Annotated in this window: 89 protein-coding genes (2 of these 89 only partly in view); 57 read left to right on the top strand and 32 right to left on the bottom strand. The window is 62.5% G+C overall.

Annotated elements, in window-relative coordinates:
- Positions 1–195: the 5' portion of a hypothetical protein gene (locus AC6H1L_RS03205; RefSeq protein WP_497600111.1), read on the bottom strand. 2,547 nt of this gene lie to the left of the window's left edge; the window shows 195 of its 2,742 coding nt (coding positions 1–195); its start codon is at positions 193–195; the stop codon falls past the left edge of the window.
- 755 nt (positions 196–950) lie between these two features.
- Here AC6H1L_RS03205 and AC6H1L_RS03200 point away from each other — a divergent pair.
- Entirely contained in the window at positions 951–1,421 is a 471-nt protein-coding gene (locus AC6H1L_RS03200; RefSeq protein ID WP_497600110.1) for a hypothetical protein, read from the top strand.
- 453 nt (positions 1,422–1,874) lie between these two features.
- Here the strand turns inward: AC6H1L_RS03200 and AC6H1L_RS03195 are convergent, their stop codons facing one another.
- The 3 genes from AC6H1L_RS03195 to AC6H1L_RS03185 form a co-directional block, all read right to left on the bottom strand.
- Positions 1,875–2,882: a carbohydrate kinase family protein gene (locus AC6H1L_RS03195; protein ID WP_497600109.1), complete on the bottom strand. Its 1,008-nt coding sequence runs from the start codon at positions 2,880–2,882 to the stop codon at positions 1,875–1,877.
- Positions 2,883–3,312: 430 nt separating this feature from the next.
- A complete protein-coding gene (locus AC6H1L_RS03190; RefSeq protein WP_497600108.1) occupies positions 3,313–3,597 on the bottom strand; it encodes a hypothetical protein in 285 nt (94 codons plus the stop codon).
- 156 nt (positions 3,598–3,753) lie between these two features.
- Positions 3,754–4,704, bottom strand: coding sequence for a DUF1464 family protein (locus AC6H1L_RS03185; protein ID WP_497600107.1), 951 nt, complete (start codon positions 4,702–4,704; stop codon positions 3,754–3,756).
- 656 nt (positions 4,705–5,360) lie between these two features.
- Between AC6H1L_RS03185 and AC6H1L_RS03180 the strand changes: the two genes are divergently transcribed.
- Positions 5,361–8,486, top strand: a complete 3,126-nt coding sequence (locus AC6H1L_RS03180; RefSeq protein WP_497600106.1) for a sensor histidine kinase — start codon at positions 5,361–5,363, stop codon at positions 8,484–8,486.
- Between the two features lie 27 nt (positions 8,487–8,513).
- Positions 8,514–9,215: an HD domain-containing protein gene (locus AC6H1L_RS03175; protein ID WP_497600105.1), complete on the top strand. Its 702-nt coding sequence runs from the start codon at positions 8,514–8,516 to the stop codon at positions 9,213–9,215.
- Positions 9,216–9,330: 115 nt separating this feature from the next.
- Here the strand turns inward: AC6H1L_RS03175 and AC6H1L_RS03170 are convergent, their stop codons facing one another.
- A complete protein-coding gene (locus AC6H1L_RS03170; protein WP_497600104.1) occupies positions 9,331–10,665 on the bottom strand; it encodes a hypothetical protein in 1,335 nt (444 codons plus the stop codon).
- 337 nt (positions 10,666–11,002) lie between these two features.
- On the opposite strand from AC6H1L_RS03170, the gene AC6H1L_RS03165 reads away from it, so the two are divergent.
- The 12 genes from AC6H1L_RS03165 (at position 11,003) to AC6H1L_RS03110 (ending at position 27,214) form a co-directional block, all read left to right on the top strand.
- Positions 11,003–11,440: an SRPBCC family protein gene (locus AC6H1L_RS03165; protein WP_297164281.1), complete on the top strand. Its 438-nt coding sequence runs from the start codon at positions 11,003–11,005 to the stop codon at positions 11,438–11,440.
- Between the two features lie 622 nt (positions 11,441–12,062).
- Positions 12,063–13,448 (top strand): glutamyl-tRNA reductase, encoded by a 1,386-nt coding sequence (hemA, locus tag AC6H1L_RS03160; protein ID WP_497600103.1) that lies wholly within the window; start codon positions 12,063–12,065, stop codon positions 13,446–13,448.
- Positions 13,339–14,295: a hydroxymethylbilane synthase gene (gene hemC, locus AC6H1L_RS03155; RefSeq protein ID WP_497600102.1), complete on the top strand. Its 957-nt coding sequence runs from the start codon at positions 13,339–13,341 to the stop codon at positions 14,293–14,295. Before hemA ends, hemC begins: the two co-directional genes overlap by 110 nt.
- Before the next feature lie 49 nt (positions 14,296–14,344).
- Positions 14,345–15,253, top strand: a complete 909-nt coding sequence (locus AC6H1L_RS03150; protein WP_497600101.1) for a uroporphyrinogen-III synthase — start codon at positions 14,345–14,347, stop codon at positions 15,251–15,253.
- 145 nt (positions 15,254–15,398) lie between these two features.
- Positions 15,399–16,163 carry a chlorite dismutase family protein gene (locus AC6H1L_RS03145; protein WP_497600100.1) on the top strand — a complete coding sequence of 255 codons (765 nt, stop codon included), beginning with the start codon at positions 15,399–15,401 and terminating at the stop codon, positions 16,161–16,163.
- 137 nt (positions 16,164–16,300) lie between these two features.
- Positions 16,301–17,641 carry a glutamate-1-semialdehyde 2,1-aminomutase gene (gene hemL, locus AC6H1L_RS03140; protein ID WP_497600099.1) on the top strand — a complete coding sequence of 447 codons (1,341 nt, stop codon included), beginning with the start codon at positions 16,301–16,303 and terminating at the stop codon, positions 17,639–17,641.
- Positions 17,642–17,761: 120 nt separating this feature from the next.
- Positions 17,762–18,742, top strand: coding sequence for a porphobilinogen synthase (gene hemB, locus AC6H1L_RS03135; protein ID WP_497600098.1), 981 nt, complete (start codon positions 17,762–17,764; stop codon positions 18,740–18,742).
- A gap of 1,136 nt (positions 18,743–19,878) precedes the next feature.
- Positions 19,879–21,891 carry a glycoside hydrolase family 15 protein gene (locus AC6H1L_RS03130; protein WP_497600097.1) on the top strand — a complete coding sequence of 671 codons (2,013 nt, stop codon included), beginning with the start codon at positions 19,879–19,881 and terminating at the stop codon, positions 21,889–21,891.
- 506 nt (positions 21,892–22,397) lie between these two features.
- Positions 22,398–24,179, top strand: a complete 1,782-nt coding sequence (locus AC6H1L_RS03125) for an NADPH-dependent assimilatory sulfite reductase hemoprotein subunit (protein ID WP_497600096.1) — start codon at positions 22,398–22,400, stop codon at positions 24,177–24,179.
- 177 nt (positions 24,180–24,356) lie between these two features.
- A complete protein-coding gene (locus AC6H1L_RS03120) occupies positions 24,357–25,067 on the top strand; it encodes a precorrin-2 dehydrogenase/sirohydrochlorin ferrochelatase family protein (protein WP_497600095.1) in 711 nt (236 codons plus the stop codon).
- An 18-nt stretch (positions 25,068–25,085) separates the two neighbouring features.
- The gene (cobA, locus tag AC6H1L_RS03115; protein WP_497600094.1) at positions 25,086–25,922 is read left to right on the top strand and encodes a uroporphyrinogen-III C-methyltransferase; all 837 of its coding nucleotides are present in this window, start codon (positions 25,086–25,088) and stop codon (positions 25,920–25,922) included.
- 65 nt (positions 25,923–25,987) lie between these two features.
- A complete protein-coding gene (locus AC6H1L_RS03110; RefSeq protein WP_497600093.1) occupies positions 25,988–27,214 on the top strand; it encodes a class I SAM-dependent rRNA methyltransferase in 1,227 nt (408 codons plus the stop codon).
- A 523-nt stretch (positions 27,215–27,737) separates the two neighbouring features.
- Here the strand turns inward: AC6H1L_RS03110 and AC6H1L_RS03105 are convergent.
- Complete coding sequence (locus AC6H1L_RS03105) at positions 27,738–29,120, bottom strand: hypothetical protein (protein WP_497600092.1); 1,383 nt, start codon at positions 29,118–29,120, stop codon at positions 27,738–27,740.
- A 368-nt stretch (positions 29,121–29,488) separates the two neighbouring features.
- On the opposite strand from AC6H1L_RS03105, the gene AC6H1L_RS03100 reads away from it, so the two are divergent.
- From AC6H1L_RS03100 to AC6H1L_RS03055, 10 genes are all read left to right on the top strand, one after another.
- On the top strand, positions 29,489–30,874 hold the full coding sequence (locus AC6H1L_RS03100; protein WP_497600091.1) for a GAF domain-containing sensor histidine kinase: 1,386 nt from the start codon (positions 29,489–29,491) through the stop codon (positions 30,872–30,874).
- Positions 30,849–31,484: a response regulator gene (locus AC6H1L_RS03095; RefSeq protein WP_497600090.1), complete on the top strand. Its 636-nt coding sequence runs from the start codon at positions 30,849–30,851 to the stop codon at positions 31,482–31,484. Before AC6H1L_RS03100 ends, AC6H1L_RS03095 begins: the two co-directional genes overlap by 26 nt.
- 387 nt (positions 31,485–31,871) lie before the next feature.
- The gene (locus AC6H1L_RS03090; RefSeq protein WP_497600089.1) at positions 31,872–32,756 is read left to right on the top strand and encodes an FAD binding domain-containing protein; all 885 of its coding nucleotides are present in this window, start codon (positions 31,872–31,874) and stop codon (positions 32,754–32,756) included.
- Entirely contained in the window at positions 32,753–33,271 is a 519-nt protein-coding gene (locus AC6H1L_RS03085; RefSeq protein WP_497600088.1) for a (2Fe-2S)-binding protein, read from the top strand. Before AC6H1L_RS03090 ends, AC6H1L_RS03085 begins: the two co-directional genes overlap by 4 nt.
- Before the next feature lie 2 nt (positions 33,272–33,273).
- Positions 33,274–35,649 carry an aerobic carbon-monoxide dehydrogenase large subunit gene (locus AC6H1L_RS03080; RefSeq protein ID WP_497600087.1) on the top strand — a complete coding sequence of 792 codons (2,376 nt, stop codon included), beginning with the start codon at positions 33,274–33,276 and terminating at the stop codon, positions 35,647–35,649.
- A gap of 97 nt (positions 35,650–35,746) precedes the next feature.
- Complete coding sequence (locus tag AC6H1L_RS03075; protein WP_497600086.1) at positions 35,747–36,709, top strand: XdhC family protein; 963 nt, start codon at positions 35,747–35,749, stop codon at positions 36,707–36,709.
- Between the two features lie 9 nt (positions 36,710–36,718).
- Entirely contained in the window at positions 36,719–37,177 is a 459-nt protein-coding gene (locus tag AC6H1L_RS03070) for an SRPBCC family protein (protein ID WP_497600085.1), read from the top strand.
- 63 nt (positions 37,178–37,240) lie between these two features.
- A complete protein-coding gene (locus AC6H1L_RS03065) occupies positions 37,241–38,086 on the top strand; it encodes a class I SAM-dependent methyltransferase (protein ID WP_497600084.1) in 846 nt (281 codons plus the stop codon).
- Between the two features lie 232 nt (positions 38,087–38,318).
- Positions 38,319–39,875, top strand: a complete 1,557-nt coding sequence (locus AC6H1L_RS03060; protein ID WP_497600083.1) for a hypothetical protein — start codon at positions 38,319–38,321, stop codon at positions 39,873–39,875.
- Positions 39,876–39,968: 93 nt separating this feature from the next.
- Complete coding sequence (locus AC6H1L_RS03055) at positions 39,969–40,454, top strand: hypothetical protein (protein ID WP_497600082.1); 486 nt, start codon at positions 39,969–39,971, stop codon at positions 40,452–40,454.
- A 272-nt stretch (positions 40,455–40,726) separates the two neighbouring features.
- Here the strand turns inward: AC6H1L_RS03055 and AC6H1L_RS03050 are convergent, their stop codons facing one another.
- Positions 40,727–41,395, bottom strand: a complete 669-nt coding sequence (locus tag AC6H1L_RS03050; protein WP_497600081.1) for a type 1 glutamine amidotransferase domain-containing protein — start codon at positions 41,393–41,395, stop codon at positions 40,727–40,729.
- Between the two features lie 243 nt (positions 41,396–41,638).
- Here AC6H1L_RS03050 and AC6H1L_RS03045 point away from each other — a divergent pair, with 243 nt between their 5' ends.
- The gene (locus AC6H1L_RS03045) at positions 41,639–42,526 is read left to right on the top strand and encodes a LysR family transcriptional regulator (RefSeq protein ID WP_497600080.1); all 888 of its coding nucleotides are present in this window, start codon (positions 41,639–41,641) and stop codon (positions 42,524–42,526) included.
- 28 nt (positions 42,527–42,554) lie between these two features.
- Here the strand turns inward: AC6H1L_RS03045 and AC6H1L_RS03040 are convergent, their stop codons facing one another.
- Positions 42,555–44,615, bottom strand: coding sequence for a hypothetical protein (locus tag AC6H1L_RS03040; RefSeq protein ID WP_497600079.1), 2,061 nt, complete (start codon positions 44,613–44,615; stop codon positions 42,555–42,557).
- Between the two features lie 547 nt (positions 44,616–45,162).
- A complete protein-coding gene (locus AC6H1L_RS03035) occupies positions 45,163–45,360 on the bottom strand; it encodes a hypothetical protein (protein WP_497600078.1) in 198 nt (65 codons plus the stop codon).
- 109 nt (positions 45,361–45,469) lie between these two features.
- Between AC6H1L_RS03035 and AC6H1L_RS03030 the strand changes: the two genes are divergently transcribed.
- Positions 45,470–45,871, top strand: a complete 402-nt coding sequence (locus AC6H1L_RS03030) for a globin family protein (RefSeq protein ID WP_497600077.1) — start codon at positions 45,470–45,472, stop codon at positions 45,869–45,871.
- Positions 45,872–46,077: 206 nt separating this feature from the next.
- On the opposite strand, the gene AC6H1L_RS03025 is transcribed toward AC6H1L_RS03030, so the two are convergent.
- Together AC6H1L_RS03025 and AC6H1L_RS03020 are read right to left on the bottom strand one after the other, a co-directional pair.
- Positions 46,078–46,971, bottom strand: coding sequence for a bifunctional 5,10-methylenetetrahydrofolate dehydrogenase/5,10-methenyltetrahydrofolate cyclohydrolase (locus AC6H1L_RS03025; protein WP_497600076.1), 894 nt, complete (start codon positions 46,969–46,971; stop codon positions 46,078–46,080).
- A complete protein-coding gene (locus tag AC6H1L_RS03020) occupies positions 46,968–47,597 on the bottom strand; it encodes a cyclodeaminase/cyclohydrolase family protein (protein ID WP_497600075.1) in 630 nt (209 codons plus the stop codon). Before AC6H1L_RS03020 ends, AC6H1L_RS03025 begins: the two co-directional genes overlap by 4 nt.
- A gap of 315 nt (positions 47,598–47,912) precedes the next feature.
- Between AC6H1L_RS03020 and AC6H1L_RS03015 the strand changes: the two genes are divergently transcribed.
- The gene (locus AC6H1L_RS03015) at positions 47,913–49,106 is read left to right on the top strand and encodes a WD40 repeat domain-containing protein (protein ID WP_497600074.1); all 1,194 of its coding nucleotides are present in this window, start codon (positions 47,913–47,915) and stop codon (positions 49,104–49,106) included.
- Positions 49,107–49,206: 100 nt separating this feature from the next.
- The gene (locus AC6H1L_RS03010) at positions 49,207–50,385 is read left to right on the top strand and encodes a WD40 repeat domain-containing protein (protein WP_497600073.1); all 1,179 of its coding nucleotides are present in this window, start codon (positions 49,207–49,209) and stop codon (positions 50,383–50,385) included.
- 307 nt (positions 50,386–50,692) lie between these two features.
- Here AC6H1L_RS03010 and AC6H1L_RS03005 read toward each other — a convergent pair whose 3' ends face one another.
- The 3 genes from AC6H1L_RS03005 to AC6H1L_RS02995 all read right to left on the bottom strand — a co-directional run bounded on the left by AC6H1L_RS03005 (position 50,693) and on the right by AC6H1L_RS02995 (position 53,799).
- Positions 50,693–51,535 (bottom strand): hypothetical protein, encoded by an 843-nt coding sequence (locus AC6H1L_RS03005; RefSeq protein ID WP_497600072.1) that lies wholly within the window; start codon positions 51,533–51,535, stop codon positions 50,693–50,695.
- Between the two features lie 704 nt (positions 51,536–52,239).
- Positions 52,240–52,578: an SHOCT domain-containing protein gene (locus AC6H1L_RS03000; protein ID WP_497600071.1), complete on the bottom strand. Its 339-nt coding sequence runs from the start codon at positions 52,576–52,578 to the stop codon at positions 52,240–52,242.
- Between the two features lie 756 nt (positions 52,579–53,334).
- Positions 53,335–53,799 (bottom strand): winged helix-turn-helix transcriptional regulator, encoded by a 465-nt coding sequence (locus AC6H1L_RS02995; protein ID WP_497600070.1) that lies wholly within the window; start codon positions 53,797–53,799, stop codon positions 53,335–53,337.
- Positions 53,800–53,996: 197 nt separating this feature from the next.
- On the opposite strand from AC6H1L_RS02995, the gene AC6H1L_RS02990 reads away from it, so the two are divergent.
- A complete protein-coding gene (locus AC6H1L_RS02990; protein WP_497600069.1) occupies positions 53,997–54,509 on the top strand; it encodes a DoxX family protein in 513 nt (170 codons plus the stop codon).
- A gap of 116 nt (positions 54,510–54,625) precedes the next feature.
- Positions 54,626–55,372, top strand: a complete 747-nt coding sequence (locus tag AC6H1L_RS02985) for a DsbA family oxidoreductase (protein WP_497600068.1) — start codon at positions 54,626–54,628, stop codon at positions 55,370–55,372.
- Between the two features lie 38 nt (positions 55,373–55,410).
- On the opposite strand, the gene AC6H1L_RS02980 is transcribed toward AC6H1L_RS02985, so the two are convergent.
- Together AC6H1L_RS02980 and AC6H1L_RS02975 are read right to left on the bottom strand one after the other, a co-directional pair.
- Positions 55,411–55,533: a hypothetical protein gene (locus AC6H1L_RS02980; protein WP_497600067.1), complete on the bottom strand. Its 123-nt coding sequence runs from the start codon at positions 55,531–55,533 to the stop codon at positions 55,411–55,413.
- Between the two features lie 46 nt (positions 55,534–55,579).
- A complete protein-coding gene (locus AC6H1L_RS02975; RefSeq protein ID WP_497600066.1) occupies positions 55,580–56,218 on the bottom strand; it encodes a hypothetical protein in 639 nt (212 codons plus the stop codon).
- A gap of 424 nt (positions 56,219–56,642) precedes the next feature.
- On the opposite strand from AC6H1L_RS02975, the gene AC6H1L_RS02970 reads away from it, so the two are divergent.
- Positions 56,643–57,167, top strand: coding sequence for a molybdopterin-dependent oxidoreductase (locus AC6H1L_RS02970; RefSeq protein WP_497600065.1), 525 nt, complete (start codon positions 56,643–56,645; stop codon positions 57,165–57,167).
- A gap of 206 nt (positions 57,168–57,373) precedes the next feature.
- Positions 57,374–58,855, top strand: a complete 1,482-nt coding sequence (locus AC6H1L_RS02965) for a ribonuclease H-like domain-containing protein (RefSeq protein ID WP_497600064.1) — start codon at positions 57,374–57,376, stop codon at positions 58,853–58,855.
- A gap of 12 nt (positions 58,856–58,867) precedes the next feature.
- Here the strand turns inward: AC6H1L_RS02965 and AC6H1L_RS02960 are convergent, their stop codons facing one another.
- A complete protein-coding gene (locus AC6H1L_RS02960) occupies positions 58,868–60,169 on the bottom strand; it encodes a cation:proton antiporter domain-containing protein (RefSeq protein ID WP_497600063.1) in 1,302 nt (433 codons plus the stop codon).
- A 235-nt stretch (positions 60,170–60,404) separates the two neighbouring features.
- The gene (locus AC6H1L_RS02955; RefSeq protein WP_497600062.1) at positions 60,405–61,376 is read right to left on the bottom strand and encodes an NAD(P)-dependent oxidoreductase; all 972 of its coding nucleotides are present in this window, start codon (positions 61,374–61,376) and stop codon (positions 60,405–60,407) included.
- 319 nt (positions 61,377–61,695) lie between these two features.
- Here AC6H1L_RS02955 and AC6H1L_RS02950 point away from each other — a divergent pair, with 319 nt between their 5' ends.
- From AC6H1L_RS02950 to AC6H1L_RS02900, 11 genes are all read left to right on the top strand, one after another.
- Positions 61,696–62,394, top strand: coding sequence for a FadR/GntR family transcriptional regulator (locus AC6H1L_RS02950; protein ID WP_497600061.1), 699 nt, complete (start codon positions 61,696–61,698; stop codon positions 62,392–62,394).
- A 257-nt stretch (positions 62,395–62,651) separates the two neighbouring features.
- Complete coding sequence (locus tag AC6H1L_RS02945; protein ID WP_497600060.1) at positions 62,652–63,662, top strand: thiamine pyrophosphate-dependent dehydrogenase E1 component subunit alpha; 1,011 nt, start codon at positions 62,652–62,654, stop codon at positions 63,660–63,662.
- Between the two features lie 40 nt (positions 63,663–63,702).
- Positions 63,703–64,683, top strand: a complete 981-nt coding sequence (locus AC6H1L_RS02940; RefSeq protein ID WP_497601495.1) for an alpha-ketoacid dehydrogenase subunit beta — start codon at positions 63,703–63,705, stop codon at positions 64,681–64,683.
- A gap of 262 nt (positions 64,684–64,945) precedes the next feature.
- Complete coding sequence (locus AC6H1L_RS02935) at positions 64,946–66,298, top strand: M24 family metallopeptidase (protein WP_497600059.1); 1,353 nt, start codon at positions 64,946–64,948, stop codon at positions 66,296–66,298.
- A gap of 173 nt (positions 66,299–66,471) precedes the next feature.
- On the top strand, positions 66,472–67,989 hold the full coding sequence (locus tag AC6H1L_RS02930) for a dihydrolipoamide acetyltransferase family protein (RefSeq protein ID WP_497600058.1): 1,518 nt from the start codon (positions 66,472–66,474) through the stop codon (positions 67,987–67,989).
- Between the two features lie 439 nt (positions 67,990–68,428).
- Positions 68,429–69,667 (top strand): amino acid ABC transporter substrate-binding protein, encoded by a 1,239-nt coding sequence (locus AC6H1L_RS02925; protein ID WP_497600057.1) that lies wholly within the window; start codon positions 68,429–68,431, stop codon positions 69,665–69,667.
- A gap of 117 nt (positions 69,668–69,784) precedes the next feature.
- Positions 69,785–70,561 carry an ABC transporter ATP-binding protein gene (locus AC6H1L_RS02920; RefSeq protein WP_497600056.1) on the top strand — a complete coding sequence of 259 codons (777 nt, stop codon included), beginning with the start codon at positions 69,785–69,787 and terminating at the stop codon, positions 70,559–70,561.
- Positions 70,558–71,343 carry an ABC transporter ATP-binding protein gene (locus tag AC6H1L_RS02915; protein ID WP_497600055.1) on the top strand — a complete coding sequence of 262 codons (786 nt, stop codon included), beginning with the start codon at positions 70,558–70,560 and terminating at the stop codon, positions 71,341–71,343. Before AC6H1L_RS02920 ends, AC6H1L_RS02915 begins: the two co-directional genes overlap by 4 nt.
- A 24-nt stretch (positions 71,344–71,367) precedes the next feature.
- Positions 71,368–72,258 carry a branched-chain amino acid ABC transporter permease gene (locus AC6H1L_RS02910; protein ID WP_497600054.1) on the top strand — a complete coding sequence of 297 codons (891 nt, stop codon included), beginning with the start codon at positions 71,368–71,370 and terminating at the stop codon, positions 72,256–72,258.
- 95 nt (positions 72,259–72,353) lie between these two features.
- Positions 72,354–73,367, top strand: a complete 1,014-nt coding sequence (locus AC6H1L_RS02905; protein WP_497600053.1) for a branched-chain amino acid ABC transporter permease — start codon at positions 72,354–72,356, stop codon at positions 73,365–73,367.
- 77 nt (positions 73,368–73,444) lie between these two features.
- Complete coding sequence (locus tag AC6H1L_RS02900; RefSeq protein ID WP_497600052.1) at positions 73,445–74,512, top strand: zinc-dependent alcohol dehydrogenase; 1,068 nt, start codon at positions 73,445–73,447, stop codon at positions 74,510–74,512.
- A 419-nt stretch (positions 74,513–74,931) separates the two neighbouring features.
- Here AC6H1L_RS02900 and AC6H1L_RS02895 read toward each other — a convergent pair whose 3' ends face one another.
- On the bottom strand, positions 74,932–76,422 hold the full coding sequence (locus AC6H1L_RS02895; protein ID WP_497600051.1) for a xylulokinase: 1,491 nt from the start codon (positions 76,420–76,422) through the stop codon (positions 74,932–74,934).
- A gap of 95 nt (positions 76,423–76,517) precedes the next feature.
- Entirely contained in the window at positions 76,518–77,387 is an 870-nt protein-coding gene (iolB, locus tag AC6H1L_RS02890; protein WP_497600050.1) for a 5-deoxy-glucuronate isomerase, read from the bottom strand.
- 803 nt (positions 77,388–78,190) lie between these two features.
- Between iolB and AC6H1L_RS02885 the strand changes: the two genes are divergently transcribed.
- The 8 genes from AC6H1L_RS02885 to AC6H1L_RS02850 all read left to right on the top strand — a co-directional run bounded on the left by AC6H1L_RS02885 (position 78,191) and on the right by AC6H1L_RS02850 (position 91,744).
- A complete protein-coding gene (locus AC6H1L_RS02885) occupies positions 78,191–81,535 on the top strand; it encodes a GH92 family glycosyl hydrolase (RefSeq protein WP_497600049.1) in 3,345 nt (1,114 codons plus the stop codon).
- 293 nt (positions 81,536–81,828) lie between these two features.
- On the top strand, positions 81,829–83,286 hold the full coding sequence (locus AC6H1L_RS02880; protein WP_497600048.1) for an ROK family transcriptional regulator: 1,458 nt from the start codon (positions 81,829–81,831) through the stop codon (positions 83,284–83,286).
- A 226-nt stretch (positions 83,287–83,512) separates the two neighbouring features.
- Positions 83,513–84,544 carry an ABC transporter substrate-binding protein gene (locus AC6H1L_RS02875; protein ID WP_497600047.1) on the top strand — a complete coding sequence of 344 codons (1,032 nt, stop codon included), beginning with the start codon at positions 83,513–83,515 and terminating at the stop codon, positions 84,542–84,544.
- A gap of 267 nt (positions 84,545–84,811) precedes the next feature.
- Complete coding sequence (locus AC6H1L_RS02870; protein WP_497600046.1) at positions 84,812–85,909, top strand: ABC transporter permease; 1,098 nt, start codon at positions 84,812–84,814, stop codon at positions 85,907–85,909.
- A gap of 162 nt (positions 85,910–86,071) precedes the next feature.
- Complete coding sequence (locus tag AC6H1L_RS02865; RefSeq protein WP_497600045.1) at positions 86,072–86,884, top strand: ATP-binding cassette domain-containing protein; 813 nt, start codon at positions 86,072–86,074, stop codon at positions 86,882–86,884.
- A 1,025-nt stretch (positions 86,885–87,909) separates the two neighbouring features.
- Positions 87,910–89,316, top strand: a complete 1,407-nt coding sequence (locus AC6H1L_RS02860) for an ABC transporter substrate-binding protein (protein WP_497600044.1) — start codon at positions 87,910–87,912, stop codon at positions 89,314–89,316.
- Between the two features lie 581 nt (positions 89,317–89,897).
- Positions 89,898–90,821 carry a carbohydrate ABC transporter permease gene (locus AC6H1L_RS02855; protein WP_497600043.1) on the top strand — a complete coding sequence of 308 codons (924 nt, stop codon included), beginning with the start codon at positions 89,898–89,900 and terminating at the stop codon, positions 90,819–90,821.
- On the top strand, positions 90,818–91,744 hold the full coding sequence (locus tag AC6H1L_RS02850) for a carbohydrate ABC transporter permease (RefSeq protein ID WP_497600042.1): 927 nt from the start codon (positions 90,818–90,820) through the stop codon (positions 91,742–91,744). Before AC6H1L_RS02855 ends, AC6H1L_RS02850 begins: the two co-directional genes overlap by 4 nt.
- Positions 91,745–92,024: 280 nt before the next feature.
- Here the strand turns inward: AC6H1L_RS02850 and AC6H1L_RS02845 are convergent, their stop codons facing one another.
- The 10 genes from AC6H1L_RS02845 to AC6H1L_RS02800 all read right to left on the bottom strand — a co-directional run bounded on the left by AC6H1L_RS02845 (position 92,025) and on the right by AC6H1L_RS02800 (position 106,736).
- The gene (locus tag AC6H1L_RS02845) at positions 92,025–92,909 is read right to left on the bottom strand and encodes a class I SAM-dependent methyltransferase (protein ID WP_497600041.1); all 885 of its coding nucleotides are present in this window, start codon (positions 92,907–92,909) and stop codon (positions 92,025–92,027) included.
- Between the two features lie 147 nt (positions 92,910–93,056).
- The gene (locus AC6H1L_RS02840) at positions 93,057–93,941 is read right to left on the bottom strand and encodes a class I SAM-dependent methyltransferase (protein WP_497600040.1); all 885 of its coding nucleotides are present in this window, start codon (positions 93,939–93,941) and stop codon (positions 93,057–93,059) included.
- Between the two features lie 110 nt (positions 93,942–94,051).
- Complete coding sequence (locus AC6H1L_RS02835; RefSeq protein ID WP_497600039.1) at positions 94,052–94,936, bottom strand: class I SAM-dependent methyltransferase; 885 nt, start codon at positions 94,934–94,936, stop codon at positions 94,052–94,054.
- A 146-nt stretch (positions 94,937–95,082) separates the two neighbouring features.
- Positions 95,083–95,967 (bottom strand): class I SAM-dependent methyltransferase, encoded by an 885-nt coding sequence (locus AC6H1L_RS02830; protein WP_497600038.1) that lies wholly within the window; start codon positions 95,965–95,967, stop codon positions 95,083–95,085.
- A gap of 144 nt (positions 95,968–96,111) precedes the next feature.
- Positions 96,112–97,008, bottom strand: coding sequence for a class I SAM-dependent methyltransferase (locus AC6H1L_RS02825; RefSeq protein WP_497600037.1), 897 nt, complete (start codon positions 97,006–97,008; stop codon positions 96,112–96,114).
- 91 nt (positions 97,009–97,099) lie between these two features.
- The gene (locus tag AC6H1L_RS02820; protein ID WP_497600036.1) at positions 97,100–97,990 is read right to left on the bottom strand and encodes a class I SAM-dependent methyltransferase; all 891 of its coding nucleotides are present in this window, start codon (positions 97,988–97,990) and stop codon (positions 97,100–97,102) included.
- Between the two features lie 195 nt (positions 97,991–98,185).
- Positions 98,186–102,016, bottom strand: a complete 3,831-nt coding sequence (locus AC6H1L_RS02815; RefSeq protein WP_497600035.1) for a helicase — start codon at positions 102,014–102,016, stop codon at positions 98,186–98,188.
- A gap of 74 nt (positions 102,017–102,090) precedes the next feature.
- Positions 102,091–105,411 (bottom strand): hypothetical protein, encoded by a 3,321-nt coding sequence (locus AC6H1L_RS02810; RefSeq protein WP_497600034.1) that lies wholly within the window; start codon positions 105,409–105,411, stop codon positions 102,091–102,093.
- 416 nt (positions 105,412–105,827) lie between these two features.
- Positions 105,828–106,130, bottom strand: a complete 303-nt coding sequence (locus AC6H1L_RS02805; protein WP_497600033.1) for a response regulator transcription factor — start codon at positions 106,128–106,130, stop codon at positions 105,828–105,830.
- Positions 106,131–106,169: 39 nt separating this feature from the next.
- Positions 106,170–106,736, bottom strand: coding sequence for a response regulator (locus AC6H1L_RS02800; protein WP_497600032.1), 567 nt, complete (start codon positions 106,734–106,736; stop codon positions 106,170–106,172).
- Positions 106,737–107,830: 1,094 nt separating this feature from the next.
- Between AC6H1L_RS02800 and AC6H1L_RS02795 the strand changes: the two genes are divergently transcribed.
- From AC6H1L_RS02795 to AC6H1L_RS02785, 3 genes are read left to right on the top strand one after another with little or no spacing between them, the layout of a single operon-like run.
- The gene (locus AC6H1L_RS02795) at positions 107,831–109,537 is read left to right on the top strand and encodes a hypothetical protein (protein ID WP_497600031.1); all 1,707 of its coding nucleotides are present in this window, start codon (positions 107,831–107,833) and stop codon (positions 109,535–109,537) included.
- A 48-nt stretch (positions 109,538–109,585) separates the two neighbouring features.
- Positions 109,586–110,665, top strand: a complete 1,080-nt coding sequence (locus AC6H1L_RS02790) for a hypothetical protein (protein WP_497600030.1) — start codon at positions 109,586–109,588, stop codon at positions 110,663–110,665.
- Positions 110,666–110,713: 48 nt separating this feature from the next.
- Positions 110,714–111,778 carry a hypothetical protein gene (locus tag AC6H1L_RS02785; protein ID WP_497600029.1) on the top strand — a complete coding sequence of 355 codons (1,065 nt, stop codon included), beginning with the start codon at positions 110,714–110,716 and terminating at the stop codon, positions 111,776–111,778.
- 65 nt (positions 111,779–111,843) lie between these two features.
- Here AC6H1L_RS02785 and AC6H1L_RS02780 read toward each other — a convergent pair whose 3' ends face one another.
- A complete protein-coding gene (locus tag AC6H1L_RS02780) occupies positions 111,844–112,044 on the bottom strand; it encodes a tautomerase family protein (protein WP_497600028.1) in 201 nt (66 codons plus the stop codon).
- Positions 112,045–112,369: 325 nt separating this feature from the next.
- Here AC6H1L_RS02780 and AC6H1L_RS02775 point away from each other — a divergent pair, with 325 nt between their 5' ends.
- Positions 112,370–112,600, top strand: coding sequence for a tautomerase family protein (locus AC6H1L_RS02775; RefSeq protein ID WP_497600027.1), 231 nt, complete (start codon positions 112,370–112,372; stop codon positions 112,598–112,600).
- An 83-nt stretch (positions 112,601–112,683) separates the two neighbouring features.
- Here the strand turns inward: AC6H1L_RS02775 and AC6H1L_RS02770 are convergent, their stop codons facing one another.
- Positions 112,684–113,403 carry an HD domain-containing protein gene (locus AC6H1L_RS02770; RefSeq protein ID WP_497600026.1) on the bottom strand — a complete coding sequence of 240 codons (720 nt, stop codon included), beginning with the start codon at positions 113,401–113,403 and terminating at the stop codon, positions 112,684–112,686.
- Between the two features lie 812 nt (positions 113,404–114,215).
- On the opposite strand from AC6H1L_RS02770, the gene AC6H1L_RS02765 reads away from it, so the two are divergent.
- A protein-coding gene (locus tag AC6H1L_RS02765) for a glycoside hydrolase family 6 protein (RefSeq protein ID WP_497601494.1) crosses the window boundary here: on the top strand, positions 114,216–115,343 show its 5' portion. It continues 771 nt past the right edge of the window; only the first 1,128 of its 1,899 coding nucleotides appear in the window; its start codon is at positions 114,216–114,218; its stop codon lies off the right edge, out of view.

Here is a 115,343-nt window from a genome sequence, read left to right as displayed (position 1 = left end):
GCGCAGGACATCGCCGCGCAGCACCGGGCGCGTGGCCATCAGACTAAGCGGCCTCGACACCGTGGTGACCAGCTCACGGCTCTCCTGGCTCAGCGAGAGCGGACGACTCCCTCTGTCTGGCAGGCGACCATAACCACAGCGCGGACACCCCCCGTTCAGTGGCTCTCCTTCAAAGTGGCATTGAGGACAGCGCATAGATCTTCCTTCCAGCTAATGTCTGTTGACAGGCGCACTGCTCTTCTTTCTCGTCTTGTGCGCACGGGAAAGTATCTGCGTTACATAAGACAGACAGGCTGAGCTGGCACCCTTCCTTTCGCTCGCTGATCGTGCTCTGGCTGGCATGTGTGTGAGTAGAAAGCCCCTTTCCTCATGCCGGAAGGCAGCGCCTCAGGCGGAAGCGAGGCCCGTCCGTCAGCCGAACGGACGCGCTCGCTGCCCGCTGCCTCAGTCGAAGGCCAGCAGGCAGAACAAGGCTGGAAACCGCCATGATTCTACCTGCCATTCGAGCGGAATTGGCCGGTTGTCTTATGTACGCCTCGCCTGGACTGGCTACTTTGCTACTCTTGTCTGACTCTGTCTCCAGAGCATATCGTGATCGCGGTACTCTGTCAAAATGGTAACCATAAGGCGCTACCTTCTTCATGGGATAGGAGAAAATGGCCATCAGATTGCTGGTTGAAACAAGGGAGCGGTTTATGGTACCATTCTCTGTGGCAGAGAAAGGACTCTCCTCTTATTGTGCCTGACCGGGAATTTCCTCAAGAGAGCGTTCCCGGCGGGGCCACGTCAGAGCAAGCGTGGAAGGATGCCGCCAGGCATACCGCTCGCTCGGCTCAGGCCATGATCGAGCACGACACGCGAGAGGACGAAGGGTGCCATTTCTGGCGTGGTTATAGTGGATATAGAGGTTGTTCCTCCAGGGGTTGTTGAGTTTAGTCTAAGGAGCTGTCATGAGTGAGTTGATTCTCTCTGCTATGCTCCCCCGGCGGCAGGGACCCGTCGTAGAGCTAAGCGCCGAAGAGCGCGCCACCCTAACCACCATTCTTGATCTCCTCATCCCAGCAGATGGCGACTTTCCCCCACCCTCCAGTCTCCATCTGGTTGACGAGTTCCTCCGCTACCTCCGAAGTGAAGCCTTCCGCTTTCCATCGCTCTCCCTGAGTTTACCCCGTTTACGCGCTGTGCTGCGCGACTTCAATCTCGCCGCCGACGGCAACTTCTGCAAAGCCAGCCCCGAGCTTCAGCAAACGATTCTCTGGCAGCTGGAGCAACGTGATCCGGCCTTCTTCCAGGCCCTGTGGACCCTGGCCAATCACAGCTACTATGCGCGTCTGGCCATGCGAGGCCGTATGAAGGCCTCTCCTCTGGCGGCCTCCTCTTCAGCCTCGGCTTCGGCTGCGGCGCCAGCGCCAGAGTACTGAAGACTGCCGGGGTCAGGTGGCTGCCTCTCCTTTGTGAGCGTAAGGGTCCTATCCTGCTCTTCACTCGCACCTCACCCACACGCTCAGGAGCCGCCGGCGGGGTGCCCGTAAGAGAACGAGCGTGGAGGGACAGAACCTTTGACCGCAGGAGAACGACCGTTAGACACGTCGGTGGCGGGCCCGGCAGAGGGCTTGTCTTAGTAGAGCCTGGTTCCCTTAGCACTGGCGCAGGAACCAGCAAGACGGCTTCGGCACGGGCCGCGCCGCGCGATCCGGTCCCAGGGCCTGACCCTTCTCCTCTCCATAGAGGCAAGCCAGGGCTATCGCTTGCGCAGCCCCTGCTGAGCGCTTCCCCGTATTGCCCCCTTCCCTGGGCGTTACCTCCCTGCCACCCTCTCTCCCTCCGCCCGAGCCGAGCGTGAAGGGAGCAAGATCCGCCCCGTCCAGGCAACTTCACCGCCTCAAGTGTCCTTCAGGAGAGCTAAGGCGCAAGCGCTCCAGCTCGCTGGCATCAGGGACGGCAGCGCTCCCCGTCAAAGCGGTTGTTGCCAGGCTACCGCAGATGGTGCCACAGCGCAGCGCCTCGGGCAACGAATAGCCGTGGAGCAGAGCATACATAAAACCAGCATCAAAGGCATCGCCGGCGCCGGTCGGATCAACTACCTCGCTCACTGGCCAGGCCGGGCAATGCCACAACTGCTCTCCTTGACAGGCAAGGGCGCCCTCAGCCCCCAATTTAACCACCACCAGAGGCACGCAGCGCGCCAACTGCCGGGCGGCCGTCACGGGATCGGAGGCTCCTGTCGCGGCCTCCGCCTCCAGACGATTAGGCAGGAAGACCGAGCAGCGGCGAAGCACCTCCGGCACCCGCGGATCAGAGAGTAGCCTTGGATGCCAGCCAGTATCGAGAAAGACCATGATCCCCTGCGAGGCCAGCAGCTCCAGCACTGGCCCCAGGGCTGGATGCAAATGCAGAAAAGCGGCGCGCCAGCGGTAGCGCTCAAGCAGAGCCTGCAGCTCGGCCAGCGATAATGGAGGCAGCAGCTCTGTGGCGAGCGTGCTCGCGTCCTCCACCTCTGGGCCGGCGGACCCAGCCGCGACCGGAGCGGGAGGTCTCTCGACATAAGAAACAAAGCCGCGCTCCCCATCGTGAACCAGGGCTACGCTCACGGCGGCCAGGCGCTGATCACGCTGGCGCACCAGATCGCAGCAAATGCCAGCCCGCCTCATCTCTTCAAGCAAATAGCGGCTCAAACAATCGTTCCCCAGCTCGCCGAGCAGAGCAACCCGCAGACCAAGGCGGCTCAGAGCTGCCGCCGTATTAAAGACCGCACCGGCGCCGATTGCAAAACGGGTCGCGTAGACCTCCTTACCAGGTGCCGGCCAGTGTGGAAGGCCGCTGAAGACGAGGTCGACGCAGGGGTTGCCGATGATCAGAACGTCAAATTCCTTGTGTTCCACAGAGATTCACCAGTCGCTGGCTCTCGCGATCAGATCAGACCAGGTCGACCCGGGAAACAGCCTGTGGGCGCCAGGCAGGCCACCGGGCCGAAGGTATGAGACGAGAGATCGAAGGCAGACAGACAAGGAGAAATTGCTCAGTCTTCTGAACTTATGCTAGGTCAGATGCCGAGCGCTGTCAAGAGGAGGGAGCAGCGGCAGCCTTGCCCTGAGCGGGCAGGCAAACCAAGACAGGAGAGCACACAGGAGCCTGTAAACGCAGGAGCCAGCCCTCTGAGCCTCCCCTCTCTCGGTGACAGAACAGACTTGGTAGACCAGGCAGGCGCATCAGGGGGAGGAGCAGCCGCGTAGCGTAGATCGTCGGGAGATCGTGAGCGCACCTGGTTCGCGCCAGAAAGCTGGCAGATTCCTCACCCCCAGAGCCAGCCCATCAGGGGGGAAGAGGAGGCGGCTCCTCCTCCGCCTGCTCTGCTTTCTCCTGACCAGAGGCGAGATTGCCGGGCATTCGCCCATGCTTGACCACGAAGCCATGAGGATAGGGACGGAGTTCGATCAGATTCGCCTTTTGTCCGTGGCGCGCCAGCAGATGGCGGCACTGCTCTTCAGCCTCAGCGCGCGAAGAGGCGTAAATGGGTTCCAGGTGATGATACTGGCTGTCACCAAGCGTGTATTCCACCATCCAGAGGATCTTTTGCGGCGTTGACCGATTAGTCATAGCAGCATGCCACCCTTTCGGCAGAAGTTGTGCAGGTTCGCCACCCCAAGGCCCCACACCTGGGCGGACAGCTGGTCTTGTTCTTCCAGGCTGCCTCTAATATGACGAATGCCGTTGAGAACTATCAAACGATAGCGTAGATTTTTTACTAAACTACTAAAAAACGGGGACGGATCTCCAAAGTTGCAGATGCTGCACAACTTCTGCGGCCAGGCTGCGAGGATGCTGGAGGCCGGCGGCGATCAAAGCCGCGCCGAAGGCGGCCTCAAAGCCGCGGGGTTCCTGGGGAGCGTAGGGGAAATAGTAGAGCTGATAGAAATCGCCGAGGCGGGTGGCCAAACTCTCACTGCGCCGGCCACTGATCACCACCTCATCCAGATGGTGAACGGCCAATAGACCAGCCAAATCGCGGAGCAGCCCCTCCCAATACGCTTGCTCAAAGGGGATCTCGCTCGGAGCCGGCGCGGCGGAAGGCAAAGGCAGCGCCGGCTCGCGCGGTGTCCCATGAACACCATCGGTGAGATATCCATCCTCAACCACCAGCACCTGCCAGTAAGCGCTACGCGCCTCTACGACAAAGAAATGCATCTCGGGCCAGCTCGTCTCACGCTGACGGAGGCGATAAAGAAGCGTGACTACGCGACAGACCGCCGCGGGGCTGGCGGGCAGGCGCTCCAACAGCAACCGATAAGCGGGCACCGTTGGCAGATGCAACAGACTGGGCAACACATAGCTATGGAGGTTGAGGCGCTGCAGCGTCTCCAGGAAGGTCGTCAAGGCCAGAGGGGAAGTGGCCGGAGCCTGCACAAGGCTGCTTGCCGGCTTTTCCGCCGGAATAGAGGAAGGCAGGGCAGGCGCCGGCTCATCGTAGCCCGCCGTTAAAGCGGCCACCTGCTCGGCGGCCAGGCGATCGAGCCGTTCAAGGGGCAGGCCATTGCCAGCGGCCAGGGTAATCACAGGCTCGGGAAAGAGAGCACAGAGGCGAGCCAGACTAGCCAGCAGCTCGGCGGGCGATGTGAAACAGTGGTATTCCGGCGGCTGGGCCTCATCCAATAAACAGAGCTTCCAGCTTCTGCGACCATAGTCAATACCAATACTCAGGCTCATCGTCACTGCTCCCACGCCCCTACTCCGCCGGGGAGCGGCACACAGGCGGGCATCCCGTAGGCGACCTCGCTCACTGCCTTGCTCCGCTACCCACAGCTCAGGTTTGGTCTTTGCCTGAAATTATAGCATGCCGTTACACCCTCGTGCATCCTTTTCACAGGGCCACGCGCTCGCCAGTGCAGCCGGCGGCATCCTACGTAAGCAGGGCTTTCCTGTTGCAGCATAGTTTTTTCTCTCGCGCTGCTGCCCCTTGACAGATATTCCTGGTGATGGGACAATAAGAGCATAAGATACCAGCAGACGAGCACCATGAACGTGAAGCCGGCAGGCTGCCGGCGCCAGGGGTCCTGTTGCAGCGACCCCAGAGTGGCCTTAGTCGCCTTGCCTCCGCGCTCCTGCTCACCAGCACAGGCAAGCGGGCAAAGTGCTAAGTGGGCCAGCGCTGCCGGATGGCTGGGCCGGGCCTCCTGGGTAGTCCAGGGAGGCTGGCGCTCGTGCTACCGGGACAGGACGATGAGGCTGCTCTCCCTCCTCTGCTCGCTTGCCTTCCCTACCTGCAACCCCTGTCTTGTCTATGAGTGAGGAAGAAGTAGAGCGGTCGCTCTCAGCATGACAACAGACGACAGGTTCAGTCAGTCTGGAAAGAGTACGAGGTCATGTGCATGCCGTCGCAGGAACAGCCTGCCTCTAGCCCGAACAGTGAACATCAGCGCTTGCTGGGCGCCTTACGCGAGAGCGAGATTCTCCGCGAGCTGGCTGGTCTGCTGGCCTCCTCTTTGGATCTGGACCGGGTGCTACAAGTCCTGGTGCAGCGCACGACCGAGGTCTGTCAGGTTGGGCGCTGCGCTGTCTGGCTGCATGACGAGGAGCGCCAGCTCCTGCGCCCCGTTGTCTACCATCTGGCGCGTGAGCTGGTTGATGCCAAGCGCCAGCGCATCGCTGATCAGCTCTGGTATCGAAGCACTATTCCCACAGCCAATCCTCTCATGAGTCGCCTGCTTGGCGGGCGCGAGATGCTGTACATATACGATTTGCGGGATGAGCGCTCGCTGCGGGCCTTAGCTGAGCTGTTCCTTGTACGTTCAATTCTGCTTGTTGCCCTCGTGCGTGAAGATCGTCCCGTCGGCGTGATGTCACTGGATAACCCTGGCGAGCATAGTCACTTCTCGGCGGAGCAGCAACAACTGGCGCGCGCCATTGGCCAACAAGCGGCGGTAGCCATCGATAACGCGCGCCTATACCAACGCGCTGAGAGCGAGCGCCAACGGGCCGAGCAACTGATTGAGCAATCTCAGGCTATCTATCAGGTTGCAATGGCCGTCAACTCGGACGAAGACCTGCCGACCATCCTGGAGATCGCTACCCAGCAACTGCGGCAGGTCCTGAAGGCCGAGAGTGGTAAGATTCTCCTCCTGGAGGAAGGGCGACTCTATCTCCCCTGCTCTGATGAGGAGGCCGCTCAGGCTGCGACCAATGTGCCAGAGCGTCAAGAGCGGCCAGGTCCGTCTTCTGGAAGGCAGCCAGCAGAAGGGCGAACGGAGAGCGCGGTAGCAGAGATGGGTGGGGGAGCCACTCAGGGGCTCCTACCGCAGCGACGGGGGCGCGTAGCCGCTTCTCTGGATGAGTTGCCTTTCTGCCGGCAGGTGGCCACGAGCGGCGTACCGCTCTTTGTCTCGCTTGATCGCCTGGGCATCAGTGAGCTACACTGGTTTCAGACGCAGAATTTCGAACATACCCTGATTGTCCCCTTGATGGTTGGCGTGCGTTCGCCCCTGCCCACGGACGAGCCAGGCCAGCCTGGTCAGCGCTGTGTTGGTCTGGCCTTCGTGAGCTTTAGCGATCCCCACTTTCGACCCTCGAAGGGCCATTATACCTTTGCCCAGGACATTGCCGCTCAGTGTGCTCTCGCGATCCAAAAGACCCAACTGCTCGAGCAAGCGCGTCGAGCTGCTCTACTGGCAACCGAGCGAGCCAATACGCTCAATGCGGTCTTCCATGCCATGACCGAGGGCATCTCGGTGCTTGACATGCAGGGGCGCTTACTGATGGCCAACGCCACCGCGCGTGAGTTTGTCGGGGAGCGCCTGGAGGGCACAGTCACCCTGGAGGAGCTGCTGCGCCGCCATCCGGTCTACACACTGCAGGGGCAGCCGCTGCGCAGCGAAGATTTTCCCCTGGCCCGTGCCTTGCGGGGCGAGCAAGTTCGGGGAGAGCGCTTCATCACGCGCCGCGCTGATGGGCGCGAGCGCATCCTTGAAATCAATGTGGCGCCGCTTCTGGCACCCACGGGCCAACAACTCGGGGTTGTCAGTGCCTTCCGGGACATCACGTCCCAGATGCGTATCGAGCAGCATATTCATCAGGCCCTGGAAACCATGCTACGCATGGCCGAAGCCCTCTCTGGCCTTACCGAGGTCACCGCCATTCTGCGCAGCGTGCTCAGTCTGGCTCTGCAAGCCCTGGATTGTCAGCGCGGACTGGTCGCGCTCTATGATCCCGAACAGGGTCAGCCTGGCGAGCGCCTCCATCTGGAGCGGGAGCAAGGAGATAGGGAGACAGAGACGCTGCTCAGCCTCTCTGAGAGTGAGGAAGGCGCGACCTCCCATCAGGCCGAGCGGCGGGCCGAGGTCCAGCTACTTGACTGGTTGCTCACAGCCCTGTTGAGCTATGAGGATTATGCCCTCCAATTACGAGCGGGCCACGCCTTCATTCTCACGCCCAGTCAGTTTCTGCATTTACGTCGCCTCAGTCGCGGTCAAGGCCAGGAAAGTCAGATGCCAGCTCTGCCCGCGGGCGCCAACCGCTGGCTGACCTTAGTGGCCCCGATCACGCATGGCGGGCGCCTGCTTGGTGTGATGCTGCTCGTTCGCCCTGCGGCCCTTGCCCTGGAGGAAAGCGAGAGTGGCGACGAAGGAAGTGAGCTGCAGTATGAGTTTACCATCTGGGAGATGGCGGTCATTGAAGGGGTGGCGCAACTGGCTGGCCTGGCGATCGAGCAGGCGCGCTGGCAGCGAGAAGCCATTGCGGCTCGGGCCAGCGAAGCGGCCATGCGCGAGGCGAATGCCCTCAAAGATGAATTCCTGGCCATTACTGCCCATGAGTTCCGCTCGCCCCTGACCATCATCCTCACCAATGCCCAATATGCCCGGCGCACCCTCAACCGTGGCAGTGGTCCACGCCAGCGCGAGCGCTTGCTTGAGCAACTGGGGATGATCGAGGAACAGACGCGCCTGCTGACCAACATCGTCAATACTTTCCTGGAGGCCACCCAGATCAATCGCGGGCAGCTTGTCATTGCGCGCGAACGGGTCGACCTGGAGGAGCTAGCGCAGCAGGTAGTGGCCCAGCATCGAACAGCGACGGCTCTTCATGAACTGGCCTGCCGGGTTGACGAAGGGGGACGCCCCTATCTGGTCAGCGGCGATCGTGAGCGCCTGCTCCAGGTCCTTGTCAACCTCATTCAGAATGCGATAAAATACAGCCCGCAGGGCGGGCCGGTCTTCCTCTCGCTTTGCCGCTGCCCGCAGGAGGGAGGTAATCTCATCCAGGTGGAAGTAGAGGATCGCGGCATCGGCATCCCGCCAGAGGCAAAGGAGCATCTCTTTGAACGCTTCTATCGTGCCCCCAACACCGGCGCCAGTCAGACCCGCGGTCTGGGCCTGGGTCTCTACTTTGTCGCTGAGATCCTACGCATGCACGGCGGTTCCATCCGCGTTGAGAGCAGTGGCATACCTGGCGAGGGGAGTCGTTTTATCCTGACACTGCCAGCCCTGGAAAACTAAGCGCAGCGGTGGAGCAGGAGCGAGCAGGTGCCAGAAGCGAAAGAGCTGCCGAGTCGATCTCTTGATCTGCGAAGCTGGTTGCTGGAGCTAGCGCGGGCGACAATGGCGCGCGAGGGTACCAGCGATGTGGCTCACGATATGGATCATATTGTGCGGGTGATGGCCCTGGCCGAGATCATTCAACGGCGCGAAGGCGGCGATCTGACGGTTATTTGGGCAGCGGCGGCCTTACACGATATCGGCCAGGAACGCGAGCGCCGGCAGGGAGGTGATCATGCGCTCATTGGGGCGCAGATGGCGGCCGAGCTGCTGAGCGGCACGCCTTTCCCTCAAGAAGCCATCCCAGCAGTCCAAGAGGCCATTGCGGATCATCGCCTGACCGCGGGACAGCGACCGCGCTCCCTGGAGGGCCAGGTACTCTACGATGCCGATAAGCTGGATGCGCTGGGCGCCATTGGCATTGGACGCCTGTATATGATCACCGGCAGACGCGGACAGCGCGTCTACGCTCCCCTGCCGGACGATCTGGTCCTGCCAGTTCCTCCACAGCAGGTACGCGAGCTGCGGAATCGCCCGGATTATTCTCCCTCAATCGAATTTCGTCTGCTCTTTACAGATTTGCCCGAGCAGCTCTGCACAGCCACAGGACGCGAATTAGCGCGCCAGCGCTACGCCTTCATGTGCGAATTCTTCCAACGTCTGGAGGCCGAGGCGCGCGGCGACGGCTAACGAACCCCAGGCCCAGGCCAGGCCCGAGCGAGCGGATGCGGTCAGGTGCGGCCTGGCCCGTCTCGATAAGCTGGCCCTCTGCGCTCAGGCCATGAACCACCTGCCGGTACCAGGACTAGCTGTAGCCAGCCGTTGGGCGTCCGGCGCCGCTGCCAAGCGGGGCATGTTCCAGCACGGCATAGTGAAACGGAGTCTCGCGCTGCGTCGGGGCGCTCAGATGAACCGTGAAGCCCCGTCCTGGCTGGAGCGACACATACTGCACGACGACAGGCCCCGGGTCGCCGGTCAGGGTCACCAGCACCACGCTGGCCTCGCTGATCGTCGGGCAGCTCACCGCGACCTCCCCTTGCCCTCGCGCGAAGCAGCCTTTACCGGTTTGCCAGCGGACCGGTAGCGCTGCCACCGGCCAGCCAGGAGCGGCCTGCTCCTGTGGCTGACGGCCCTGGGAAGCCAGAGGGCCTGAAGAGCTTGACGCAGACATTGAGCGCTCAAGCGGTAGGGCGGGAGCAGAGGCGCCTGCCTCAAGTTTCGGCGGGACACCAGCGGAGGAAGAGCCACTAGCAAGCGCCGGTAGCGGACGAGTAGTCTGGGGGGGCGTTGCCGGCCCCGAACTGCCCGGCGTGGAGGACGGGCCGCTCAACTTAGGAGCGGCTTCCAGGCGCACGCGGGTTGTCCGACCAGCCAGACGCTGGGAAGAGGGACGTGCCGATGTCTCGCGCGGCTGAGGCAAAGCCGCTGTTGATCTGACGACACTCATCGCTGGGCCGGCCTCGCTCCGCATCTCGCGACCTCCGGTGTTAACCAACGGGGCAGGTGTCTGGTTCTGAGAAGATGCTGTAAGCGGTCGCTCCTCTCGCGGCCTCGAGGCAGGTCCGGGGGGCGATGAAGGGCTGGCGCTCTCAGCGGTCCCCGCGGAAGGAGAAGATCCCATCTCGGGGTCTGACGACAAAGCGGGCAACACTGTCGTGATCGGGGCGGGCAGGCGTTGATGCGGCTGCCGCACCTTCCCTAAAGCAGCCAGAGAAGCCGTAACCCGCCGTGCAAAAGCTGCCAGGACATGATTCGCCGCGCGTTTCTCGTCGTCCCCTTGCTCATGGCTGTCGCTCGCAGCCTCTCCAGTGGCGGCCAGCGCCGCGGCGCCTGGACCTGATCCGGGCTGCTCTTGCTCTCTCAACTCGCCTTCTGGAGCAGGCGAGGCCGCCAGTTCGCGCGACTGCAGACTCAACCGCGGCGGAATAAGCCCGCTTAGCGGCGTGTCAGCCGGCTGAGCGCTGACCGGCTCTTCCGCCGACTCGTCTTCCTCCAGCGGCTCCGCACCCGCCCGCTCGGCAAGCACATCCTCAACCGAGGCGGACAGGCGCTTGCGACCTCGCTCGGCTCGCCGACGCCAATGAAGGTATGCTCTCTGCTGTTCTTGCTCGAAATTAATATCTTCTTCTCTCCGAACCATAATACTCCCCTTCCAGACGAACACGTAGACCATGCGGCGCTGGAGAGATCTGGCTCTCTACATACGCTGGAACTCGATGGCATGTTTTCACGCAGTATAACACAGAGCGAGACAGAGCGATGGGAATGATAGCACATTTGGGCCAGAGCATTGGGAGCGCTTGCATGCATAGGAATATACGGTACCCTCAATTTTCTGGGCTTGAAAGTGCTGCAGCGACTGGCTAGAATAAAGCCCGACGTTGCCCAGTAGTCAGGAGCTGCTTCTCAAGCAGCCTGGCTGACTGAGGAACGCGGCACACGCCAGTTATTTTGCTGATGTAAAAGGATGGATCTGGATGAAGTTCAACGGAACGTATAAGTTTCACGCACCGAGCCAGCGCGTCTTTGAAGCTATTTTGAACCCGGATGTACTGAAACAGTGTATTCCTGGTTGCGAGGCGGTCGAGTATGCCGATGCCAACCATTTGAAGGTTACCCTCTCGGTTCCCCTGCCGGGGTTGAAGGGTCCCTATACGGCCCTACTCAACATCGTTCAGCGTCAGGCGCCTAACCTGCTTGTGCTGCAGCTACAGCGTCAGGGGCGTGGCGGCTCCATTGACGCCACAGCGCAGATCACCCTGAACGATGAGCCGGATGGGGCCTTACTCTCCTACGAGGCCAATGCCGAGATGAGCGGGCCGATCGCGGTGGTAAACAATCCGGTGGGGCAGGGTGTGGCTAAGAATTCTCTCAGCACATTCTTCAAGAACCTGGAAAAGGTGCTGGCTGCCTAGGAGGCTGGCACCCCTTCGCGTCCATCCTGGGCGCCTTCTGCCCAGAGAGCGCCGACTGTCTCTCTCTTGATCCTCTACTCTTTGCCAGGCGGGCAAGCAAGCGCAGGAACCCTGAGATTTTTTGGTGCCGCTGCCAGCGCGCTGCTGATTTCTTGTGCCTGCCTGGCTTCCTTTTTGGGCAGGCGTGGCGGATCAAGGCGCACTGATTGTGATGAACCTGTGAGAAAGCACAAGATTGGCCTCCTGCGCTGCGTAAGCGCCTGCCTGTGCGCTGGGGCTGAGAATATGGCGCAGCCTCGCCTCCTGGATCGACTGGCAGATCGCCCCTTCCAGTGGTACTCTATATGACAGCAGCATGCAGTTGCCCGGTCTGGCAAGTGCAGCATAGCGGCTGGCGGGTCGATGCTCTCGATGGTGTGCAAAGCGGCCCACAACAGTCGCCGTCTTTTTTTAGCAGGTTCCACTCCACTCCACTCTACTCACCTGAGACAAAATACGGTGATTACCTGATGAGATATCCGGGGTTTCAGCCTTGACTCTCCCAAGAGAATCGCTAAAATCTCCATAGGCCGCCAGTGATTTGAGATTTTAGAGATTTCTTCTACACGCTGTTGAGGGGAGCATGCAGATTGTCCTGGTAGGCGTTGATCACACTTCGGCGCCGATTCAGTTGCGTGAGCAGCTTGCCTGTGTTCCGCGTCAAGTAGCGGGGCTGTTACGGGCCGTGCGCCAGGTCGCCCAAGAGGCGGTCTTATTGTCGACCTGCAACCGGTTTGAACTCTATGCGGTTTGCGCGGAAGAGGCCCGAGAGGGACGTGAGGCGCTGTTGCAGGTTGTTTGCGAGCAGCGCGGCGTGGAGCGGGCGCTGCTAGAGCAGCACAGCTACAGCTATAGCGATCTGGAGGCGGCGCGGCATCTCTTTGGCGTGGCCTGTGGACTCTATTCGCTGATCCCAGGGGAGCCCCAGATTCAGGGGCAGGTAGCCGATGCCCTGGAGTTAGCCCAGGGGGGAGGCTTTGCCGGACCGGTGCTCTCGGCCCTCTTTCGGGCGGCGCTGGTCGCGGGCAAACGTGCCCGGCGCGAAACTGGCATCAGCCGGCGGGCGGTCTCGATTAGCCATGCGGCGGTCCAGTTGGCGCGCCAGCTCTTCCCGCGTCTCAATGAGGCCTCAGTCCTGCTGGTTGGCTCGGGGCAGATGAGCGAGCTGGCGGCACGTAATCTATGCGATAACGGGGCGCGCCGCCTGATCATTGTCAACCGCACCGCTGAGCATGCGCAGCAGCTTGTCCAGCAGCTTGGGGAACGGGCCTGCTTCCGTCCCTTTAGCGAGCTGGCGGCGGCGCTGGTTGAGGCGGATGTGGTGATTACTTCCACAACAGCCCCCCATACGGTGATCACTGAAGAGATGATGCGGACGGTGCTGCCGCAGCGGCAGGGGCGTCCGTTACTCATGATTGATATTGCTTTGCCGCGCGATGTTGATCCGGTCGTGGGTGGGCTACCCGGGGTTCACCTCTATAACATTGATGATCTGCGCCTGGTGGTCGATGAGGGCATTCGCCTGCGTTTGCAAGAGGTGGCCCAAGTCGAACGCATTATCGCTGAGGAGGTTGAGGCCTTCGCGCGCTGGCTCAGCTCGCTGAGCGTAACCGATACGATCGTCGAGCTGCGCGAGCACGTGGAGGCGCTTCGTCAGCAGGAGCTGGCGCGCACCTTGCGTCAGCTCTCGTCCTCGCTCTCCGAGCGTGAGGTTGCGGCCATCCAGGAGCTGACCACGCGCCTGATGAATAAGGTGCTTCATAAACCGGTGACGCGCCTCAAGGAGGCTGCCGCTGCCGGACGGGGGCATGTCTACGCCGAGGCGCTGCGCTATCTCTTTGATCTGGAAGTGGCGACGGATGAACAAACTAGTGATCGGGACCCGCGCCAGCAAGCTGGCCCTGGCTCAGACCCAGACGGTGATCGCCAGGCTGCGGCAGCTGTATCGCGAGCTGGAGATCGTCATTGAGCCGATTCATACGCAGGGGGACCGTGTGACAGAAGCGCCGCTGGCGCGCATCGGCGGCGAAGGGGTCTTTGTGACCGAGATCGAACGCGCACTACGCGCGGGCGCGGTTGATCTGGCCGTCCATAGTCTAAAGGATCTACCGACGGCGCCGCCGGCTGATCTGCTGGTTGTGGTCCCAGGGCCGCGCGAAGACGTCCGAGATGTATTGGTGCGCCGCCGCGACTTTCTCGGCTCGCCTGCCGAGCCGGGAGTACGCATCGGAACCTGCAGCTTGCGGCGTGCGGCTCAGTTGCGCGCTCTCTATCCGCGGGCGCAGATTCTACCGCTGCGCGGCAACGTAGATACGCGCCTGCGCAAGCTGGAGGCGGGGGACTACGATTTGATTGTGCTGGCAGCGGCAGGTCTGCGCCGCCTGGGCCTCGCTGAGAGCCTGGCCGATCGTCTGGAGCTACTGCCGGTCGAGACCCTGCTACCGGCTCCAGGTCAGGGAGCTTTGGCCGTGGAGCTGCGAGCAGACTCGGATCTCGTACCTTTGCTCACGGCTTTGAACGATGTGGAGGTCCAGGCTGCCACAAGCGCTGAGCGTGCCTTTATGCGCCATCTGGGAGCCGGGTGCTATCTGCCCGTGGCGGCCTATGCCCACTGTGCTAACCAGCGCCTGCATCTGCAGGCCCTGGTGATCAGTCTCGATGGTCGCCGGGCGGTGCGGGTCCAGGGTAGCGTTGCCTGGCGGGCCGATCAGGCTCCAGGCCTGGCGGCTCAGCTCGGCGTCATGCTGGCCGAACAGGCACTGGCGCAGGGCGCGGAGGAGATCATTGCAGAGATCCGCGCCACCAGCAACGTCTGAGTGGTGTATGGGAAGGAGTTAAGCGCCACTCTTAGGAGGATAGGCGATCATGGTTGTTGCTGAGCAGCGGGAGCTACCGCTCCGTGGCCGGACGATTCTGGTGACGCGGGCCCAGGAGCAAGCGGAAGCCCTGAGCAGCCGCCTGCAAGCCCTCGGGGCTGAGACGGTGAACTTTCCGGTAATCCGTCTGGCTCCCCCAGAAGATTGGGCGCCGCTTGATCGGGCCTTGCTCCGCCTGGCGGCTGCCCGCGAAGATGGACGCGCTCCCTACGACTGGCTGGTCTTTACCAGTGTCAACGGAGTGCGTTTCTGCGTCGATCGCTTGCGAAGTCTAGGCCTGGAGACGGCGCTGCTGAGGGGGGCTCGCGTGGCGGCTATCGGGCCAGCGACCGCGGCAGCGCTGGCCGAGCATGGTGTGAGCGGGGTCCTGGTGCCGGAGGAGTACGTGGCCGAGCAGGTGGCCTCGGCCTTGCTGACCGAGTGCCAGCGGCAGGGTAGGGAGCCTGCGGGCCTGCGTGTGCTGCTGGCGCGCGCCGCGGAGGCTCGGCCAGTACTGGCCGAGACCCTGCGGCAGGCAGGCATGTTGGTCGAAGAGGTAGCGGCCTATCGCACCCTGCCAGCGACGGGCGATGATCCCCGCGGACAGCAGGTGCTGGCTCTGCTTGAAGAGGGACGCTTTGCGCTGATCACCTTTACCAGCTCATCGACAGTACGCTATTTTGTGCGCTGGCTAGAGCAGGCATACAGCAAGCAGACTGCTGAGACTACGCCTGCGGCCCTCCTGGCCCGTCAGGGAGTAGCCATCGCCTGTATCGGCCCGATTACTGCCGCCACAGCTCGCTCTCTCGGCCTGCAGGTTGCCATCGAGGCCCGGCCCTTTACCATCGATGGGCTGGTCACGGCCATTGTGGCCTACTATCGTCGCCTGGTTCAGCCCTCCCATGAGCAGACCAATTAGTGCTGAGCCTGGCGCACTGCGACCAGGCCGCCTCTCTCTCCTGTTTCTGGAGTCAGAGCGGAGAGCGTGCCAACAAGAAGCAGATAGCAACACCAGACAAGGTGTGTTAGAGTAGATAGAGAGAAGTCGAGAAGAGAGAAAAGCCATGTCAGGTCAGACGGAAACGGTTGAGCAGACGGTCACAACGCAGCCTGAGCAGGAACCGGCTCGGGCTAAACCGAAGCAGCCTCGTCAGCTAGTACGCTTCGTCTTCTACAAGCTTGATCCCCAGTGGCTACGCTTGCCCGCCGAGCAGCGGCGGACAGGCCGCGAAGAGCTGCTCGCTATCTACAATGAATATGCGCAGTGCTCGCTGCTGCGCAGCTATGCCCTCTACGGCTTGCGGGCCGACTGCGACTTTATGCTCTGGCAGGCAACCTACGATATTGGGCATCTCCAGGGGTTGAGCAGCAAGATTCGCCGCAGCACGATAGGCCCCTATTTGCCTGAAGTGCGCTCATTCCTCTCCATGACCAAGCGCTCCGTCTATGTGGGCAAAGGTCCGCGGGGAGCGACTCATGATCCGCGGCTGGTGATTACGCTCGAAGACAAGCCCTATCTCTTTGTCTATCCTTTTGTCAAAACTCGTCCCTGGTATGCCCTGCCGCTGCAGGAGCGCAAGCGCATGATGGACGAACATATCCGCATGGGGGTGGCCTATCCCAATATCAAGATCCACACCACCTACTCGTTTGGATTAGACGATCAGGAATTTGTTGTCGCCTTCGAATCTGACAACGTGGCTGACTTCCTCGACCTTGTGCAAGAGATGCGCGAGAGCGAGGCCAGTCAGTACACCTTGCGCGACACACCCATGTTTACCTGCGTCGCGCGTTCCCTGCCAGAGATTCTAGACGACATTGGGGTCTAGGCGCAGGGCCTCGCTGGCCACGGGCCGGGCGCGGCGCGCGCAGGGAACGAAGGCGGTGGCGGGGGCTGGCAGATGACCTCAGCAGAGCGATAGATGGGCGAGCATGGGTGACTATGGAGCTATAAAAGGAGCTGGCGATGCAAACGGAGCGGCAACAGTCAGGCAAAAAGACGGGGCGAGAGTGGTCGCGGGCCCTTTACCGGGAGGCCCAAAGCCTCATGCCCGGAGGAGTCAACAGTCCAGTACGCGCCTTTCGCGCCGTAGGGGGAGAACCGATCTTTATCGAGCGGGGCGAAGGGGCGCATCTCTATGATGTAGATGGCAATCACTATCTGGATTACGTTGGCTCCTGGGGGCCGCTGATTCTGGGTCATGCCCATCCGGCGGTCGTAGAAGCCGTGACCCGTGCGGCGCGGCGCGGCTTCAGCTTTGGGGCTCCGACCGAGGCTGAGAATGAGCTTGCCCGCCTGGTGGTAGACAGCGTACCGTCAGTTGAGCTGGTGCGCTTCGTCAACTCGGGCACGGAAGCCACCATGAGCGCGCTGCGCCTTGCCCGCGCCTATACGGGGCGCTCCAAGATCATCAAATTTGACGGCTGCTATCATGGTCATGCCGACCTGCTGCTTGTGCAGGCCGGCTCGGGCGTGGCCACGCTGGGCCTGCCTGGCAGTGCTGGCGTGCCAGCGGAGGCGACGGCTCACACCCTCAGTCTCCCCTACAACGACATTGCCGCAGTTGAAGAAGCCTTCCAGCGCTATCCCGAGGAGATCGCTGCGGTGATCGTGGAGCCGGTAGCGGCCAATATGGGACTGGTGCTGCCGCAGCCTGGTTTTCTAGAGGCCTTGCGGCGCCTGACCACGCAGTACGGAGCCTTGCTGATCTTTGACGAAGTCATTACGGGGTTCCGGGTAGCTTTAGGAGGCATGCAAGAGCGTACGGGAGTGCTGCCCGACCTGACCTGCTTTGGTAAGGTCATCGGGGGCGGGCTGCCGGTAGGAGCCTATGGCGGCAAACGCGCCATCATGGAGCTGGTCGCGCCGCTGGGGCCAGTCTACCAGGCGGGCACCCTCTCCGGCAACCCTCTGGCGATGGCCGCCGGTATTGCCACCCTCAAAGAGCTGCAAAAGCCTGGCTGCTACGAAGAGCTAGAGCGCAAAGGAGCGCTTCTTGAAGAAGGCTTGCGCGCAGTAGTGGCGGCCTCCGGTCTACCGGTGCAGGTAGTACGTTTTGCCTCGCTCTTCTGCCTCTTCTTCAGTGCGGAGCCGGTGCTTAACTACGCGACCGCCAGGCAAGCTGATACCGAACGCTATGCGCGCTTCTTCTGGGCCCTCTTAGAGCGTGGCATCTACTTCCCGCCCTCGCAGTTTGAGACTTGTTTCCTCTCGCTGGCCCATAGCGATGCCATGCTGGAAGAGACCGTGAACGCCATTGAGCAAGCGCTGCGCGTCGCGGCAGGCAGCGGTTCCAGTCCGGCCTGACTTGACTTCTGTGCCGTGCCGGCTGAGCGCCATCTGCGGCCTCTCCCTCTCAATGCTGGCGGGCGAGCGGGTGAGGCCGCAGAATCAAGGGTGAGAAGCTAAGGAAAGGAGCGCAAAGGCATGAGTCAGTTTCCTGTCACACGCCTGCGGCGCACGCGCCGGACGGAGCGCTTACGCGGGCTGGTGCGCGAGACTCATCTTGCGGTTGAGCAATTGATTTATCCGCTCTTTATCGCCGAAGGTATCAGTGAGCCGCGCCCGGTTGCGTCGATGCCGGGTGTAGTACAGTGGCCGCTAGAGCAGGTAGCGGGCGAGGCGGAGCGCGTAGCGGCTCTGGGCATTCCGGCTGTTTTACTCTTCGGCATTCCGGCCAGCAAGGATGAGCAAGGCTCGCAGGCCTATCATCCCGAGGGCATTATTCAGCGGGCTATTCGGCGTATCAAAGCCGCCGTACCCGACCTGCTGGTCGTGACCGACGTCTGTCTTTGCGAGTACACCAGCCACGGCCACTGCGGGGTCATCGCTGGCGGCGAGGTGCAAAACGATCCCTCGCTGGAGCTGCTGGCGCGAATGGCTCTCTCGCATGTCGAGGCCGGGGCCGATATCGTGGCTCCTTCGGACATGATGGATGGGCGCGTGGGGGCCATTCGGCGCTTGCTCGACGAGCGAGGCTTTGCCCAGACACCGATCATGGCCTACTCAGCAAAATATGCCTCTGGCTTCTATGGCCCTTTCCGGGAAGCGGCAGAGTCGGCCCCTCAGTTTGGCGACCGGCGTTCCTACCAAATGGACCCGGCCAATGCGCGTGAGGCCCTGCGTGAAGTTGACCTGGATATCGCTGAGGGCGCTGACATCGTGATGGTCAAGCCGGCTCTGGCCTATCTCGACGTCATCCGGCGCGTGCGCGAGCATTGCGATCTGCCCGTAGCGGCCTACAATGTCAGCGGCGAATATGCCATGATCAAGGCAGCGGCTCAACAGGGATGGCTCGAAGAGCGGCGCATCGTCATGGAGGTGCTGACAGGGATTCGCCGCGCCGGCGCCGATATCATCATTACTTACTTCGCACCTGAGGTAGCGCGCTGGCTGCGCGAGGGCTAGCCGCGCTTCGTCCGCAGCGCAGCCAGCTCTCCCAAAGCTGGCCACAGGGCCACTGACAGGCAGGCAGACCGGCGAAATGTAAAGCCAGCGCCCGGCGCCGCGGCGCCGGGCACTGGGGCGCTGAACTGCTCTCCCCCAGATGTCCCATCCCCATTGGGGGATACAATCGATGCGGTGCACCGACGGCGGCCTGCCTGACAAGGCCAGGACCAGGGAAGGTGAGCTAGACGCAGGCAGAAGTGCTGCCAGGCGGGAGCGGAGAGGGAGAGAAAAGCGGCCTAGGCAATTTGACAGTCAGCCTCAATGTGATTAGAATGAAGGCTGTACCGGTCAGCGATGGCGGGATGGATGAACCCATCCATCCCTCCTTTCTTTATTTTGGCCCAGTGGCGAGGCAAGGAGGTGGAAGGGAGGAGGTGATTCCATTGGTGGCGCCAAGTGCAAACGCGTGCATAGTGAAGAAATAAAATGGCCGGTTTTTTCTTTCTAAACAGTAGGTGGTCTGGGGGGAGAGGGAGAAAAGGGGGGAGCGGCGCAGAGGAGTCGACGCGGTCGTTACCTCAGCGCTCTTCTTCCGTTCTCAGCACATGTAGGGCTGGTCGCGGTGCCGCTCATGAGACTGTTGTAGCGCTGTACGGGGTCGGGGGTAAGGAAGGAACAAGAAGGAGAAACAGGATGGGCTGGACAGCATGCTTGCTGGTGAAGGGCCGCCGTGGGTGGATGGGCGAAGGAGCGGTAGGGGCCTACAGGCCTGCAGAGAGGCGCAGGGATTCAGATAGTGAGGGAGAGAGGGGATCGTCACCGAGAGGCAATGCTGTCAGGAATGGGCGGGGCCAGCGGTCTCTAGGAGTGGAGGGAAAAGGAATCTTTTTTTCTGCAGGCGACCTCCCCGCCTCCGGGGCAGGGGAGGGGAAACCGGCTCTTCCCCCATTTTTATGGTTATTCTGATATCTTGTTACCAGAGAGGGTTCTGCTCCGTCCTCTTCACAAAAGGGGCCGGAGGAGGAGCCGGCTTCAGTGGGGAAGATGCCCACGAGGAAGGAACCTGGCAGCCCCGCAAGAGGCTCGGCAAGCCCGGTTCTTTCGGAAGGAGCTGTTAAGCAAGAGTTTAGCTCACTAAAGGGAAGATTCGTGCTATGGTTGGGTTGAACACGAAGAATCGCTCTTATCAGCCCATCGGATCGTATGGAGTCATCGGAGACTGTCATTCAGCTGTGCTGATAGCGCCGGATGGTTCGGTAGACTGGGCCTGCCTGCCCGATTTTGACAGCCCGGCTATTTTCTGTCGGCTGCTGGATGCGAGGCGTGGCGGCTTTTTCCAGATTGCCCCGACCGATAACACGATTCCTGGAGTTCAGCGCTATCTGCGCGATAGCAATGTGCTGCAGACGCGCTTTACGAGCATCAGCGGCGAGATCGTGCTCACCGACTTTATGCCGGTAGAGTCGCTGGAGGCCTGGCCCTACCGCGGCTTGAACAACAATACGTGGTCGTATGAGGACGGCTCGTGTCATAGCCTGGTGCGCATTGTGGAATGCACGCATGGAGAGCTGCCGATTACGGTGACCCTGAAGGCGACGCCCAACTATGCGGCGACGGCGAGCCAGATTGAGCTGCTGCCCAATGCCACAGGGGCGGTGATCTCGGATGGCCAGCAGCATATTGGGCTGGCGATCATCGGGGCCTATCGGCTGCCGGGCCTCTCCCTGGAGATTGTGCCGGACGAGGGGGAGGAGCCGGAGCTGCTCCATCCCGCCCTGGTGGTGCAGGTCACGCTGCGTGAGGGCGAGCGGCTGATCTTCGCCATTGGCATGGGGCGGAGCCTGCGCGCAGCACGGAAGCTGGTGGAGCAGGAGCTGCTCCAGCGCGATTTCACGGCAGAGCTGGCTCATACGCTGCATTGCTGGCGGCGCTGGATCTCAGGAATCAACTACGATGGCCCATATGCGGAATGGGTTCGACGCAGCGCCCTGGTGCTGAAGATGATGACCTATGCGCCCACTGGCGCCCTGGTGGCTGCGCCCACCACGTCGCTGCCAGAGGAGATCGGGGGCGTGCGCAACTGGGATTATCGCTTTACCTGGCTGCGCGATGCGTCCTTTACGCTCTATGCCCTGCTGGTTCTCGGCTTTACCGATGAGGCCCGCGCCTTTACCTACTGGTTGCGCCGCCTGTCGTATTCGAACGGCGAGGATCTGCAGGTGATGTACGGTATCCGCGGCGAACGCGAGCTGCCAGAGCGGGAGCTGACCCACCTGGAGGGCTACTGCGGCTCACGCCCGGTGCGCATCGGCAACGCCGCCGCTGAGCAAAAGCAGATGGATGTCTTCGGCGAGATCCTGGATTGTATCCATCTCTACCGGCGCCGCGGGGGCTTCGAACGCTACGGCGAGAAGCTGGAAGGCCCTCTGTGGGAAATGTTGCGCTCGCTGGTCGACTATGTCTGCGCCCATTGGCATGAGCCGGATCGCGGCATCTGGGAAATGCGCGGCGAGCCTCGCCACTATGTCTATTCAAAGGTGATGTGTTGGGTGGCGCTGGATCGCGGCATTCGCGCCGCCGAACAGCTCCATCTGGAGGCCGATCTGCTGCGCTGGTACCGCGTGCGCGATCAGATTCGGGCGGATGTGCTGGCCCACGGCTATAATACCGAGATCGGTGCGTTCACCCAATCATATGAGAGCACGGCCCTCGATGCCTCCAATCTGCTCCTGCCGCTGATCGGCTTTATTCCTCCCGATGATCCACGCATGCGCTCAACGGTCGATCGCATCATGGAGCAGCTCACGGATGAGCATGGCTTCGTCTATCGCTACCTGGCGGAGGATGGCCTGCCCGGCCATGAGGGCACCTTTACGATCTGTACGTGCTGGCTGATCGATAATCTGGCCATGCAGGGCCGCCTCGATGAGGCTCGCTCGCTCTTCGAGCGCTTGCTGACCTACGGCGGGAATCTCGGTCTCTTCTCTGAGGAAATCGATTCGCGCAATCGAATGGCTCTGGGCAATTATCCCCAGGCTTTTACTCATATCGCTCTTATCAATAGTGCTTATAATCTTTATAAGGCAGAACTGCGCCTGGCCGAGCGCGATCGCTGCACGCAACCGGTGATCGCCGCTATCCAGTTGCAGAAGAAGTCCGATGAGTGAGGCGCGGGCGGCGGCGGGGACAGCGGGGAGACAACGGCAAGGCCAGAGAGAGGCGTAAGCCGAACGGGCCAGGGGCCAGGCTAAAGGCAGGTGAACATCCACAGCGATGGCCTCCTGCCTCCTCCCTGATCTCTCGCTTGTCGCCAGAACGCCGCTCGCCTGCTCTGCAATGGTCAGTCTCTAACCAGCCAGCCGGCAGGAGGAACAGCGTCGCCTCCCTGCCGCGGCGGCAGGACGCCGACCCTGCCAGTGATGGGCTGCAGAATGTGCGTGCTCTGCGGGTCGCTGAGGACCTCCCTCGGTGACCCGCTTTGCGTTGGGCCGCGTCAGCCCGTTCCTCCGCGCCGCTCCTCGCTGCCATTGGCGCCAGCTCTCCCCGGGCCACGCTCCCTGATGGCCTCCTGCGCTGCTGCTCTGATGCTCCTATTGACAAACAGTGCTCTGTATCGTATGTTAATTAATAGTTACTATAGTTGATCCATTATGTCAACTTTGAGGACTGAGGTATGGCGACCGAGCAAGAGCATCAGACCTCTGCTTCCGCAGGCAACAACCTTCTGAGTTTGGGCGTCGGCGGCGGTAGTAAAGTAGAGCGCATCAAGGCTGAGAGCCGCTATTTGCGTGGGGAGATCGCCGAGGAGCTGGCTCAGGAGACCACGCACTTCAGTGAGGCGCAGGTCCAGCTCATCAAATTCCACGGAATTTATCAGCAGGAGAACCGTGACCTGCGCCAGGCGCGTAAGGCCGCGGGAGAAGAAAAGGCTTATCAATTCATGGTCCGCTCGCGTATTCCGGGGGGCGCATTGACCGCCGAGCAATATCTGGTCGAAGATGATCTAGCGGGCCGCTATGCCAATGGGACCTTACGTTTCACGACGCGCCAGGGCATTCAGCTTCATGGCGTCTTGAAGCACAATCTACGCGCGACGATTCGCGCCATCAATGAGGCGCTGCTCTCGACGCTGGCAGCCTGCGGCGATGTGAACCGCAACGTGATGGCCTGTCCAGCGCCGGCGCGTAACCGGGCCCAGGCCCAGGTCCAGGAAGTTGCGCGGCAGATTGCGCGTCACCTGGCGCCGCGCAGTCGGGCTTATCACGAAATCTGGATCGATGGGCAGCATGTGCATACGGTGGGGGAGCCGGAGGGAGAGGAGGTAGAACCGATCTATGGGCCTACCTATTTGCCGCGCAAATTCAAGATCGGCGTGGCCTTCCCCGGCGATAACTGTATTGACGTCTATACCCAGGATATCGGGCTAGTGGCGGAGTTGGACGATGGCGGCGAGCTGGCGGGCTTTACCGTGCTGGTCGGCGGTGGTATGGGCATGACCCACGGCAAGGCCGACACCTATCCACGCCTGGGAACGCCGCTCTGCTTTGTGCCGGCGGCTGAGGCCCTGCCCGTCGTGGAGACGATCGTGACGATTCAGCGCGACTATGGCGATCGTCAGAACCGCAAGCATGCGCGCATGAAGTATGTGGTTGAGGAGCGCGGCATCGACTGGTTCCGCGCCGAATTGGAGCGTCGCCTGGGCCATGCCGTCGCTGATCCCCATCCCCTGCACTGGGAGGGAGTCGATGATCACTTGGGCTGGCACGAGCAGGGAGATGGGCGCTGGTTCCTGGGGGTTTATGTGGAGAATGGGCGGGTGCGCGATACTGAGTCCTGCCAGTTGCGCACGGGCCTGCGGCGGGCAATTGAGACCTTCCGCCCCGGTATCCGTTTAACCGGACAGCAGAATATCCTGCTGACCGATCTAACGGCGGAGCAGCGCGAGCCGCTGGAGGCCTTGCTGCGCGAGCACGGCATCGAGACAGACCCCACCAAGCTGGGCGTGAAGCGCTATGCTATTGCCTGTCCGGCTCTGCCGACCTGTGGGCTGGCGGTGGCCGAGGCGGAGCGGGCTTTGCCTGGCGTGGTACGTGAGATTGGGCGCCAGATGGAGGAACTGGGCCTGGCTGGGGAACGTCTCAGTCTGCGTATGAGCGGCTGCCCGAATGGCTGCGCCCGTCCGTACATGGGCGACATCGGCTTTGTGGGCCGCTCAAAGGATCTCTACAATATCTATGTCGGTGGCGATTGGGAAAACACGCGCCTGACGACGCTCTACGCCGCCTCGGTGCCTTTGCGAGAGATCCCGGCCACGATTCGCCCGTTGTTGCTGCTCTGGCGCGATGAGCGCGCTCCCGGCGAGACCTTTGGTGACTACTGCCATCGCGTCGGGGTGGAGTATCTGCGTCAGCGGGCTCAGGCCCTCAGTGAACGCGAGCTGAGTGGCTTGCATTGAGGAGTTAACGAGTGCTGCGCGCCTGCTGCTCTCCCACGGGAAGCAGGCGCGCTGTTTATAGAGGCCAGGCGGGACAAGGCTGAGGAGCGCGAGAGAGCCAGGGCCTGGCACGGTGACTGACTGAGCAGTTTTGCGTGAGCGAGAGAGCTGAGAGAGCAGAGAGGAACGGCGACCGAGATGCCGAACTATTATCCGATTATGCTCGATGTACGCGGGCGGCGTGTGGTCGTGATCGGGGGGGATCGCGTTGCGGCGGAGAGAGTTCAGGCCTTCGCCGCCTGTGGTGCACAGGTATGTGTGATTGCTCCTGAGTGGTGCGCCGAGCTAGAACAGGTAGTGCAAGAGTTAGGGCCACAGGTAGAGCTGCGGCGACGCTCCTATCAGCCGGGCGACCTGGAAGGTGCGTTTGTGGTCATTGCGACGACGCGCGCGCCGGATCTGGTAGAAGCTGTCTGGCGCGAGGCTCAGCAGCGTGGGCAACTGCTCAACATTGTTGATCTGCCCGAGCGCTGCAATTTCATCACGCCCTCGATTCTACGCCGCGATCAGCTGACGGTAGCCGTCTCAACAGAGGGGGCCAGTCCTGGCCTGGCAAAGCTGATCCGCCAGGAGCTGGAGCAACATTTCCCGCCGGCCTATGGTACCTTTCTGCGTTTGGCGGCTGAGGCGCGCGCCCTGCTGCGAGCCCAGGGGGTGACCTACGAGCAGCGCGATGCCTTTTTTCAGGAGTTCTATCGCTCGCCGGTATTGGCTCACCTGGAGGCCCGCGCTGAAAGAGAGGCCCGCGCTCTGACAGAGGAGCTCCTGCGCAAGTATGGCGTGGAGGTGCCCCAGTCCTTCAACGGGGATGGGGCCGAGGCCACCGCCGAGCGCTCGCAGGCCTCGTAGTCCGAGGGGGGAGGATGGATGAGTGAAGAGCTGGAGCTGCAGGGGACGGCGCTGGAGCGAGGCAAGGTCTATCTGGTGGGAGCTGGCCCCGGCGCCCCTGACCTGATTACGCTCAGAGGCTTGCGCTGCCTGCGCGCCGCCGATGTGGTGATCTACGATCGCCTGGTTGCGCCCGAGCTGCTGGCGGAGGTGCGGGCCGGAGCGGAGCTGATCTTTGCTGGCAAAAGCCCGGGCTGTCATCAGATGTCCCAGGCGGAGATCAATCGCCTGTTGATCGAGCATGCGCGCCGCGGGGCGCTGGTGGTACGCCTGAAGGGAGGCGACCCCTTTGTCTTTGGAAGAGGTGGGGAGGAAGCCGAGGCACTGGCTCAGGCTGGCATTCCTTTCGAAGTAGTGCCGGGCGTCAGTGCCGCGCTGGCTGTGCCGGCCTACGCCGGGGTGCCGGTGACACACCGCGGCCTGGCCTCGCTCGTGACCATCGTGACTGGTCATAAGGAGCGCGGCCATGACGCAAGCGCTGTGGACTGGCGAACGCTGGCGCGCGTCAGGGGAACGCTGGTGATTTTGATGGGGGTCAAGACACTGCCGCAGATTGCAACTGAGCTGCAGGCCGGGGGACTGGACCCGGCCACGCCGGCTCTGGTTGTGGAGTGGGGAACGTTGCCGCAGCAGCGCTGTGTTCAGGGAAGGCTGGCCGACATTGCAGAACGCGCGGCGCAGGCCGGTCTGAGGGCGCCAGCGGTGATTGTCATTGGCGAGGTGGTGCGCTTGCGCGAGGTGCTGGCCTGGTTCCGCGCTGAGGGAACGGCTCCCCTTGCTGCCGACGATCCGTATGCTATAATGGCCGACGAGTAGAGCCGGCAGCCTTGCCCGCCAGGACGAGGCTGCGCCGCCGCTATTTCGCACACTGGCCAGGGGCAATGTCTGTCCATTATCCACAGGTACGTTTGAAGCCGCAGCGAGAGGAGCCGCTGCTCAGCGGTCATCTCTGGGTCTTCTCGGGGGCCTTGCAGCAAGTGCCGTCTGAGGTCGAGCCAGGGGGGGTGGTTGAGGTACGCTCGGCCTCGGGGCAGTTCCTCGGGCGTGGCTACTATCATCCCCGTACCGATATTGCGATTCGCCTGCTGACGCGGCGCGAGGAGCCGATCGATACTGCACTGCTGCGTCGGCGCATCCGCCACGCCCAGGAGCTGCGCCGCGTCTTCGATCCCGCTGTGACCAATATCTATCGGCTGATCCACTCCGAAGGCGATGGCCTGCCTGGTCTGATTGTTGATCGCTACGCTGAGGTGCTGGTGGCCCAGGTGCATACGCTTGGGATGGAGCGCCTTTTGCCTTTACTGGTGGAGCCGTTGCTTGAGGAGACAGGGGCGCGCGGTCTGCTGCTGCGTAACGACAGCCAGGCGCGCCGCCGCGAGGGGCTGGCGCTGGAGGAGCCACGCTTGCTGGCTGGGGAGGTGCCGCCGGAGGTAGAAGGGCGCGAAAACGGTGTGCGCTATCTGATCGATCCCTGGCATGGCCAAAAGACCGGCTTTTTTCTCGATCAGCGCGACAAGCGGGCTGCGCTGGCCAAGTATGTGCGGACGGTAGTGGCCGACCTTGCGCCCGGAGCGGTGGCGCGTGTCCTCAATTGCTTCGCCTACACAGGTGGCTTCTCTCTGGTGGCGGCTTTGGCCGATGAGCGGGTGCGGGTGACCAGCGTCGACAGCTCACAGCCGGCCATAGCGGCGGCGCGGCGTCACTTTGCCCTCAACGGACTGGATGCCAGTCAGCATGCCTTTGTCGTCGCCGACGTCTTTACCTATCTAGAGGAAGCCCGTGCGCGCGGCGAGCGCTTCGACATCGTCGTGCTTGATCCGCCGGCCTTTGCGCGCAGCCACGCGGCGCGGGCGCAGGCTTTGCGCGCCTATCGCCGCCTGAATATGCTGGGCATGAGCGTCCTGCGTCCCGCGGGTATCCTGCTGAGCTGCTCCTGCTCGGGAGCGATTGGCCTGGATGACCTGTCGGGAACGCTCTCGTTGGCAGCGCGCGCGCTCGACCGTGAGGTACAGGTGTTAGAGGTGCTGACGCATAGCTGCGACCATCCGGTCAATCTGGCCATGCCCGAGACCCTCTATCTCAAGGCCATCTTCTGTCGTCTCTTCTAGCGAGCGGCCGGCTATGGCCAGGTATCAAGCCGCTGGCCCCTTGTCTACGGGCTAATGATGTTGAGCGAATCCCTCCAGCCCTGGCCCCTGGCGTAGCCAGCGTCGAGGTCCCCTGTAACCCCTACCTTCCGATACCTTCCGTGTGGAGAGATACGCAGCTAGTGGACTGGATTTCTCAGCCGATCGTGCTCTTTCCTGCAAAGAGTGGGAGAGGCAGTCTCTACCTCTCTGGCGGTCTCCTCCTGAGAGGACTACGGGAAAAAATAGGATGGGGACGCGGCTCAGCAAGCCAAGAAGAGGACAATCAAATAACGTCATCCGTTTCAGTGTTGCTGGAACCGGGTTTTCCTGCGCCTGAAACGGATGCTGCTGGTCTGGTATGACCAGGGCGAGAGAGGAGTCAGACAGGTCGGGGAACAATAAAGGTGAATGTGAGCGCGAACAGCACGTAGGGAGGGGCCTGGCTCTTCTGTTCTGCGCGCTCTTCATCCTGGCCGATCGGTGCTCTCTCTAGCTAGACGCTCTAGCTGAGCGCTAGCGAAATCTGGGTTTGCTGGCTATTAGGCAGGACCTCAACGGGCATCATAATCAGGGTGCAGGATGTAGTTCCCTCCGGTAGAGCGAAAACGACAACGCCGGTGTGATTGGTGGTTCCTGCATTCACAACACCGTTCAGCGTGTTCGCAATAGGGGCTGAACGGTCGCTGCCGACCTGAAGACGCATGAAGTCATTCACGTCGAAGAACACATCCCGGCTGGAAGGGTTATCGATGCGAAAGCTGAGGATTAGGAAGCGCTTGCCACTCTCGGCCTGTTTGCCGTTGTAACTCCAGCTCACCGTTGTCTCTGTCACCGTCCATTTCAGGCCGGCATAGGTCGTCTGGGCGTTGGTGGGTTTTGTCGTTACGGGCTGATATTTCGACAGATCGGGGTTGTTTTGGAGAGGAATATCCATCTTGGCCTCGCCGGGTGCTCCCAGGCGCAAAATCGTACGACTGACGTCCACGGTGGGAGGAACGGGGAAATCCAGCCAGTTGGTGCGTGTCGTGTTGGGATTTGGAGCCCCGTTATACTGGACATCACTTACGGAGATGCTACTCTGATCGGGTAGGATGAGATGGGCGCTATCGCTGTAGAAGTAGAGGGGGAAATTGGCCGTTGCGTTGTTCTCCTTGAGAGTAAGGCGCAGAACGGCGGTCTGATCGCTGGTTGCGGCATCGTCGGGAAAGCGACTGGCCAGTTGAGCGTTGACGACGGTGATCGTGATAGAGGAGTAAGTCAGAGTCCCGTTCACCGCGAAGGTACGGGTTGGAATGCTAGTAGGCGTCTTGGTCCGAGACGTGGCCCCCCCACTACTGCCACTGGTATGGGAAGAGGAAGAAGAGACAGCGGTAGTAGTAGCGCTGGCGAGATTGCGCAGAAAGAGGTAGCCGCCCAGGCCCAGAGCGCCGCAGACAAGCACGATGAGCAGGATGACCAACAGCATGCCACAGCCAAGGCCAGCGATGACGCCGCGACCGGCGTTCTGCTGCGGGCGAGCATAGGGAGGGGGAACACCGTCCGGCTGGGAGGGTAGAGGTGCTCCTTGCTGACCATAAGAGGGCGGAGGTGGGGGAGGTATATACTCTGACTGCTGGTGGCCAGAGCCTGACGGCTGCTGGCTGGAGAACTGGGCAGGAAACCAGTCGGAGTCGGGCTGATTAGAGGACAATGGCGGTGGTGGCGGCTGCGGCGGTACCGCGGTCGTAGGAGTCGACTCTGCAGACCCGGCTGATCCCTCTGCTCCAGCAGGCAGCGTAGCCTCACCAGCCCCCATAGTGAGGGCGGTGCCGCACATCGAGCAGAAGGCCTGTTTTTCAAAGAGGGGAGTGCCGCAGTTAGGGCAAAAGCGTGAACTGGACTCCATAATCAAAGCCTCCTTGGCTAGAGAGACTGGTGAAGTGCACTGTAGGGAAAACGTTCCGCGAGAGAAATTCTTGAGAATGAGTTTGATGCACGCCACCTCTTTCTTCCCCTCCCAACCGAGCCTGGCTGATGAGCGTCGGCCCGACCCGGCCAGGGCGGCGAGTCTCTATCAACTGCGAGCGCAGCCGTCGGCTGATGGGCTTTTTCTATCGTGCCCGGGCTGGCTAGCTGACTGTTATTGCCCTCCTCGACTTACGGAGAGCAAGAGCCGGCGACAACTGCTATAATAATTAGAAGTCAGTCAACGGAGACGAAGAGACGTCTTTGCTCGGGCCTGGCTAGTTGCGCGCAAGAGAGAAGAAGCCTGCCATGATCCAGACCAGCGATGACAGCCAGACGAACCTGATCGCCAGCCTACAGGAGCGTGCTGAAGAGCTGGCCCAGCTCAACCGCATCGCCATAGCCCTTACCTCCGAATTCGATCTGCAGCGCCTGCTCCAGATGATCACCGATGCTGCGCGCAAGGTGACGGCTGCCGAATACGCGGCCTTTTTCCTCATCCCCGAACTCACCGGCGAGGAGCCAGAGCGACGAAGCAAAAAGGGCCTCTTCCACCTGGCGGCCATCTCTGGAGAGCACGGTGTCGCAGAACACTTTCGCCATGTGGGACCAGTCGAAGGCGTCGGGGTACTGCATCCTGTTTTCTGGAAAGGCACCTCAGTGCTGGTTGATGACGTCCTGGCCGACCGGCGCTACGTCGGCATCCCCCGCGGCCATATCCCCGTCCGCAGCTTTCTCGGTGTCCAACTGCGGACCCGTGAAGGCTCGATCCTGGGGGCCTTCCTCATTGGGCACACCCAGCCCAACCGCTTCAAGCCACGCCACGTTGAACTAATCGAAGCGCTCAGCGCGCAGGCCGCCGTCGCCATCCACAATGCCCAGCTCATCGCCCGCGAACGGCGCGCAATGGAGGAACAAGCCGCGCGCCTCGAACGCGAGGTGCGCGAGCGCACCGCCGAACTGGAGCGCCGCAACCAGGAGCTGACGCGTGTAGCAACCGACCTCCAGACCCTGCACCATGAACTAACCGAGGCGCAAAAGCGTCAGATGCTAGCCGACGAGCGCAGCCGCATCGCCCAGGAGCTACACGACCGTGTCCAGCAGACCCTGTTTACCATTGGCCTCAAAGCCGACTGGGCCCTAGAGCAGCTTCCGCCGGGGTCGCCACTAGAGAGGCCTTTGCGCACCATCAAGCAGCTCGCCTCGCTTGGCACAGCCCAGGTGCGCGACGCCATCTTTGCCCTCTCCTCCAGTGAACCGCAGACGCAAGACGGTGGCCTCATCAGTCGTCTACACACCCTCATCCATGACCTGCGCGAATCCGCCGCCGGCCTGGATATGGACCTCGTCGTAGCCGAGTGGGCCAGCGCGCCGCCGCCGGAAGTTGAAAAGGCCCTCTTTAGCGTCGCGCGCGAGGCCCTCTCTAATGTTCTGCGCCATGCCCAGGCGACCACCGTCGTAGTCACCGTACAAGTCACGCGCACGCAGGCCATGCTAGTCGTGCAAGATAACGGGGTTGGCCTGGCGCCGGAGATCCTGGAAAACTACCGTCACAATCCGGCCCATTTGGGTTTACGCGGCATGCAGCAGCGCGTAAGCGACTGTGGCGGGCGGCTCCTGCTGGTCAACGGCGAGGAAGGCGGTCTGATTGTAAAGGCGGTGATCCCCCTTGATTCGCCTGCTGATCGTCGATGATCACGAAATGGTCCGCGAAGGCCTCAAGGCCATGCTGATCTCAGAGCCAGACTTTGAAATCGTAGGCGAGGCGGCCAATGCCGAACAGGCCCTGACGCTCGTCGAGCGCCTGCGTCCCGACATCATTCTGCTGGATGTGCGGCTACCAGGCGTCAGTGGAGTAACCCTTTGCCGCCAGGTCTGCGAGCGTTATCCCGAGATAGGCGTGATCATCGTGACCACCTATACCGATGAAAACCTGGTGGCCGAGTGCCTGCAAGCGGGGGCGCGTGGCTATATTGTCAAAGACATCGAGCGCTTCGACCTCAAGCGTTCAATCAGAGCGGTGGCCCGCGGCGAGGCGGCTATCGACCCCAAGGCGGCGGTGGCTGTTCTGGCGCATCTGCGCCGGGCACCCGTGCGCCAGGAGCCGGCTCCCGAGCCGCTGAGCGCCCAGCAGCTCGTGATTCTCCGCCTCATCGCTCAGGGTCTCTCCAGCCGCGAGATCGCAGCCAAGCTCTACCTCAGCGAAAATACCGTCAAGAGTTATGTGCAAGAGATCCTCCACCGCCTTGGGGTCAAGAACCGCACAGAGGCCGTCATGGTAGCCGTTAAGCAAGGCTGGCTCTGACCCAGCCTCCCACTGCGCCGGGCCCTCACCCGGCGCAGCTTTTACCGATCCCACCCTCCAAAAGCAGGGGAGCAAGACCCTCCATTCGGGGGTAACAGGCGCTTCCCCGCGCTGGCTATACTTAGAAAAGCGAAATGCTAATCACCCAGCCAGACGAACCACGCCACGCTCTGCTCAATCTTGCTTGAAACGCTCTGCAACCACATGCGAGGCCAACAGAAGACAGAACCAAACAGCCAGCCAGCCACTCCGAGAAAAAGGACCGTCCTTAAAGCGGCCACGGTCGCAAGGCAGGTCGGCACGTGGTGGGCGGCCATCTGTCTCTGTCCTGTCCTCTCAGCCAGTCAAGCAGTAGGCTGCCAGTGACGAAACGGAGGTGATCTCCCCTTGATCCCTGGTCCTTTTGACTACCAGGTGGCCGGCAGCGTCGCTGAGGCCATCGCTCTACTGGACCAGCACGGCGCCGATGCCAAGGTGCTCGCGGGTGGGCACAGCCTCATTCCCCTCCTGCGCTTTCGCCTCGCCTCCCCCGCCGTTCTGGTAGACATCAACCGCCTGCGTGACCTGGAGTACATCCAGGAAGCTGACGGCATTCTCCACATTGGCGCGCTGACGCGCGAGGTCGATCTAGAGACCTCGGACCTCATTCGTCGGCGCTATCCCATTCTGGCGGACACGGCGCGCGTCATCGCTGATCCCGTTGTGCGCAACTGGGCCACTGTCGGTGGCAACCTGGCCCATGCCGATCCCGCCAACGATCACCCGGCGACCATGCTCGCCCTGGGCGCCCAGCTCGTGGCAACCGGCCCCGCTGGTGAGCGCCTGATCGCCATCGAAGATTTTTTCACCGACAGCAGCTTTGAAACGAGCCTGCAACCCAACGAGCTGCTGACCGAGATCCGCATTCCGGCCCCAGGCGAGCGCAGCGGTGGCGCCTATTTAAAGCTCGAACGCAAAGTCGGAGACTATGCCATCGCCGGCGTCGCTGCCTATATCACCCTGGACGACAGCGGCCATGTCACCTACGCAGGCCTCGGCCTGACAAACGTTGGCCCGACCCCCATCAAGGCCCGCGCCGCCGAACAGCTCCTGCTTGGCAGTACCCTTGATGAGGCCGTCATCGCTCAGGCTGCCAGACAAGCCGCCGCTGAAGCTCAGCCCGTCAGCGACCTGCGCGGCCCCGCCGACTACAAGCGGGCGATGGTTGAGACCCTAACCATCCGGGCACTGCGTCAGGCACGCCATCGCGCAACAGGAGGCGCATCGCAATGAGCATCCATCACATTCGTGTCACTATTAACGGCAAGCTCTATGAAGGCGACGTTGAGGCGCGTACCCTGCTCGTCCACTGGCTGCGCGACAGCCTGCGCCTCACCGGAACCCACATCGGCTGTGACACCTCCTCCTGCGGCGCCTGTACCATTCTCGTCGATGGCAAGGCCGTCAAATCCTGCACCATGCTGGCCGTCCAGGCCGACGGGCGCGAACTACTGACCGTCGAAGGCCTGGAACAGAACGGCAGGCTGCACCCGCTGCAGGAAGGCTTTCACGTTGAGCACGCCCTCCAGTGCGGCTACTGCACGCCGGGCATGATGATGGCCGCCCTGGCTCTGCTTAAGCGCAACCCCAACCCCAGCGAGCAAGAGATTCGTGAAGGCATCTCGGGCAATCTCTGCCGCTGCACAGGCTACGTCAACATTGTCAAGGCCATCCAATACGCAGCGCAGAAGCTGCGCGAGCCGCAACCAGAGCAGGTACCCGCCGGCAGCGGCGGCGGAGGTGAATAGCCATGACCACTACCAGTACAGGACCCCAGGTACACGGGCTGGGAGAGCCCTACAAGCGCAAAGAAGATGCGCGCTTCATTCGCGGCAAAGGCAATTACGTTGACGACATCCAGCTCCCGGGCATGCTCTACGGCGACATCGTACGCAGCCCCTACGCCCACGCCCTGATCAAAAGCATCGACACCAGCAAAGCCCTGCAAGTGCCGGGCGTCGTGGCCGTCATCACCGGTAAAGACCTGGAGGCTGCTGGCCTGGCCTGGATGCCCACCCTCTCCGGTGACACCGAGGCCGTGCTGGCTGTCGATCGCGTGCTCTACCAAATGCAAGAGGTGGCCTTTGTCGTGGCCGAGAGCCGCTACGCGGCTGCCGATGGCGTCGCCGCTGTCGAGGTCGACTACGAGCCGCTCCCCGTCGTCGTTGACCCCCACAAAGCTCTCGCGCCCGACGCCCCCTTGCTGCGGCCTGACAAAAAGGATCGCCAGCCAACCAACCAGATCTACCACTGGGAAACCGGCGATCGCGCCGCCACCGATGCCGCCTTTGCCGAAGCCGAGCAGAACGGCATTGTTGTGCGCCAGGACATGTACATTCCGCGCATTCACCCGGCGCCCATCGAGACCTGCGGCTGCGTAGCCGACTACAACACGGCCACCGGCAAACTGACCGTCTGGATGACCTCGCAGGCGCCACATGCCCATCGCACCCTCTTCGCCATTGTCTCGGGCCTGCCAGAACACCGTATCCGCATCATCTCACCTGATGTCGGGGGCGGCTTCGGCAACAAGGTCCCTGTCTATCCCGGCTACGTCTGCGCCGTTGTCGCCGCCCTCAAGACCGGCAGGCCGGTCAAATGGATCGAAGACCGCACCGAGAACCTGACCAGCACCGGCTTTGCGCGCGACTACCACATCCACGCGGAGATCGCTGCCGACAAAGACGGCACGGTCAAAGCCCTGCGCGTCTACACCCTGGCCGATCACGGCGCCTTTGATGCGGCAGCCCAGCCGACCAAGTTCCCCGCCGGCCTCTTTCACATCTGCACCGGCTCCTACGACTTCAAGCATGCCCATGTCGCCGTCGACGCCGTGCACACCAACAAGGCCCCCGGCGGCATCGCTTACCGCTGCTCCTTCCGCGTCACGGAGGCCTCTTATCTCATTGAGCGCATGATGGATACTCTGGCGCGCGAAGTGGGCAAAGATCCTGCTGAGATTCGCCTGCAGAACTTCATCAAGCCTGAAGCCTTCCCCTATCGCTCAGCCCTGGGCTGGACCTACGACAGCGGCAACTACGAGCGCGCCCTACGCCTGGCGATGGAGAAGATCGGCTACGAAGAGCTGCGGCGTGAGCAGGCCGAAAAGCGAGCGCGCGGCGAGCTAATGGGCATCGGCATCTCCTCTTTCACTGAGATCGTTGGCGCCGGCCCCGGCAAACACTTTGACATTGCCGGCATCCAAATGTTCGATAGCTGTGAAATCCGGGTCCACCCCACGGGCAAGGTCCTGGCACGCATCGGCGTCCAGACGCAGGGACAGGGCCACGAAACCACCTTTGCCCAAATCATTGCCGCCGAGCTGGGCATTTCGCCCGACGACGTTGACGTCGAACACGGCGACACCGATACCGCCCCCTACGGGCTGGGCACCTACGCCAGCCGCAGCACACCGGTTGGCGGGGCCGCCACCGCTGTGGCCGCGCGCAAGATCCGTGACAAGGCGCGCAAGATAGCCGCCTATCTGCTGGAAGTGGGCGAAGAAGATCTCGAATGGGAGCCGGGGCGCTTCTATGTGCGCGGCAGCCCGAGCAAAGGCAAGACCATCCAGGAGATCGCCTTTGCCGCCTACACCAATTGCCCGCCCTATCTGGAGCCGGGGCTAGAGGCCGTCAACTATTACGATCCGCCCAATCTGACCTATCCTTTCGGCAGCTACATCTGCGTCGTCGACATCGATCGCGGCACGGGCGAAGTGCACATTCGCCGCTTCCTGGCCGTTGACGACTGCGGCACAGTGATCAACCCGATGATTGTCGAAGGACAGATTCACGGTGGCCTGACCCAGGGATTGGCGCCGGCCCTCTACGAGCAACTGGCCTACGATGAGAACGGCAATGTGCTAGGAAGCAACTTCCAGGACTACCTGATCCCGACAGCGATGGAAACCCCACGCTGGGAGACGGCGCGCACCGTGACGCCCTCGCCGCACCATCCCATCGGAGCCAAGGGCGTCGGCGAATCGCCGACCGTTGGCGCGCCCCAGGCCATTGCCAATGCCGTGGTCGATGCCCTGGCGCATGTCGGCGTCCGTCACATCGACATTCCCATCACTCCCTGGAAAGTCTGGGCCATTCTCAAAGAGAAAGGACTTGCCACGGCCTAGCGTGGCGCCGAGCAATCCCGACCAGGTGGATGAAGGCAGCCGTGAGCCGCTGAGCCGCTGACCGCTTGCCGGTTCCGGCTGCCTGGAGGGAACGGCTATGCCTGAGAATGTGCTCAAACTGGCTCAGCGTCTGGAGCAGGCGCGCAAACCCTTCGTCCTGGCTACCGTGGTCTGGTGCGAGCGGCCCACCTCAGCCAAACCCGGGGCGCGGGCCTTGATCCAGGCCGATGGGAGCGTCAGCGGCTGGATCGGCGGGAGCTGTGCCCAGCCAGTCGTGGTGCGTGAAGCCCTGCGCCTCCTTCACGAGGGAGGAGATCCCTATCTCCTGCGCCTGGGGGCGCCGGAGGCCGGTCTCAAGCGCGCTGGCCCCGGGGTACGTATCTTTCCCATGACCTGTAGCAGCGGCGGCGTCCTGGACATTTACATGGAGCCACATTTGCCACAGCCACGCCTCTTCTTGATCGGCGCCTCGCCAGTCGTAGCTGCTCTGGCCCGCCTGGCGCCAGTATTGGACTTTGCCATTGTCCGCGTGGATGAGAGCGGCCTGCTCACCATGCAACCCGACGAACGCAGCGCTATCGTAGTAGCCACGCACGGCGAATATGACGAAGAGGCTGTCGCCCGGGCCCTGCGTAGCCCTGCCTGGTATGTTGGCATGGTTGGCAGCCGTCGGCGAGCCGAAGCCTGTCGCCAGTACCTGCGCGAAGCTGGCCTGGAGGAAAGCGTCATTGGGCGCCTGCACGCCCCCGCGGGCCTGGACCTGGGAGCCATCACGCCCGAGGAGATCGCTGCCAGCATCCTCGCCGAACTGGTCCAGATGCGGCGGCGCCGGCCCGCTCATGAGGTGGCGCCTTCCGAGTCGACGGCCGCCTCAACAGCGCCGCCAGCGAGCGCCGTTGATCCGGTCTGTGGTATGATAGTAGAGGTAGCCGCCGCCAGGCAGCGCAGCACCTATCGGGGGCAAGACTTCTATTTCTGCTGCCCCGCCTGCAAGCGGCTCTTTGACAGCGATCCGCAGCGCTATCTTGCGCCCAAGGCAGACGCAACACACGAAAGGTGACAGGTCGCTATGGATTTCTCTGGTTCGCAAACCATCGCTGCCCCGATCGATAAGGTCTGGGCCTTCCTGCTGGATGTCAACAAAGTCGCCGAGTGCGCCCCTGGCTTCCAGAGTCTCGAAGTGCTCGGAGAGGAGCACTGGAAGGCTGTGGTGAGCGTGGGCATCGGCGCCGTGAAAGCCAAGTTTACCCTGGATGTAACGCGACCCGAGATGCACGAGCCGGATCACATGGTGGTGAAGGCCCGCGGCAAGGCACCGGGGAGCGCCGTCGAGCTGGCGGGCGATATGCACCTGACGGCGGTCGATAGCAATCAGACGCGCATGGATTGGGAAGCCAAGGTCGTGGTGAGTGGGACAATCGCCAGCGTGGGAGCGCGCCTCCTGCAAGGCACTGCCGAGAAACTCACAGGCCAGTTCTTCTCGTGCCTGAAAGCGAAGCTGGAGCCTGGCGGGGCAGCGCAGGGATAGCGAACCAGCTCCCTGGCCACGGCCTGTGTGGTGAGAAGCCAGGCAGAGGAGAAGAGGAGAGCTATGGAGAGCGCACTTGAACGCTGGTACGCCCTTCATGATGCGCGTGCGCAGCAGATGGAGGCCATCTATGCCCGCCTGGGGCGTTCCAGCGCCGAATTCTGGGACCGGCGCGCGCGCTTTTACCATCGCAGCACGCGCGAGCGGGGCGCGAGTGATCCTTTCTTTCTACGCGTCCGTCAGGAGCTGGAGCCGTCGCGCACCGTTCTCGACGTGGGGGCAGGAACGGGCCGCTTCGCACTGGCTGTAGCGCCGCTGGTGCAGACCGTCTACGCGGTCGAGCCAAACGCGACCATGTTGGGCTACCTGCGCCAGGAGGCGGCGGAGAGAGGGGTGAACAACATCGTGACGATCCAGTCGACCTGGGAAGCGGCTCCGACTGATCTGAGGGCCGATATCGTGCTCTGTAGCCATGTGCTCTATCCGATTCGCGAGGTTGTCCCCTTTGTCGAGAAGCTGCGCGCCGCCGCCCGAAGGACCTGCTATATTTATATGCGGGCCACCCACCTCGATGAGTTTACAGCCCCTGTCTGGCGCCACTTTCATGGCAGGGAGCTGGCCCGCCAGCCGGCCTATATTCACCTGCTGGATGTCCTCTTTGAGATGGGGATCTATGCCAATGTGGAGATTGTCAGGACGCCCCTTTCGCTGCGCTATCCCTCGCTCGATGTCGCCGTGGAAGAGTTGCTAGAGCAGCTACTCCTGCCCGACGATGAGGCGACGCGCCGCGAACTACGCGCCTTCCTGGAGGGCTGGCTGGTGCCTGACAAGGGCGAACTGGCAGTGCCCGGCAAAGAGGTAGTCAGCGCCATTATCTGGTTTCCGGGAGCCGGCAGCCCCGACGCCTGACACGCCCTCGCTCGTCGGGCTGCTTTCCCTTCCCCCAGGTTCCTGTGAGCCTCGATCGCTCACCTGCCTGCTCTATTGAGCAGGTCTCCTGCTTGCCTGTCATACTGTGGCTCCCCTCTCTTGCCGCGGCGACGACCAGGCCAGCCGCGGCAGCGACTGGCCTGCCTCTTGTCGCTCTGCCCCCAATGTGCTACTATCCTGGCAGATTGTCCATGAGGAGCTAAGCGTCTGCATGCAAGAATCCGAACGTTCTGAGCGCACTACCGCTGCTCCGCAGGCCCAGGGGAGCGCCGAGAGAAAAGCGGCCTTCTCATCGGCTGAAGAGGCCGAAGAGCAGGCGGAAGAGATGACCGCCGCGGCGACACCGGTCGCTGCTGCCACAGAAGAAAAGCAATGGACCGAGCAGAGGCGTGGACCGGCCTGGCTGGCAGTAGAGGTTGTGACCGTGGTGGGGCTGCTCTTCGCTATTATCGCCCGCTTGAATGTCCAGCCCTCGACGGCACTGGTACCTGTGGCGGTGTTGGCGGCCCCTGGCTGTGGGCTGCTGGTCACGGCCATCCGTAAACTGCACACGCTGCAGCGCCCCGGCTTGCTAGAAGCGGCCCTGGCCGGCGCTATTCTGGCCCTGTGTCACCTGGGTGCTGCCCTGACCTATCCCTCTGTGCTGCCGACACTCTTGACGCAGGCCGAACTGCGCCTGGCCTTTTTGAGCACCTGGGGACTGGTGACCATCTTTGCTCTGGTGCTAAGCCTGGTGGGGGCTGCGCTCGGCCATTTAGCCTTTGCGCCACTGCGGCCCGCGCCGACTCGTCTCCCCAGCCCGATCGCCAGTCAGATGGAGACCGAGGCCGATACCGATGAGCAAGTGATGGTCGTCTCGCTCAAGCGCGACGAGCAGGCAGTAGAGTCTGAAGATGCTCGCCAGGCGGAGGAGCAAACTCGGCATGCAGAAGAGGAGACCCCTGCTCTTCCAGACCAGGGCCCAGATGAGGAAAGAGAGGCTGAGGGAGAGGAGAAGGAGGAAGAGGATGAGGAGGAAGAAGAGATAAAGCACCAGGAGGGAGGGTCAACGGAAGCCGCAGCGGCAGGAGCCGCTCCAGGGAAAGCGCGCCGCTCGCTGCTGAGCTACGTGATCGCGGTACTGTTCCTGGCTTCGCTGCCAACGGTGGTTGGCTACCTCTTTGCGGCAGCCTACGATGCCATGTTTGTCCTCTACCAGTTCGCACCCAGTCCTTTTCCGACGCTGCGCCTGCTCTCGGCGCTTTTGCCCTGGCAGGTCCCGATTCACATCGACCTCAGCCAGCCCGATGCCGCCCTGATTATTTTCTCGCTGCTCTGGCGCATTCCTCTCTTTCTGGGCAATGGGAGCATGTTCGATGTACTGGCGCTGGAGCCACTGGTCCTGAACGGGGCGGCCCTGGCTTTGCTACTCCTGAGCACCTATGGTTATGAGACGCCGGAGGCGCTCACGGCTTCCGGGGAAGAGCCGCCGCTGCCGAGCTGGCCGCGCTACCTCCTGCTGACGGCCTTACTGGGCCTGGCGCTGGTGCTGGCGCCCGATCTCTGGGTCTTTCAGGGCCTGGCGGGCCTGCTGCAGATCCCTCATGCCGATATCGCGCTGCCGCTGCGCACACTGCGCATCCTTGATCCGCTCACGTTTAGCTTGAATCTCGTGACGGGGCCGCTGCTGTGCCTGCTCCTGGCGCTGCTCCTGCGCTGGCAATATGAACGAGGGCGGACTACCCGACCCGGGCGCGCCGCAGTGGCTCGCCCCACAGGGCGCTCGTAATCCTACCTACCTACCTACCTACCTACCGACCTAACGCCGGCTGGCTGATCCCGGCCAGCGGCAAGCACTCTTGTTCTTTGAGTACGTGCACTAATGAGCGATCCACGCATACTGATCATCTTTGGCCTCTTCTTTGTGGCCTTGGGGGGGTATAACCTGGTCGTGGGGCGCCGGCGCCTGCTCGCCCAGCCGGGCAGCTCTCCCCTCAAACAAGTCAATATCCTTACGGGCAGTGAGTACCTGCTCCTGGCCCTGGTCTTCTTTTGCAGCGCGCTTGCCAGGACGACCCTGCTACCAGCGTGGACGGGGCCCTATCTCCTTGGCTTCTCTTTTGCCTTGCTGATCATCTCCCTGGTGCTAGCGGTCATGGTCGTACGCATGAGCTTCCGGGGAAAAGCTACCGCCGGTCAGTCGGCGGCCACCCGTAATCAGGGGCAAGAAGAGGCTCAGGGGGCTACAGCCTCGGAGATCGATCCAGCGCTGGAGGAGGCCCGCCGTCGTGAGCGCCGGCGGCGCCGTCTGGAATACCGGCGCAAGAGGGCCGAGCAGCGGCGCCGACGGGCTGGCAAAGCCTCCTAAGCCAACCTGGGCTAGCGCTGGCTGGGAGCGAGGAGGCTGGCTTAGGGGCGAGGCCATCCGATAAAAAAGAGAGGCCTTCCGATAAAAAAAGAGGAGAAAAGACTTGTCATAGACGATGGCCGGAAGATCGGGGCGCAAGCGCCATGTGACTTGACGGCAGCGCCCAAAGCTGCCGTCAACCCTTTTCAAAGCTCTCGGTTCATTGAGAGCGAAACGCCTCCCGCGCGCTCACGTTCTTTCGCGGGGGCGCTCGCTCCACCAGACCCGCCAGCCTAGCTCAGCGCCTCGATCACCGCGCGCGCAATACTGGCGCTCGACTGCGGGTTTTGACCTGTGATCAGGCGCCCGTCGCGCTCAACATGGTCGGACCAATTGGGGCGCGTCACAAAGTTGGCTCCCAGCTCGCGCAGGCGCGTCTCCAGCAAGAAGGGCATGAACTTATCCAGCCCGGTAGCGCGCTCTTCCTCATCAGTGAAGGCGGTAATCGTCTTACCCGCTACCAGCGGCTGGCCGTCGTCACGCCGCGCACCGATCAAACCCGCCGGCCCGTGACAGACGGCGGCGATGATCTTACCCTGGCGCTCGAAGTCACCAAGCAAACGATGCAAGGTGGTGTCTTCCGCCAGATCGAACATCACGCCGTGCCCGCCAGGCAGAAAGATAGCGTCGTAATCGGAGGCGTTGATGCCGGCCAGCGGGCGCGTGTTATGAAGCTGGGCGCGCGCCTCAGCGTACTTCTGCGCCTCCTCATCTTTCGGCTCGCTGCGCGGGTCAACGGGAACACTGCCACCGCGCGGGCTGGCGACCGTGATCTGCCAGCCTTGCTCTTTAAAGGCCTGATAAGGAACTGCGAATTCTTCAAACCAAATGCCGGTCCGGTGCTCGTCATCGATGCGGTCGTGACCAGTGACCACCATCAGAATGTGACGCGCTTGAGCCACGGAGAAACCACTCCTTTCCTTGCTACTCTATAAAGGGGAAGTGAAAGCTGTCTCTATAGCTGTCCGTGTGAACAGGACTCGCTGCAGGCTGGGCCAAAATCAAGCGGCGTCGGCCCGACGGAAACGCTGCCTATGGTATGGTAGCTGCCTTGTCCTGACTCTTGCCGCGCCGCCACTGGCATTCTATGCTGTGGCTGTGCTATAAAGCAAATAGTCTTTCTGGGCATACCTATAAATAAATTTATGGTTGATCTGGAGTGGTACCGTAGCTTTATTGCCATCTATCGGGCCGGCACCGTCTCGGGAGCGGCGCGGGCCCTCTTGCTGACGCAGCCAGCAGTCACCCAGCATCTGGCGGCCCTGGAAGCCGCCGTAGGGGAGCCGCTCTTTCTCCGTGCGCCGCGGCGGATGATCCCGACGGCGCGTGGCAAAGAACTCTACAATCAGATTGTGCAGGCCATTGAAACCCTGGAGCAGGTTAGCCAGACGCTGGGAGCTGGTCAGCAGCGTCCACCTTTGCTGCGCTGTGGGGCGCCGCGCGAATATTTTCAAGAGCAACTGCTGACGCGCTTGCTTTCTCTCCCATACCGGCTCTGGCTGCAATTTGGAGAGACCGCCGACCTGATCAACGATCTTGAGCATGGGCGATTGGAGGCCGTCATCGCCACGCAGCAGCTCGCCTCGCGCGACCTGGAATTTCTCCATCTCGACGACGAACGCTTCGTACTGGTCGGGCCGGCCTCCCTGGCTGTACCGGCGCCCCTCGTCGAAGCGGCGGCCAGAGGCGAGCGGACGCCGCTAGAAGAGTGGTTAACAAGCCAGCGCTGGATCAGCTACGGGCCGGAGCTGCCGATCATTCGCCGCTTTTGGCTGCAGTGCTTTGAACGCCGCCCCAGCTTTCAGGCCGCGCTGGTACTGCCCGACCTGCACGCCATCAAGCGCGCTGTCGAGCAAGGCTATGGCATTAGCGTCTTGCCAGACTATCTCTGCCGCCGCTCGCTGGAGGCCGGGCAGTTGCGCCTCCTCTGGGAGCCGCCCCAGCCAGTTGCAAACGAATTGTGGCTGGCCTATCGCCGCATTGATCGCAACGACGCCCGCATTCGCGCCCTCAAGCGCGGGCTGCTCTCCTAGTCAGGTCGAGGCCTCTCCCGCTCTCCTGCTAGAGACCTTCCAGGTCAAGCACCATCTCGGCCTGCCCTTGCTGCGCCTCGTAGTGCACTGTCAAGCCGCTAATGCGACAGGTCAGGCTCTGGCCGCTGCCAGTAGGGGCAAGGCTGTCGGCCAGAGCAAGCACGTCAAAGAGCTGCAGAGCTGGATTCAGCGGTACGACGATACGATGGCGGCTGGCCTGCCGCTGCTCCTGAGCCAGCAGAAAGGTGGCCTTCTGAGCGCACTGGCTCGTCGTTGTCAGCTTCTGATCGATATGGAAAAGCAGGCGCTCGCAGCCCACCTGCTGTAGATGGGCGTCGTCGTAGGCCTCAGCCGTGGTCAAGGCCTGGGGAGGGCCACCCGCCGGCGGCTTGCCACTGACAATAATGTGATTAGCGCGCTCATCGCTGCTGCCAAAGCGAAGCAGTTCGATCTCCGGCTGGTAGGACCAGGCGGGCGCCTCGCTGCTGCTCAACTCGCGGAAGCGCAGTACCTCATCCTGATCGAGAAAGTAGACCAGACTGTACGTATTGCACAATTCATCGAGGGCGGCTCGATAAGGCCGGCCCGCGTGAAGCACAAAGGACGGAATGATCTGGCTCAACTGGGCACTTGTGGGCAGAGCGACGCTAAAAAGACCGGCGCGGGCGCAGACCTCACTGAGCAGAAAAGCCAGCGTCTGGCCGCTATAGCTATTCTGGTAGCGAGCCAGCAGGTCGAGCTGCCGTGTGCGATCGCTGGCGACCAGCAGCAAGCGGTTTTCCTGGGGTGAGCGCAGAAAATGAAGCTGGCTGAGCATGTAGCTGCCCGTCTTGATCAGCACAGGCAGCGAAGGCGTGCCAGCATAGTACCCCTCGCTCAAGGTCAGCGTTGCCCCTGGAGCCAGGAGACCGGGGTGACTGGGACTGCCCACCAGGGCGTTGTAGCGGCCGCTGCTGTTGTCAAGCAGCACCTCCAACCGGGCAGGACAGCCAGGGCGCTCCAGACGGCGATAGGCCAGAACAGCAGATGAAAGGTCAAGCTCCTGCGCGGCGGTCGTGCTCTGAGGCAGCGGAGCGCTGGCGATCGCTGGCATGGTCACAACATAGGCGCGCGGGCCAGCGCTGCCGCTGGGAGGCGTAACCGCTGGAAGCACGACCGCGCCATAGCTGCAGGGGAGCCAGTGGAGAATAGTCCCATTCGACCAGTGTTGCAGGTCAGCCGACTGGCGCAGGCGGGGGTAGCTATAGACCGAGCCAGTGAGATTCCCGCTATCGGCCTCAATGCAGCTGAGCGTATAGAGGCCGTTGGCATACGAGAGGTGCGGAGCCAAACGCATGATCGCGGTGGTCGTCGCTGGGGCGATGACAGTGCCATAGTTCCACTGACCGGTAGCAGCATTGAAAGTGCAGGAGGCCAGCGAATAATTGTCGGAGTAGATCAGCGTATAGAGAGAGCCGGAACAGGTGACGGCCAGTCCACCGCTGGCGCTGAGCGGGAGCAGGGTCCAGCTCTGGAGGGCTGACCAGCTACTGCCGCTGAAGAAGGAGCAGCCGATAGCTTCCCCGCCAAGCACATCGTAGGCGAAAAAGACATCGTTGGTGCCGGCGCAGGCAATGCCCTTAATGAAGGCATTGCTAGGAGGAGAAAGCACCGTGATCGGGCCACTCCAACTCTGGCCGTTGTCGCTGGAGGTCCAGAGCCAAAGCTGATTACCACCGCTGCCACGCTGGGCGAAGGCGCGTAAGAGGCCGCCGCAGTTAGCAATGGCACAGCCGCCTTCTTGGTTCATAATCCCGGCGGCCCCAGGGAGCGTTATCCAGGCGCCGGTTGCCCATTGGCTCGCCTGAGTAGGGTCGCTGATACGTTGAACCTGAAAGGTGCCGGCGAGAAAGGAGCTGGCGCGGGCCAGACGCACGCGGACAATGCTGCCGTCGCTGGCCAGACAGGCATCGTGCCAGCCGTCGGGAGTGGCCGGCGCCTGGTAGGGAGTATAGTGGAGAAGACGGTCGCTAAGGCTGAGCGCCAGCGCCGGACGCCGTGTCAAACTGTTGAGAGAGGCGCTCAGAGAGCTGGGGAGAGAGCGAACCATTGGGCTGCCTCCTGTTTCTGGGGGATGGTTCACTAGTGAGGAGAAAGAGGGGAAAGACGTCAACGACCCCAGGCTCAAGCCAGGGGCTTGCCCGCAGCCGCATCGACCCGGGCTTCAGGGCTGGTTGACGGCAGCCCACTGCCCCGCAGGACAGCACAACACGGTGGCCAGGTTGACCCGCCCTCCCTTGCACGGTGAGGCGATGCCGTTGCTGACCTTCCGGCCGGTGCCTTAGTGAGAGAAAGGAGGAAGCCGCCTTCCTCTCCTGGAAGAATCCAGGGGTCGCCGGCGGCAGGCCTGTATGGAACAGGGCAGAATGAGCACACTGGCTGTGCTGCTGCGCCGCACGCCAGGCGAGAGCCTTGGCGCGCCCTTCTTTTGCCCATTAGTATAGCGGAGTTATGCCGCAAAGGCAAGGCCTTGCCTGGCAGGCGGCTCGAAATTCATATAGACATTTGTCTATATAGTCTCTGGCAGATGGTCTCACGCGAGCGCGGGTGATTGTGCATAATGCATAAATATTTGAAGTTATAATCAGCTATTTTACTCATTTACAGAGGAAATAGAAAATAGTACTGTATAACCAGAGAAAGGAATTGGGCATAATTAACAAAGCCGCCTGACCGACCAGCTCAGCGATGCGGCGAGTGTGATCGACAAGGATGCCAGTGCAGCGGCCTGACTGCCATTGCGGCTCTCCAGCGGCGAGGAGCAAAGGACTCATGTGGTTCGTTTGGACTGTCACGGGCGCGGCGCGTGAGCGGCTCCTGCCCCTGCCACATCCGTGGGCTGGCTAGCTTTTGTGGCCTGCGCCTCGTGAAGGGACACGAGAGAACAGCATAGAGGAAAAGCACATGAATGCGCCACTGCTCAAAGAGAGCTTTGAGATGGTTGCCCCGCAGAAAGAGATGTTCGCGCGCCAGTTCTATGAACGTCTCTTCACAACTTTTCCCCAAACGCGCCTGCTCTTTGCCAGGACCGACATGCGGCGCCAGGAAAGCAGCCTCATGGCTACGCTGGCCGCTGTGGTGGCTGGAGTTGAGCGAGGCGAGAACCTGGAGCCGGTGCTGCGCAGGCTGGGCGAGCGTCACTACAGCTATGGTGTCCAGCCGGAACATTATCCCCTGGTTGGTCAAACCCTACTGGCCACCTTTGCCGACTTTCTGGGGCCGCGCTTTACGCCGGCCATGCAAGACGCCTGGTCCCAGGCATTTGAGGTCATCAGCGCCCAGATGATTGCTGCTGGTGAACCATAGTCACGTTGCGTGGGGGGGGCACCGCACTACTTATTTGCCCTCCTGGGTGCGGATGCCCCTCCCTCCCCCTTCTCTATGACCTGCAGCCTCACAGGCCTCTATCTGCCAGGGGGCCGGCGCGGGCCAGTCGATCGATCGCAGAGGCAGCCGCAGGTAGCGTCGAACAATGGAAGCAGCGCGTGGGGACAGGACAGAAACAAGGCTAGCTAGAATTGCGAAGCCGAAAGGCCCAGTAGCTCCTGTGAGAGTCCACTCGCCAGCCAGGCGGCGCGGACACACTGCTTGAGCAGCATCACATTGGTCAGAGGGCCGACGCCGCCCGGCGTAGGCGTAATCGCTGCAGCCACCTCGCGGACGGCCTCAAAATCGACGTCACCCACGATCCCCCCCTCCGGGAGGGTATTGATCCCCACGTCAATCACCACCGCCCCCGGGCGCACCATCTCGGCGGTGACCAGACGCGGACGCCCAACGGCAGCGATCAACACATCGGCCTGGCGCGTCAGGGCCGTCAGGTCACGCGTCCGCGAATGACAGACGCTCACCGTAGCGTGGCGTTGAAGAAGCATCAGCGCTAGCGGCTTGCCCACCACATTGCTGCGCCCCAGGATCACTACACGCTTGCCGGCCAGCGGTATGCGGCTGCGGTCGAGGATTTCCATCACGGCGGCGGCGGTCGATGGCAGGAAGCTGGGCAGGCCCAGGAAGAGATTGCCGGCACTGCCCGGGCTGATGCCATCGATGTCCTTGGCCGGCGCCACGGTATCGGCGACCATCTTCTGAGAGAGATGGGCCGGCAAGGGCATCTGAACGATGATGCCGTGCGTATGCTGATCCTCGTTGAGCTGCAGCAGCAAGGCCCGCAACTCATCGGCGCTCGTCAGGGCTGGCAGCTCCTCTACCCGAGCCTGGACGCCAATCTCTCCGGCGATGCGCAAGATAGCCCGGGTATAGACCCCCGAAGCGGCGTCACCGCCCACGCGCACAATGACCAGACCAGGCGCGTATCCCAGCCTCTCACGGAAGTGCTCCACCTCGGTGCGCAGTTCGCCGCGAATTGCGGCGCTGAGGGCGCGCCCGTCAAGAATTGTTGCGCTCACAGTGTCCCTCCTACCAGACGAACTACGTCGGCGTGCCCTGCCTCTACCGCCTTCAGAGCCTCTTCCAGGCGCTTTTGTAGCTGCTCAACTGTCTGCTGATTCTTAAGCGAACGCAGGTTCACGCGCACCATCCACGCTGCCCCCTGGGCGGCACTCGTCACCAGGGCGGCCCCGGCGGCAATATCGCTACGAACGTTCTTGTTGCCGATCTGGGCCAGGCGCATGCAGAAGCGCATAAGCTCCGCCGCTCGCTCTGCCACCTCTAGCGGCACCAGGGCCGCTTCTTGCAGCCGAATCTGAATGACACGACTGCGGGCCTCGTTCTCTTCGGCGCTCCCTTTGGGTAGCCGAAAGCTCATGGCCAGCCGTTCATAGGCGTCGATGTCTTCTTGCATCAACTGTTGAAAGCGCTCGCGTAATTCCTCGGTCTTCTGTAAGATGTCCTCGATCTCGTCCTGTACATCAGCGTAGCCACTCTTGCCAATGGTGAGCCGCGTGACCATGCTGGCAAGGGCCGCACCCATCGCTCCACTCAGCGCCGCAGCGGAGCCGCCCCCGGGTGTTGGTTGTGAGGAAGAGAGGTCATTGAGATACTCTCGTAAGGATTGATCCAGATACATATACATGTCCTTGCAAAGAGCGGTGTGTCTTTTCCTGGCTGTCTTTAGTATCCCAGAGGGACAGGCGTTTTGTAGGACATTATAGCACGGAACCGTCGGAGCTGCCCCTGTTCTGCTCAGGCAAACGGGGGGATCGCCATTCTGTGCCTGCAGTGTGACACAGCTCACACTACAGGTGTGAGCTGAACGCTGGCGGGGCATGCATGGCGGGTGCTACTGTCTCTTCCAGAGGAAGATGGCGGACGGGCCGGCCTGGCCCCGGGCCGCTGAAGTCCTCACAAGTCCCACTTTTGAACCCACGGAGAGGTCAAAGATGGCGTCATGGGTACACTGCTTGCTCCTCAGTTTGTTAGGCATTTGTCCCGGCGGAGCCTCTTGCGGCAGGCGCTGACACTGACGGGCCGGCCGTCGCCTTTGGAAGCCGGCGCCAGTCAGCAGTGGCTCTCGCTGTCGCAGCAGGTCGCTGGAGCTGGTTCCCGGCCTGCTCCTGGAACGCTGCTGGTGCGTCATCAAATGTCTTTCCTCAAGAAGCCAGCTATCCCATATGGGCTGGCCTGGGCCCCTGACAGCAGCCTGTTAGCGGCTCTGGCTATACCTGTGAGTGAGGGTGAGTCGCCGGGGCTACTCTACCTTTGGGAGGCCTCTGGTCGTATCCACTCGGTCTATCAGGCGCTGGGAACCCGGGGCGCGGCCCTGGCCTGGGTACCGCGTGGTCTGCACCTCAGCTTTCTGGAAGGGAGCAAACAGGTGGTGGCTTCCTTGCTGAGGCTATGGAACGTGACCACGGCGCATATCGATGATGAGCTGGTAGCCGGAAGTCCAGCGAAGCTGGCGACTGCTGCCCCGTTTCCGGTCTATGCTCTGGCCTGGGCGCCGGATGGGAGCCGGGTGGCCTTTGCCGACGATTATGCGGTCACCGTTTATGATGGGGCGAGTCATCGGGTGTTGGTCGGCTATCCGCAGGCGGCGCCGGCGGGAGGGCAGCCCTCCTACATTGTAGCCTGGTCACCCGATGGCAAAACCATTGCCTCGGCGGGGCACACGCACGCTGTGCAGTTCTGGGAGGCCGCCACCGGTCGGCCTCTGCACTACTTCCCCGAGCAAACCAAGGCTCTGGCTGCCGTCTGGTCACCGGATGGGCAGGCCCTGGCCTATCTGGCAGGCACGGTCTCGCTCCAATCCTGGAATCAGCCTCAGCCGTTGAGGCTCGTGGTCCGCCAGGCGGACAGCGGGCGGCTCCTGCTGTCGCAGCCGGCGCTCTATCCTGCTGTGGCCCCAGCCAGGCATGAAATCCCTCTGCTGCTACGAGGCCTGGCCTGGTCGCCGTCCAGTCGCTGGCTGACCACGGCTGGTCAGGGGGCGATGGTGCAGGTCTGGGAGATCGCGCGCCGCCGCCTGGCCCTGACCTATCGCGGTCATCGGGCACCTGTCCTGGCCGTTGCCTGGTCCCCTGATGGGGACTGGCTGGCCTCGGCCAGCAGCGATGGAGAAGTGCATGTCTGGAAAGCGCCGTGAAGGCACCTTGAGAGAGGCAAGGGAATCGGAGGCAACAACCAGCCAACCATCAGGGCTCTGGCTTGCGCCTCTAAGCTGATGAGAACGGGAAGGTGATTCCATGAGCGGAAGCAATGATGTGCGCCTTTCGCGACGCAGTGTTCTCGGCGGCCTCACTGTGCTGGGAGCGGGAGCGGGGATCAGCGCCACGCTCATTGGTTGTCAGGAGCTGCCCTCTGGCTTGAGCCAGGGACGAGCAACGGCGACCGTTGCGTCGAGGCCCGCGGCGGTGGCCCCTGGGGTGACGCTGGTGACCTTTCGCGCGCCAGCGGGGCACTCAGTACTCGATGTGGTCTGGTCGCCAGACAGCCAACGGCTGGCCTACTGCACTGATGGGGATATTCCTGATCTGAGGGTCTGCGATCTCGCCGCCCGAAAGACGGTGCTCCTTTACCAGGATGACACAGTCGACCTCATCCACGTATTGAGCTGGTTCTCTTCGGGCACCGGGCAACTGAGCTATCTGGGGGTGCGGGCTGGCCCGCTGCAGGTCCTAGATCCGGCCAGTGGCAACACGCAGGCCCTCTATGACGTTTTCTCTGACACAGGCCCGGGGGCCTTCGCCAATGTCTACGTCTTTGCCTGGTCGCCAGATGGCAAGCGCGTGGCAGTGGCCAGCGAGTACTGCGTGACCATCAGGGAGGGCGTCAGCGGTCGGGTGTTGGTGACCTACCCGACCAATCCCCCGCCCGGAGGGCAGCCCTCTTACATTGTAGCCTGGTCACCCGATGGCAAAACCATTGCCTCGGCGGGTCGCACGCACGCTGTGCAGTTCTGGGAAGCTGCCACGGGGCGCCCCCTGCACTACTTCCCCGAGCTGGCTCACGCCATCGCCGCCGCCTGGTCGCCGGATGGCCGCTATCTGGCCTACATGGTAGGGCAAAGCCTGCTCACCATCACCAATGCCGGCAAGCTGCAGCCGGTGCAGACGATCGTACGCGAGGTGAGCAGCGCCCGAGAAGCCCTCTCGCTCAGCGGGCACTTTCTGGCCGGCGGTGGCCAGGTTGGCCCCGTGATCTATCCGCACAGCCTGGCCTGGTCACCGGATAGTCGCTATCTGGCAACGGCGGGCCAGGGCGCGGAAGTGCAGGTCTGGGAAGTAGCACGCCGCCGCCTCATTCTCAGCTATAGTGGTCATCGCGATACAGTGCTGGCCGTAGCCTGGTCGCCGGATGGCCGCTACATTGCCTCAGCAGGGGTCGATGGCACAGTGCAGGTTTGGGAGGCGCCAGGCCGCTGAGAGAGATGTCAGAGCCAGAAAGACAAAGTTCCCTCTGCGCTCTTCGGACGAATGCCCACCAGGGCCAGCCAGCGTCGATGCATAAGGAGGCTGGCGTCTGCCGCGTGCCCCGGTCTAGAGGCGGCAGATCTCTGGCTGGCCGCTCTTTTTCGGCGCAACGAAGCTGGAAGCCGAAATGTCGTCCAGAGTAGACAGGCGGAGGGAGAGGGTTGCGTGTAGCCAAGACGAAGAAATTGAAGGCCTGAAGCAATCCAAGAGTGAGCGATGCCAGGCCAGGTACGTACCCCGTCAGGGCTGCTCCGCTGCCTTAGCAGAGCTGTTGCATGATCGCGATATACTGGTTCCAATCGGTGAGGGCGTTGATGTTCTCGGTCAGAAGAGCGCAGTTATCCACAATAGCATAGTGCGGCGCCACCCAGGCCTGGCTACTGATCAACTGATCGAGGACCGTTTTCGCATGCGCTCCTGTCTGGAAGACCGCCACGATCATCTCTGTGCCGAGGCCAGGAGCGCCCCCCGAGGTATCGTAAAACTGATAAGAGCCATGCGCTGGATAGAATTCGCAACAGGAGAGCCACCAGTTTGGCGGCAGCGGGCGAATGCAAGCGCCATCGGCTGAGCAGGCAATAGGTAGATAATTGGCAATGAAGGCGTGCAGAAGGGTGTCAGCCGTTGGGCCACTGTACGGCGCAGTAGCTGCCGCCGTGGGAGTAGGGCCGACGACGATAACGGTCGGCGGAGCCGGAGCGGTAGCAGTAGCGACGACGGTGACGGTAGCGGTGATGCTACTGGAGGACGCCGTGGACGATGAGGGCAGTGAGGACGATAAGGTAGGCGTTTGCTGATGGACGCGCCGTGTGAGCGCGGCGGTCGTGGCCGTGCTGGGGACGTTGAGATGCTTGATAAAGGGCGCGAAGCCGCCGGCGCTGGCATATAAGGCGATCAAGATGGCGGAGGTAGTCGAGAGCAGGAAGATGAGCCCGCCGATAATGATCGCGGTACTCAAGCGCACGGTCCTCGGCACATGCGCTGGCGGTGGGGGTGGCGGGAGCAGCGGTTCAGGATAAGGCCCTGCGCTCTCGCTCAGCGAGGGGCCTTCCGGCCCGCTGTAGGGATCAGTCGCGCGCACAGTCTTGGCGGTAGTCTGCACTTGCCTCTTTTGCAGATTTTTCTTCTCTTCTTCGAGAGAAGGAGCGCCTTCAGGCGAAAGCGTAGCAGATTCCTGGGCGGCTATTTCTGCGGCCGCTCGCTGCCTGGCCTCGTTCTCCAGGACTGGAGCTTGCTGGGGTTCGAGCGCTGGCGATGCCGCCTCAGAGGTGGCTGGAGTCGATGATGAGGCTGCCTGAGACTGCGATCCTGAAGTCAGCGAATCGCTCGCTGCCTCGGCTGGAGGCAGTGCCTCTGGCTTCTCATCAGGTTCATCCATAGGTGATCCTCCTCCTCAAAATCTGAAAATCAGACAGCCTGCGAGACATCATGATTTTTTTGAAGCTTGCGGTTGGCAGTGAGCATAGAGCGGATATAAACGGCCTGGCTGACCACCCAGACGTGGTACGGTGGCCGACCTGGATCGCCCACCAAAGAGAACGTTGTATTGCCCGCTTCTCTGCCGATCTTCATCGTGGCTGACCGACAAGGGGGAGAAGGAGGTCGCATCGCTAAAAAAACCCGCGCGAAGCCCTTACCATCCACTTGCCTCGGCAGAGCAGGCCAGCGCTCACCCGATCGCGCAGGTTTCATCTGTAAACAGAAAGGGAGCTACCGCTCAGGGTGCTCCCTTTCTGTTTATTATATTATCTTTTGTGAGATTCAGCCTATATTGCTTTCAGAGCGTGGAATAGATGCGGTGCACGCTCAGTAGCCGCTCAGAATGCGCTGCTTCTCGGCCTCAAACTCGGCCTCTGTCAGAGCGCCCGAGGCGCGCAGCCGCTCCAGCAATTGGAGCTGAGCCAGACGCGCATCCGCTGTGGCACCGGGATTCTGAGCTGGCGCCTGATAGGGCGGATAGCCATAGCCCTGCTGATAATAGGGCGGATAGCCCTGGTATGGCTGGTTGCGTCCCTGCCAGCGGCCCAGCATATAGCCGAGACCGCCCGCGAGCAAATCCCCAAGCAAACCGCCCCCCAGGCCAAAGCCGAAGGGGAAGAAGACGGGGCCGCCCCAGCCCCAACCATGATGGTGATGATGATGCATACGGGTCACACTCCTCGTTGTCTAAGCTTCTCCTGCCTTTTATTTGGCGATGCTTATTCTGCTTCTACTCCTGGCCCTCGACCGATCTCACGAGGCACCGGAGCCGCGTTGACCAGCTTAAAGACGCTGGCGCGCTCGCTCGCCAAGCGTGGCTAGAGGCCGGCAGGTGGAGCTAGAGGCAGACAGGCAATCAAGATTTGCGCCCTACCTCGGGCCTCTGCTCGCCCGTGCGCTTGGCGCTCCTCTCCTGCCCTCTCCGCTATCCGGCTCACGTACCTGATCCACCTGCCGACCTTTTTCTCTCCTCCGCTTAAGAGATACGCACGAGGAGCCTACAGGTTAAATCGAGGTCGGGGGAGCGGAAGCGTTCCGCGTAGCGCTCTCCGTCGCGCCCTGCTCGTCCTGATCAGCTCCTCAGCCTCCCTCTCTCTTGGCCTTCCACTCTGTGCAACACCGCCGCCGCGCGATCTATTTCCGCGGCGCAAGCACCGCCACCAGCGAGCAAGGGCGCCGGGCCTCTCCTATCTAGCTAGTGGGCAAGCCTGGACCTCTTGTCTCGCCCATCCAGTCTGCCGCTGCGCTGTCACGTCGATAGCCAGCCGTAGAAAAGGGTCCACTGCTAAGGGTGATGAGCAAGAGGGTGGCCACCTGGCAAGGCCGACACGGACAGGGTTGCAGAAGATGGGCTGAAGCACAGAAAAGAGCAGCGCGGCCCAGGCGAAGGAGGCAAGGAAGTGCGGTCAGCCTGGGAGACGTTCAATACTCCGACTCCTGCGTCTCGGAGGACTGAATAAGGCTCTCTGCTGCGGCGGCGGAGCCAGGGGCGGCCTCTGGAGAGAGGGGCTGAGCATGGCACAGGCCAGGCGACTGCGGATTGGCCAGATGCTTACGCGCGAATTCTTCGATGGCGGCAATGACCTGGCCGAACTCCCGTCCGCTGGCGGTCAGCTGATACTCAACGCGGGGCGGAATCTCCAGGAAAGCGTGACGTTCGACAAAGCCCAGCTCCTCTAGCCAGCGTAGGCGCTGAGTCAGCGTGCGCGAACTGATCGGGCCAAGCTGCTCTAGCAGCTCGCTGAAGCGCTGCGGGCCGCGCTGCAGGCTAATCATAATCAGCAATGTAGTGGCATCGCCGACCAGACGAACGGCGCGTCCCATCGGCGTCGTTGCGTTGCAGGCTTCCGGCTTCGCCGCCGGCTCTTCTCGCTCAGCTCTCTTCATAGCACCAGTATACCATACTATAAATATGGAAGCAACATCCTTGACGTTAGCAGCTTTCTATGATACCCTTACTTTTGTAAGGAAAGGAAAAGCCGAAGCAGAGGCGCTGGAGAGCGGGAGGCCGCTAAGGCCCTCCTTGTTTTTCTGGCGCATCACGATAGAGAAGAGAAGAAGAAAGGAGAGCAACGCAGGTGTCAGTGACCCTGAGCCTTGGACTGCTCATCCTGCGCCTGGGAGCCGGCTTAACGCTGGCCGGGCACGGGTTACAGAAGCTCTTTGGTTGGTTTGGCGGCGCGGGACTGGCGCGCACGCGGGAGAACTTTGCGCGTCAGGGACTGCAGCCGGCCTGGCTCTGGGTGACGCTCGCCATTCTAGGGGAGGTAGGTGGTGGCCTGGCAGTAGCCCTTGGTTTTCTGACCGCTGTCGGAGCGGCTGGCATGGCGGGCGCGATGGCAATGGCGACCTTCAAAAGCCACTGGCGCAATGGCTTCTGGATGCAGCGCGGTGGCTATGAATATAGCTTACTCCTGCTCCTGGTCAGCATCGTCATCGGTCTCACGGGGCCGGGCGACTATGCGCTTGATGCCCTGCTGGGCATTGGCCAGCGGGAGACAGCGCTCTTTATCGGGCTGGCGCTAGCAGCCTTCATTGTTGTGGCGATCGGTATTGTGATCAGCCGCAGGCCACAGGCCGTCTCGCAGGACGCCTGAAAGGCCTGTCTGGCCGAGACCTCCACTCAGCCCTCAGTGGTCGCCTGTCGGCTCAGCCGCTGAGGGCTGTCGGTCGGTCAGTCAGTCAGCCGTTGAGAAGCGAGGCAAAGGCCAAGATGGAGATTGAGATCTGGTCGGACGTTGTTTGTCCCTGGTGTTATATCGGCAAGCGGCGCCTGGAGAAAGCCCTGGCGGACTTTGCCGGGCGCGATCGCGTCAAGCTGATCTGGCGTAGTTTCCAGCTTGATCCGGCTGCTCCGCGCGAGGCGCGTGAAAGCGTCAGCGCTATGCTGGCGCGCAAATACGGTGTCTCGCTGGCCGAGGCTGAGGCCATGAATGCGCGCGTCAGTGCTCTGGCTGCTCAGGAGGGCCTGACCTTCCGTCTGGAACAGGCGCGCTATGGCAATACGTTTGATGCTCATCGCTTGCTTCATCTGGCTGCTGCGCATGGGCGTGCGCAGGAGCTGGCTGAGCGTCTCTTTAGGGCTTACTTTAGCGAGGGGGCGGCCTTAAGTGAGCTGGAGACACTCCAGCGTCTGGCTGGCGAGGTGGGTTTACCGGCGCACGAGGTGGAGCTTGTGCTGCACGGCTCGGCTTACGCTGAAGCGGTGCGGGCCGATGAGCGGCGCGCTCAGGAGCTGGGCATTCAGGGGGTGCCCTTCTTCCTCTTGGCAGGCCGCTATGCGGTCGCGGGCGCTCAGCCGGTGGCGCTCCTGCGCGAGGTACTAGAGCGAGTGTGGCGCGAGAGCACTCGCGAGGAGCCACAGCTGATGGCCGCCCCTGGAATGGGGGCCGCGGAGGGCCAGGATCAGGCTTGCAGCGATGGAAGCTGCGCACTGCCGGGCAGTGAGCACGCTGGCTGAGATCCGGGCCAGTGTGGCCCACCTCTGCCCGCCAGGGCCTAGCGCAGGATCAGGTAGCACAGATAGCAGCTCAGCGAGATCAGCACAAGTAAGAGCAGCATCACCACGATCAGTAGCGCGAGCATGAGGCGCTGCTGTTTGCCCCCCGTGGGGTCAGGCAAGGCGCCTGAAAGACGCCCGAGATGACGGCTGATCCCCCTGACGATCTCAGTCCCCGCTGCTGCTCTGTTGGCGGCGAAAGGATTCCTCAGGTGGCCACTCGATGATCTCCTTCCCCTTGTCAAAGACCTCCTCATACCAGTTAGCGTCTGCATGCAACTGTGTGAGCAGCTCGTCGCTGATCTTAGAGGTAGGGACCAGACCCCGCACTTCGAGCGCGGCCAAAACGGCCAGGTCGCGCCTCTCAGAGTCTGAGAGAGATCCATGATGCTGGCGATCCTCTCGCGCTTTGGCGGCCAGTCGTTGATCGGCCTCAGTTGCCAGTATGCGGTACTTGAGATCCTCCTCTTTGAGCGCCTCCTCCAGTGCTTTAGATGAGTAGTTTAGGCCGGACTCAACAGCCTCATCAATATCTTTATGACTAGAAATGGGTGTTCCGATCTCCTGGAGTTGTTTTTTAATAAATGGCCGCAATAGTTTTCTGAGCCTTTCTCTATGAATATTGATGAGGTTGCCTGAGCCGCCTATCTCTTTAAGCTCATCAATAAGATCGGAGAGTTTGAAGTCGAGCCGCCTTTTCAGCTCTGGGTGAATGTCTTGGCTCCCCTTGGCTAGAAGCGAATGCAGTCCCGGGGGCGGGGGAAGCGTAAGCTCATCAGAGTCATGGTAACGATCGCTGCCGAGCATGATGACGATGATCCTTTCTGTTAATGACCAGACGTGTACCTCCGTCAGGAGCTGCTGTTCCAGGATTGCAGCTAAGGAGGAAAGCTGCGTCTCCCTCCTGGCTGGTATTGGGGGGCGCCAGTAGCGACGTTGCCATCGGCGCAGCCAGGCCCGCGGGCCGTGCCGTCCGTAGCGATGCTCCATCATTATTTACCGAAAACTCGCCACTGCCTCTGCCTTGAAAATGTAGCAAATATTCTTCTGTCATAGAGTATATAATTTTGGATGTTTCTATGTCAAGTAATTACAGAAAGTATCAATATATTGCCACTTTAAAACAAAGCCTGGCGGCTATCCAGAGATAGCCGGAGTAGCTGGACAGATTGGGCACAGCCGTGCTATAACTCCCGGGGCAAGGAGCTTTTACTTACTTGAGAGGAAGACAATGGAACAAAGCAAAGAGCCGCAGCGGCTATCAGCGCTGCCTACCTATCCGCAGGAGTCTGCAGCCCCGGGAGTCGGAGGGCACCTGCGCATCTATGGCTGCGTGGCGCAGGCGCTGGAACTGGAAGCGGCAGATCTGGCGCATCTGCCCCGCCGGAGCTGGCAGGCGCCTTTCTCATGTGAAGAGGGCTGGACCGTACCGGCACTAGACTGGGAGGGCTGGCCCTTGAGCGCCCTGCTCGCTCTAGCGCAACCGCTGCCAGAGGCCCGCGCCGTGGCCGTCTGCTCTGGCAGCTACACGGTCTGGCTGACACTCGAAGAGAGCACGCAAGCCCTGCTCTGCGACCGTCTCAATGGCGCCCCCCTCACACGCGAGCACGGCGCGCCGTGGCGACTGCTCGTCCCCGGTGGCAAATGCTATACAAGCGTCAAGTGGGTCGATACCTTGCTCGTCGCTGAGGCGCCCGGCCTCTCTACCGCTGAAGAGATTGCCCGTCAGCGCCTGCGAGACCGCCCGACTGGCTAGACTGGCTGCCTGCCAGCCGCTCTTAGCACCTGGCTCCTGGTGGCTGCGGCTTTCCGCCCGGCTCTTCATGCTCCTGAGCTGCTGGGGGGAGCTCTGAGATCGTGGCCAAGAGTCGGCGGCGAAAGAAGCTCGCGGTCAAGATGATGGCGAAGATGGCGAGCGGCCCAAGGCCGAAACAACCAAAAAACAGCGCGGAGCTGTGAGCTATGCGCATCTTCTTTTTCTCGGACTGGCGCATCCAGCGGCTAGAACTTGTCGAAGAGCTACTATGCTCAGTGGCTCCTGTTGACGTCATCGTTTACGGCGGCGACGATGTTCGGCGCTTTCTGATCGCCGCCAACCGCAACTATTTTGCTCACCTTGCCGGCTATGCCCGCTATGGTCTGCTGGGCGTTATCGGCAACGACTGCTGGCCGGAGGACCGTCTCATTCTCCAGGCACCCGGTGTACATAACCTGCATGCGGAGCCGCGCCTGATTGAAGACGTGGGATTCATAGGAATTGAAGGAGCCATTTGCGACGGAGCGCGCAACAACATTGGCCGAATTCTACACCCAGAGAGCGAAGTCCGTGACCACCTGGACCAGGCTCGCCGACGCTTGGGCCGGGCGGCGCGGCGCCTGGTCGTCGTCTCCCACACGCCACCGGCGGGCTGTCGTCTCGACATCGGCATTCGCTTCGGCTTCAGCCGTCTCGGCTCGGAAGCCCTCAAAGACTTCATCCTTACCCAGCAACCGGCCCTTGTCCTCTGCGGTCACTGCCACTCGCGCGGCGGCAAGACGGCCCTACTGGGCAACACGCTGATTGTCAATGGAGCCTCGGACGACAGCAATCCTGAACTCGCGCGCGTTGCCCTAATCGAGCTAGATGAGGCTGAGGCCCTCCCAAAGGTGACCTGGCTGGAACCGCCCGCCCGCCTGCGCGGACCACAGATCGGGCCGAAGCGGGCCGAGAAGCTGGCCGCCTACGGCATCACGCGCCTGGACGAGCTACGCGCAGCTCCGCCCGAGGTGCTCAAGGCCATCCAGTTTGGCCCGCGGCGTCGCCTCCTCCTGGAGAGCTACCTACGCGCCTGTCAAGAGAATCGGCCTGTCTGGTTAGAGGAGCCGCGGCTTCCCTCATCCCTGCTCTTCTACGATGTCGAGACAGGGCTAGCCTCCGCTGATCCCCTCCAAGGAGGAGGCGCGCCCGAGCCGTGGCTCATCGGCGCCTTCGACGGGCAAGAGCTGCGTCAATGGGCTGTGCCCGAGGAAGACAAAAGCCGTCGCCGCGCCATGTACGAAGAGTTTCTCGCCTATATCGCCGCCCATCCAGGCGCGACGCTCTGCTCCTGGAGCGGCCACCGCTTCGACGAACGCTCCATTGAAGAGGGGATCGTCCGCTGGGCGCCTTCGCTTCTGGGACGCTGGTGGTCCCTGCCAAAGCTTGACCTGCTGCGACTGCTCAAAAAGGTCCTGGTACTGCCACTGATGAGCTGGTCGCTCAAAGAGGTCGCTAGCTGGTGCGGCTTCCAGTTTAGTGGCGACCTCGATGGCTTTGAGGTCGGTCTCCTCTATGAGGAATACCGCTACTATGGTGAGCCTTTGCCCGTTGAACTCATCATGCGCTACAATGCCGAAGACGTCCTGGCTCTGTCCCACGTGACGCACTTCCTGCGCAGCACGCTGCCGCCGGCCTCCGCCTCATAAGGGGTCCTGACCTTACCCACGCTGCGAGCCATGCTCAGGGGCGTCGCGCCATCCTTCCGGCGCGCTCCCCTGGCCTACAGCGAGCGTTGTCCCTGCCGCTCTGTTCTCTCGCCTGGCCAGCCCGGTCAGAGGCAGCAGCCAGCAGGCCATGATCGTCGTCGTCAGCGCCATCAACACCCCCATCGTAAAGAGCTGCGGCGAGAGCAGACCGGCCTCCAGGCCGACATTGAGAATAATCAATTCGACAAGGCCGCGCGCGTTGAGCAGGACGCCCAGGCCTAGCGCCTCGCGCCAGGAAGAAGCCAGCCGCGTCCAGCGGGCGGCGAGCGAGCCACCCAGCAGCTTGCCGGCGCAGGCAACCAGCAGCAACAACCCCGTCAGCAGCCAGAGCCTGCCCTCAGTGAGCAGATCAAGACGCGTGTGCAGGCCACTGACGACAAAATAGAGCGGGAGCAAGAGCCAACTATTGATCTCCTGCATCGCCAGCGGTGCGCTGAGAAAGACCGGCCTGCGTGGCAGGCAGAGGCCCATCATAAAGGCTCCAAACAGCGGATGGACCCCGATAGCACCGGTGAAGTAGGCCCCGAGCAAGAGCAGCAGCAAACTAAGAGGAGTCACGAACGGCGAGGCCCCGCAGCGCTGCTCCAGCCAGGCCAGCGCTGGACGTAGCCCGAAGAGCGCCCCGAGCGTAAAAAGCAGTGCCAGACCAACGGTCAGGGCGACTGTCAACAAGGAGCCGGCGGCGCGCGTGAGAGCCAGGGTGAGAGCCAACAGGCACCAGGCCAGCACGTCATCGACAGCGGCGCAGAGCAGGGCCGCCATGCCCAGAGGCGTGCGCTGCAGCCCGCGCTCACTCAACAGGCGCGCCAGCACCGGAAAAGCCGTAATGGCCAGGGCAGTGCCGAGCAGAAGGGCAAAGGTAAGGAGCTGGGCCTGTAGCCCTGCCAGCGTCGGCCAAAAAAGCAAGGCTAAAACAGCCCCGCTACCAAAGGGGAGCAGCATGCTCGCCAGCGACACCAGGAGCACGCGCCCGCTCTGGCGCCAGGCCAACTCGACATCAAGCTGCGCCCCGAGGGCAAACAAATAGAAGATCAGGCCCAGATCCCCCAGCGCCTGCAGCACAGGCAGACTGCTGGATGGAAACAGCCAGTGCTCTAACGCCGGTGCCAGGCGCCCCAACAGACTCGGCCCCAGCAGTAGCCCGGCCACGATCTCGCCAATCACACGCTGCAGGCCCAGCCGCTGCCCGGCCAGGCCGCATAGTTGGACAGCGGCCACCATCACCGCCAATTGCAGCAGAATCGTCTGCGTCACGTGCAAACCTCCTTGCTTCCTTGCTCAGCAGTGGCTACCAGCCAAGCCAGACCGCTCACGGCGCCTTACCCGAGTGTCCAGGCAGAACGCAGAGCCTTGAAAGGCGAACAGCCCGGCCAGGCCAGCCGCCGCTATCAGGGATCAGACTAGTCGTCGCTGGCAGGGTACTGCGAGCGCGACCGTGGCCGGCCAACAGGCAGCTCTGGCCTGGCCCGGCGGCCTCGACCAGGCGGCGCTAAACCTCCTTGCCCTGGCTGTCCTCGCTCCCCGTCTCGGCCCCGCTACTGGAGGCGGGCGCCGACGACCGATCCTGCTTCGCCTGGGGCGAGCCGGTCGCCCCGGCCATCTTGGCCAGCACATCGAAGATCACAGCGAAATCCTCCTGTCCCAGACCCAAGGCGCGCGCCGCCGTTAGCAGCTCGTTGACCAGGGCCACCGACGGCAGCGGCACATCGACCGTACGGCCTAACTCCTGCGCAAGGAGCAGATCCTTTTGCATCATATTGACAGAGAAAAGAGCCTCCGCCGGGCGCTCCAGCACAAAGGGACCACGGTACTGCATAGCAGGAGAGGCCACGACGCTATCCATCCAGACGCGAAAGGCCGTCTCGCGCGGAATGCCCCCCTTCTCGGCCAGCAAGAGGCCCTCGCTGAAGGCCAGAAACTGGACCGGAAGACTGAGATTGATGGCAATCTTCATCAGCACCGCCTGCCCGTTGGAACCCACATAGTTGACCTTGGGGCCGATGTCAAGCAGCACGGGTCGCACCTGCTCAAAAATGGCCTGCTCGCCGCCGACCATAATCGCCAGGCGCCCTTGCTCCACGGTCACCGTGCTCCCCGAAACCGGGGCATCAAGCATATGCGCACCGCGCTCCGCCACGCGGGCCGCCAGCGCCCGACTGACCGTCGGGCTGACGGTGCTCATGTCGATATAGATTTTGCCAGGACCCAGGCCGGCCAGCAGACCCTGTGGCCCCTCAGTGATAGCCTGCAACGCCGCCGTATCAGCTACCATGCTGAAAATAATGTCTGCCGCCTGCGCTACTGCGGCTGGACTCTCGCCCCAGCGCATGCCGGCCTCCTCTAGCCAACGCGCCTTCTCACGAGTGCGATTGTAGCCCGTGAGCGCATGCCCGGCCTGCAGCAGGCGATAAGCGATGCGTCCTCCCATTGCACCCAGACCGATAAAACCCAGATTGGCCATTGCTGCTTATACCCTCCTCTGCAAGAGAATTGCTGGAACGTACCCCGTACCCCTCTCTCTACTCTCCCCTCTACTAGATCTAGTTCTACTCTATCGAGCCTGTCCAGCGCTACGGCTGCCAGTCGCTGCCCCGCTTCACTCATCGGCGCTGGTCCCTGGCTCCCAAGGAACCCCGCTTTTAGTTGACGAGCAAGCGACGAAGAGGTGAGCCGAAGGGTTGTCAAAGACAGACGGTCTGATTATACTATAATCATTGGTATGATAAACATACCATCTGGTCTCTGACCGAAGAACGATCCTGGCTGCAGCGGAGAAAGGATTGTATACACCCATCCAATCAAGCAAGCTGTTCGAACAGATTGCGGAACAGATTGAAGAGCGAATTCTGCGAGGCGAGCTGCGCAGCGGCGATCGCCTACCGAGCGAGCGCGAACTCAGCGAGCAATTTGGGGCGAGTCGTACGGCGGTACGAGAAGCCATGAAGACCCTGGCTCAGCGAGGGCTTGTCGACATGCGACCTGGACGCGGTACCATCGTGATCAATGCCACCTCGCGCGCCATGCAGCAGACCCTTGAGCTAATGGTACGCGTGGGGCGCGAAGACGGCTACGCCAACCTGGTCGAGCTGCGGGAGCTACTTGAGCCGGGCATCGCCGCCCTGGCGGCGGTACGGGCCAACGAGGAGCACCTTGCACGCCTGCGGACAGTAGTCGAGCAGATGGACGCCAGCCTCCACGATGTCGACGCCTACATTGCCGCCGACAACGACTTTCATCGCACGCTCGCCACGGCATCGGGCAATCGACTGATCCTGACCTTTGTCGACTCGATCGTCGATCTGCTCAGCGAGCAGCGTAAGCATATCTCGCGCATCAGCGGAGCGATGGAGCGTGCCCAGTACCATCACAAGCGCATTCTGGAGGCCGTAAGCCGTCGCGACGCCGAAGCCGCCCGCGCTGCCATGCAGGAGCACCTGCGCCAGGTCCGTCAGGATCTGGAGACGGCCAATCGCGGATAAGCGAGCCGGACGAACTGCGGGCAGGCCCGGCTAGGCCGTAGCCCTCGGCTGGCCGGGTCCCTGCGCCTCGCGATATGATATATACTCATCCTATTGTCCTCTCATCAGACTAGAACAGCTAGCCAGGCCGCCCTGGTAAGGGCCTGGCCCCGAAGCGCGGCCGACCGATTGAAGGGGCGGTCGAGGTCGAGAAGGACGCCGGCAAGGGGACTGCATCGCGCTGGAGCAGGAGAAGGACAACGATGGTCTCAGAACATATGACTTCATCAGAAGGGCGTTCGCTGGCTGTCGATGAAGCCAGCCGGGCGCGCGAGCGGCAATTTTGGCTTGGCCTTTACGAACAGATGCTAACCATCCGCCTCTTTGAAGAGCAGGTCAACGAGCTGTACCTGAGCGCCAAAATGCCCGGCCTGGCCCATCTCTACAGCGGCGAAGAGGCGGTCGCCGTGGGGGTCTGTGCGGCCCTGCGGCGGGACGACTACATCACCAGCACCCACCGGGGCCACGGGCACTGTCTTGCCAAGGGGGCCACCGTCGACCGTATGTTCGCCGAGCTACTTGGCAAGCAGCCGGGCTACTGTCGAGGCAAAGGCGGCTCAATGCACATTGCTGACCCGGACAGCGGCAATCTCGGAGCCAATGCCATCGTCGGTGGCAGTGCGGGCATCGCCACCGGGGCGGCCCTCTCCTGCAAGAGGCGGGGCAGCGCTCAGGTTGTGGTCTGCTTCTTCGGCGACGGGGCCTTGGGGCAAGGACTCCTCTACGAGGCCATGAACATGGCGGCCCTCTGGAAGCTCCCGGTGATCTACGTCTGCGAAAATAACCTCTACAACGAATACACGCCCAATCGCGAGACCACGGCGGGCGACATGTTGGCGCGCCCGCGCGCTTTCGGCATCCATACTGAAGAAGTCGACGGACAGGACGTGCGCGCTGTCTATGCGGCTGCCGTACATCTTGTCGAGCGGGCGCGCCGTGGCGAGGGGCCAGCTTATCTGCACTGCAACACCTACCGCTTCTACGGCCATCATGTCGGCGACATCCAGCGCAGCTACTACCGCTCCCGTGAAGAAGAGGAATGGTGGAAGGCGCAGCGCGATCCTCTCAAGTTGCTCAGCTCCTGGTTGCGTGAACAAGGGCTGGCCGAAGACCATGACTTTGCCGAGATCGAGCGGCGGGTACGCGCTGTGATCGAGGCGGGGGTACATTTCGCGCTAGAGGCGCCCTATCCTGATCCCCAGGAGGTGGCCCAGCATGTCTATGCCTAGAGTCTCATCATCGACAAGTGAGCCGCCGGCTCAGGCAGGCCTGCGCGAAATCACGCTTGGGCAGGCCATTCGCGAAGCGCTGGCCGAGGAGATGCGCCGTGATCCGCGGGTCCTCCTCCTGGGCGAGGACGTCGCCGAAGCTGGAACGCCCTTCAAGGTGCTCAGCGGTCTCGTCGAAGAATTCGGCCCCGAGCGAGTCATTGACACACCTATCTCCGAAGCCGGTTTCACGGGCATCGGGGTGGGCCTGGCCATGACTGGTATGCGGCCCGTCGTCGATATCATGTTCGGCGACTTCTTGACGCTAGCTATGGACCAGATCGTCAACCAGGCCGCAAAGGTGCATTATATGTCCGGCGGCAAGCTCAAGGTGCCGCTGGTAGTGCGTACAACGCTCGGCGCTACCCGTCGCTCGGCGGCCCAGCATAGTCAGAGCTTGCACGCCTGGTTTAGTCACATTCCGGGACTCAAGGTCGTGTTGCCTTCCACCCCCTACGATGCCAAGGGCCTGCTGAAAACGGCCATCCGCGACGATAACCCGGTGCTCTTCTTCGAGGACAAGATGATGTACCAGCTCAAGGGGCCGGTTCCCGAGGGCGAGTACACCATTCCCTTCGGCGTGGCCGATATCAAGCGCGAAGGCAGCGATCTGACGATTGTCGCGACGAGCAGCATGGTGCAGGTGGCCTTGGCTGCCGCTGCGGAGCTAGAGCAGCTCGGCATCAGTGCCGAGGTGGTTGATCCGCGCACCACCTCACCGCTCGACAAGCAGACGCTGATTGAGTCGGCCAAGAAGACAAGTCGTGTGATCGTCGTCGATGAAGGCTATCAGAGTTACGGGGTGACTGCCGAGATCGCAGCCGTCATCGCCGAGGGCGCCTTCTATTATCTCGACGCGCCGGTCAAGCGTCTTGGGGCGCTCGATGTGCCCGTTCCGTTCTCACCAGTACTCGAAGATCTGACTGTGCCGACGCCAGCCGCTGTGATCGAACTGGCAAAGGCGCTGTGCGGACGAGTCTAGACCGGTGCTGGTGTTAGGCGGCCTGGTCCCGCGCCACCCGCGGCGCGTGAGGCTGCTCGCTGCGGCTTCGAGTTTGGGGAACATCCAGTGAAGTCAACGGCAAGGAAGCGCTCTCTGTCTAAGGCAGGCTGCCGACCAAGCAAAGCGGCGCTACTCCAATCGATCAAGGTGATCAAGGTTGATCCGTGGGCAGGTGGTGTCAGGCATCGCAGATCAAGCCAGCCTGACGCTGCATTGCCGCTCTGAGGGAGGAGAAAGCACTATGGCGATCAAGACGTACGGGCCAATGGCCGTTGACTGGGAGGTACGCGTTGACTACGAGCGGCTGCGCCGCGAGCGCCTGGCGCGGGTGCAGGCACTGCTCAAGGAGTCGGAGTTAGGGGCTTTGCTCTGCTTCGATATGAGCAACATCCGCTATATTACATCGACCCACATCGGCACCTGGGCGATGGATAAGCTATTTCGCTTCACCCTGCTGCCGCGGGATGATGAGCCGATTCTGTGGACCTTTGGTTCAGCGGCGCGCCACGATCAGCTCTACGCCCCCTGGATGGGCGAGCGTGCGCGCGCGGGTATCTCGACGATGCGCGGGGCGATGGCGCCCGGCTCTGGCCGCGCCGAAGATGTCGCGCGCAAGGTCCGCATCGAGCTGGAAGAGCGTGGCCTGCTACACGAACCGCTGGGGGTTGACGTCATTGAGCCGCAGGTACTCTTTGCTCTGCAGAAAGAAGGCATCACTATTGCAGATGGGCAAAACCTGATGCAGACGGCCCGCATGATCAAGACGCAGGATGAGATCACCCTGCTGACCACCGCCTGCATGATGGTCGATGCGGCCTACGAGGAGCTGTATCGCTGGATGCGCCCGGGTGTGCGCGAGAACGAATGCGTAGCCCTGGTCAGCAAAGTCCTCTACGATCTCGGATCAGAGCATGTCGAAGGCGTCAACGCCATTTCGGGCGAGCGCTGCAGTCCTCACCCGCATGTCTTCAGCGACCGCGTGCTGCGTCCTGGAGATCCCGCTTATTTTGACATTCTGCACAGCTTCAACGGCTACCGCACCTGCTATTACCGTACCTTTGCTGTCGGCAGCGCCTCGCCAGCAATGGTTGACGCCTACAAGCGTTGCCGCGAGATTCTCGACGTCGCTATCAACGCCATCAAGCCGGGCGTGACGACCGCTGATGTGGTCAAGCTCTGGCCGCGGGCCGAGGAGTTCGGTTTTCCTAACGAGGAGGCAGCTTTCGCCCTGCAGTTTGGCCACGGCGTAGGTCTAACGATCTGGGAGAAGCCGGTCTTCAGCCGCCTGGTCTCGTTTGATCATCCCGAAGTCATTGAGGAGGGCATGGTTTTCGCGCTAGAGACCTTCTGGCCCGCTAGCGATGGTTGGACGGCGGCCCGCATTGAAGAGCAGCTTGTCGTGACCAAGGATGGCTGCGAGGTCATTACGCGCTTTCCGGCTGAGGAGCTGCTTGTAGCCGGCACGCACTACTATACTGTGAACGGACCGCTTTCCCCCATTCGCGAGGTCCAGTCACATCTGAACACGGCTGGCGGCCAGCGCACGCCAGGCATGCCGGCCCCCGCCGCCACCTCAGCCGGGCATACACTCTAGCTCCCGCTGAGGGGATCTGATCCACGCGTCGCGACTTGACCTGATCATCTCGCCGGGCTGGCTACCGCGCCGCCCGGTGAGAGAGAACCGATCGCCGTGGCTTCACTCACTTGATCTGAGGGGCCCTATCCCTATCACCAGAACAGACGAAGGAAGAGCAGAGGAGAGCACTGATGGCGACCAGGGTCATTATGCCCGCGCTGGGCATGGCCCAGGAGACGGGGAAGATCCTGCGCTGGCTCAAGCACGAGGGTGAGCCGGTGCAGCAGGGCGAGCCGTTGGCCGAGATTGAGACCGACAAGGCAACGATCGAGCTGGAGGCTCCGGCCTCGGGCCTCCTGAGCGCGGTAACGGCCAGGGAAGGGGAAGACATTCCCGTAGGGCAGCAGATTGCCCTGATTGTGGCCTCCGATGAGCTGCCCACCCCGGTTCCAGACTCAGCCTCGGCAACAACTACAGCGAGCGAGCCGACGGAGCCAGGCGCACCGCTGGCGCAAGCGGCCCCGGCAGGAGCAGCGGCGCAACAAGCGAACGACCACGGGGCCGAAGCAGACGTTTCATCGCATGTGCCTGGTAGCTCGCTCTCACTCGTACCCCCTTCTTCCACGTCCAGGGACGAGCGTGCGCGCGGCTCGGGGAGGCTGGTTTCTCCTCTGGCTGCGCGCATCGCCGCCGAGCATCAGGTCGATCTGCGCCAACTCCAGCCCCAGGGGCGGCGTATCCAAAAAGCCGATATCCTGGCCTATCTGGCTGCTCAACGGCAGGCGCCGGCCGCTCAGCAGATGGCTGCCTCTGGCGTGGCGTCAACGACAGGCGCGTCGCCGACGGCCACCCCCCAGCGAGCGCGCCTGCTGGCGGCCTCACCCAAGGCCAGGCGCCTGGCGGCGGAGCTGGGACAGGATCTGGAGGCCCTTGCTCGTGCGGGTGCCGGCAGTGGTCCCCAGGGGGCCATTCTGGCGGCCGATGTGCTGGCAGCCGCCTCGCGCCAGGAGACAGCGAACCAGGAAGGGATGACCGCAACAACTCCCTCCCTGGGCCAGGTCTGGCGCCTCATGGCCGAGCGCACCGCTCAGAGCTGGCAGCAGGTACCACATTTCTTCCTGCTGCGTGAAGTGCGCGCAGCGCGCCTCATCGACTGGCGCCGCAGCGTGCAGCAGCGCAGCACACCCCAGGTCACCTATACCGACCTGCTCGTGTACGTCGTGGCCACGGCCCTGCGCTCGCATCCGCATCTCAATGCCTCCTGGCAAGATGGACGGCTGGTACGTCACGACGAGATCAACATCGGCATCGCTGTTGCCACCGATGAAGGGCTCGTCGTGCCAGTCATCCACAACGCTGATCAACAAAGCCTGCACGCCCTTGTTGAGGCGCGTCAGGACCTTGTCGAACGGGCACGGAACCGGCGCTTGCGTCCCCACGATCTCCAGGGAGGGACCTTCACTATCAGCAACCTGGGTATGTACGGCGTGGATGCCTTCAATGCCATCATCAACGCACCCCAGGCCGCCATTCTGGCCGTCGGACGCATCAGCGAGCGCGTGATCGCTGTCAATGGCCGGTCCGAGGTGGCACCGACCATACTACTAAGCCTCTCCTGTGATCATCGGGTCGTCGATGGCGCTCGTGGGGCACAGTTCCTGGCGACCGTCGCCGAGCTGCTCGAAGAGCCGCTGGGGCTGCTCGCTTGAGGCGGGCCGGACCGGGCCCGGCGCCGTCTCTCCCCCGAACCCGTAGAAAAGGCAAGAAGATAAAAAGAGATATAAAAAAAATTCAAAAAGGCATGAAAGTAAGCAGAGCCAGAGACCATAGCGCCCACTGACTGGCGCCTGACTCACATGCGCAGAGCACTGCAGCGCAGCAACACGAACAGCGTTGTTCCGTGGCAGGTCCACAAGCGAGCAGAGCAAGACACTGCGGTCCTGTGGCGCGAGGCGCAGGATTGCCCACCTGGGTAACAGGCTGGCAGGTTGAAAGGCGCTCTCAGCCTGGTGCGGGCCGTCTGCACGCGCAGCAAGCAAACAAGAGAGTTAGCACGAGCGCCCACCTGAGCGGGTGGACGGCCGCTTTCACGCACCAGGGCCAGGCCCGCGCTTGTTCTGCTGCGAGACGTCGCGTAAGGAGGACGACATGAGGTCTTTTCGTCTCTTCATCACGACAACCGTGCTGCTGATCCTGATATTGACCGGATGCAGCGCCGCCCAGAGCACTGGCAGCGGCTCCAGCTCCACGAATGGGCTGCCGCCGGCGGGGCAGCCGATCGTCATCGGCGGCACCCTTGGTCTGACCGGGGCCTATGCCGGACCTTCGGCGGACTACAAAGCCACCTATGATTACTGGCTTCAGCAGGTCAACAGTCACGGCGGTCTGCTTGGCCATCCCGTCAAAATGATTATTTACGACGACGAGAGCAACCCGGCCACAGCCCAGAGCCTCTACCAGCGGCTCATTCATCAAGACAAAGTCAACCTTCTGCTCTCGCCCTATACGACAGCCATTGGGGGGGCCGTGCTGCCCATTGCCGCTGCCAATCATATGATCCTCTGGAATGGCGGCTTTGTGGGCATCAAGCTCTTCAAGAGCACGCAGTGGATGATCGGCTCCTACACCTACCAGGAGCCTGACTACAGCCGCGGCGTCTTCGAGCTGATCGACTCCCTGCCCGCCAGCGAGCGGCCCACGCGCGTCGGCATCGTCACCGAACAGAACCCCTTCACCCTGGCCGTGCGCGACGGCTACGAGGGGCAAGGCGGCGTCATCAACTTCGCCAAGCAGCGCGGTATGCAGATCGTCCTCAACGAGGAGTATCCACCCACGGCCACCGATGTCAGCGGCCTCATTCAGCGCGCCAAGGCGGCCAAAGTCGATCTCTTCTTTGCGCTCTCGCTGCCCAACCCGGCGGCCCTCATCGCCCGTACCGCCTACTCGCTTGGCTTCAAGCCAAAGATCTACTGCGCCTGCGGCTCGCTGGTGACCTCGCTGCCCTACTGGGCTCAGCTAGGACCTGCCGGAGAAGGGATCTTCTCAACAGCGATGGCTGTGCCCAGCGACAACTATGATGGCATCCATGATCTCTTTGCGATGCTCCAGCGGGTGCGCCATGAAACCGTCTTCAGCCAGTATGCCGCAGTGGCCATGACGATCCTGCAGGTTATGCAGCAAGCGGTCGAGGGGGCGCGGACCCTTGACCAGCAGCAGCTACGGGCCTATGTCCTGAGTCATCGCTTTAACACGGTGAATGGACCCTTGACCTTCGATCAGTATGGCATGCCTCACTACAATGCCGTGCTCGTGCAGTATCTCAACGGCAAGAATGAGGTAGTCTGGCCACCCAGCCGGGCGACTGCCAAGGCACAGCTGCAGGCGTGAGATTCACCGGGGGAGAACTCCGCTGCTCTGCCTCCGCAACACTGCTCAGGCAGGGGCAAGCTCTCGCGAGACGAGCGGGTCCTCCCCCTGGTACGCTGCCGATATGGGAGAGCGACAATGGAACCTGTCTTGCAGGTTGACTCCCTCTCGAAGCGCTTCGGGAGCATTGTAGCGCTGGAGCGCGTCTCATTCACGCTGGAAGCCGGCTCCGTTCTTGGCCTCATCGGGCCAAACGGCTCCGGCAAGACCACCTTGCTCAATACGCTCAATGGCCTCTATCGGCCCGACAGCGGCGAGATCCGCTATCTGGGTCGCTCAACGCGCAATCTGCGACCCCACCAGCTTGCCCTGCTGGGCATCAGCCGCACCTTCCAGAATGCCCGCGTCTTTCACACGCTGACCGTCCTCCAGAATATGCTTATTCCGCTGGTGCATGCACCCGTGAACGGCTCACAGGCCCTGGAGCGCGCGCGCCAACTGCTGACCTTTGTCGGACTGGAGCGTTATCAGGCGTTAGCGGCCAGTGAGCTATCGGGTGGCCAGCAGAAGCTATTAGAGTTTGCGCGCGCCTTGATGACCGAGCCGCGCCTTGTGCTGATGGACGAACCATTTGGCGGTGTCCATCCCGAAATCAAGGCCCTACTGTTGGAGCGCATCCGCGAAGCGCAGCAGCAGCGCCGGGTCTCTTTTATCATTGTCAGCCACGAGATCCCCGACTTAATGAGTCTGGCCCGGACCATCATCTGTATGAGCTATGGACAGATCATTGCTCGTGGCAGTCCCCAGGAAGTCAGCGAGAATCCCGAGGTGATCACGGCCTATCTGGGGCATGGAGGAAGGCCGAGCCAGCAGCCATCGACGCCGCTTGAGCAGGCAGGAGGGCATCCATCATGATGAGGCATGCAGCCGATGTGCCAGCGGGCTCGCCGTCGCCAAACGGACTGGCGACCAGTACGAACGCCGGTCTAAGCATGCAGGCAGTAACCGCCGGCTACTATAGCCATGACCTGGTCTTGAACAACGTCAGCCTCACAGCGCGCCCGGGAAAAGTGACCGTGCTGCTGGGACCCAACGGCTCGGGCAAGTCAACGGCCTTGCGAGTCCTCTATGGCTTACTCAGACCACGCAGCGGGCAGGTCCGACTGAACGGCCAGGAGATTACGACAGTCCCGCCCCATCGGCGTCCGGCTCTGGGCATGGCCCTACTGCCGCAAGGGCGTTCGGTCTTTCCCGAGCTAACGGTACATGAGAACCTGGAGATCGGCGCCTGGCGGCTATTAGGAGAACGTCGGCGCCTGGCTGCGGCTCTGGAGGCGATCTATGAGCGCTATCCCCTGCTCAAGGGCTGGCGTCAGAAGCTGGCCGGCAGCCTGAGCGGTGGCCAACAGCGTCTGGTTGAGATCGCACGCATGATGGTAGCTGACCCGCGCGTCATTCTGATTGATGAGCCCTCGGTGGGCCTGGCGCCGCTGATCGTCGATCAGGTCTATGAGGAGATCGCCCGCCTCAAAGAAGAGCGGCGCACCATTCTCCTGGTCGATCAGAATGTGCGTGCCGCCGTGGCCCTGGCTGATTATGTCTACACCCTGGAGTATGGCCACAACAAGCTGGAAGGCGAGCGCGGCGCTTTTGAAGATCGCCTGGAAGCCCTTATCAAGAGCTGGCTGCGCTTCTAGTACGGGAAGGGAAGGGGAGGTCCTATGCTCACGACGATAAGCGTATCGCTGCTGGTACAGGCGCTGGTCAATGGTTTGCTGCTCGGCCTGGTCTATACCTTAATCTCGCTTGGCCTGAGCCTGACACTCGGTATCATGGGGGTGGTGAACGTGGCCCATAGTACCCTCATCATGCTCGGCTCCTACCTGGCTCTGGAGCTGCTCCAGCGCCTGGGCCTCGATCCTATCGTCAGCGCCGTTGTTGCTGTACCGGTCTTCTTTCTGATCGGCGTGGTGTTAGAACGCCTGCTGATCAGCCGTGTGGCCCGCACCTCGCAGACCACCGGCCTACTGGTGCTCTTTGGGGTGCTGGTGGTGATCGAGGGAGCAGCTATCCTGCGCTGGACGACCGACACGCAGGTGCTCTCGGTCGGCTATACTAATGCCTCGCTGACCCTGGATGGGATCGCTCTGGCGGTGCCGCGGCTGATCGCTGCGGCCATTGCTCTGGCGCTAGTGTTGTTGCTCGATGCCTTCCTGCGCTATACGCTCTATGGCAAGGCGATCCGCGCCATGGCCCAGAATCGCGATGCGGCCCGTATTTCAGGCATCGACACCGATCGGCTCTCGTTGCTGGTCTTTGGCCTGGCCACTGCGACCGCCGGGGTTGGGGGGGTAGTGCTGGCCATGATCTTTCCTTTCGATCCCCAGGATCACTATCGCTGGCTGGCCTGGGCCTTCCTGGTAGTGGTCATTGGGGGCCTGGGCAGTATTCGCAATACCCTGCTGGCCGGCCTCCTCATTGGTCTGATCGAGACCCTGAGCAGTGTGCTCTTTCCTTTCCAGTATGTCTACTTCATTGTCTACCTGCTGCTGGTGATCACCTTGCTGGTGCGTGGCCGGGGCCTGGCAGGTGTCCAGAGCCGTACGCTCTGAGGAAGTGGAGAGGACAAAGCGATGAGGGAGCAGAGAGCGATGCTGGCTAACTGGCCGGCTGGAGGCAGCAATGAGCAGGCAGGAGGTCGCTTGCTATGAGTAGTGCTCTGCTGGAGCGCGTAACGGTGGGGACGCGCCGGCGGCGCTGGCTCTATCAAGGCCTGGCCACAACGGCGGCGCTAGGCTTGCTGGCTTTGCTCGGCGTCTTGATCCCCCTGGACTGGGTAACGACCCTATCGTCGGTCTTTATGTATATCTTGCTGGCGGAGGGCTGGAACATTCTCGGTGGCTATGCCGGCTATCTCAATTTCGGTATGGTGACCTTCTTTGGCGTCGGCGCCTATACCTCCGGCGTGCTCTGTACGCAGTACAATGTCCATCCGTTGCTGACCATCCCCCTGGCGGGGGTCGCAGCGACCGTGGTGGCTCTGCTGGTAGGGGTGCCCGCTCTGCGCCTGCGCGGCGTCTACTTTGCCATTCTCACGCTCATCGTCAGCTTTCTGACCCAGGTGCTGGTGACAAACCTGGGGATTACGGGGGGCGCCAACGGGATCTATATGCCACAATTGCCGTTTGATTCCTTCACAAACGAGCAAATCTTCTATTACGCTTTTCTAGGATTGATGGCGTTAACGGTGCTGTTGGCCTTCATCATCGAGCATTCGCGCTTTGGCTATGCGCTGGTAGCTATTCGCGAGGATGAGGACCCGGCGGAGATCCTGGGGGTGCGCACAACCTGGCTGAAGACGCAGGCGCTCCTGCTGGGGGCCTGTATCGCCGGCATCGCCGGGGCCATCTACGCTTTTCATACGAGCTATATTGAGCCGCAGGGGACGTTCAGCCTGGATATTTCGATTGATGTGGTCTTGATGAGCCTGGTGGGAGGACTGGGCACCTGGCAGGGTCCGGTGATTGGGGTACCGCTGATGCTGGTGACGGCTCAGGTACTGCGCATAATGGCCGGCGAACTACCGTTCTTTGGGGCTACGCTCCCGCCGGAGTTCGACCGCGTGGTCTTTGGGATCATCTTGATCGTGGTAGCGCTCCTGGCGCCTTACGGTGTCATGGGGCTGGTGCGGCGTGTGCGTGGGCGCCGCTTCACAGTCTAGCTCTCGCGCGAGCGCTGGATGGCGCTGAGCATGAGCAGGCGATGGAAGTCAACGCCGTCAGAGAAGGGGGTGGCCTTATGAAAGCAGCACGCTATTATGGGCGGGGAGACGTGCGTATTGAGCAGGTACCTGAGCCGGGAGCACCGGGCGAGGGTGAGGTGTTGCTCCAGGTGCTGCGTGCTGGAATCTGCGGTACCGACGTAGCAGAATTTCTGCACGGACCGCATTTTGCACCGCTGCGGGAGCGACATCCCTTCAGCGGCCATCAGGGGCCGCTGATTCTGGGCCATGAGTTTATGGGGCGCATTGTGGCTCTGGGTCCCGGGGTTGAGAATCTGGCACTTGGCCAGAGGGTCGCAGTGGGAGCGGGAATGTGGTGCGGCGCCTGCCGCTGGTGCCAGGCGGGACGCACCAATCTCTGTGCGCGCTACTATACCCTGGGCCTTCAAGCCGATGGCGGGCTGGCCGAGCTGGCGCGCGTACCGGCGCGCATGTGCTATCCAGTGCCAGAGGACTGTAGCGATGAGGCGGCGGCCCTGGCGCAACCGTTGGCCATTGCTCTCCATGCTCTGCGGCGCAGTCAGGCCAGGCGCGGCCAGACAATAGCGCTGATCGGCATTGGGGGCATAGGGGCCTTTCTCCTGGCGGCGGCCCGCGCCCTAGAGCCGGCGCTCCTCATCGCTGTTGACATTGATGAGCGGAGGCTGAGGCGGGCGGCAGCGCTCGGCGCCAGCTATGTGGTCCAGGCGGGACGCGAAGATACGCTTCAGGCATTGAGACAGCTAACCGCTGGAGAAGGGCCGGAGCTGGTCATCGAGGCCTCAGGGGCGCCCTCGGCCCCGGCCCTAGCCCTGGCGGCAGCTCAGCGCGGTGGGCGCGTCTTGCTAGTGGGTTTGCAGGCTGAACCGCGCGCCCTCGACCTGCATGCGGCGGTCGTGCGCGAAATAGAGCTGCTGACAACAAACGCTCATGTCTGTTCCGTCGATCTGCCAGAGGCGCTGGCCCTCTTGCAACAGCGTCGAGGCGAGCTAGAAAGGCTGGTAATTGACCGCGTGATTCCGCTGGAGCGCCTTGTGCCCGATGGCTTACTCGCCCTGGCACAAGGGCGGGCCCACGGCAAAATTCTGCTTGATCCCCAGGCGTGACCCTCTGTGACCCTCTCTCTGCCCCTCGGGCCCGGTCCAGGCTGAGCTGAGTTGAGGCTTGCCAATCACTGTCTCACCTGCTCTCCTCAGCAAAGAGGTACTAAGAGCGCGGTCATAGGACATATCGGCATCAAGCCGCAGCTAGCGTCGCTCCTGCGCCAGGCTGGCTTTGAGAGGGTCCGGCTGTGTACCAGCGCCATGACCGGCTAAGTAAAAACCCCGACCCAGTACAGTAATGGTCTTGCTGGGAAGCTCGCGGCCGTTCCTGACCTGCTGCGGAAGGACCTGGTGACCAGAGGAACCGCGGCAACTGGCTCAGCGAGAGCTGGCGAGACATAAGCCGACGCCTTCCGCCCGCTGCATAGGCGAGCTGATGATGAGGGAACAGAGGCATGGAGAAAGCGCCTCACCACTTACTTTCAGCGTGCCTGCGCCTCGGCTCCCCGCTCTAACAGCTCCAGATAGCGCGCGTAGACTGCCGCGCAGTGCGCCTGTTGCTCGCCTGGAGTCGTCACCACGCTCCGAGCGGGGGCCAGACGCGCCAACTCCTGACTCTCGCTCCAGATGCCAGCGGCCAAACCACCCAGGAGAGCCGCCCCGCGAGCAGTGGTCTCTACCACCTCTAGCGAGAGCAAGGGACGTCCCAGCAAATCAGCGAGCAACTGACGCCAGGCGGGGTGCAGACTACCGCCGCCGGCCACCAGCAGACTGCTGACCTCCCTGGCGCCGGGCAGACACTCCAGGGCCAGCCGGATGCCGCAGGCTACCCCCTCCAGAGCCGCGCGCAGCAGATGGGCGCGACTATGCTCCAGACGCAGCCCCAGGAATGCCCCCGTCTGTGGCCCGCTATAGTGGGGGCGCTCGGGCGTCAGCGTAGGCACAAAGGAGAGGCCATCGGCCCCCGGCGGAACCTGTCCCAGGCTGGCATAGACCTCCGACCACTCGGCCTGGAGCTGGCGTCGCACCCAGTCGAGGACCAGCCCGGCATTCTGGACCGCCGCCATGCGGTACCAGTGGCGGCCATCCGCAGCGCGGTAGAGGTGAGTGCGCAAAGTCGGGTCGGGCTGCGGCTCATCACAGAGCAGCACAAGCTGCGCTCCCGTGCCCAGGCTGAGCAGGAGCGTGCCCGGCGCAAGGACGCCGGCGCCCAACAGCGCCGCAGCGACATCGGCGGCTCCAGTGGCGACCGGCAGGCCCGCGGGCAGCTCCAGGGCGGCGGCGGCCTCGGACGAGAGGAGACCGGCCCGCGCCGTCGAAGGCAGCAACGGCGGCAGCAAATCGGCGCGCAGACCGAGAGCGGTGATCACCTCTTCGGCCCAACAATCCCCCGGCAGATCATAGAGCAGCGTCGCCGAAGCATCGCTAGCCTCTGTGACCAGACTGCCCGTCTCCTGGGACACCGTTCGGCGCCGCGTCAGGCGCAGGCGAAGCCAGTCCTTGGGCGAGAGCGCTCGGACTGAGCGGGCATAGCAGGCCGGCTCATGCTCGGCAAGCCAGCAGAGCAATGGACCAGCCATACCCGGAACGAGCGGATTGGCCAGACGCTGCCGCAGGGCCGCCGGCAGGGCGCGAAAGCGGGCAAGCACCTTCTCGGCGCGCCGATCGGGCCAGAGCATGGCGGCGCGCGTCGGCTGCCCGTCGGCGTCAACCATCACGATGCCGTGCATCTGACCAGCCAGGCCCAGTCCAACAATCTGGCACTGCGGCGCTCGCTCGCGCGCCTCGCGCACCGCCAGCCGTGTCGCCCGCCACCAATCGGCTGGAATACTCTCAGCCCAACCGGGCCGCCGCGTCAACAGCGCATACTCGGCCCGCCCCACGCCCAGCAGGCGCCCCTCTAGATCGAGGATCACCGCCTTGACCGCGCTCGTACCCAGGTCGATCCCAAGAAGGGCTGTAAGCGTTCCCATAACCGGCCTCCTTTCCTGTCCCTCGTTCCCTCAAGCTCGCTCGTCTCGTTGCTTCCGCGCGCCTGCGGACCGGACAAGCACGACCTTCCTCGACCTTAGCGGCCCGAGGCCGGAGCATCAGGACGGAGCACGGTGCCGGTAATCGAGCCGGAGGGCGGCAGCAGGCGCCGAAAAGCCGCGTCGACCTGGTATTGCCAGGCGCGCCGCGGCCCGGCCATCACATTCAAATAGTACAGGTCGCAGCCCGGCACCGCCGCCACGGTGTGGTAGCCGCGTGGCACTAGAACCAGCTCACCATCATGCACCGTCAGCGTTTCGTCCAGCCCGTCGTAGGTGTAGACACGCTGGATGGCAAAGCCGTCCGCTGGCTGGATATGGTGATAGTAGGTCTCCTCAAGATAGGATTCGTGCGGCGGATTCTCGGTATCGTGCTTGTGAGGGGGAAACGACGACCAGTTGCCGCCCGGCGTGATAACCTCAACGGCGATCAGGCGCTCGGCTTCCTGGTCGGTGTCCAGAATATGCCGAATGCGCCGCTCTGTCTGACCAGCGCCGCGGATCTCCAGGCTGATATCGGTAGGCCGGATCAAGCGCGCTGGCAGATGCCGCTCCGTGGAGGGCGCGGCGGCAACGGCGACCTCCATGCTCTCGGAGCGACAGACAATCTCGTAGCGCCCATCAATCGAGAGATAAAGAGCGTAGGGAGCGCGATCCTCAAAGACACTCAGACGCTCTCCCACTTGCCCCAGCGCCTGGCCGTTCAAGCTGGCTTCGCCTACACCAGCCAGAATCATCACCAGGGTCTCCTGTCCCTCTGCTGCGCCGCTGAGACGCTGCCCTGCACGCAGATGATAAATCTTGAAGGAAACATACTGCCACCCGGCCGAAGCAGGGGTGACAACTAAGGACTCATGCGGCACCTCAGCCTGAGCTGGCAACGGTGTTGGACGAATGAGTAAACCCATACCATACTCCCTCGTAACTGGTTGCATTGGACAGATTCGTAGCTCAGAGAGCACTTCCCCGGCCAGCTAGCCGGCCATTGCGCTCTGTTCTGCTCTTCTCATCTCATCCTTCTAACAATGATAATCGAGTGCCGCGGCCCTTGGATAGGGGCAGAACGCACAGATGACAAGAGAGGTCCGCTGGCCAAAGGCGCTCTCCCCCCGCCTGGGCCAGGCTGGACTGACTGGCAAGAGAGTCATTTTGTGCCGTTCCCCTCTGCGAGAGATAGGGCCTGCCAGGCAGCAAAACCTTGCTCTTGCGCTTCTCGGAGCCGCTGCTGTCTGGGCTGCGCCGCAAGCACTGCGGTTGGTTGGTACACTTGACTATCTTACGGGGGCGGTGTATGATTACTCCTGTGAGAGTAAGATAGTCAAATGTACCAATTAACTCGGGAAGTGCTAGCCGGTCTTGAAACGACCGCAACGACCAGGCCGGCTGGCGGGGTGCCCTTCCCGTGGAGAAGCTGCCAGATCGTCAGGGCCGGCTGGGGGAGCAAGGCCCGAAGACACCCATTGCCCGTCTGGGCGTTGCCAGCGTCGTCGACTCGCCCTGGCAAGGCAGAGCGACGGGCGACTCAGCCCGTCCTGTCTGGCCTGCGCACGAGCCAGGCTGCAAGATCACCCTCAGCTCAGCAGGCGGGACGGCACGGCGGCGCACCAGTCGAGGGCGGCGTAGCCTGCCATTGTGTTCTTTCTACTGGCCGGCAGCCTGTCGAAGGAAGACACGGCTGTCGCTCGACGAACGAGATAAGGAGAACGCCACGATGAAGTACGTCACAAGCGTGAGATCCTGGCTCCTTCCCTTCGTCATCTTGACCGCACTACTAATCATCCTATTGACCAGTACTCCACTATCGGCCCTGGCAGCTCAGCGAGCACAGCGGGTGCCGACGCCCGCCCATACCACCAACCTCGCCGACCTGGTTGATCCCTTCACCGGTACTGGCATCCAACAGGGGGCACCCTTTGGAGGCGGCGACACCTTTCCCGGCGCTGATCTCCCCTTTGGCATGGTGCAATGGAGCCCCGACACTGTCAGCTACGTACCTGGCGGCTACTGGTACAATGACAATCGCCTGCGCGGCTTCAGCCTGACCCATCTCAGCGGCGCCGGCTGTAGTGCCTACGGCGATATTCCTTTCATGCCCTACCCTGGCGCCGTCAGCGACTCGCCGGCAGCTGACCCCATGCGTTACATAGCCACCTTCTCCCACAGCAACGAACAGGCCAGCGCTGGCTACTATGCCGTCACCCTTGACAGCGGCATCAAAGTCGAACTAAGCGTGACCCAGCGCAGCGGTATTGGACGCTTCACCTATCCACGTGGGCAGCCAGCCACCATGCTGGTCAACGTCTCCGGCTCGGCCAACGGGGCCTTTGACGCCGAAGTCACCATTGATGCAGCCAACCGGACGATCTCGGGCTGGGTCAGCAGCGGCCATTTCTGCGGAGCCAGCGACGTCTACCGTCTCTACTTCTGGGCCAGCTTCAGCCAGCCCTTCGCCAGCATCGGCACCTGGCATAACAATACCGTTAGCACTGGCAGCCGCAGCGCGCGCGGTGGCGGTCAAGTGGCCTCGCAAGTCAGCGCAGTCCAGGCCGCCCAGGCTCAGCTTGCCCGTGGGGCCCAGCCCTCGCCCGCCCTCATCCAGAAAGCCCGCCAGCACCCGGACGTAACTGTCTCTGGTCCCGGCTCGGGCGCCTTTGTCACCTTTGACACAGCGCGCGCCAACGTTGTCACCGTACGCGTCGGCATCTCCTTCGTGAGTGTTGATAACGCGCGCCTCAACGTCAATAGCGAAGATCCCGACGGAAACTTCGACCAGGTGCGTGAGCAGGCGCAGGCGACCTGGAACCGCTGGCTGAGCGAGATCCAGATCAGCGGCGGGACTCAGGCCCAGCTCACAACCTTCTACACGGCCCTCTACCATGTGCTCCTGCAGCCGAACGTCTTTTCAGACGTCAACGGGCAGTACATCGGCTTCGATGGCCAGGTACACACGCTGCCTCATGGCCACGCCTTCTATGCCAACTACTCAGGCTGGGACATCTACCGCTCGGAGATCCAGCTCTTAGCCCTGCTGGCGCCCCAAGAGACCAGTGACATCGTTCAATCGATGGTTCTGGCCTACCAGCAAAGTGGCCAGTTGCCCAAGTGGAGCCTGGCCAACAGCGAAACCTACGTCATGGTGGGTGATCCGGCTGATCCGATCATCGCCGGCGCCTACGCCTTCGGAGCGCACGACTTCGATACCCAGGCCGCACTGGCGGCCATGATCCATGAGGCGACGCAGCCGAACAACATTCGGCCTGGCCTGCGCTACCTGGACGAGCTGGGCTACTTGCCCCAGGACGGCGGCTACGGTTGCTGTAACTTCTACGGCCCAGCGGCGACGCAGCTCGAATATGACACTGCCGATTTCGCCATTGGGGCCTTGGCTCAGGCCTTGGGCGACCAGGCCACGGCCCAGAAGTTCATGGCCCGGGCCCAGGATTGGGAGAACCTGCTCAATCCTGCCGATGGCTATCTGGAGCCGCGCAATGCCGATGGCTCCTTCCCCACCTCCTACAATCCCGCCAGTCAAACAGGCTGGGTCGAGGGCAATGGCGCACAATATAACTGGATGGTGCCTTTCAACCTGCGTGGCCTCTTCGACGCCCTCGGCGGCAACGCCAAAGTACTGCCGCGCCTGGATACCTTCTTCACGCAGCTCAACGCCGGTCCAGATCAACCCTATGCCTTCCTCGGCAACGAGCCGACCCTTGAAACGCCCTGGGAGTACGACTATGCCGGCGCTCCCTATAAGACCCAGCAGGTAGTACGCCAGGTAGTCAACACCCTCTATGCGCCCGGGCCGGGCGGCCTGGCTGGCAATGACGATCTCGGCGAAATGTCCTCCTGGTATGTCTTTGCCGCACTAGGCTTCTTCCCTATCGTGCCCGGGACCGCCGATCTGGTCCTGGCCAGTCCGCTCTTTCCAAGCATCAAGCTGACGCGCCCCAGCGGTCAGGTGATCCAGATCAACGCTCCCCAGGCCGCTGAGAATGCCCCCTACGTGCAGAGCCTGCGGGTCAATGGCCAGGCCACAACGCGGCCCTGGTTGCCGCCCTCCTTCATTGCGCAGGGCGGAACCCTCGATTTTGTGCTGGCCACGGCGCCTGATCCCACCTGGGGCAGCGATCCCTCCGACGCTCCTCCTTCCTACACCAGCGGTCAGATGGCGGCGCGCCTCAGCTTCTCTCCGGCGCGCGCCAGTCTTGCCCCCGGCGCCAGCACCCAGGTCAGCCTGCTGGCGCGGGATTTGCTTGGGAACACGCGCGCCGTTAACTGGAGCGCCAGCCCCTCAGCCGGCCTGACGGTCTCGCCCACCGAAGGCAGCTTCAGCGTCCCGGCCTACGGCTCGGCTGGCCAGACTCTGACAGTCAGCGCCGCAGGGGATCAGCCCGAAGGGTATGCAACGGTGACCTTTAAGGTGCAGACCGCCGATGGCTCGACCTTGCCTGCGGTGACCCTGCCGGTGCTGGTGGCACCCGCGGGCAGTCTGCTGCCGCTGGTCAATAACATCGGCATCTCGGATGACAATACCCCAACGATCGCCAATTTCGATGGCTCGCACTTTAGCTACTCGGCCCAGCTTCTGGCCAGCCTTGGCTATAAGCCCGGCGCTACCGTCACGGTCAATGGCGTCAGCTATCGCTGGCCTAATGTGCCGGTTGAAACCCAGGATAATGTTCAGTGTGCTGGGCAGACGCTGCAGGTTCCACCCAAGGTCGGGGCCACTCGGCTCACCTTCCTGGGCAGCGCGACCAATGGTCCCTCGGTCGGCACGCTGACCATCACCTACACCGATGGCAGCACCCAGACAGCCCAGCTCGCTTTCAGCGACTGGACGCTCAACGCTGGCGCCAGCTCACCCGCCTATGGCAATGTGATTGCCGCCCAGATGCCGTATCGCAATAGCGGCTCTGGCACCCCCCAGGTCGTCGAAACCTACGTCTTCGCCAGCGCACCTATCGCGCTGGAAGCCGGCAAGACCGTGGCGAGCATCACCTTGCCAGCGAGCGTCGATCAAGGCCACTTGCACGTGTTCGCCTATGCCCTGAGCTAGAAGCGCCCGCCTCTGTCAGCTCGCGCTCGGGGAGAGCCTGACCGGTTCGGGTTCGGTTCCATTGGGTCTGATCCGGGCGGGCCGGCTTGCTCTCCCCCACGGCTCGCCCGCTTTTCTCGCTCTCCAACTTAGTTGCGACGCTTGACAAACTAAGATGGCAGATGCTACAATGCTCACCATCATAGCAAGGAAGTCCCCTTGTTTGCTTATCTCGGGCGATGGTGATGATGGAGGCGGGAAAGCGGGGAGGAGCTGAGGAAGCGCTGACTAGAGCCAGCTAGAAGGACGGAGCTGTGGAGCGAGCGATTCATTCTCTGTTAGCCGATATGCGTGCCAGGGGAGGGGGCCGGGAAGAGGCGACCAGCGCGTCGGCCCTGCGTGGGGCTGATTTACATCGCATTCGTCAGTTCAATCGCCTGCTCGTTCTGAACTATATTCGCGAGCACGGGCCGCTAGCGCGCGTCATGTTGGCCCAGCGTCTGGGGCTATCGCGTACCACCGTGAGCAGCATTGTCGATGCGCTGCTGCGCGAGGGGCTGGTACGTGAGGGGCATCTGCTGGATGCCACGCCGCGCGGGGGCCGGCGCGCCATTCTGGTGCATTTTAATACCGATGCGGGCCGCATTCTCGGTCTCGATGTGGGCCGCACCCATCTGAAGATGGTGCTGACCAACCTGGCGCCTGAAATTGTGGCTGAGCGCTCGCTCCCTCTCGATACCGAGCGTGGACCGGAGGAGTGTCTAGCGCTGCTGGTGAACGAGGTGCGGCGTTTCCTCGCGGAGCAGGGAGTGGACTGGGATTCGCTGCTTGGCATCGGACTGGGCATTCCGGGGCCGCTCTCGCCGGACCTGCGCCGTCTCAGTTCGCCGCCGCATATGCCCGGCTGGGATAACGTGGATCTCTGGCAGCGGCTGCAATCTGAGTTTCCCTGTCCCCTCTATATCGACAATGATGCCAACATGGGGGCGCTCGGAGAGAGCCGCTGTGGTGCTGGGCGTGGCGTGGGGCAGATGGCCTATATCAAGGTAGGTACCGGGATAGGTGGCGGCCTCATCATCGATGGGCGCATCTATCGTGGCCACCAGGGAAGCGCCGGTGAGCTGGGCCATCTGAGCATCGATGAGAACGGTCCGCCCTGCGTTTGTGGCAACCGTGGCTGTCTGGAGACGCTGGCGGGCGCCCGCGCAATTGTCGCCGATGCCTGTCGCGGCGAGTCGTTACGGCGCAAGCTGGAGGCAGAGGGCCATGAAGCTGAGCTACCGACTCCGGCCCTGGCGGCGCGGGCGCAGGCGGGAACGGTGGACATTGTCGATGTCATCGAGGCGGCGCGCCAGGGAGATGCGGCCAGCCTTGCGGCCATTGAGCGTGCCGGCGAGCGCATCGGTCTGGCTCTGGCCGGTTTGGTGAACCTGCTTAACCCCGCGGTCATCGTGCTAGATGGAGGGGTGGCGCGTGCCGGTGAGCTGCTGCTAGAGCCGCTGCGTCGTGTCGCCGCGGCGGCCAGCCTGCCCGCCGCCTGGAAGGGCACGCAGATCGTGCCGAGCGCTCTAGAGGGCAATGCCATTGCCCTCGGGGCCGTGCTCACTGTCCTGGATGCCGCTTTCTCTCTGGCGACCTCGGCCCTCTTTGCCTCTCCCAGCGCTGTGCCTGCCGCTGGACCGGCGCCAGAGGCGCCAGGGTCAACAGGAGGAGCCGAAGCGGCACCTTCTTCCCCGGCCCGGGCCCGGTCGCCCGGCCTTAGCCGAACATAAGAGCGGCGGCCACGTCGCCGTCGCCGCGGTGTGCCTTCCGCCTGCTGGTCGAGGTCGGAGGCTGAACCAACAGGCCGCCCTGGGTCGGTGGAGCGTCTACAGAGCGTGCTCGTTCGTTCGTTCGTCCGTTGGGCTGTCTTCTACTACCCTCAGAGTACTTGAGGGAGCAGAGCAACGGCTGCATGGCTGCATGCTGACAGCCCTGCCAGCAAAGGAGCGAAAGGTTATGCGCGACTTCACGGCACAACAGTATCGCCTGAGTCGGCGAGCTTTCTTGAGCGCCAGCCTGGCCGCGGCTGGTGGACTGGCGCTCGCGGCCTGTGGTGGCAGCAGCGCGACCAGCGCAGGCGGCAACAATTATACGCTGGCGCTCATCCTGGGCGTTAAAGGCGATCCCTTCTACATCACTATGCAGAAGGGAGCCGAAGCCAAAGCCAAAGAGCTAGGTGTGACCTTGCTCGTTGACGGCCCTGCACAGTGGAGCGCTACCCTGCAAACCCCTATCGTCAACGCCTACGTAGCGCGCAAAGTCGACGCCATCCTCATTGCGCCCTGCGACAAGCAAGCCATGATCGCCCCGCTGCAGCAGGCCAGCAACGCGGGCATCAAAGTCATCACTGTCGACACCTACATCGGCGATGGTGATTATGTGCATGGGCCAGTCACCTTCCCACTCTCGTACATCGGCTCGGATAACGTTCAGGGTGGCAAGATTGCCGGCGAGGCGCTGATCAAGGCGATCGGTGGGCATGGCAAGATCTATATTCAGAATACTGTGCCGGGCACCAGCACCACTGACCAGCGCGAGCAGGGCTGCAAAGAGGCTATAGAGGCCACGCATGGCGCTGTCACCCTGGTCGGGGTCGACTTTAACGGCGATAGCGCCGCCAAGGCCGCCGAGCAGACGACAGCTATGCTGCAGCGCGTGCCCGATCTGGCCGGCATCTTCGGCACCAATATTTATGGCTCAGAGGGGGCAGCTCAAGCGGTCAAGAATGCCCATAAGCAAGGCCAGGTCAAGATCGCCAATTTCGATGCTCCCGAGCAGGCCATCATCGACCTGAAAAACAACGTCGTCGACATCGTCATCGCCCAAAAGCCTGCCGACATGGGCAGTATCGGCGTGCAATATGCCGTCGACGCCCTCAAGGGCAACATGAGCGCTATTCAGAAGCGTGTCCCCACCGGCTATGTGATCATCACCCGCGATAACGTCGATACCCCCGAGGCCCAGGCCGCCATCTACAAGAGTAGCTGAGCGCAGAGCGTCGACCGGCCTGTGAGCCTGGTCGAGAACAAGCAGACGAACGAGCTGGCCAGGTGCAAGCAGGTGAGCCTGCCAATCCCGGCGGCTCCCCAACCTGACCAGCTCGTCCCCTCTGGGTGCTCAGGCGCCGCGCCTGCTCCCACTCGTTCGTCTTGTGCTGATGCGCACTGGCCAGACCGTCCCGCTCGGCCCGGCGGTCTGGTTTGCGACCTGGGAAAGCTATCCAGCAACCTGCTACAGAGGAAGGAGAGGAATCCTATGGCGAAGATGCTTCAGCAGTTGGCCCTGCCGGCGGCCAAAACCAAAGGCAGCCCGTTAGAGGTTGTCAGCCGCTTCTGGGCCTGGCTGTTTCTAGTGCTGCTCCTCCTCTTTTTCTCGTTGACCGGCCCCGGCTTCTTCAGCTTTCTCAATCTCCAGTCGATCGCCAACGATATGGCTTTAGCCCTGCTGATGTCGCTGGGGCAGACCTTTGTCATCATTGCGGCGGGGATCGATCTCTCTACCGGTTTTACGATGGGCTTTGCGGCGGTAATTGAGGCGGTAGTGCTCAATGCCCTGGTGGGCCGGCTGCCGCTCGGGTTAGGGCTGGCGCTGCCGCTGAGCATCCTGATCGCGCTTGGCGTTGGCACCCTGCCCGGACTGGTCAATGGCATCCTCATCGGGCGCCTGCGCGTGCCCCCCTTTATTGCTACCCTGGGAATGTATGGCATCGCGCGCGGCCTGGGCTTCATCTTCTCGGGCGGTGGGCAGCCTGTCAGTGTGCAGATCCCCGGCGTGGGCGACATCGGCAATGGCTACTTGCTCTACTATCATCCGGCGGTCGGCTTCTCCTTTTTCCATGCCCCGACGCTGCCGCCAGGGGCCAGGGCGCGTGATCTCTTGGCCATGCTGCCTTTTCCCCTGATCGTGGCCATTGTGGCCTTTGTGCTTTGCCACTGGCTGCTGAGCCGTACGCGCTTTGGCCGCCATACCTATGCGCTGGGAGGAGCCCCGGAGGCCGCTCGCCGCGCTGGTATCCCGGTAGCACGTCAGACGCTGAAAATCTATATGCTCTCGGCCTTTCTGGCCTCAGTGGCCGGGGTGCTCTATGTCTTGCGCTTCACTAACGGCGATGCCAACGCTGGTGATCCTCTGCTACTCGATTCGATTGCGGCGGTCGTCATTGGCGGGGCCTCGCTCTTCGGGGGCGAAGGGACGCTAGTGGGCACGCTGATCGGCACGTTGATCATCTATGTCATTCAGAACGGTCTGGTGATTATCGGTATCGATCCCTACTGGCAGTTCGTGGCCATTGGGGCCGTCATTATTCTGGCGGTCATGATGGATCAGGCTAAGGCACGTGTGCTAAACCGCTAGGGGCGGGACTCGGCTCGGTTCGCCGCAGGTCGGGGTCGCAGACTTGGGCCTGCCTGAATCGCCCGCAGGCGCTGCCTGATGGCTCTTGCCTTGAGAGGCCGGGGGTCAGCGCCGACCTGTTTCCGTGCGTTTGTTGTCCCCAGTGCGTGAGGAGTGAATGCGATGCGAGAAGAGAAAACTCAGCTTCCCGAGGCCGACGCTGCACAGGCGACGACGACCGCCAGGGGCACACGGCCCGTGCTGGAGGTGCGCGATCTGGTCAAGCGTTTCGGCGGTCTGGTAGCTGTCGATCATGTCAGTCTGGAGATCTGGCCCGGCGAGGTCGTGGGCCTGCTCGGCGACAATGGCGCGGGAAAGTCAACGCTGATCAAGGTCATTTCTGGCGTCTATCGCCCGGATGGTGGCCAGGTGCTCTTCGAGGGGCAAGAGGTCACCTTCGCCTCGCCAATGGAGGCACGCCGGCGAGGGATCGAGACCATCTATCAGGATCTGGCCCTCTGCGAGAACCTGGATGCCCCGGCCAATATCTTTCTGGGGCGCGAGCCAACCCGGCGCCGCTGGGGCCTGCTCAAAGAGCTGGATGAGCAGTATATGCTGCGAGAGACCCAGCGCGTGCTGGAGCAGCTCGACATTCGCATTCCCGACCTGCGTCAGCCGATCCGCCAGCTCTCGGGAGGCCAGCGCCAGTCGGTGGCGATTGCCCGGGCCATCTACTGGAATGCGCGTTTGATGATCATGGATGAGCCGACCGCCGCCCTGGGGGTAGCGGAACAGCAGAAGGTGCTGGAGCTGGTGCGCACGCTGCGGATGCGTGGGGTGCCAGTGATTCTGATCAGCCATAACATGCAGGATGTCTTTGCGGTGGCCGACCGCGTGGTGGTTATGCGCCGTGGTCAGAAAGTAGGCGAGCGGCGCATTGCTGAGACGAGCAGCAATGAGCTGGTGGGGCTGATGGTTGGGGCTGAGCGGGGTTAAGCGGGTCTGACGGCATCTGGGCTGCTTGCAAGCTCATTGTCTGATCAGGAGGGCATGCAAATCATGTACGATCGACACATATGCTAATCTCTTGAAGAAGATGAGAGATCTTAGAAAAGCACAAGCTGGCAAAGCCTTGCTCTGTGGGTGTGGCGCGCAAATCCTCTAGACAACTGGAGCCGGGTATGGTATCCTCATTCTCGTGAAGAGAAGTGAACAAGGGGAGAAGCGGGGCATCTTCTAGTTTTAGGGCTGTCTAGTCGTGGGGAAGGCAGAGCGTGCCCCCTGCTCCACGGTGTGTGACCGAGGAGAAGCGCCCTTCGCGGCTGGTCGCCGTGGCCTGTCTCGTCTGCATGGCGATTGAGCGGGACAAGGCCCTGCTTGAAGCGGCTTCCTACTCGTACGCTGGCTGGTAAACATTGCTGCGCCTCCCCTCATGTTCCTTTGCCTCTGGCTGGTCTCCAGCAGCAGGCTCGCCGTCCGACTCCGCCGGGAGCCGTAGCGGCTAGAGAGGCCGGAGGGCGGCGGCTGGCTGCTGATCAGGCTGCTCGCGGGAAGGCAAAAGCCGGCCTGGTGAAGGCGGCGGTATGCCTGAGTGGGGAAGCGCGAGCGCGCAGAGGCAGTCTGATCGATGCGTAACCTAAGCCCGTCTGTCTGGCTACGGGCCTGCTCAGCCATCTCTTGCAGGGGTGTTTCCTTGCAGGGGTGAGAGAGAGGCGCTGAGTATGTTGCTAGTGGGGGCGCTGTTGTGTGTGGGTCAGAGTGGTCGGGTCAGTAGATCTCTCGCTTATGAGGGGGCGAGCGCTGGCCAAGCGGCTCACTCTCGGGCAAGTCAGCGGTGCAGCCGCGGACCAGGGCGGGGCGGCCCTGGGGCAAGGCGGCCAGGCGTACGCGGAGCCAGCCAACCAGCTCGTGAGCAGCTACCTAACCTGAACTCATCTATCTGAGATCGATGCCGGCAGCGTAGCGGCGGAGCTTCTCTGTGGTCGCGCTACACTCCTGTAGCCTGAGGAGGTCGGTGAGTGATGAACATCTATGATCGGCGTGCACGGAAGGAGCTGGATCAGCTCGTCGAGGAGTACCTGACCACCAGTAACATTAATCGGCGCCAATTTCTGCAGCGGGCGACAGCAGCGGGGCTGAGCCTGAGCGCGGCGACGGCGCTTCTGGCTGCCTGCGGTGGCACAAGCACTGGCACTGTCAACACCAGCAGTGGCAATGTGCCTAAAGTTAGCTCGATCGATGTGCTCACTCAGCTCAGCGGGGCGGAGCTGGCGGCCTTCAATGCTATTAATACGGCTTTCACCAAGAAGACGGGCATTAAGGTTAACGTGGAGCCGACCAGCGACCTGCGGGCCGTCCTCAGCACGCGCGTGCGTGGGAACAATCCCCCCGATGTGGCCGGGATGTCGAGCGTGCCCGAGTTTCAGCAGTATGCCGCTCAGGGCAAGTTGCTCCAGCTTGACAAGTTCTTCAATATGAGCCAGATGGAGCAGCAGTATTCGCGCATCTGGCTGGATGTTTCTTCGTACAACGGGCATCTCTACGCGGTCATTCCGCGTGTCAACACCAAGAGCACGGTCTGGTACAGCCCCAAGCAGTTCAAGGCCAATGGCTACACGCCGCCCAAGACCTGGGATGAAATGATTGCCCTCTCAAATAGGATTGCCAGCAGCGGAAAGTATCCCTGGTCGCTGGGCGTGGAGGGCGGTTCGTCCACTGGCTGGCCAGCGGCGGACTGGGTAGACCAGATCTATCTGAGCCTCAATGGCCCTGAGCTGTCGCAGCAGTGGGTCAATCATAAGATCCCCTGGACTCATCCAAGTGTCAAGCAGGCGTTCCAGCTCTTCGGCGAGATCGTCAACGGCAAGCATTATATCAGTGGGGCGCCGCAGTCGATTCTGGCCACCAATTTCCAGGATGCCGCCTATCTGCCCTTTGAGAATCCGCCGAAGGCCTATATGTACTTCCTCGGCGACTTTACGGCGAGCTTTCTCAAGACGCAGTTTCCTGGCATCCAGCCCGGGGTCGACTTCGACTTTTTCCCGTTCCCGACCATTAATCCCCAGTACGCTAATTCGGTGACCGGTATTGTCAATATCCTGTCGGCTTTCCGCGACAACGATGGGACGCGCCAGTATATGGAGTTTCTGGCCTCGCCTGAAGGTCAGAGTATCTGGCCGAAGCAGGGTGGCGCTGTCTCGGTAAATAATCAGGTGCCGCTCAGCGTTTATCCTGATCCGGTCTCACGCCGCACCGCTGAGCTGCTGCTCAACGCGAAGTACTTCAGCGTGGGTCAGGACGACTTGCTGCCGTCTTCGATGGAGCAGGAGTACTGGAAAGGGCTGCTGGCCTATATTCAGAATCCCTCGCAGCTTGATAGTATCCTTCGCTCGCTGGAAGATGCGGCTTCGCGCCTCTACCCCTCGTGAGCGAGTCTGAGGAATGGGGGCGTGAGGACGGGATGGGCGTGGGCGGAAAGACCAGAGGCCAACCGGGTGCGACCAGGCGCCGGCGTCGTTTGCGCGCTGCTCACTCCGGTGCCGCCGGACCTGCGCTTGGCGCCGCGAGGCCTGGCGCACCTGCCTGAAGGAAGGTGCGTCGTAGCAGCTGTTGCAGCAGGATAGCCAGCGCGGAGAGGGACCGCTCCCTGCATTGCCACTGCAAGGGGTTGGTCCCTCTCTCCATTGCTGACCATCTGGCGCACCGGCTGGTCCGTCATGGCGCTCCTGTCTGGCGACTCGCTGCGCCCGGGTTTGGCGTCTCTCTCTGTGGGGAAGGGTGGGTAAGATAAGAAAGGGGAAGAGTCTGCGCTGTGGTGAAGGCTCCTTGATCCGCTCCGGCTCGGGGAGGGCCAGCCGACCGAGCGGATGGCGGGCCTGCCAGCGCCGGGGCCGGACCGCCAGGGCGTCGCTGGGCTGTCTGGCTCTTGCCTGCCGAGCGTGTTGTGTCGTTGTTGTTGCTGTTGTTGTGCTTTGTTAGCTGCATGGGACGAAGGGAGTGAGCGACTGCTATGGATCTCTCCATTGAAAAGGCTGTTCCCCTTGCGTTGCGTCCACGTCGGCGCCGGTTGCGCCTGCCGTTAGAGGCGTGGGCCTGGATTGCGCCGGCGATCTTGTTGTTGCTGCTCTTTTTCATTTACCCCTTCATTAACACCGTTCAGCTCAGCTTTGAGAACGCCGATTCAACGCGCTTTGTGGGCCTCAAAAACTACCAGGCCATCTTTACCGACCCCGAGATGCTCAGTGTGCTGAAAAATAATCTGCTCTGGTTGGTCTTTGGCACACTGTTGACGGTTGGCCTGGGGCTGGTCATTGCGGTTCTGGTCGATCGTGTCAAGGTTGAGGGCCTGGTCAAGTCGGCGCTCTTTATCCCGATGGCCATCTCGATGGTGAGCGCTAGTATCATCTGGCGCCTGGTCTATCTCTATCGTCCCCCCGATCAGGCGCAGATCGGCCTCCTGAATGCCATTCTCGTGCTCTTCAAGCTGCCTCCGCAGCCGTGGCTGGTCAATACCAGTGTCAATACTTTTGCCTTGATTGCCGTCTATGTGTGGATGTGGACCGGCTTCTGTGTGGTCGTCTTCTCGGCGGCGCTCAAGGGGATTCCTGATGAGATCATGGAGGCGGCTCGCATCGATGGGGCCAATCGCTGGGTGCTCTTCTGGCGGGTGATTGTGCCGATGATTAGTCCTACCATCGGCGTGGTGACCACCACGATGATCATTAACATTTTGAAGACCTTCGATATTGTGTACGTGATGACGGGCGGCAATTATAACACCGATGTCGTGGCGGTCGAGTTTTATCGTCAGCTCTTTACCTTCGGTGACTATGGCCTGGCCAGTGCTTTGGCGGTCTTGCTGACGCTGGCGATCATTCCGGTGATGTATCTCAACATCCGCCGTATTCGGCTGGAGGAAGGAGGCCAGGCATGATCGGTCAACAGGTGCAGCAACAGCAGGCGGCGCCGGCTCTGGCCGCGGTAACGCAGCGCCGTCTGCGGGCGAGGCGCAGCGCTTTCTGGCGCCGGCTGAGCGATCAGGTGATCACGGTGATCGCCTTGCTGATCGCTGTGGTGTGGTCGCTGCCTACTGTGGGGTTGCTGATCAGCTCGTTCCGTCCCCCTAGCTTGATTTCGACGACGGGGTGGTGGACGGCCTTCCTGCCTCCCTGGCATTTTACTCTGCAGAACTATGTCCAGGTGATCACGGCGCAGGGTCTGGGCCGCGCCTTTATCAATAGCGTGATTATTGCGGTGCCGAGCACGATCCTGCCGGCGCTGATCGGTTCGTTTGCCGCTTTTGCTTTCGCCTGGATGCGGTTCCCCGCGCGTAATACGATCTTCTTTGGGATCATTACGCTGCAGATTATTCCGCTGCAGATCGCCCTGGTGCCTCTGCTGCAGATCTTTACAAATATTGGGCTGACGGGGCAGTATGCCGCGGTCTGGTTGGCGCATACGGCCTTTGGGCTGCCTTTTGCCATTTTCTTGCTGCGCAATTTCTTCGCGGCCTTGCCGCGGGATCTGCTGGAGGCGGCCTACGTTGATGGGGCCTCGAATTTCCGCCTGTTTTGGACGATTGTGCTGCCTCTCTCGTTGCCGGCGCTGGCGTCGTTGGTGATTTTCCAGTTCCTGTGGGTCTGGAATGATCTGTTGGTGGCCTTGATCTTCTTGGGCGGCAATCCGCAGAGCGCGCCGATGACCCTGACGGTGGCCAGCCTGGTTGGCTCCTACGGCGAGAATGACCAGGTGCTGACGGCGGCGGCCTTCCTATCGATGGCTCTGCCGCTGGTGATCTTCTTTGCCTTGCAGCGCTACTTTATCCGCGGCATTCTGGCCGGCTCGGTCAAGGGCTAGAACAGCCCGTCGGCCGTGTCTGCCCGCGAGCGCTTCCCTACAGGAGCGGGCCGAGAGAGTTCACGGTGGCCTCTCGGTCCGCTCTTGGCTTGTTTTAGAGTCCTGCTGGCGCGGCGGCGGTGCTGGCTGGGCAGGCTGGGGGAAGGTCTGGCCGGAAAGGCTGGTTGCTCTGCCGGATTTGTCAGGAGCTGGGGCCGTTGGCGCGCTTTGCCAGGGAGATCGTTCCGGTGGCTGGCGCTCTGGGGGCCGGCTGGAGGACGGGCGGGCGTGCTCCTGCCGCTCACGAGGCGGCGGGTTTGCGTCCCCAGACGGTGAGCCAGGTCCAGATGGCGCAGAAGTCATCGGTCTGCATCTCCGCCACCGCCTGCTGATAGAGCTGGTCCAGCTCCTCGCGGCTGATGAGGCCGAGCTTGGTCAGGAACGGCTTGATCAAGGCAAAGGCGACGAACATATCTTTGAAGAAGGCGTAGTGCAGAGGGGCGTCGCTGGACCAGTCGGCGGCGCTGGCGCGCAGGCGCACGTCGCGGAAGCCGGCGCGGCGCAGCAGGCGGGCCAGGACGGGGGTGATGCCGGCGTGGCGTCCGTCGGGGGAGAAGCTCTGACCGGCTCGCTTGAAGGCGGCAGCCAGCAGCGAGAAATAGCGCTCAACGGCTGGGCTGGTTGTTAATCCCCCTTCGGTTTCGGTGAGGCGGAGGACGCCGCCGGGTTTGAGGAGGCGGAAGCACTCGGCCAGCAGGCGGGGCCAGGCCTCGGGGAGCATGAAGCTGGAGAGGAAGCGCCCGTTGATGAGGTCGAAGGAGGCGTCGGGGAAGGCCAGCGGTTGCATGACGTTCATGACCTGGAAATGAGCATTGGTGAGGTCACAGGAGCGAGCGTAGGTGTTGGCGTACTCGACGATGCTGGAGCTGATGTCGACGCCGATGACCTCGACGGAAGGGTACTGGAAGGCGACCCCGGTGGTCCAGCCGCCGGGACCACAGGCCAGGTCGAGCAGGCGCCCGCCCTCGGGGAGGGTCTGGCCTTCGGGGAAGAGGCCGCCCATCGCTTCGGTGACCAGGCGATCCTGTTGCAAGAGGCGGGCCAGCTCGTCGACCTGCTCGGGATCGATTGGGTAAGTGTTGGCCGGTTGAGACTGGGCTTGAGGGTCTGGCTCGGTATGGGTCATAGTGAGATGTTCCTTTCTTCCTCAAGAGGTGCTGCAGAGCTGCTCTCCGCTGCTCACGGGCTGGCGAAGATGCTGTTGTCTTCGCGCGGGAGTGAGCGGCGCGGCTGAACGGGCTGGGCTGGGCTGGTCAGCCAGGGGGCTGGGCGCTTAAGCGCTGGCGGGCTTGTGGCCCCAGACGGTGAGCCAGGTCCAGATGGCGCAAAAGTCGTCGGCCTGAGCCTCGGCCAGGGCTTGCTGATAGAGCTGGTCCAGCTCCTCGCGGCTGATGAGGCCGAGCCTGGTCAGGAACGGCTTGATCAGCTCGAAGCCGGTAAACATGTCCTTGAAGGAAGCGTAGTGCAAAGGGGCGTCGCTGGACCAATCAACAGCACCGGCGTGCAGGCGCACGTCGCGGAAGCCGGCGCGGCGCAGCAGGCGAGCCAGGACGGGGGTGAGACCGATGTGGCGCCCGTCGGGGGAGAAGCTTTGACCGGCTCGCTTGAAGGCGGCAGCCAGCAGCGAGAAATAGCGCTCAACGGCTGGGCTGGAGGTTAATCCCCCTTCGGTTTCGGTGAGGCGGAGGACGCCGCCGGGCTTGAGGAGGCGGAAGCACTCGGCCAGCAGGCGGGGCCAGGCCTCGGGGAGCATGAAGCTGAAGAGCAGCCGCCCATTGATGAGGTCGAAAGAGGCATCGGGGAAGGCCAGCGGTTGCATGATGTTCATGACCTGGAAGTGGACGTTGGTGAGGCCGCGCGAGCGGGCATGCGTATTGGCGTATTCAACCAGATTGGAGCTGATATCGATGCCGATGACCTCGACGGCAGGGTACTGAAAGGCGACCTCGGTGGCCCAGCCACCGGGACCGCAGGCCAGGTCGAGCAGGCGCCCGCCCTCGGGAAGGGTCTGGCCTTCGGGGAAGAGACTGCCCATTGCCTCGTTATAGAGGCGATCCTGTTGCAAGAGGCGGGCCAGCTCGTCGACCTGCTCGGGGTCGATCGGGTAGGTGTTAGTCGGTTGAGATTGAGCCTGTGGCTCTGGCTCGGCATAGCTCATAGGTAGCTCCTTTTCTGTCATAGCGATCTCGCTAGTGCGACTGATGCGGACGGCAGGCGCCTGGTACTGGTGTTAGGCGCGCTGACGAACCGAACGCACAGAGTGCTGTCTTACGAGGCGGCGGGTTTGCGTCCCCAGACGGTGAGATAGGTTGAGATGGCGCAGAAGTCGTCGAGCTGCATTTCGGCAACGGCCTGCTGATAGAGGAGCTCCAGCTCCTCGCGGCTGATGACACCGATCTTAACGAAGAACGGCTTGAGGAGTTCGAAGGCGACGAACATATCTTTGAAGAAAGCGTAGTGCAGAGGGGCGTCGCTGGACCAGTCGGCGGCGCCGGCGCGCAGGCGCACGTCGCGGAAGCCGGCGCGGCGCAGCAGGCGAGCCAGGACGGGGGTGATGCCGGCGTGGCGTCCGTCGGGGGAGAAGCTCTGACCGGCTCGCTTGAGAGCGGCAGCCAGCAGGGAAAAGTAGCGCTCGGTGGCCGGGCTGGTGGTAAGGGGAAACTCTCCCTCGGTAAGGCGGAGGACGCCGCCGGGTTTGAGGAGGCGGAAGCACTCGGCCAGCAGGCGGGGCCAGGCCTCGGGGAGCATGAAGCTGAAAAGGGCCCGCCCGTTGATAAGGTCGAAGGAGGCATCGGGGAAGGCCAGCGGTTGCATGACGTTCATGACCTGGAAGTGGACGTTGGTGAGGCCGCGCGAGCGGGCATGCGCATTGGCGTACTCGACGATGCTGGGACTGATATCGACGCCGATGACCTCGACGGAAGGATACTGAAAGGCGACCTCGGTGGCCCAGCCGCCGGGACCGCAGGCCAGGTCGAGCAGGCGCCCGCCCTCGGGAAGGGTCTGGCCTTCGGGGAAGAGGCCGCCCATCGCTTCGGTGGCCAGGCGATCCTGTTGCAAGAGGCGGGCCAGCTCATCGACCTGCTCGGAATCGATCGGGTAGGTGCTGACTGGCTGAGACTGGGCTTGAGGGTCTGGCTCGGTATGGGTCATAGTGAGATGCTCCTTTCTTCCTCAAGAGGTGCTGCAGAGCTGCTCTCCGCTGCTCACGGGCTGGCGAAGATGCCGTTGTCTTCGCGCGGGAGTGAGCGGCGCGGCTGAACGGGCTGGGCGCACTCGCCAGCCAGGGGGCTGGGCGCTTAAGCGCTGACGGGCTTGTGGCCCCAGACGGTGAGCCCGGTCCAGATGGCGCAGAAGTCGTCGGCCTGAGCCTCGGCCAGGGCTTGCTGATAGAGCTGGTCCAGCTCCTCACGGCTGATGAGGCCGAGCCTGGTCAGGAACGGCTTGATCAGCTCGAAGAGGACGACCATATCCTTGATAAAGGCGTAGTGCAGAGGGGCGTCGCTGGACCAGTCGGCGGCGCCGGCGCGCAGGCGCACGTCGCGGAAGCCGGCGCGGCGCAGCAGGCGAGCCAGGACGGGGGTGATGCCGATATGGCGTCCGTCGGGGGAGAAGCTCTGACCGGCTCGCTTGAGAGCAGCGCTCATGAGGGCGAAGTAGCGCTCAACGGCTGGGCTGGTTGTTAGTCCCCACTCGGTTTCAGTAAGGCGGAGGACGCCGCCGGGCTTGAGGAGGCGGAAGCACTCGGCCAGCAGGCGGGGCCAGGCCTCGGGGAGCATGAAGCTGAAAAGGGACCGCCCGTTGATGAGGTCGAAGGAGGCATCGGGGAAGGCCAGCGGTTGCATGACGTTCATGACCTGGAAGTGGACGTTGGTGAGGCCGCGCGAGCGGGCATGCGTATTGGCGTATTCAACCAGATTGGAGCTGATGTCGACGCCGATGACCTCGACGGCAGGGTACTGAAAGGCGACCTCGGTGGCCCAGCCGCCGGGACCGCAAGCCAGATCGAGCAGGCGCCCGCCCTCGGGAAGGGTCTGGCCTTCGGGGAAGAGGCCGCCCATCGCTTCGGTGGCCAGACGATCCTGTTGCAAGAGGCGGGCCAGCTCGTCGACCTGCTCGGGATCGATCGGGTAGGTGTTGGCCGGTTGAGATTGAGCCTGTGGCTCTGGCTCGGCATAACTCATAGATGCTGTTCCTTTCCTTCCTTCTCTTCTGCTCTTGCTCTCCCAAAGGAGGACAGGGCTGCTGATCGCTGCCTGGCGGCAGGTGCCCTGTCCTGGCGCGTCTCCGTCGCACCGGTGGGCCGGACTGAGGTCCACTCCAGCCAGTCACGGAGTAGCGGGCTTGTGGCCCCAGACAGTGAGCCAGGTTGAGATGGCACAGAAGTCCTCAGACTGCATCTCCGCCACCGCCTGCTGATAGAGCTGGTCCAGCTCCTCGCGGCTGATGAGACCGATCCTGACCAGGAACGGCTTGATCAAGGTAAAGGCGACGAACAGATCTTTGAAGAAAGCGTAGTGCAGAGGGGCGTCGCTAGAGCAGTCGGCGGCGCCGGCGTGCAGGCGCACGTCGTGGAAGCCGGCGCGCCGCAGCAGGCGAGCCAGGACGGGAGTGATGCCGATATGGCGCCCGTCGGGGGAGAAGCTCTGACCGGCTCGCTTGAGGGCCTGGGCCATCAAGAAGAAATAGCGTTCGGTGGCTGGACTGGAGGTTAATCCCCCTTCGGTTTCGGTGAGGCGGAGGACGCCGCCGGGCTTGAGGAGGCGGAAGCACTCGGCCAGCAGGCGCGGCCAGGCCTCGGGGAGCATGAAGCTGGCGAGAAAGCGCCCATTGATGAGGTCGAAGGAGGCGTCGGGGAAGGCCAGCGGTTGCATGACGTTCATGACCTGGAAGTGGACGTTGGTGAGGCCGCGCGAGCGGGCGTGCGTATTGGCGTATTCAACCAGATTGGGACTGATGTCGACGCCGATGACCTCGACGGAAGGATACTGAAAGGCGACCTCAGTGGTCCAGCCGCCGGGGCCACAAGCCAGATCGAGCAGGCGCCCACCCTCGGGGAGGGTCTGGCCTTCGGGAAAGAGACTGCCCATCGCCTCGTTAGCAAGACGATCTTGCTGGATCAAACGGGCTAACTCATCAACCTGCTCGGTATCGATCGGGTAGGTCGAGCCAGTCTGAGCCGCATCGGCTGGAGCAGTCACATCGTTCTCACGTGTATCAGTCATCGCTCCCTGTATTCCTTTCCGGTCTTGCTGCTGTCAGACAAAGAGAGAAAGAAGCCTGCTACTGGAAGCTGAAGGCCCTCGGCCAGACCCTTCAGGGCTGATGGCCCCAGGCCGTCAGCCAGAACCAGACTGCAAAGAAATCGTCGGCCTGCATCTCCGCCACCGCCTGCTGATAAAGCAGCGCCACCTCCTCGGCCTGCGCCACGCCTGTCTTTACCAGGAACGGTTTCAGAAGATCGAACATAACGAATATATTTTTAAAGGTGCTGTAGTGGTAGGGGGTGCCGCTGGACCACTCCAGCACGCCGCCGCGCAGGCGCACATCCGTAAAGCCGGCCTGGCGCAGCAGCGGAGCCAGCACCGGAGTAATCCCCAGATGCCGCCCATCGGGAGAGAAGCTCTGGCCAGCGCGCTTGAGCGCCTCCGAGCAGAGCGCGTAGTAGCGCTCGGTGGCCGGGCTGGTCGTCAAGCCCCACTCGCTTTCGGTGAGGCGAATAACCCCGCCGGGCTTAAGGAGGCGGCGGCACTCGGCCAGCAGGCGGGGCCAATCTTGGGGCCGCATGAAGCCGGCCAAGAAGCGCGCATTAATAAGGTCAAAGGAGGCATCGGAAAAGGCCAGCGGCTGCGTGACATCCATCACCGCGAAGTGGATGTTACTGAGGCCACGAGCGCGGGCCTGGGCATTCGCGTAAGCGACCGTACTGGGGCTCCGATCGACCCCGATGACCTCGGCGTCGGGATAGCGAAAGGCCAGCTCCAGGGCCCAGCCGCCGGGGCCGCAGGCCAGATCAAGCACCTGAGCCGTGGCCGGCAGCGTCTCTAGCTCGGGCAGCAGGCCACCCATCACCTCAGTGACTAGACGGTCCTGTTGCATCAAACGGGCCAGCTCAGCAGCCTCTTCGGCATCGATAAAGTAGGTCCCCTCGGCATCAGCGGAGGATTGGCGGTGAGCGCGTGGCTCTTCGGCTTCAGCAGCGGCCATAGCGTATGCGTACTCCTCTGTATTTCTCTCCTGAGCCTGTATCGAGGTCGGAGTCAAAAGGTGGGCGACCACCCTGCCCGCGGCGTCTGGTAGAGTCTATCTGAGCCTGCGGGCGCAGATGTCGCCCCTCTTGCCCTTTTCTTCAAAGAGCATACCAGTTTGTATCACAATTGGCAAGGCTGTTTCTTTCTACGTTTAGGGCTGTTCCTCCTGATCGCTCCTGGCCAGGAGCATATTGATGATATTGAGTTCATGGGACATGAACAGGTAGTGATCAAGGAAAATCTTACGGCGCGCCTCGGGCAGGTTGTAACTGCGAAAGATGACAAAAGGAAAATGTTCGTAGTGCTGGCCCAGCGGGAGGACGCTATCGATGGGATAAAGAGCGCGCAGGTAGCTTTCCAGCAGCCGGCGAAAATTCGCGGCACAGGCGTCCCCATTCTCGGCTCTGTTCTGAAACTGGCTGCGGAAGACTTCGCTGACCAGCAGCGTGTGTAATGGAATGGCGTAGTGCTGGTCGGCGTGCTGCGTTTCCTGGCTGAAGTGAGGAATGATGGTGTTCTCTCGGGCGATGCGGTGCAGCTCCTTGATCAGGGCGATGCCGTCCTTGAGCAGGAGGCGGATCTCATCGTTGCAGTGTGAATGACGCCGGAGCGCCTCCATGCGCCTGAGCAGCTCCTCCCCGCGTCGGTCGGTTTCCAACAGCTTGAGCAGGCTGATCCAGTATTCTTCCCGCAGGCGCCGCTCGCCTAACGGTACGATCAGTAAGCTGCCGGCGATATAGGCCCGCTCCAGGGGAGGCAGCGTCAGCAGGTGGTCAAAGCCCTGTATGACGGCCTGCTCAAACTCTTGCGCCAACTGATCCAGAACGGTCAGATAGAGGCGCGGCTGACCCTGGCCTTTAGCTGGCGAGGAGACCGCCCTCTGCTGCCGGTGGCGGCCCCGTCTCCCTCTGGGGGGCGTCAGCTCAATGTGGGCCTGGCTGAGGAGGTTGATCAGGTCGGAGGCCACTTTGCGAAAGGCCGGATTCTCTGGGTGCTGATAGCACAGATCGTCGAGTTGATCGACCAGGCGCCCCAGGCGTGAGGTCAGGCTCTCGCCGGCGGAGAGCACGGCCTTGCCGCCTATGGGAATCATCAGGAAGCGCTGATGACCGATCTGGCCCTCGCCCTTGATGCGCGTGAGGAGAGCCGTCTTGAGGATGAGCAGGATATTGAGCAGGGCCAGCAAGCTTTCGCGCAGGGCCGAGGCCCGCTCTTCGCGCCGCTCGTAGAAGAAGCGATCAGAGAGATAGAAAGTGATGCTTTTCTCGGCTCGATCGAAAGCGCCGCCGCGTCCGCGGTAGATGACCTGGAGAATCTCCATCAGGTTCTGCTCAATGGCGAAGCGCGGCACGTCAACCAGGATCTCGCGCGCGCCCTCGAAGGAGAGGCCGCGGCTGGCTGAGGCGGTCATGAAGATGGCGCGCACCCGGTTTTGATAATTTTTGACGTTCTGTTTCTCTTCCTCGGAAATGTTGGCGTGGATGGCCAGGTAGTCTTCGTAGAGCTGGAAGCGCCCCAGGCGGCGCTGGAGCTCGGCGATCAGCTCGGCCAGGCGCTGCTTGTCCTGGATGTAGATCAGGACCTGCGGGGCCTCGGGCTGCTGGAGGATGGTCAGCAGGTCCTCTAGCAGGTGCTCCTGAAGGCTGCTTTTCAGCTGCTGGCTGCTGGCTCGCAGGGCGCTCTTGTCTTCGTATGGCTGGATCTCCAGGCCAACGCGGTAGCGCAGGCGCAGGGCGCTGGCCGGGTAGCCGTTGGCGTTGATGCCGACGGCCCGCTGCCGCTTGAAGGAGAATTCGCTGCGGCTGAGGGGCTGCGGTGGCTGCGTGGCGCGCCGGAAATAGATTTTGTCTGGCTCGTAGGCGCTGTCTTCCAGGTGGCGCTGAATGAGCTGCGGGTCAACGATCGAGGCGTCGGCCACAATAACCTTGCAGTGAATGGCCGCCTGGTTGAAGAGCTGGTACTGACTCAGCAGGCTATGCACGCCCTCAACGAAGGCCGCTCCGCTTTCGTCGCCCGTGACTTCGTCAATCATGAAGAAGATATATTTGATCCGCTGACTGAGGTGCTCCAGGGCGGCCTGTTGCAGGCTCCCCTGATTGAGCAGGCTCTGAAACATGCGCTTGAGGTGCTTCAGGGTGGTCGCCTGCTCGTGGCTGGTGCGACGGAGCGACTGGACGGCCACGGTGGCGACGATGGTCGGGGAGAGCTGTTCTGTCAGGGCAACGTCGATGGCTGAGCAGAGGCTGTCAAGAACACCGCTGACGCTCTGGCCGCGGTCGATGAGCAGGCCCTCTTCGACTTCCTCTAGCCGACGCTCGCGCGGGCGCTGCTGCTGGGCTTCGGGGCCTTCCGCGGGGAGGAAGTCGACGCCGCCCACTGAGAAACGCTCGTGGCGGTGGAACGAGTAGTAGTGCACGGTATGTTTGCCGCCGTTGGCTTGAATGTAGGCGGAGTTGGTCGTCAGGGCCAGCAGCGTTTCGCAGCGCGGGTGCTCTGGGTGGTCCTGCTGGAACTTGTGGATGATGTCGATGTTGACCTGCTTGCGGGGGCTGACGTAGATGAAGAGGAAGCCTTCGCCTTGCCTGGCGCGCGCTTTGAGAAAGTTGACGATGGCGGTGGTTTTGCCGATGCCGGGCGTGCCGGTCAGGAAGAGGTAGGGGGTTGGTTGTTCCAGTTCGCGCAGGACAAGTTCGGCGTGGAGGTCGCGCAGGTTGCGCCCGACGCAGGGCGTGTCGGGGAAGAGGGCCTGTAATTCGGGGGTCACCTGTTCGGCACTGAGGGGGGCATGCATGGCGACGAAGTCCGTGAGCCATTCCTCATGACAGATCCAGTGCAGGCCATCGTTCCGGCTGGGCCGTTCCAGGAGCTGCCGAATGAAGTGCCCGCCGTTCTGGAAGGCGCGCCGGACGTAGTTGCTGATGACGGTCAGCAACTGCTCGCGGCTGGCCTCGATCTCCTGGCGCTTGTCGCGCTCCCGGTAGATCTCGGCGCAGGCGGCCAGGACGGGGAGCTGATCACGGCGCAGGGTCATGCTGTTGCTGCCGCGGTCGGTGTAGCCGATGATGTGAAAGGTAAGGCTCTCTTCGGGTGGGAGAATGTGGTAGAAGGACAGGAATTGATAGAAGCTGTGGGCGTAGCTGGCCGCCTGGATGAGCTTGTAGCTCTCTTTGTCCTGGCGGCTGAAGGCCTGGAAGTAGTGTTTGAGGCCGCTGGCTAGCAGTTCCTGGCCACTGAGCAGGGCGGCATCGGTGTCGATGCTCAGGTTAGAGAAGACGCTGCGGGTGCGCATGTAGCCCAGCTCGCGTAGCAGTAATTGGCAGATCTCGTCGGCCGAGGTGAGGCTGCGGGCGTCGCTGAGACGGCGGACGGTGAAGACCGACAGGTCGATGCTGAGGAGGCGCCAGTGTCGGCCCTGTCGCAGGAGGAGCAACAGGTCGGCCTGGGGAAAGTGGCCGCGCCCGAGGTAGCTTTCGTAGATTTGCTCGCTGGGGGGTAGCGCGTAGCCTCGCCGACGCAGTTGTTCTAGCAGTTCGGCGAAGGCCAGGCTCTCTTTTTTGTCGTAGGTGCCCAGGCTGTTGGGGCCGTGAAAGCGGCACTGCAGGTAGAGGATGTCTGGCGGCGCGCTGTGGAGGGCCGCCAGGGCTTCCAGAAATTCCTGGCAGAAGCTCAGTCCGCCCAGGTAGCCGCGCAGCAGGATGAAGAGCGCCCAGTAGCGGAGCTGCTCGCGGTCCCAGGTGCTGAGGACGCAGCTACGCTTGCTGAGCTGGCTATAGAGCGGCTCAAAGTGGAGCTGGGCCAGCTCCTGGCGGTAGTATTCGTAGATCGCTTGTGGGAGGCAGGCCTGCTGGCTGAGGCCGGTGAGCAGGCCGCTGGCGAAGCCGATTTCAAAGAGCCGGCCCATGTCTTCGGCGAAGTGCTGGTCGCTGCCCGCCGGCTCAAGGCCCTCCGCGCCCTGGGTGGCGGCTGGCTCTGAGACTGACATACTGCTTGTGCTCCTCCTTTCTGCTCTCTTTTGTTCTGCTCTGCTCTGCTCTGCGTCCTTGTCGTGCTGGCGGCTCAATGGGCGGGAGGCGGGTTCTGATCGGCTGGTGGCTGTTGGCGATTGGCGTGGCGGGCCTGTTCCAGCTCGTGCGAGCGCAGGACCGAGCGGACGTGCGTCAGGAAGGCCAGCATGTTAAAGCGGCACTGGCCTTTCATGTGGGGAATGATGGCCTGGGCGCCGGTGCTGCGGTCGCCGATGATGCGCTTGTAGGGGTCCAGCTTCATCATCATCGGGTTGAACGGCCTTTCGAAGCGCATGAAGTGCAGCAGGGTGATGGCCTCGATCAGGTCGTGCTTGGTGGTGCCTGGCTGGTCGGGGGCCAGCAGGTCGGACCAGATGTACTGCTCGTAGGTGGGGTCCTGGTCGTAGACGTGGGTGACCGTGGAGTAGGCCATGACGCCGTTGTAGACCCGCTCCTGTGCCTCGGGGGAGCCGGCGGGAATGGAGTAGCCGGTGTAGAGGTTGAGGAACATGACGGTGCGCTTGCTGGGATCGTTGACGACGTCGGCCAGCTCGCGCAGCTCGTCGATGTAGAGCGACTCTTGATCCTGCCTGGCTGAGCTGCGCTGAAGGTCGAGGACGTAGTAGAGGTCGCAGAAGATGGGGTAGACGCGAAAGTCGGCGTCGACCTCGCGCATGGCCTGAATGATGTCCTGGCTCATGAAGAACAGCTCGCGGGCGCCGCCTTTGGTGAGGCCCAGCGTGCGACTGTAGGGGGCGTGGGCCACGTAGAGCAGGTGATGGTAGCCCTGCCTGGCGCAGTAGCGGGCCTGTTCGATGATGATGTCGGGCCGCGTGTGCATGCTCTCGGAGGGGTGATTGTCGGCAAAGGTCCTGAGCCGGCGCAGTACAAGATCGTTTCCCTCTCGCTCCAGGCCCAGCACTTCGCCGTAGATGGTGGCCAGGTAGTCATCGCGCGCCTGCGTGTTGTAGTCACATTTGCGGCTGGAGACGACCAGGATCGCCACTTTGTCCAGGCGCCCCTGTTGGGCCGGGTCGGCGTTGGGGGCTGTGGGCGCCGCTTGCGGCTTGAAGCGGTGCGGCAGGGCCGCGTAGAGCGAACACAGAGCGCTTCTGAGCATGTAGTAGCTGGCCTGGTCCCCGGCCTCCAGGGTCCTCCTATGCAGGCCTTGCGAGCTGGTCAGGTAGTCGGCGCCTAGCAGGTGCTCCAGGACCTTGGTGATGCCGTGCAGGACGCTTTCGTCGTTATAGTGCTCCTGGCCGGCCTCTGCTTTCTCGACGTGGATGCAGATCAGGGGGATGAAGCACTTGTCTGGCTCAATGGCGGTGGCGTTGTCGACGACCAGTTTGATGAAGAGGTAGGCGAGCAAGAGGTAGGTGAAGCGGTAGACAAAGGCCGCCTCTGAGCGCACGGCTGGCCCTTTGTAGTGGTAGCCGTAGCCAAGCGCGATATGGCGCAAGCCGCCAAAGCGCTGCCGGAGGAGGCTCCTTATGGAGGGTTTTTGCTGCTCATCCGCCACGACGGGGGCCAGGATGACGGGCAGAACCTGCAGTTGCCCAAGGTCGTAGCTCATCTGGTAGCTGCCGATGGTCTCCTCGCTGGCTTCCTCCACTTTGAGGAAGTAGAGCGGTTCGATCTGGAGGCTGACATCGAGTTTGCAGAGGACATTGCTGCTGAGGCTGGCCCTTTCGATAGTGATGTACTTGAGCAGCTCGCGCCGCCGCTCCTCCTGGAAGGAGAGTTCCGCGCTGAAAAAGTGATGGCGGAGAAAGATCTCATTGGCATCTCTGGCCAGCACGCTGGTGCTCAGGGAGACTACCAGGTCGGTCCGGTAGGTGCGCGCCTGGTGGGAGGGCCTGGTGAGGGAGGCGATCAGGACGGTGCGCAGTTGCTGCAGAAGGGCTGAGGTGCTCTTGGACTTCTGGTCTCGGGCCTGGGCTGCCGGCGGCTCCAGTTCGGCGGCCAGCCGCTTCAGGGCGGCCTCTTTCTCTTCCTGGCTGCCGGCCCGCAGCACGGGTAATAGCTCTTGTTCAAAGTCGTGCTCGGGCTGGTAGTGCGGGTCTCCCCAGTGCTTGAAGGCGAAGAAGTAGAGGACGGCTACGCGGATGATGCGTGTGTAGAAGGCTTCAAGGGTGCCGTTGCTTTCGGCTTCCTGGCGGCGCTTTGCAAAGGCGGAGCTGCCTGGTTGCAGGAGGGCCAGGTGGAAGGTAAAGGATGGCTCTCCCTCGCCGCCGTGGACGTGTACTTTGCCGTTGAGCTTGAGGCGCAGGCCGTGGATGAAGCGTTTGAGGCCTTGCGGCTCGTTGATGATTTCGCCAAGCTGGCCGGCGACTTCGCCGAAGATGGGCAGGGGATCGAAGGCGTCGGCGCGTGAGAAGAGGTCGCGCAGGTTGATGCGCTGCTGGGTTGGTAATGCGCCGTAGGAGACGATGTAGTGGCTGTCAGGGTAGCGCTGGATGTAGGCTTCAAGCTGGCGCAGGCGCTCGATCAGGGTCTGGAGCAGGCGCGCGGCCTGGCGTTCTTCTTCGCCAGCCCTGGGATCGCTGATGAGGCTCTCTCTGATGTAGGCCAGGTAGTGAAGGCGCGCGGTGCGCTGGATGCGGGCCAGGACCTCATCGGTGATGGTCTCGCAGAGGGTGTTAATCTGGTCGGCGACCGGTCCCTCCGTCTGGCTAAGGATGGCCAGGGCCTCTTTCAGTTCCTCGGCATCGGCTTGCCCGCTCTCGCGGTAGGTTTCAAGGTGGGCCTGGATGCCCGCGATGATGTTGTCTCTGAGGGCGTCGATCCGCTGTACATCGATAGTTAGTTTGTGCCCTTTCAGCCTGGTCCGCTCCTTCGTGCCGGGCTGCTTTTGAAAGTGCAGGCGCCGCCGTCGTACCTGGGACGGCTTCCTCAAGGGATAGCGCAGGTTATTGATGGTCTCTGGCGGTTTCTGCGGATTGAAGTTCTCGAAGCGCTCGATGCTGAAGCTGCTGAGCGCTTGAAAGAGGCTGTTGGCGCACTGCTCTGGGGTCTGCCCCTGCAGGTGGCAGAGGTCGCTGAAGGCCTGGCGCAGCGGCTGCAGGATGTATTGCTCCAGATCGCTTCTGAACTTGCTGCGGGCCTTGTCTTCGGCAAAGTAGACGCTGGCGTAGCTCGTGCCGTAGCTGTTCTCGAAGGGATGGGCAAGCTCTTTAGCCTGGCTGGCTACTGCGTGGGCGATGTTGTCGATGTTGAAGCTGAGCCGTTGCTTTTTGAACTGGAGGATCGCGCCCTCAGTGCCCACCAGGCGCTTTTCTTGCTGTAGCCGCTGCAACTGCTTGCCGATGGCCGCGAAGAGCTGGCTGTAGTTGACAGAGGCCAGATGGTGCTGTCGTTCGCGTAGTGTACTCATGGCTGTGATCACCTTCCACAAGACTGCTCCTGCTCGCCTGGGCGGATTGGAGTGCTGAAGAGGGCGATGAGGTGCGCTCGCCGGGCAGGCCTGCGGCCTCACGGCTTCGCGTTGCCGCTCCGCCCTTTTTCTAGTGAAACGCTGGCACTGTCTCTTTTTTGTAAAGGGAGATGGTCGGCCGGGCCGCAACGGTCGGCAGCGCAGAAAGGCGCCCGCCGTGCCAACGCATTGGCGGCATCGGAAGCATTATTCTTTGCGGCGGTGAAAAAAGCGGTGGGTGCAGAGGCAGTTTGTGCGCATGGAGAGGCGCGCCCTGGATCGCGGGTAGATGGGGCTGTGAGGGTGAGAGGGGTGCGGTGGGGGACGGGCGGGCTGGCTTCCTGCGCAGGCTCCGCCCATGAACGCGCGGCTTGTCGTCACTGGTCTGTCGTCGGGGGTGGGCTGGCCAGGGCGGCGCGGGCCTGTAGCTCGGGCGGGCATTGCTCCCAGGGGATGCGCTGCAGGAGTTCCGCGCGGCTGGCGATGCCGAGCCGATCGCGCAGGCGGTAGATGTGACCGCGCACGGTGCTGGCGGTGATGCCCATGCGCCTGGCGATCTCGTCGTCTTCCAGTCCCTGGCGCAGGAGGAGCAGAACCTCCCATTCGCGGGGCCGTGGTGGTCCTGGCTCGCGTGGTCCCCATTTGCGATGAAAGCCTCGACGCTGGCTTGAGCCTTTCATGGGCTGGTGATGCTCTCCTCTCTTCGTTGGCTGCTCTGGCTAGGGCTGGCCCCAGCGGCTGGCGCGAGCGGGATCGGGCGAGCGCCAGGGTTGGCGGCCGGTTTCAGGCATGGGAACAGGGGTGAGCAGGGTCTGACTGCCGATGATAAAGGGGGTGGGCGGTAGGGGCGAGGGCGAGGGCAGGGCGGAGGGGGAGGCTGAAGGGGGCGCCGTGGGGCAGGTCGGCGGCGCGCTGGTCGCGGTGAGGCGCCGAACCAGGGCGACCAGGTGCCCGATGTTGAAGGGTTTGGCCAGAAAGGCGTTGGCTCCCGCTAATCGCGCTCGCAGTCGCTCGCGGAGGCCATGACGCGCGCTCATGAGGACGATGGGAATGGTGGAGAGTCGCGGCTGCTTGCGGATCAGAAGGGTCAGCTCATAGCCGTTCAGTTGCGGGAGCATGAGGTCGATGAGGAGGAGGGCCGGCGGCTCTTCGGCGCGGGCGATCGTCTGAAGGGCGGCCAGGCTGTCGCTGTGGCAGCGTACCTGAAAGCCGGCTCGCTGGAGGGCAAGGGCGACGATGAGACGGCAGACGGCTGAGTCGTCGATGATGTCGACTGTTCCTGGCATGGTGATGGCTCCTTTCTGCTCTTAGGGTCGCTGTTTCGGTTGTTACCAGGTCCTCGCGCTCTCTGGCCGGCAGCGCGCCTTTGCTTCCGTGGTCGGGCCGCTCGCTGGCCCGGCCCGCCTGCGGGGCAGGGGCTGCGCGCTGCCGGCTGTGGGGTGGGTCGGTCAGGCACGGCTGGGCGCCCGCCTGCTCGTTGATCACCCGGGGAGAGGCGAGGAGCCTGCGGGTCTCTTGCGGGCGAGCGCCACGCCGCTGCTTATTGCTATAGCAGGGAGGGCTTGCGACAAAAGTAGAGGTTGTGCTCCTGACGTCGATAGTAGAAGGGGCAGGCTCTTCTTTCTAGGCTAAAGCAGCTCGCTCGCTTCGCTCTTGCTCTTGTGTAATTTATGCGCTCTATAGCAAAAACTACTTTTCTATTTGCAGATGTATCTGCTATAATAATCAAAGCATACGGCGTCAGACGTTGCACGTCTTGAACTCTACGATGCGGACGCCGCACGCGGTGGTATGTGATGCTCGCCGCGGGCTTGGCCCGGGTGGGCGCTGGGCTGCCAGTCGCTGGCCGTAGCAGAGGCGCCGGCTGAGAAGCAGAAAGCAAGAAAGCGGTGAGACGATGATGGCAGGAAAAGAGCAGCTTGTTATCGAGGCGGGTGATCCGCTTCCTCTGGTGCGGGTGTGGATGCTGGGGCCGTTTGTGGTGGAGCTGAGGGAGGCTGATGGAGTGTGGCGGGCGCTGCCGGGGGGTGTGTGGCGGACGTATTTTTATGCGCGCCCGCTGTTGCAGCGCTTGCTGTGCGCGCACGGGCGGCGGGTGGAGCGGCAGCAGTTGCAGGCGGATCTGTGGCCGAGGGAGGAGCCGAGTGAGGCGATGGAGCGCTATCCGCTGACGGGGGCGGGACAGGTGAGGAAGTTGCTGGGGAGGAAGGAGCTGTTGAGGACCTGTGGCCAGGGGTATCAGTTGGCAGATCAGCGCTGGATCTGGACGGATGTCGATGAGGCGCTGGGGCTGGTAGGGGAGGCGCGCCGGGTGGGGTTGGAGCGAGAGGAGGCGCTGCCGCTGTTGGAGGGGGCGGAGCGGCTGTTTCGGCGTGGGCGCTTGTTGGAGGAGCAGGGGGCGCTGTGGGCGGTGACGTATCGGGAGTGGGTGGGCGGAGAGCGCTGGCGGGCGGGGCTGGCCTTGGGACGGCTGTATGAGGTGCTGGGCTTAGAGAGCGAGGCCGGGGAGCAGTATCGGCAGTTGTATGAGGAGCAGCCATACAAGGAGGAGGCGCTGTTAGAGGTGTATGGGTGGTGGATAAGACAGGGAGAGAGGGAGAGAGCGGAGAGGGTGCTAGAGGCGGGAAGGCGAAGACTGGAGCAGGAGGGGCTGAGTTTGACGGAGGAAGGAGAGGAATGGATCAGGCGGCTCAGGGAGCAGGGAGTGAGGCGAGCGATGGGCTGGGGAGAGAGGGCGGGTGTGGTATACTGGGGAGGAAGCAAGCGAACGGGAGAGGAAGAGCGGCGAGAGGTGAGTAGCAGGAAGGAGGCTCCGCAGGGGCTGCCGATGCCGGCGGGGGTGAGGATGTTGCCGTCGGGGGAGGGAGAGGAAAAAGCGGGTGAGGGAGGTGGTGAGGTGTGTGGGGTGAGGGTGCTGGTGTGGCCGTTGGTGTGGGGGAGAGAGAGGCGAGGAAGCCTGCGGGAGCTGGAGAGAGCCATCCAGGAGGAGCTGAAGATGAGCGAGCGCGAAGAGCACGAGACGGAGACGAGAACTGCGCAGGGGCAGAAACTGCCGAGGAGGGCGGCGCTGCTGGTGCTGGCGGGGTTGCCGCAGGTGCTGCTTGGGCTGGGAGGAGGTGTCGAAGAGGCGAGCAGATGGGAGGCGAGCAGGAAGCCGAGAGGAGTCCAGGAGGGGAGGCTGAGAGAGGAGGTCTTGCCGGCGTGTGCGGGGAGCATCACGGCGTGCTGGCACCTGCTCAACGAGGGGGAGTTTGAGGTGGTAGAGAGGACGGTGAGGGGCTACCTGCCGTGGCTGAGGGAGTGGGCGTATGAGCCGTCGGGGGTGCAGCAAGAGGCGGCCTATCTGGCAGCGCAGGCGTGCTTGCTAGAGGGCTTGATTGCCTATCATCGCATGCAATTTCGACAGCGGTTGTCTCTTTGCCAAGAAGCGAGAGCGTTGAGCTTTCTCGCCCGAGATGATGCCTTGCTGGTAAATGCGCTCGGCATGCTAGGCACGACGGCGGGCTACCTTGATCAGCCAGAACTAGCAATAGCCTCCTATGAGGAGGCAAGGCAAAGGCTAAGCAGGGTAGTATTTACCTCTTTAAAGAGTAGCATTTTCTGGGGGATAGCACGTGCTTACGCGCAGTGGGGGCGTGAGGATGAAGCTAATGCGGCATTGGGCATGGCGAGGGATCAATCGATGGCAGAGGAGACTGATCGAGGGCTGCCTGCTTATATCGTTGCTGATCAGGGGATTGAAAGATTAATTATTCTGGAAGGGCGCTGTTACCTCGATCTAGGGGATCGGACTCAGAAGTCACGATTGTTTAGCTTGGCGGAACAGGTATTAGCAAGAGCTGATGCCTTGGACTTGCTGCCAGAGCGTATCAGGCTAGAAATCATCAATCTGAGGGGAGAGGCGGCGATAGGGAGGGGGGAGCTAGAGGAGTATGTGAGCTACACGGTGGAGGGGGCGGAAGGAGCGAAGAGGCTGGGGAGCAGCAAGAGGAGGCAGGAACTGGTGAGCAACTGGAGGAAGGCGCTAGAGCGGTGGCCGTGGGAGAAGCGGGTGAGGGAGCTGGGGGAGCTGGTGCTAGAGCTGTGAGGAGAGCGGCCAGGAGAGGGCAGAGCGAGAGAGAGGAGGGAGCGAGCGATGAAGGAAGGCGAGGGAGAGGCAGGCGAGAGGCTGCCGAGGAGGGCGGCGCTGCTGGTGTTGGCGGGGCTGCCGCAGGTGCTGCTTGGGGTGGGAGGAGGTGTCGGAGAGGCGAGCAGATGGGGGGCGAGCAGGAAGCCGAGAGGGGTCCGGGAGGGGAGGCTGAGAGAGGAGGTCTTGCCGGCGTGTGCGGGGAGCATCAGGGCGTGCTGGCAGCTGCTCAACGAGGGGGAGTTTGAGGCGGTAGAGAGGACGGTGAGGGGCTACCTGCCGTGGCTGAGGGAGTGGGCGTATGAGCCGTCGGGGGTGCAGCAAGAGGCGGCCTATCTGGCAGCGCAAGCGTGCTTTTTCTTGCGCCAGTGTGCCTATCATCGCCTGCAATTTCAGCAAGAGCTGGCCTACGGTCTTGAAGGAGTGGAACTTAGCCGATTGGCGGGAGATTCGACTCTCTTGGTGAAAGCGCTCACTAAGGTCAGTTTAGACTATTTCCATCTATTATATCATTGGCAAGCATTAAAAGCTCTGGAAGAAGCGCACAGCTTGCTACCCCAGGTGCCCCAGGTGCTAGGTGGGACGGTGCATACAGGGCTAGCGCTGGCATATGCGCGGCAGGGGCGAGCGAGAGAGGCGCTGGAGCATCTGAGTCGGGCCAAAGCGGTGAGCGAGGAGCCAGGCTTGAGGTGGGAAGAACTGCCGGTGTACTTGCAGGCGGATGAGGGAGTGTGGCGACTGATTTTGCGCGAGGGCTGGGTCCATCTGGAGCTGAGCCGGCACGGGGAAGAGAGCGAGCACGCGCGGGCGGCGGAGCGAGCGCTAGCGCAGATCGAACGGTGGTCGGGGCGGCTAGCGGTGCCGGAGCGGATTCGCCTGGAGATAGTGAACAGGAGGGGAGAAGCGGCGATAGGGAGGGGGGAGCTAGAGGAGTATGTGAGCTACACGGTGGAGGGGGCGGAAGGGGCGAAGAGGCTGGGGAGCAGCAAGAGGAGGCAGGAGCTGGTGAGCAACTGGAGGAAGGCGCTAGAGCGGTGGCCGTGGGAGAAGCGGGTGAGGGAGCTGGGGGAGCTGGTGCTAGAGCTATGAGGAAAGCAGCCAGGAGAGGGCAGAGCGAGAGAGAGGAGGGAGCGAGCGATGAAGGAAGGCGAGGGAGAGGCAGGCGAGAGGCTGCCGAGGAGGGCGGCGCTGCTGGTGTTGGCGGGGTTGCCGCAGGTGCTGCTTGGGCTGGGAGGAGGTGTCGGAGAGGCGAGCAGGAAGCCGAGAGGGGTCCGGGAGGGGAGGCTGAGAGAGGAGGTCTTGCCGGCGTGTGCGGGGAGCATCAGGGCGTGCTGGCAGCTGCTCAACGAGGGGGAGTTTGAGGCGGTAGAGAGGACGGTGAGGGGCTACCTGCCGTGGCTGAGGGAGTGGGCGTATGAGCCGTCGGGGGTGCAGCAAGAGGCGGCCTATCTGGCAGCGCAAGGGCATTTCCTTCTTGGACTGGCTGCTTATCATCGTCTCCGGTTCCAACAGGAGCTAGAGCACGACCGAGAAGGAGCGGTACTGAGCAGGTTGGCCAACGAGCCTGTCTTACTCGTCAAAGCCCTGGCCTACCTTGGACAGGATTACTACCATCTTGGGGCGCCGTTGCAAATGCAGGGGGCGTTAGAGGAGGCCAGCAGCTTGCTGGGGTGCGTCCCCCTGGTGCTTCATCGGACGGTGCATACAGGGCTAGCGCTGGCATATGCGCGACAGGGGCGAGCGAGAGAGGCGCTAGAGCATCTGAGTCGGGCCAAAGCGGTGAGCGAGGAGCCAGGCTTGAGGTGGGAAGAGCTGCCGGTGTACTTGCAGGCGGATGAGGGAGTGTGGCGACTGATTTTGCGCGAGGGCTGGGTCCATCTGGAGCTGAGCCGGCACGGGGAAGAGAGCGAGCACGCGCGGGCGGCGGAGCGAGCACTAGCGCAGATCGAAGGGTGGTCGGGGAGGCCAGCGGTGCCGGAGCGGATTCGCCTGGAGATAGTGAACAGGAGGGGAGAGGCGGCGATAGGGAGGGGGGAGCTAGAGGAGTATGTGAGCTACACGGTAGAGGGGGCGGAAGGGGCGAAGAGGCTGGGGAGCAGCAAGAGGAGGCAGGAGCTGGTGAGCAACTGGAGGAAGGCGCTAGAGCGGTGGCCGTGGGAGAAGCGGGTGAGGGAGCTGGGGGAGCTGGTGCTAGAGCTGTGAGGAGAGCGGCCAGGAGAGGGCAGAGCGAGAGAGAGGAGGGAGCGAGCAAGAAAGCTCACCCCCCCTCAGCCATCCCCTGCCTCGCGACTGGCCACCGAACGCCCGCCAATGCCCCAATTCCGCTTGGGCACCTCATAGATAATCACGCGCACCTCATCCAATGGGTGCCCAAGCTCACGGCTCGCCGCCTCCGAGAGCAAACGAATCAAACGCTCCTTCTGCTCCTCACTGCGGCCCTCCATCATTGTCACCTTCAGCACAAGCATCGATCGCTCCTTTCTGCGCTACACTGCAAGCAACTGGACAAAAAACAATCCTGCCCGCTCCGTCCTCTGCGGCTCAGCCCAGCCCTGTCCTGGCTTCCCGCCCTCTACTCCTGCGCAGCTTGCCAGAGCCGGCCCAACAGCATACAATAAAGCCGTGACGTGAGCTACCGTCTAGTGCTCGTGCCGCTCCCCATGCTTGCCTGGCAACGCCGAGCGCCGGAGGCCGGAGCGGGCGAGCGAGCCGGCGCCTGACCCCAGATGCCCGGCCAGCAACCGCCATTGCGCCAGCCCGAGCAGACAAGGACAAGAAAGGAGAAACAGCACCATGCCCATGCTCGAAGTCCTGCGGGCCGCCGACCACCCACTCACCGCCGACCAGAAGCGAGCCTTCGCCCGCGCAGCCACCAACATCTTTCACCAGGTCCTTGGCACTCCGCCAGGGCGCCTGCGCCTCTTCTTCCTCGAAACCGCCCCCGAAGGCCTGGACGGACTGAACGAACCGCAGCCCGCCCCCGCCGCCGATCCCGATCAGCCGGGCGGCAACCAGACAGACTGAAGCCGCCGGGTGCCCTCACCCAGAGCCTGCCCGGCGCTACGTCCCGCCTCCCGGCCAGCCCGCTCGTTCGCTCACAGCCAGCCTCAACCTGGCAGGCCCTCTAACGTCAACTCGCGCCGAAACTCATCAAGATAGCGCTGCATAAACGCCAGACGCTCCTGAGCCAGCGCGCGCCCCGTAGCCGTACTCATCGACTCTCCCAGGCGCAACAACTTCGTATAAAAATGATCCAGCAGATAGCGCCGATCATCAGGCGCATGCGAGCGCGCGAACGGATCAACCGGATGATACGGACGCGTCTCCACCGTCGCCCGCAGCGCCCCCGTAATCGCCCAGCGCATAATACCAATCGCCCCCAACGCATCCAGGCGATCCGCATCGCGCACCACGCGCGCCTCCAGCGTCCGCGGCTCGACCCCGCGGCTAAAGCTGTGGGCCAGCACTGCATGGAGAATCGCCTCACGCTCCGCCTCCGGCACCCGATAGGCCGTCAGCAGCTCGGCGGCCAGCTCATGCGACAGATCAGCATGGTGTCGCCCTTGAACGGCGGACGCCTGGCCCTGGCCCTGCTCGGGCCCCTCGCCCGCCGGCGCCACCCGTCCCAGATCGTGCAGCAGCGCCGCCATGCCGACCACAAACCGATCGGCCCCCTCGCGCTGCCCGATCCCCAGCGCCAGCCGATACACACGCTCAATATGGTCCCAGCCGTGCGCCAGATCCGCCCGCCCCTGGCTCAAAAAGCGCTCCTCCACCTCATGATAGACCTGAGTCAGCACAGCCTCTCTCTCGAAAGCAAAGGTCATCGCCTCAATCTATCGTCCTTTCTATCTATCTGCTCGGCCAGGCCGGTGGCACCCACGCGGCACCTGGCACCTCTCAGAGCTGCAGACCGCGGCGAGCCGCTCTCTGGCCCTGGCCAGCTCTTCAGCCTCTCTTACTCACCCCAGCAGACAGGCTCAGAGAAGCCCATTCCCAGCCATCTCACCTCACCGCATTCCCCGCGGCGCAAGCAGATCCATTCTACACCATAAAGGCATGGCGCCGGGGACCCCTGGAGGAATCCAGGGGAGGAAAGCGGTTGCCTCCTTTCTCTCACTATGGGGTTGGTACCTTCGGCTCTCCTGACGTATCCTTCCTCTCGTGAGGCCAAAGGCACTGGCCGGACGGTCAGCAACGGCTTCGCCTCACCGTGCACTGCTGTCCTGGACAGTGGGCTGCCGTCAACCAGCCTGAAGCCTGGGTCGCTGCGGCTGCGGGTCAGTCCCTGGCTTGAGCCTGGGGTCGTTGCCTCTACATCATTCGCAGACACCTTGCTCTTCCCCCTGCCTGCCCTTCGCCCCTTCTTCCCTCCTCCCCCTGCTCAACCCGCTTCCCAGGCCCGCCGCGCCTCTCGCTCTGAAAACTTTCACCGGGGGGTCTTGACAAGCACCCCGGCCCCCGACTATATTCTATTTGAAACCGCTTACGTAATCGTTTGCGGTACCGATTTCGTCACAAGCAGGAATGCAAGGATGCTTCCGCTCCCTCCCCAGCCTGCAGAACCTGCTTGCCGGGTTCTGCAGGGCGAGGAGCGGCAGCCAGCGAAACTCGTGCAAGGAAAGGACGCACGAAGGGCATGACACCGCACACCTTTCGACGACAAAGCTTGTGGGGACGCAAGCACCTGCTAGCGCTGCTGGCCCTGCCCGTGCTCCTGCTCACGGGCCTCTTTGGCAGTCAAGCGCGGGTCCATGCCGCCAGCTACTGCCAGGTCACCTACACCGTCGTCAGCCAGTGGCCTGGCGGCTTCAGCGTCAATCTCGTGCTCCAGAACACCGGTAGCAGCACCTGGAACGGCTGGACCCTCACCTTTACCTTCCCCGCCAGCGGCCAGGCGGTCACCCAGGGCTGGAACGGCAACTTTAGCCAATCCGGCCAGAACGTCACCGTCACCAACGCCAGTTGGAACGGCACCGTCGCGGTCAATAGCTCGGTCACCCTGGGCTTCAACGGCACCTGGACGACCAGCAACCCGACCCCGACCACCTTCGCGGTCAACGGCAACACCTGCGGCGGCAGCAGCAGCGGCAGTGGCACCCCCACGCCCACGCCTTCGCCCTCGCCGACCCCGGGCAGCACCCCGACACCCACGCCGACCCCTTCGCCCACTCCCACCCCGGGCGCGACGGTAACGCCGACGCCGACCGCCACAGCGACCCCGGCGCCAACCGGCACCCCGTCCCCCGCGATCCATGTGGACAACCCGTACGCGGGTGCCCAGGGCTTCATCAACCCCTACTGGGCGGCGGAAGTGAAAGCGGGCGCTGCCAGCGTTGGTGGCACCCTGGGCCAGAAGGAAGCCCAGGTCGCCAACTACCCCACCGCGGTCTGGCTGGATAGCATCGCCGCCGTCACCGGTGGGACCGGCTACCCGACCAACCTGGCTGGCTATCTGGATGCCGCCGAGCAACAAGCCGCATCCAGCAGCCTGCCGATCGTGATCACCTTCGTGATCTACGATCTGCCCGACCGCGACTGCGCGGCGCTGGCCTCCAACGGCGAGCTGAGCGTCTCCAACAACGGCCTGGCCATCTACGAGTCCCAGTTTATCGACCCGATTGCGGCCACCTTCAGCCAGGCCAAGTACAGCAACCTGCGCATTGTGACCATCATCGAGCCGGACTCGCTGCCCAACCTGGTGACCAACCTCAGCGTTCCCAAGTGCGCTGAGGCCAACTCCAGCGGGGCCTATGTGCAGGGCATC

Source organism: Thermogemmatispora argillosa (genome assembly GCF_059696725.1).
This window is presented reverse-complemented; position numbering and strand designations above follow the sequence as displayed.

Excerpts from the sequence above, each read along its gene's own strand:
- AC6H1L_RS03200 (WP_497600110.1), top strand. The coding sequence starts at position 951 with ATGAGTGAGTTGATTCTCTCTGCTATGCTCCCCCGGCGGCAGGGACCC.
- AC6H1L_RS03190 (WP_497600108.1), bottom strand. The coding sequence starts at position 3,597 with ATGACTAATCGGTCAACGCCGCAAAAGATCCTCTGGATGGTGGAATAC.
- AC6H1L_RS03185 (WP_497600107.1), bottom strand. The coding sequence starts at position 4,704 with ATGAGCCTGAGTATTGGTATTGACTATGGTCGCAGAAGCTGGAAGCTC.
- AC6H1L_RS03180 (WP_497600106.1), top strand. The coding sequence starts at position 5,361 with ATGTGCATGCCGTCGCAGGAACAGCCTGCCTCTAGCCCGAACAGTGAA.
- AC6H1L_RS03170 (WP_497600104.1), bottom strand. The coding sequence starts at position 10,665 with ATGGTTCGGAGAGAAGAAGATATTAATTTCGAGCAAGAACAGCAGAGA.
- AC6H1L_RS03165 (WP_297164281.1), top strand. The coding sequence starts at position 11,003 with ATGAAGTTCAACGGAACGTATAAGTTTCACGCACCGAGCCAGCGCGTC.
- hemA (WP_497600103.1), top strand. The coding sequence starts at position 12,063 with ATGCAGATTGTCCTGGTAGGCGTTGATCACACTTCGGCGCCGATTCAG.
- hemC (WP_497600102.1), top strand. The coding sequence starts at position 13,339 with ATGAACAAACTAGTGATCGGGACCCGCGCCAGCAAGCTGGCCCTGGCT.
- AC6H1L_RS03150 (WP_497600101.1), top strand. The coding sequence starts at position 14,345 with ATGGTTGTTGCTGAGCAGCGGGAGCTACCGCTCCGTGGCCGGACGATT.
- AC6H1L_RS03145 (WP_497600100.1), top strand. The coding sequence starts at position 15,399 with ATGTCAGGTCAGACGGAAACGGTTGAGCAGACGGTCACAACGCAGCCT.
- hemL (WP_497600099.1), top strand. The coding sequence starts at position 16,301 with ATGCAAACGGAGCGGCAACAGTCAGGCAAAAAGACGGGGCGAGAGTGG.
- hemB (WP_497600098.1), top strand. The coding sequence starts at position 17,762 with ATGAGTCAGTTTCCTGTCACACGCCTGCGGCGCACGCGCCGGACGGAG.
- AC6H1L_RS03130 (WP_497600097.1), top strand. The coding sequence starts at position 19,879 with ATGGTTGGGTTGAACACGAAGAATCGCTCTTATCAGCCCATCGGATCG.
- AC6H1L_RS03125 (WP_497600096.1), top strand. The coding sequence starts at position 22,398 with ATGGCGACCGAGCAAGAGCATCAGACCTCTGCTTCCGCAGGCAACAAC.
- AC6H1L_RS03120 (WP_497600095.1), top strand. The coding sequence starts at position 24,357 with ATGCCGAACTATTATCCGATTATGCTCGATGTACGCGGGCGGCGTGTG.
- cobA (WP_497600094.1), top strand. The coding sequence starts at position 25,086 with ATGAGTGAAGAGCTGGAGCTGCAGGGGACGGCGCTGGAGCGAGGCAAG.
- AC6H1L_RS03110 (WP_497600093.1), top strand. The coding sequence starts at position 25,988 with ATGTCTGTCCATTATCCACAGGTACGTTTGAAGCCGCAGCGAGAGGAG.
- AC6H1L_RS03105 (WP_497600092.1), bottom strand. The coding sequence starts at position 29,120 with ATGGAGTCCAGTTCACGCTTTTGCCCTAACTGCGGCACTCCCCTCTTT.
- AC6H1L_RS03100 (WP_497600091.1), top strand. The coding sequence starts at position 29,489 with ATGATCCAGACCAGCGATGACAGCCAGACGAACCTGATCGCCAGCCTA.
- AC6H1L_RS03085 (WP_497600088.1), top strand. The coding sequence starts at position 32,753 with ATGAGCATCCATCACATTCGTGTCACTATTAACGGCAAGCTCTATGAA.
- AC6H1L_RS03080 (WP_497600087.1), top strand. The coding sequence starts at position 33,274 with ATGACCACTACCAGTACAGGACCCCAGGTACACGGGCTGGGAGAGCCC.
- AC6H1L_RS03075 (WP_497600086.1), top strand. The coding sequence starts at position 35,747 with ATGCCTGAGAATGTGCTCAAACTGGCTCAGCGTCTGGAGCAGGCGCGC.
- AC6H1L_RS03070 (WP_497600085.1), top strand. The coding sequence starts at position 36,719 with ATGGATTTCTCTGGTTCGCAAACCATCGCTGCCCCGATCGATAAGGTC.
- AC6H1L_RS03065 (WP_497600084.1), top strand. The coding sequence starts at position 37,241 with ATGGAGAGCGCACTTGAACGCTGGTACGCCCTTCATGATGCGCGTGCG.
- AC6H1L_RS03060 (WP_497600083.1), top strand. The coding sequence starts at position 38,319 with ATGCAAGAATCCGAACGTTCTGAGCGCACTACCGCTGCTCCGCAGGCC.
- AC6H1L_RS03055 (WP_497600082.1), top strand. The coding sequence starts at position 39,969 with ATGAGCGATCCACGCATACTGATCATCTTTGGCCTCTTCTTTGTGGCC.
- AC6H1L_RS03045 (WP_497600080.1), top strand. The coding sequence starts at position 41,639 with ATGGTTGATCTGGAGTGGTACCGTAGCTTTATTGCCATCTATCGGGCC.
- AC6H1L_RS03040 (WP_497600079.1), bottom strand. The coding sequence starts at position 44,615 with ATGGTTCGCTCTCTCCCCAGCTCTCTGAGCGCCTCTCTCAACAGTTTG.
- AC6H1L_RS03030 (WP_497600077.1), top strand. The coding sequence starts at position 45,470 with ATGAATGCGCCACTGCTCAAAGAGAGCTTTGAGATGGTTGCCCCGCAG.
- AC6H1L_RS03020 (WP_497600075.1), bottom strand. The coding sequence starts at position 47,597 with ATGTATATGTATCTGGATCAATCCTTACGAGAGTATCTCAATGACCTC.
- AC6H1L_RS03015 (WP_497600074.1), top strand. The coding sequence starts at position 47,913 with ATGGGTACACTGCTTGCTCCTCAGTTTGTTAGGCATTTGTCCCGGCGG.
- AC6H1L_RS03010 (WP_497600073.1), top strand. The coding sequence starts at position 49,207 with ATGAGCGGAAGCAATGATGTGCGCCTTTCGCGACGCAGTGTTCTCGGC.
- AC6H1L_RS03000 (WP_497600071.1), bottom strand. The coding sequence starts at position 52,578 with ATGCATCATCATCACCATCATGGTTGGGGCTGGGGCGGCCCCGTCTTC.
- AC6H1L_RS02995 (WP_497600070.1), bottom strand. The coding sequence starts at position 53,799 with ATGAAGAGAGCTGAGCGAGAAGAGCCGGCGGCGAAGCCGGAAGCCTGC.
- AC6H1L_RS02985 (WP_497600068.1), top strand. The coding sequence starts at position 54,626 with ATGGAGATTGAGATCTGGTCGGACGTTGTTTGTCCCTGGTGTTATATC.
- AC6H1L_RS02975 (WP_497600066.1), bottom strand. The coding sequence starts at position 56,218 with ATGCTCGGCAGCGATCGTTACCATGACTCTGATGAGCTTACGCTTCCC.
- AC6H1L_RS02970 (WP_497600065.1), top strand. The coding sequence starts at position 56,643 with ATGGAACAAAGCAAAGAGCCGCAGCGGCTATCAGCGCTGCCTACCTAT.
- AC6H1L_RS02965 (WP_497600064.1), top strand. The coding sequence starts at position 57,374 with ATGCGCATCTTCTTTTTCTCGGACTGGCGCATCCAGCGGCTAGAACTT.
- AC6H1L_RS02955 (WP_497600062.1), bottom strand. The coding sequence starts at position 61,376 with ATGGCCAATCTGGGTTTTATCGGTCTGGGTGCAATGGGAGGACGCATC.
- AC6H1L_RS02945 (WP_497600060.1), top strand. The coding sequence starts at position 62,652 with ATGACTTCATCAGAAGGGCGTTCGCTGGCTGTCGATGAAGCCAGCCGG.
- AC6H1L_RS02935 (WP_497600059.1), top strand. The coding sequence starts at position 64,946 with ATGGCGATCAAGACGTACGGGCCAATGGCCGTTGACTGGGAGGTACGC.
- AC6H1L_RS02930 (WP_497600058.1), top strand. The coding sequence starts at position 66,472 with ATGGCGACCAGGGTCATTATGCCCGCGCTGGGCATGGCCCAGGAGACG.
- AC6H1L_RS02925 (WP_497600057.1), top strand. The coding sequence starts at position 68,429 with ATGAGGTCTTTTCGTCTCTTCATCACGACAACCGTGCTGCTGATCCTG.
- AC6H1L_RS02920 (WP_497600056.1), top strand. The coding sequence starts at position 69,785 with ATGGAACCTGTCTTGCAGGTTGACTCCCTCTCGAAGCGCTTCGGGAGC.
- AC6H1L_RS02915 (WP_497600055.1), top strand. The coding sequence starts at position 70,558 with ATGATGAGGCATGCAGCCGATGTGCCAGCGGGCTCGCCGTCGCCAAAC.
- AC6H1L_RS02910 (WP_497600054.1), top strand. The coding sequence starts at position 71,368 with ATGCTCACGACGATAAGCGTATCGCTGCTGGTACAGGCGCTGGTCAAT.
- AC6H1L_RS02905 (WP_497600053.1), top strand. The coding sequence starts at position 72,354 with ATGAGTAGTGCTCTGCTGGAGCGCGTAACGGTGGGGACGCGCCGGCGG.
- AC6H1L_RS02900 (WP_497600052.1), top strand. The coding sequence starts at position 73,445 with ATGAAAGCAGCACGCTATTATGGGCGGGGAGACGTGCGTATTGAGCAG.
- AC6H1L_RS02895 (WP_497600051.1), bottom strand. The coding sequence starts at position 76,422 with ATGGGAACGCTTACAGCCCTTCTTGGGATCGACCTGGGTACGAGCGCG.
- iolB (WP_497600050.1), bottom strand. The coding sequence starts at position 77,387 with ATGGGTTTACTCATTCGTCCAACACCGTTGCCAGCTCAGGCTGAGGTG.
- AC6H1L_RS02885 (WP_497600049.1), top strand. The coding sequence starts at position 78,191 with ATGAAGTACGTCACAAGCGTGAGATCCTGGCTCCTTCCCTTCGTCATC.
- AC6H1L_RS02875 (WP_497600047.1), top strand. The coding sequence starts at position 83,513 with ATGCGCGACTTCACGGCACAACAGTATCGCCTGAGTCGGCGAGCTTTC.
- AC6H1L_RS02870 (WP_497600046.1), top strand. The coding sequence starts at position 84,812 with ATGGCGAAGATGCTTCAGCAGTTGGCCCTGCCGGCGGCCAAAACCAAA.
- AC6H1L_RS02865 (WP_497600045.1), top strand. The coding sequence starts at position 86,072 with ATGCGAGAAGAGAAAACTCAGCTTCCCGAGGCCGACGCTGCACAGGCG.
- AC6H1L_RS02860 (WP_497600044.1), top strand. The coding sequence starts at position 87,910 with ATGAACATCTATGATCGGCGTGCACGGAAGGAGCTGGATCAGCTCGTC.
- AC6H1L_RS02855 (WP_497600043.1), top strand. The coding sequence starts at position 89,898 with ATGGATCTCTCCATTGAAAAGGCTGTTCCCCTTGCGTTGCGTCCACGT.
- AC6H1L_RS02850 (WP_497600042.1), top strand. The coding sequence starts at position 90,818 with ATGATCGGTCAACAGGTGCAGCAACAGCAGGCGGCGCCGGCTCTGGCC.
- AC6H1L_RS02845 (WP_497600041.1), bottom strand. The coding sequence starts at position 92,909 with ATGACCCATACCGAGCCAGACCCTCAAGCCCAGTCTCAACCGGCCAAC.
- AC6H1L_RS02840 (WP_497600040.1), bottom strand. The coding sequence starts at position 93,941 with ATGAGCTATGCCGAGCCAGAGCCACAGGCTCAATCTCAACCGACTAAC.
- AC6H1L_RS02835 (WP_497600039.1), bottom strand. The coding sequence starts at position 94,936 with ATGACCCATACCGAGCCAGACCCTCAAGCCCAGTCTCAGCCAGTCAGC.
- AC6H1L_RS02830 (WP_497600038.1), bottom strand. The coding sequence starts at position 95,967 with ATGAGTTATGCCGAGCCAGAGCCACAGGCTCAATCTCAACCGGCCAAC.
- AC6H1L_RS02825 (WP_497600037.1), bottom strand. The coding sequence starts at position 97,008 with ATGACTGATACACGTGAGAACGATGTGACTGCTCCAGCCGATGCGGCT.
- AC6H1L_RS02820 (WP_497600036.1), bottom strand. The coding sequence starts at position 97,990 with ATGGCCGCTGCTGAAGCCGAAGAGCCACGCGCTCACCGCCAATCCTCC.
- AC6H1L_RS02815 (WP_497600035.1), bottom strand. The coding sequence starts at position 102,016 with ATGTCAGTCTCAGAGCCAGCCGCCACCCAGGGCGCGGAGGGCCTTGAG.
- AC6H1L_RS02810 (WP_497600034.1), bottom strand. The coding sequence starts at position 105,411 with ATGAGTACACTACGCGAACGACAGCACCATCTGGCCTCTGTCAACTAC.
- AC6H1L_RS02805 (WP_497600033.1), bottom strand. The coding sequence starts at position 106,130 with ATGAAAGGCTCAAGCCAGCGTCGAGGCTTTCATCGCAAATGGGGACCA.
- AC6H1L_RS02800 (WP_497600032.1), bottom strand. The coding sequence starts at position 106,736 with ATGCCAGGAACAGTCGACATCATCGACGACTCAGCCGTCTGCCGTCTC.
- AC6H1L_RS02790 (WP_497600030.1), top strand. The coding sequence starts at position 109,586 with ATGAAGGAAGGCGAGGGAGAGGCAGGCGAGAGGCTGCCGAGGAGGGCG.
- AC6H1L_RS02785 (WP_497600029.1), top strand. The coding sequence starts at position 110,714 with ATGAAGGAAGGCGAGGGAGAGGCAGGCGAGAGGCTGCCGAGGAGGGCG.
- AC6H1L_RS02780 (WP_497600028.1), bottom strand. The coding sequence starts at position 112,044 with ATGCTTGTGCTGAAGGTGACAATGATGGAGGGCCGCAGTGAGGAGCAG.
- AC6H1L_RS02775 (WP_497600027.1), top strand. The coding sequence starts at position 112,370 with ATGCCCATGCTCGAAGTCCTGCGGGCCGCCGACCACCCACTCACCGCC.
- AC6H1L_RS02770 (WP_497600026.1), bottom strand. The coding sequence starts at position 113,403 with ATGACCTTTGCTTTCGAGAGAGAGGCTGTGCTGACTCAGGTCTATCAT.